General features: G+C 68.1%; 94 protein-coding genes and 1 riboswitch (2 of these 95 only partly in view). Of the genes, 38 read left to right on the top strand and 56 right to left on the bottom strand.

Going from position 1 to position 114839, the window contains the following annotated elements; all coding sequences use genetic code 11:
- Nucleotides 1–1355: the 5' portion of an isovaleryl-CoA dehydrogenase gene (locus ORK51_RS12625; RefSeq protein WP_266085101.1), read on the bottom strand. 277 nt of this gene lie to the left of the window's left edge; 1355 of the gene's 1632 nt are visible here — the first part of the coding sequence; it begins with the start codon at nt 1353–1355; its stop codon lies off the left edge, out of view.
- A 109-nt stretch (nt 1356–1464) separates the two neighbouring features.
- Between ORK51_RS12625 and ORK51_RS12620 the strand changes: the two genes are divergently transcribed.
- From ORK51_RS12620 to pdeM, 4 genes are read left to right on the top strand one after another with little or no spacing between them, the layout of a single operon-like run.
- A complete protein-coding gene (locus ORK51_RS12620) occupies nt 1465–2472 on the top strand; it encodes a ligase-associated DNA damage response exonuclease (RefSeq protein ID WP_046273294.1) in 1008 nt (335 codons plus the stop codon).
- Entirely contained in the window at nt 2469–4073 is a 1605-nt protein-coding gene (locus ORK51_RS12615) for an ATP-dependent DNA ligase (protein WP_070471037.1), read from the top strand. Before ORK51_RS12620 ends, ORK51_RS12615 begins: the two co-directional genes overlap by 4 nt.
- Before the next feature lie 14 nt (nt 4074–4087).
- Nucleotides 4088–6535 (top strand): ligase-associated DNA damage response DEXH box helicase, encoded by a 2448-nt coding sequence (locus ORK51_RS12610; RefSeq protein WP_266085100.1) that lies wholly within the window; start codon nt 4088–4090, stop codon nt 6533–6535.
- A complete protein-coding gene (gene pdeM / locus ORK51_RS12605; RefSeq protein ID WP_266085099.1) occupies nt 6525–7169 on the top strand; it encodes a ligase-associated DNA damage response endonuclease PdeM in 645 nt (214 codons plus the stop codon). Before ORK51_RS12610 ends, pdeM begins: the two co-directional genes overlap by 11 nt.
- Before the next feature lie 44 nt (nt 7170–7213).
- Here pdeM and ORK51_RS12600 read toward each other — a convergent pair whose 3' ends face one another.
- From ORK51_RS12600 to ORK51_RS12565, 8 genes are all read right to left on the bottom strand, one after another.
- The gene (locus tag ORK51_RS12600) at nt 7214–7483 is read right to left on the bottom strand and encodes a hypothetical protein (RefSeq protein WP_266085098.1); all 270 of its coding nucleotides are present in this window, start codon (nt 7481–7483) and stop codon (nt 7214–7216) included.
- 256 nt (nt 7484–7739) lie between these two features.
- Nucleotides 7740–8996: an FAD-dependent oxidoreductase gene (locus ORK51_RS12595; RefSeq protein WP_266085097.1), complete on the bottom strand. Its 1257-nt coding sequence runs from the start codon at nt 8994–8996 to the stop codon at nt 7740–7742.
- A gap of 63 nt (nt 8997–9059) precedes the next feature.
- The gene (gene cspE / locus ORK51_RS12590) at nt 9060–9266 is read right to left on the bottom strand and encodes a transcription antiterminator/RNA stability regulator CspE (protein WP_019183439.1); all 207 of its coding nucleotides are present in this window, start codon (nt 9264–9266) and stop codon (nt 9060–9062) included.
- 88 nt (nt 9267–9354) lie between these two features.
- Nucleotides 9355–10101 carry an S-methyl-5'-thioinosine phosphorylase gene (locus ORK51_RS12585; RefSeq protein ID WP_266085096.1) on the bottom strand — a complete coding sequence of 249 codons (747 nt, stop codon included), beginning with the start codon at nt 10099–10101 and terminating at the stop codon, nt 9355–9357.
- A complete protein-coding gene (locus tag ORK51_RS12580; protein ID WP_019183441.1) occupies nt 10101–10655 on the bottom strand; it encodes a hypoxanthine-guanine phosphoribosyltransferase in 555 nt (184 codons plus the stop codon). The genes ORK51_RS12585 and ORK51_RS12580 overlap by 1 nt, the downstream gene beginning before the upstream one ends.
- Entirely contained in the window at nt 10655–11662 is a 1008-nt protein-coding gene (gene nagZ / locus ORK51_RS12575; protein WP_019183442.1) for a beta-N-acetylhexosaminidase, read from the bottom strand. The genes ORK51_RS12580 and nagZ overlap by 1 nt, the downstream gene beginning before the upstream one ends.
- A gap of 67 nt (nt 11663–11729) precedes the next feature.
- Nucleotides 11730–12422, bottom strand: a complete 693-nt coding sequence (locus ORK51_RS12570) for a DsbA family oxidoreductase (RefSeq protein ID WP_070425661.1) — start codon at nt 12420–12422, stop codon at nt 11730–11732.
- Between the two features lie 45 nt (nt 12423–12467).
- Nucleotides 12468–12971 (bottom strand): CYTH domain-containing protein, encoded by a 504-nt coding sequence (locus ORK51_RS12565; protein ID WP_026069817.1) that lies wholly within the window; start codon nt 12969–12971, stop codon nt 12468–12470.
- Nucleotides 12972–13051: 80 nt separating this feature from the next.
- On the opposite strand from ORK51_RS12565, the gene ORK51_RS12560 reads away from it, so the two are divergent.
- Complete coding sequence (locus ORK51_RS12560) at nt 13052–13663, top strand: hypothetical protein (protein WP_266085095.1); 612 nt, start codon at nt 13052–13054, stop codon at nt 13661–13663.
- Here ORK51_RS12560 and rlmD read toward each other — a convergent pair whose 3' ends face one another.
- Nucleotides 13664–14998: a 23S rRNA (uracil(1939)-C(5))-methyltransferase RlmD gene (gene rlmD, locus ORK51_RS12555; protein WP_070425663.1), complete on the bottom strand. Its 1335-nt coding sequence runs from the start codon at nt 14996–14998 to the stop codon at nt 13664–13666.
- A 137-nt stretch (nt 14999–15135) separates the two neighbouring features.
- Between rlmD and ORK51_RS12550 the strand changes: the two genes are divergently transcribed.
- A complete protein-coding gene (locus ORK51_RS12550) occupies nt 15136–15870 on the top strand; it encodes an Hpt domain-containing response regulator (protein WP_070425664.1) in 735 nt (244 codons plus the stop codon).
- Nucleotides 15871–15939: 69 nt separating this feature from the next.
- Here the strand turns inward: ORK51_RS12550 and recO are convergent, their stop codons facing one another.
- From recO to rpoE, 9 genes are all read right to left on the bottom strand, one after another.
- Complete coding sequence (recO, locus tag ORK51_RS12545) at nt 15940–16665, bottom strand: DNA repair protein RecO (protein WP_266085094.1); 726 nt, start codon at nt 16663–16665, stop codon at nt 15940–15942.
- Between the two features lie 31 nt (nt 16666–16696).
- Entirely contained in the window at nt 16697–17593 is an 897-nt protein-coding gene (gene era, locus ORK51_RS12540; RefSeq protein ID WP_019183449.1) for a GTPase Era, read from the bottom strand.
- Complete coding sequence (gene rnc, locus ORK51_RS12535) at nt 17590–18270, bottom strand: ribonuclease III (RefSeq protein WP_070425666.1); 681 nt, start codon at nt 18268–18270, stop codon at nt 17590–17592. Before rnc ends, era begins: the two co-directional genes overlap by 4 nt.
- Complete coding sequence (locus tag ORK51_RS12530; protein ID WP_046273302.1) at nt 18260–18643, bottom strand: DUF4845 domain-containing protein; 384 nt, start codon at nt 18641–18643, stop codon at nt 18260–18262. Before ORK51_RS12530 ends, rnc begins: the two co-directional genes overlap by 11 nt.
- Before the next feature lie 32 nt (nt 18644–18675).
- The gene (gene lepB / locus ORK51_RS12525) at nt 18676–19470 is read right to left on the bottom strand and encodes a signal peptidase I (RefSeq protein ID WP_019183452.1); all 795 of its coding nucleotides are present in this window, start codon (nt 19468–19470) and stop codon (nt 18676–18678) included.
- 100 nt (nt 19471–19570) lie between these two features.
- The gene (gene lepA, locus ORK51_RS12520) at nt 19571–21361 is read right to left on the bottom strand and encodes a translation elongation factor 4 (protein WP_070425667.1); all 1791 of its coding nucleotides are present in this window, start codon (nt 21359–21361) and stop codon (nt 19571–19573) included.
- Nucleotides 21362–21528: 167 nt separating this feature from the next.
- Nucleotides 21529–23055 (bottom strand): DegQ family serine endoprotease, encoded by a 1527-nt coding sequence (locus tag ORK51_RS12515; protein WP_019183454.1) that lies wholly within the window; start codon nt 23053–23055, stop codon nt 21529–21531.
- Nucleotides 23056–23138: 83 nt separating this feature from the next.
- The gene (locus ORK51_RS12510) at nt 23139–24041 is read right to left on the bottom strand and encodes a sigma-E factor negative regulatory protein (protein WP_266085093.1); all 903 of its coding nucleotides are present in this window, start codon (nt 24039–24041) and stop codon (nt 23139–23141) included.
- Nucleotides 24038–24658 (bottom strand): RNA polymerase sigma factor RpoE, encoded by a 621-nt coding sequence (gene rpoE, locus ORK51_RS12505; RefSeq protein WP_019183456.1) that lies wholly within the window; start codon nt 24656–24658, stop codon nt 24038–24040. The genes ORK51_RS12510 and rpoE overlap by 4 nt, the downstream gene beginning before the upstream one ends.
- 237 nt (nt 24659–24895) lie before the next feature.
- On the opposite strand from rpoE, the gene ORK51_RS12500 reads away from it, so the two are divergent.
- The 4 genes from ORK51_RS12500 (at nt 24896) to ORK51_RS12485 (ending at nt 29510) form a co-directional block, all read left to right on the top strand.
- Entirely contained in the window at nt 24896–26959 is a 2064-nt protein-coding gene (locus ORK51_RS12500) for a 3-hydroxyacyl-CoA dehydrogenase NAD-binding domain-containing protein (protein WP_266085092.1), read from the top strand.
- A 159-nt stretch (nt 26960–27118) separates the two neighbouring features.
- Nucleotides 27119–27982 carry a pirin family protein gene (locus ORK51_RS12495; protein ID WP_266085091.1) on the top strand — a complete coding sequence of 288 codons (864 nt, stop codon included), beginning with the start codon at nt 27119–27121 and terminating at the stop codon, nt 27980–27982.
- Between the two features lie 113 nt (nt 27983–28095).
- Nucleotides 28096–28818, top strand: coding sequence for an aquaporin Z (gene aqpZ / locus ORK51_RS12490; RefSeq protein WP_083298677.1), 723 nt, complete (start codon nt 28096–28098; stop codon nt 28816–28818).
- 230 nt (nt 28819–29048) lie between these two features.
- Nucleotides 29049–29510, top strand: coding sequence for a hypothetical protein (locus ORK51_RS12485; protein WP_266085090.1), 462 nt, complete (start codon nt 29049–29051; stop codon nt 29508–29510).
- 124 nt (nt 29511–29634) lie between these two features.
- On the opposite strand, the gene ORK51_RS12480 is transcribed toward ORK51_RS12485, so the two are convergent.
- Nucleotides 29635–30486, bottom strand: a complete 852-nt coding sequence (locus ORK51_RS12480) for a pirin family protein (RefSeq protein WP_266085089.1) — start codon at nt 30484–30486, stop codon at nt 29635–29637.
- 227 nt (nt 30487–30713) lie between these two features.
- Between ORK51_RS12480 and ORK51_RS12475 the strand changes: the two genes are divergently transcribed.
- Entirely contained in the window at nt 30714–32795 is a 2082-nt protein-coding gene (locus ORK51_RS12475) for a carbon starvation CstA family protein (RefSeq protein WP_070425673.1), read from the top strand.
- Nucleotides 32795–33019, top strand: a complete 225-nt coding sequence (locus ORK51_RS12470) for a YbdD/YjiX family protein (protein WP_019183464.1) — start codon at nt 32795–32797, stop codon at nt 33017–33019. The genes ORK51_RS12475 and ORK51_RS12470 overlap by 1 nt, the downstream gene beginning before the upstream one ends.
- Nucleotides 33020–33139: 120 nt before the next feature.
- Here the strand turns inward: ORK51_RS12470 and ORK51_RS12465 are convergent, their stop codons facing one another.
- From ORK51_RS12465 to ORK51_RS12450, 4 genes are all read right to left on the bottom strand, one after another.
- The gene (locus ORK51_RS12465) at nt 33140–33691 is read right to left on the bottom strand and encodes a dihydrofolate reductase family protein (RefSeq protein ID WP_266085088.1); all 552 of its coding nucleotides are present in this window, start codon (nt 33689–33691) and stop codon (nt 33140–33142) included.
- A 91-nt stretch (nt 33692–33782) separates the two neighbouring features.
- Nucleotides 33783–35033, bottom strand: coding sequence for a DUF819 family protein (locus ORK51_RS12460; RefSeq protein WP_019183465.1), 1251 nt, complete (start codon nt 35031–35033; stop codon nt 33783–33785).
- A gap of 114 nt (nt 35034–35147) precedes the next feature.
- A complete protein-coding gene (locus tag ORK51_RS12455) occupies nt 35148–36479 on the bottom strand; it encodes a sensor histidine kinase (RefSeq protein ID WP_266085087.1) in 1332 nt (443 codons plus the stop codon).
- The gene (locus ORK51_RS12450) at nt 36466–37167 is read right to left on the bottom strand and encodes a response regulator transcription factor (protein ID WP_070425677.1); all 702 of its coding nucleotides are present in this window, start codon (nt 37165–37167) and stop codon (nt 36466–36468) included. The genes ORK51_RS12455 and ORK51_RS12450 overlap by 14 nt, the downstream gene beginning before the upstream one ends.
- A 130-nt stretch (nt 37168–37297) precedes the next feature.
- Between ORK51_RS12450 and ORK51_RS12445 the strand changes: the two genes are divergently transcribed.
- The 4 genes from ORK51_RS12445 to ORK51_RS12430 all read left to right on the top strand — a co-directional run bounded on the left by ORK51_RS12445 (nt 37298) and on the right by ORK51_RS12430 (nt 43695).
- A complete protein-coding gene (locus tag ORK51_RS12445) occupies nt 37298–39007 on the top strand; it encodes an ArnT family glycosyltransferase (RefSeq protein ID WP_266085086.1) in 1710 nt (569 codons plus the stop codon).
- A gap of 95 nt (nt 39008–39102) precedes the next feature.
- A complete protein-coding gene (locus tag ORK51_RS12440) occupies nt 39103–39879 on the top strand; it encodes a phosphatase PAP2 family protein (protein WP_429000667.1) in 777 nt (258 codons plus the stop codon).
- Entirely contained in the window at nt 39876–41528 is a 1653-nt protein-coding gene (locus tag ORK51_RS12435) for a phosphoethanolamine transferase (protein ID WP_266085084.1), read from the top strand. The genes ORK51_RS12440 and ORK51_RS12435 overlap by 4 nt, the downstream gene beginning before the upstream one ends.
- Nucleotides 41529–41700: 172 nt before the next feature.
- Nucleotides 41701–43695, top strand: coding sequence for a M2 family metallopeptidase (locus tag ORK51_RS12430; protein WP_070425681.1), 1995 nt, complete (start codon nt 41701–41703; stop codon nt 43693–43695).
- 141 nt (nt 43696–43836) lie between these two features.
- On the opposite strand, the gene ORK51_RS12425 is transcribed toward ORK51_RS12430, so the two are convergent.
- From ORK51_RS12425 to ORK51_RS12415, 3 genes are all read right to left on the bottom strand, one after another.
- Entirely contained in the window at nt 43837–44247 is a 411-nt protein-coding gene (locus ORK51_RS12425; protein ID WP_070425682.1) for a hypothetical protein, read from the bottom strand.
- An 80-nt stretch (nt 44248–44327) separates the two neighbouring features.
- Nucleotides 44328–45221, bottom strand: a complete 894-nt coding sequence (locus tag ORK51_RS12420; RefSeq protein WP_261997139.1) for a siderophore-interacting protein — start codon at nt 45219–45221, stop codon at nt 44328–44330.
- A gap of 157 nt (nt 45222–45378) precedes the next feature.
- On the bottom strand, nt 45379–46602 hold the full coding sequence (locus ORK51_RS12415) for a multidrug effflux MFS transporter (RefSeq protein ID WP_046273972.1): 1224 nt from the start codon (nt 46600–46602) through the stop codon (nt 45379–45381).
- 293 nt (nt 46603–46895) lie between these two features.
- Nucleotides 46896–46997, top strand: a riboswitch (glycine riboswitch).
- 97 nt (nt 46998–47094) lie between these two features.
- Between ORK51_RS12415 and gcvP the strand changes: the two genes are divergently transcribed.
- Nucleotides 47095–49965, top strand: a complete 2871-nt coding sequence (gene gcvP / locus ORK51_RS12410; RefSeq protein ID WP_266085083.1) for an aminomethyl-transferring glycine dehydrogenase — start codon at nt 47095–47097, stop codon at nt 49963–49965.
- A 174-nt stretch (nt 49966–50139) separates the two neighbouring features.
- Here gcvP and ORK51_RS12405 read toward each other — a convergent pair whose 3' ends face one another.
- Together ORK51_RS12405 and ORK51_RS12400 are read right to left on the bottom strand one after the other, a co-directional pair.
- Nucleotides 50140–51534, bottom strand: coding sequence for an amino acid permease (locus ORK51_RS12405; protein ID WP_429000666.1), 1395 nt, complete (start codon nt 51532–51534; stop codon nt 50140–50142).
- Between the two features lie 81 nt (nt 51535–51615).
- On the bottom strand, nt 51616–52326 hold the full coding sequence (locus ORK51_RS12400; RefSeq protein WP_019183477.1) for an AraC family transcriptional regulator: 711 nt from the start codon (nt 52324–52326) through the stop codon (nt 51616–51618).
- A 182-nt stretch (nt 52327–52508) separates the two neighbouring features.
- Between ORK51_RS12400 and ORK51_RS12395 the strand changes: the two genes are divergently transcribed.
- Entirely contained in the window at nt 52509–54599 is a 2091-nt protein-coding gene (locus tag ORK51_RS12395; protein ID WP_266085082.1) for a catalase, read from the top strand.
- Nucleotides 54600–54635: 36 nt separating this feature from the next.
- A complete protein-coding gene (locus tag ORK51_RS12390) occupies nt 54636–55121 on the top strand; it encodes a HupB (RefSeq protein ID WP_266085102.1) in 486 nt (161 codons plus the stop codon).
- A 26-nt stretch (nt 55122–55147) separates the two neighbouring features.
- On the opposite strand, the gene ORK51_RS12385 is transcribed toward ORK51_RS12390, so the two are convergent.
- Genes ORK51_RS12385 through ORK51_RS12375 form a run of 3 tightly spaced genes read right to left on the bottom strand, consistent with a single transcriptional unit; the run spans nt 55148 to nt 58227 of the window.
- The gene (locus ORK51_RS12385) at nt 55148–56413 is read right to left on the bottom strand and encodes a sensor histidine kinase (protein ID WP_266085081.1); all 1266 of its coding nucleotides are present in this window, start codon (nt 56411–56413) and stop codon (nt 55148–55150) included.
- Entirely contained in the window at nt 56410–57096 is a 687-nt protein-coding gene (locus ORK51_RS12380; protein WP_070470430.1) for a response regulator transcription factor, read from the bottom strand. Before ORK51_RS12380 ends, ORK51_RS12385 begins: the two co-directional genes overlap by 4 nt.
- A 3-nt stretch (nt 57097–57099) precedes the next feature.
- A complete protein-coding gene (locus ORK51_RS12375; protein ID WP_266085080.1) occupies nt 57100–58227 on the bottom strand; it encodes a DJ-1/PfpI family protein in 1128 nt (375 codons plus the stop codon).
- Nucleotides 58228–58417: 190 nt separating this feature from the next.
- On the opposite strand from ORK51_RS12375, the gene ORK51_RS12370 reads away from it, so the two are divergent.
- Nucleotides 58418–59278 (top strand): PA4780 family RIO1-like protein kinase, encoded by an 861-nt coding sequence (locus ORK51_RS12370; protein WP_046273976.1) that lies wholly within the window; start codon nt 58418–58420, stop codon nt 59276–59278.
- A 95-nt stretch (nt 59279–59373) separates the two neighbouring features.
- Here the strand turns inward: ORK51_RS12370 and ORK51_RS12365 are convergent, their stop codons facing one another.
- Nucleotides 59374–61506: a methyl-accepting chemotaxis protein gene (locus ORK51_RS12365; RefSeq protein ID WP_266085079.1), complete on the bottom strand. Its 2133-nt coding sequence runs from the start codon at nt 61504–61506 to the stop codon at nt 59374–59376.
- A 206-nt stretch (nt 61507–61712) separates the two neighbouring features.
- Here ORK51_RS12365 and ORK51_RS12360 point away from each other — a divergent pair, with 206 nt between their 5' ends.
- Complete coding sequence (locus ORK51_RS12360) at nt 61713–62693, top strand: L,D-transpeptidase family protein (RefSeq protein WP_266085078.1); 981 nt, start codon at nt 61713–61715, stop codon at nt 62691–62693.
- Nucleotides 62694–62697: 4 nt separating this feature from the next.
- Nucleotides 62698–63396, top strand: a complete 699-nt coding sequence (locus ORK51_RS12355; RefSeq protein ID WP_266085077.1) for a M23 family metallopeptidase — start codon at nt 62698–62700, stop codon at nt 63394–63396.
- Here ORK51_RS12355 and ORK51_RS12350 read toward each other — a convergent pair whose 3' ends face one another.
- A complete protein-coding gene (locus tag ORK51_RS12350) occupies nt 63397–63723 on the bottom strand; it encodes a DUF6966 domain-containing protein (RefSeq protein WP_266085076.1) in 327 nt (108 codons plus the stop codon). It abuts the gene before it with no gap.
- 233 nt (nt 63724–63956) lie between these two features.
- Here ORK51_RS12350 and ORK51_RS12345 point away from each other — a divergent pair, with 233 nt between their 5' ends.
- The gene (locus ORK51_RS12345) at nt 63957–64367 is read left to right on the top strand and encodes an EF-hand domain-containing protein (protein WP_266085075.1); all 411 of its coding nucleotides are present in this window, start codon (nt 63957–63959) and stop codon (nt 64365–64367) included.
- Between the two features lie 90 nt (nt 64368–64457).
- On the opposite strand, the gene ORK51_RS12340 is transcribed toward ORK51_RS12345, so the two are convergent.
- The 4 genes from ORK51_RS12340 to hflK form a co-directional block, all read right to left on the bottom strand.
- The gene (locus ORK51_RS12340) at nt 64458–65750 is read right to left on the bottom strand and encodes an adenylosuccinate synthase (RefSeq protein WP_019183490.1); all 1293 of its coding nucleotides are present in this window, start codon (nt 65748–65750) and stop codon (nt 64458–64460) included.
- A 290-nt stretch (nt 65751–66040) separates the two neighbouring features.
- A complete protein-coding gene (locus ORK51_RS12335) occupies nt 66041–66229 on the bottom strand; it encodes a DUF2065 domain-containing protein (protein ID WP_266085074.1) in 189 nt (62 codons plus the stop codon).
- Nucleotides 66230–66298: 69 nt separating this feature from the next.
- Nucleotides 66299–67162, bottom strand: a complete 864-nt coding sequence (gene hflC, locus ORK51_RS12330; protein WP_019186091.1) for a protease modulator HflC — start codon at nt 67160–67162, stop codon at nt 66299–66301.
- Nucleotides 67159–68280 carry an FtsH protease activity modulator HflK gene (gene hflK / locus ORK51_RS12325; RefSeq protein WP_070471393.1) on the bottom strand — a complete coding sequence of 374 codons (1122 nt, stop codon included), beginning with the start codon at nt 68278–68280 and terminating at the stop codon, nt 67159–67161. Before hflK ends, hflC begins: the two co-directional genes overlap by 4 nt.
- A 176-nt stretch (nt 68281–68456) precedes the next feature.
- On the opposite strand from hflK, the gene ORK51_RS12320 reads away from it, so the two are divergent.
- Together ORK51_RS12320 and pilH are read left to right on the top strand one after the other, a co-directional pair.
- Entirely contained in the window at nt 68457–69452 is a 996-nt protein-coding gene (locus ORK51_RS12320) for a YhdH/YhfP family quinone oxidoreductase (protein WP_266085073.1), read from the top strand.
- 89 nt (nt 69453–69541) lie between these two features.
- Complete coding sequence (gene pilH / locus ORK51_RS12315) at nt 69542–69925, top strand: twitching motility response regulator PilH (protein WP_019186088.1); 384 nt, start codon at nt 69542–69544, stop codon at nt 69923–69925.
- 10 nt (nt 69926–69935) lie between these two features.
- Here the strand turns inward: pilH and ORK51_RS12310 are convergent, their stop codons facing one another.
- A complete protein-coding gene (locus tag ORK51_RS12310; RefSeq protein WP_019186087.1) occupies nt 69936–70832 on the bottom strand; it encodes a DnaJ C-terminal domain-containing protein in 897 nt (298 codons plus the stop codon).
- A gap of 250 nt (nt 70833–71082) precedes the next feature.
- On the opposite strand from ORK51_RS12310, the gene ORK51_RS12305 reads away from it, so the two are divergent.
- Nucleotides 71083–71565 carry a peroxiredoxin gene (locus tag ORK51_RS12305; protein WP_019186086.1) on the top strand — a complete coding sequence of 161 codons (483 nt, stop codon included), beginning with the start codon at nt 71083–71085 and terminating at the stop codon, nt 71563–71565.
- A 29-nt stretch (nt 71566–71594) separates the two neighbouring features.
- The gene (locus ORK51_RS12300; RefSeq protein ID WP_070425699.1) at nt 71595–72179 is read left to right on the top strand and encodes a ferritin-like domain-containing protein; all 585 of its coding nucleotides are present in this window, start codon (nt 71595–71597) and stop codon (nt 72177–72179) included.
- A gap of 181 nt (nt 72180–72360) precedes the next feature.
- On the opposite strand, the gene pbpC is transcribed toward ORK51_RS12300, so the two are convergent.
- The 9 genes from pbpC to prpB all read right to left on the bottom strand — a co-directional run bounded on the left by pbpC (nt 72361) and on the right by prpB (nt 88071).
- Nucleotides 72361–74736 (bottom strand): penicillin-binding protein 1C, encoded by a 2376-nt coding sequence (pbpC, locus tag ORK51_RS12295; protein WP_266085072.1) that lies wholly within the window; start codon nt 74734–74736, stop codon nt 72361–72363.
- Between the two features lie 53 nt (nt 74737–74789).
- The gene (locus ORK51_RS12290) at nt 74790–79709 is read right to left on the bottom strand and encodes an alpha-2-macroglobulin family protein (RefSeq protein WP_266085071.1); all 4920 of its coding nucleotides are present in this window, start codon (nt 79707–79709) and stop codon (nt 74790–74792) included.
- Between the two features lie 144 nt (nt 79710–79853).
- Nucleotides 79854–81311, bottom strand: coding sequence for a bifunctional 2-methylcitrate dehydratase/aconitate hydratase (locus ORK51_RS12285; protein WP_070425702.1), 1458 nt, complete (start codon nt 81309–81311; stop codon nt 79854–79856).
- Nucleotides 81312–81331: 20 nt separating this feature from the next.
- Nucleotides 81332–82516 carry a 2-methylaconitate cis-trans isomerase PrpF gene (gene prpF, locus ORK51_RS12280; RefSeq protein ID WP_070425703.1) on the bottom strand — a complete coding sequence of 395 codons (1185 nt, stop codon included), beginning with the start codon at nt 82514–82516 and terminating at the stop codon, nt 81332–81334.
- A 73-nt stretch (nt 82517–82589) separates the two neighbouring features.
- Nucleotides 82590–82916 (bottom strand): type II toxin-antitoxin system RelE/ParE family toxin, encoded by a 327-nt coding sequence (locus tag ORK51_RS12275; RefSeq protein WP_261997153.1) that lies wholly within the window; start codon nt 82914–82916, stop codon nt 82590–82592.
- Nucleotides 82913–83161 carry a type II toxin-antitoxin system ParD family antitoxin gene (locus ORK51_RS12270; protein WP_266085070.1) on the bottom strand — a complete coding sequence of 83 codons (249 nt, stop codon included), beginning with the start codon at nt 83159–83161 and terminating at the stop codon, nt 82913–82915. The genes ORK51_RS12275 and ORK51_RS12270 overlap by 4 nt, the downstream gene beginning before the upstream one ends.
- Nucleotides 83162–83239: 78 nt before the next feature.
- Complete coding sequence (gene acnD / locus ORK51_RS12265; protein ID WP_266085069.1) at nt 83240–85855, bottom strand: Fe/S-dependent 2-methylisocitrate dehydratase AcnD; 2616 nt, start codon at nt 85853–85855, stop codon at nt 83240–83242.
- Between the two features lie 139 nt (nt 85856–85994).
- Nucleotides 85995–87152, bottom strand: a complete 1158-nt coding sequence (gene prpC, locus ORK51_RS12260) for a bifunctional 2-methylcitrate synthase/citrate synthase (protein WP_070425707.1) — start codon at nt 87150–87152, stop codon at nt 85995–85997.
- A gap of 28 nt (nt 87153–87180) precedes the next feature.
- Nucleotides 87181–88071, bottom strand: a complete 891-nt coding sequence (gene prpB, locus ORK51_RS12255; RefSeq protein WP_070425708.1) for a methylisocitrate lyase — start codon at nt 88069–88071, stop codon at nt 87181–87183.
- Between the two features lie 157 nt (nt 88072–88228).
- Here prpB and prpR point away from each other — a divergent pair, with 157 nt between their 5' ends.
- Nucleotides 88229–89848, top strand: coding sequence for a propionate catabolism operon regulatory protein PrpR (gene prpR, locus ORK51_RS12250; RefSeq protein WP_172838033.1), 1620 nt, complete (start codon nt 88229–88231; stop codon nt 89846–89848).
- Between the two features lie 9 nt (nt 89849–89857).
- Here the strand turns inward: prpR and ORK51_RS12245 are convergent, their stop codons facing one another.
- Nucleotides 89858–91231, bottom strand: coding sequence for a DUF6891 domain-containing protein (locus ORK51_RS12245; protein ID WP_216636720.1), 1374 nt, complete (start codon nt 91229–91231; stop codon nt 89858–89860).
- A gap of 96 nt (nt 91232–91327) precedes the next feature.
- Nucleotides 91328–91927 carry a pyridoxamine 5'-phosphate oxidase gene (gene pdxH / locus ORK51_RS12240; protein ID WP_070425709.1) on the bottom strand — a complete coding sequence of 200 codons (600 nt, stop codon included), beginning with the start codon at nt 91925–91927 and terminating at the stop codon, nt 91328–91330.
- A 41-nt stretch (nt 91928–91968) separates the two neighbouring features.
- Here pdxH and ORK51_RS12235 point away from each other — a divergent pair, with 41 nt between their 5' ends.
- Nucleotides 91969–92796 carry a kinase gene (locus ORK51_RS12235; protein WP_266085068.1) on the top strand — a complete coding sequence of 276 codons (828 nt, stop codon included), beginning with the start codon at nt 91969–91971 and terminating at the stop codon, nt 92794–92796.
- 27 nt (nt 92797–92823) lie between these two features.
- Here the strand turns inward: ORK51_RS12235 and ORK51_RS12230 are convergent, their stop codons facing one another.
- Nucleotides 92824–93027, bottom strand: coding sequence for a dodecin family protein (locus ORK51_RS12230; protein WP_019186071.1), 204 nt, complete (start codon nt 93025–93027; stop codon nt 92824–92826).
- A gap of 95 nt (nt 93028–93122) precedes the next feature.
- On the opposite strand from ORK51_RS12230, the gene ORK51_RS12225 reads away from it, so the two are divergent.
- From ORK51_RS12225 to mdtD, 5 genes are all read left to right on the top strand, one after another.
- The gene (locus ORK51_RS12225; RefSeq protein ID WP_070425711.1) at nt 93123–93665 is read left to right on the top strand and encodes a shikimate kinase; all 543 of its coding nucleotides are present in this window, start codon (nt 93123–93125) and stop codon (nt 93663–93665) included.
- Nucleotides 93662–94771 (top strand): 3-dehydroquinate synthase, encoded by a 1110-nt coding sequence (gene aroB / locus ORK51_RS12220; RefSeq protein ID WP_070425712.1) that lies wholly within the window; start codon nt 93662–93664, stop codon nt 94769–94771. Before ORK51_RS12225 ends, aroB begins: the two co-directional genes overlap by 4 nt.
- Before the next feature lie 71 nt (nt 94772–94842).
- On the top strand, nt 94843–95094 hold the full coding sequence (locus ORK51_RS12215) for a WGR domain-containing protein (RefSeq protein WP_019186068.1): 252 nt from the start codon (nt 94843–94845) through the stop codon (nt 95092–95094).
- 61 nt (nt 95095–95155) lie between these two features.
- Nucleotides 95156–96229: a uroporphyrinogen decarboxylase gene (gene hemE / locus ORK51_RS12210; protein WP_019186067.1), complete on the top strand. Its 1074-nt coding sequence runs from the start codon at nt 95156–95158 to the stop codon at nt 96227–96229.
- Between the two features lie 184 nt (nt 96230–96413).
- A complete protein-coding gene (gene mdtD / locus ORK51_RS12205; protein ID WP_070425714.1) occupies nt 96414–97817 on the top strand; it encodes a multidrug transporter subunit MdtD in 1404 nt (467 codons plus the stop codon).
- Between the two features lie 107 nt (nt 97818–97924).
- Here mdtD and ORK51_RS12200 read toward each other — a convergent pair whose 3' ends face one another.
- From ORK51_RS12200 to ORK51_RS12185, 4 genes are all read right to left on the bottom strand, one after another.
- Nucleotides 97925–101476 (bottom strand): sensor histidine kinase, encoded by a 3552-nt coding sequence (locus ORK51_RS12200; RefSeq protein ID WP_266085067.1) that lies wholly within the window; start codon nt 101474–101476, stop codon nt 97925–97927.
- A gap of 53 nt (nt 101477–101529) precedes the next feature.
- On the bottom strand, nt 101530–105039 hold the full coding sequence (locus ORK51_RS12195; protein WP_266085066.1) for a response regulator: 3510 nt from the start codon (nt 105037–105039) through the stop codon (nt 101530–101532).
- Entirely contained in the window at nt 105036–108542 is a 3507-nt protein-coding gene (locus ORK51_RS12190) for a sensor histidine kinase (RefSeq protein ID WP_266085065.1), read from the bottom strand. The genes ORK51_RS12195 and ORK51_RS12190 overlap by 4 nt, the downstream gene beginning before the upstream one ends.
- Before the next feature lie 194 nt (nt 108543–108736).
- Nucleotides 108737–112285 (bottom strand): hybrid sensor histidine kinase/response regulator, encoded by a 3549-nt coding sequence (locus ORK51_RS12185; RefSeq protein ID WP_070425718.1) that lies wholly within the window; start codon nt 112283–112285, stop codon nt 108737–108739.
- Nucleotides 112286–112513: 228 nt separating this feature from the next.
- Here ORK51_RS12185 and ORK51_RS12180 point away from each other — a divergent pair, with 228 nt between their 5' ends.
- Genes ORK51_RS12180 through ORK51_RS12170 form a run of 3 tightly spaced genes read left to right on the top strand, consistent with a single transcriptional unit; the run spans nt 112514 to nt 114332 of the window.
- On the top strand, nt 112514–113194 hold the full coding sequence (locus ORK51_RS12180; RefSeq protein WP_266085064.1) for a YceI family protein: 681 nt from the start codon (nt 112514–112516) through the stop codon (nt 113192–113194).
- A complete protein-coding gene (locus ORK51_RS12175; RefSeq protein WP_266085063.1) occupies nt 113191–113763 on the top strand; it encodes a cytochrome b in 573 nt (190 codons plus the stop codon). The genes ORK51_RS12180 and ORK51_RS12175 overlap by 4 nt, the downstream gene beginning before the upstream one ends.
- 2 nt (nt 113764–113765) lie before the next feature.
- Nucleotides 113766–114332: a YceI family protein gene (locus ORK51_RS12170; RefSeq protein WP_019186059.1), complete on the top strand. Its 567-nt coding sequence runs from the start codon at nt 113766–113768 to the stop codon at nt 114330–114332.
- Nucleotides 114333–114413: 81 nt separating this feature from the next.
- Here ORK51_RS12170 and ORK51_RS12165 read toward each other — a convergent pair whose 3' ends face one another.
- Nucleotides 114414–114632 carry a glutaredoxin family protein gene (locus ORK51_RS12165; RefSeq protein ID WP_261997335.1) on the bottom strand — a complete coding sequence of 73 codons (219 nt, stop codon included), beginning with the start codon at nt 114630–114632 and terminating at the stop codon, nt 114414–114416.
- Nucleotides 114633–114729: 97 nt separating this feature from the next.
- Between ORK51_RS12165 and ORK51_RS12160 the strand changes: the two genes are divergently transcribed.
- A protein-coding gene (locus ORK51_RS12160) for an L-serine ammonia-lyase (protein ID WP_019185097.1) crosses the window boundary here: on the top strand, nt 114730–114839 show its 5' end (the start). 1273 nt of this gene lie beyond the right edge of the window; 110 of the gene's 1383 nt are visible here — the first part of the coding sequence; its start codon is at nt 114730–114732; its stop codon lies off the right edge, out of view.

The following is a 114839-nucleotide window of genomic DNA, read 5'->3' as shown; positions in this document are numbered from 1 at the left end:
TGCAGCGCCTGCAGTACCTGCGGCTCGCGCGACAGCGCACGCAGCACGTCCAGGCACTGGATGTTGCCGCTGCCTTCCCAGATCGAATTCAACGGCGCCTGCCGGTACAGCCGCGGCAGCATCGACTCCTCCACATAGCCCGCGCCGCCCAGGCATTCCTGCGCTTCGTTGACGAACACGGCAGCCCGCTTGCACACCCAGTACTTGCCCACCGCCGTGGCGATGCGCGCGAATGCCGCCTGCTGCGGATCGCGTTCGGCCTGGTCGACCGCGCGCGCCACGCGCATGGCGAACACGGTGGCCGCTTCGGATTCGATCGCCAGGTCGGCCAGCACATTGGCCATCAGCGGATGCTCGCTCAACCGCGTGCCGAAACTGCTGCGGTGCCGGGTGTGGTGCAGTGCCTGCGCCAGTGCCATGCGCATCTCCGCCGCGGCACCAAGCATGCAGTCCAGCCGCGTCATCATCACCATGCCGATGATGGTGGCCACTCCACGCCCTTCCTCGCCCACGCGCTGCGCCCAGGCCCCACACAGTTCCACCTCGCTGGAGGCGTTGGACCAGTCGCCAAGCTTGTCCTTCAGGCGCATCAGACGGAACGCGTTGCGGTTGCCGTCGGCCAGGCGCCGCGGCATGAGGAAACAGCTCAGCCCACCCGGCGCCTGCGCGAGCACCAGGAAGCCATCGGACATCGGCGCGGAGAAGAACCACTTGTGCCCGATCAGCGCATGGCTGCCATCGGCCTGCGGCTCGGCACGCGTGGTGTTGCTGCGCACATCAGAACCGCCCTGCTTCTCGGTCATGCCCATGCCCAGGGTGATCCCGGCCTTGTCGGCAATCGGGACGTCACGCGGGTCGTAGTGCGGGGCCGCCGCCTTGTCCGCCCATTCGGCGAGCGCCGGCGCCTGGCGCAGCACCGCGACCGCCGCATGGGTCATCGTCAACGGACAGCTGGTGCCCGCCTCGGCCTGGTGATGCAGGTAGCTCAAGGCAGCGCGCGCGACATGCGCGCCGGGGCGGCCGTCGTGCCAGGACAGCCCCGCCACGCCATGCGTCTTGGCCGTGCTCATCAACTCGTGGTACGCCGGATGGAACTCGACGGTATCGATGCGGTGGCCCTGCGCGTCGTGCGTGCGCAGACGCGGGCGGTCGCGGTTGGCATCGAAGCCGAGCCGGTACAGCGCATCGCCGGCGAGGCCGCCGTAGCGCGCCAGCGGGCTCACGAAAACGCCACCTCCCTCGCGCTGGACGGCATCGGCCAGTGCACTGTCGTCGGCCCAGAGGTTCCGGCCTCCGAAGGGTGGCGGCTGGTTGCTCACCACGTGCGTCTCGAACGCGGGCCAGGCAGACGTCATCTCGGCGACCTCCTTGCAGACAGATGCACCGATTCTGCCGCATCCCCGTGCAGGCCGCCGTTCATGCGGATTCTCACCTCCTGCACGAGCGCGGCGGCACAGTGCAGGCATGAACGCCGATGCCGACAACGACGACCTGGTGGTGCTGCGCCCGGAGGGGCTGTACTGCCCGGCCGGTGATTTCCATATCGACCCGTGGCGACCGGTGCCGCGCGCGGTGATCACGCATGGCCACGGCGACCATGCGCGCAACGGCATGGGTCACTACCACTGCACCACGCAGACCCTGCCGATCCTGCGTTGGCGGCTGGGCGATGTGGACTGCACCGCGCACGCCTATGGTGAACGCTTCACCCTTGGCGACACCGAGGTCTCCCTGCACTCGGCCGGGCATGTGCTCGGCTCGGCGCAGGTGCGGATCGCGCATGCGGGCCGGGTGTGGGTGGCCTCGGGCGACTACAAGCGCCAGCACGATCCGAGCTGCGCGCCGTTCGAGGTGGTGCCGTGCGATACCTTCATCACCGAAGCAACCTTCGGCCTGCCGGTGTATCGCTGGCCGGACACCGCACAGGTCGCCGCGGACATCGTGGCCTGGCGGCGGGAGTGCGAAGCGCGTGGCGAGGCAGCCGTGCTGCTGTGCTACGCACTCGGCAAGGCGCAGCGGATCCTCGCCGAACTGCTGCCGCTGGAAACGCAACCGGCGTTGCTGCATGGGGCGATCGCCACCGGCGTGGCGGTCTATCGCGAGGCGGGAATCCCGATGCTGGCCACCGAACCGGTCAGCGAGCAGGAACGCGGGGCGGCGTTCGCCGGCAAGCTGATCCTGGCGCCGCCCTCGGCGGCGGGCAGCGCGTGGATGCGCCGTTTCAAGCGCGCGCAGCTGGGCTTTGCCTCCGGATGGATGCGCGTGCGCGGCAACCGCCGCCGGCGCAATTACGATCGCGGTTTCGTCGTCTCCGATCACGCCGACTGGCCTGACCTGCTGCGCACCATCGCCGAGACCGGTGCGCGCCGCGTCATCGCCACCCACGGCAACACCGACGCGCTGATCCGCTTCCTGCGCGAGCGTGGCGTCGCCGCCGAGGCCTTCGCCACCGGCTACGGGGACGAAGAATGAAACGCTTTGCCGCGCTCTACAGCGAGCTGGACCGCAGCACCGCGACCGGCGACAAACGCGCCGCGCTGGTGCGCTACTTCCAGCAGGCCCCCGCGCACGACGCCGCATGGGCCCTGTTCCTGCTGGCCGGCGGCAAGGTCACCAGCGCGCGCCAGAAGATCGCCGGCAACGCCGAGCTGCGCGCGTGGGTGGCCGAGTTGTCCGATACGCCCGCCTGGCTGGTCGACGACAGCTATGACCAGGTTGGCGATCTGGCCGAGACGCTGACCCTGCTCATGAATGATCCGGCGCAGGCCGGCGCGGATATCGGGCTGGCCGACTGGATCGAGCAGAAGCTGCTGCCGGTGGCCAATCAGCCCGAGCCGGTGCGTCATGCCGCCGTCACCGGGGCGTGGCAACAGCTCGCCTTCGATGAGCGGCTGGTGTTCAACAAGCTGCTGACCGGCGCGCTGCGGGTGGGCGTGTCACAGCGGCTGGTGCAGCAGGCGCTGGCCGAATGGTCGGGCATCGACATCGCACGCATTGCCCAGCGCATGCTCGGCAGCTGGGTGCCCGCGCCGGGCCTGCTGGCCGCCTTGTTGTCCCCCGAAGAGCGCCCCGAGGATCGCCAGCAGCCCTACCCGTTCTTCCTGGCATCGCCGTTGGAGGCGGAGGTCGACACGCTGGGCCCGATCGACGACTGGCTGCTGGAATGGAAGTGGGATGGCATCCGCCTGCAGGTGCTGCGCCGCCAGGGTGAGGTCGCGCTGTGGTCGCGTGGCGAGGAGCGGCTGGACGGTCGCTTCCCCGAGATCGAGGCGGCCGCGATGGCGTTGCCCGATGGCTGCGTGATCGATGGCGAGCTGCTGGCCTGGGCGGACGGCGACGATCTGCCGCTGCCCTTCACCGCCCTGCAGACCCGCATCCAGCGACTCAAGCCCGGCCCGAAGACACTGCGCGATACGCCGGTGCGCGTGCTTGCCTACGATCTGCTCGAGCTGGGCGGTGAAGACCTGCGCGCCCTGCCCCTCTCGCAACGGCGGGCGCGCCTGGCCGAGGTACTGGCCACGCTGGACGACCCGCGCCTGCGGCTGTCACCGGCGCTCAGCGTGGCGGACTGGCACACGGCGGCACTGCAGCGCGACCTGGCCCGCGAGCGTGGCGTGGAAGGGCTGATGCTCAAGCGCGCCGAGTCGGTTTACCAGGCCGGACGCCGGCGCGGCGACTGGTGGAAGTGGAAGATCGCGCCGCTGACCATCGATGCGGTGATGATCTATGCCCAGTCCGGCCATGGCCGCCGCAGTACGCTGTACACCGATTACACCTTCGGCGTGTGGGATGGCCAGACGCTGGTGCCGGTAGCCAAGGCGTACTCGGGCCTGGATGACAAGGAAATCCTCGCGCTGGACCGCTGGATCCGCGCGAACACGATCGAGCGCTTCGGGCCGGTCCGCAGCGTTCGTGGCGAGCAGGTGTTCGAGCTCGGCTTCGAGGCGGTGAACCGCAGCAAGCGCCACAAGTCCGGCATCGCCGTGCGCTTTCCGCGGATCCTGCGCTGGCGGCATGACAAACCGGCCAGCGAAGCAGACACGCTGGCCCAGCTGCAGGCACTGGCGCGGTGACGCGACGGGAGGCCATGGCCCGCCTGACAGCGTGGTTCGCCAGCCGGGGCTGGGCGCCGCTGCCGTTCCAGAAAGCGATGTGGAAGCATTACCTGGCGGGCGACTCGGGCCTGCTGCACACACCCACCGGTAGCGGCAAGACGCTGGCGATGTTCGGCGGGCCGCTACTGCAGGCGCTGCACGATCCGCCACCACGCACCACGCGTGGCCGTGCCAAGACACCGGTGCCGGTCCTGCAGGTGCTGTGGATCACCCCGCTGCGGGCGCTGGCCGCCGATACCGCGCGCGCGCTGCGCGAACCTTTGGACGCCCTCGGGCTGGACTGGCAGGTCGGCCTGCGCACCGGCGATGCCAGCGCGCGCGACAAGCGACTGGCGCGCGAGGGTCGGCTGGATGTGCTGGTGACCACGCCCGAGTCACTGGCCCTGCTGCTCAGCTACCCCGACACGATGGCCCGCCTGCAGCACCTGCGCTGCGTGGTCGTGGATGAATGGCATGAACTGCTGGGCAACAAGCGCGGCGTACTGCTGCAGTTGAATCTGCGTCGCCTGCGCGACGCCCTGCCCGCCCTGCAGGTATGGGGGCTGTCGGCCACGCTGGGCAATCTGGAGGAGGCGCGCGAGGTGCTGTTGCCCGACGTGCCCGACGCGCCGCTGGTGGCCGGCGCACGCCCGCGTCCAGTCAGCGTGGAAACACTGCTGCCGGCGCAGGGCGAGCGTTTTCCCTGGGCCGGCCACCTGGGCTTGTCGCAGCTGCAGCGCGTGCTGGAGAAGCTGCTCACGGTGCGCACCAGCCTGTTGTTCACCAACACCCGCGCCCATGCCGAACTCTGGCACCAGGCACTGGCGGCAGTGTGGCCGGAAGACCCGGATACCCTCGCACTGCATCATGGCTCACTGGACCCGGCGTTGCGCCGCGCCGCCGAGCAGGGCCTGCGCGAAGGCCGCCTGCGCTGCGTGGTCGCCACCTCCAGCCTGGATCTCGGCGTCGATTTCCCCAGTGTCGACCAGGTGCTGCAGATCGGCAGCCCCAAGGGCATCGCGCGGCTGCTGCAGCGTGCCGGGCGCGCCAGGCATCGCCCCGGCGAATCCGGGCACATCGTGTGCGTGCCCTCGCACGCGCTGGAGCTGGTGGAGTATGCCGCCGCGCGTCGCGCGCTGGCCCAGGGGCACATCGAAGCCCGCCGGCCGCTGCGATTGTCGCTGGATGTGTTGGCGCAGCACGCGGTGAGCTGCGCGTTGGGCGGCGGCTTCGCTCCGGACGCACTGCTGGAGCAGGTGCGGCGCACGCACGCGTTCGCCGGGCTGGACAGCACGCACTGGGAGGGCGTGCTCGAGTTCATCGTGCAGGGCGGCCGCGCGCTGTCGCAGTACCCGGACTTCCACAAGGTGGTGCGCGATGACGATGGCATCTACCGCGTGCACGACCGTCGCGTCGCGCTGCGGCACCGGCTGTCGATCGGCACCATCACCAGCGATGGCAGTGTCATGGTGCAGTTCCTGCGCGGCGGCCGGCTGGGTGCGGTGGAGGAGCAGTTCCTCAGCCGGCTGCGCCCCGGTGATCGCTTCCAGTTCGCCGGTCGCCTGCTGGAACTGGTGCGGCTGGAGAACCTGACCGCGTATGTGCGCCTGGCCCGGGGCGGCGATGGCGTGGTGCCGCGCTGGCAGGGTGGCCGGCTGCCCCTGTCCGACGCGCTGGGCCATGAAATGGAAACGGTGCTGGCCCGCCCTGCCGACAGCCCGGAGATGCGCTGGCTGGCGCCGCTGCTGGCCCTGCAGACGCGCCTGTCCGCACTGCCCGGTCCGGAGCTGCTGCTGGTGGAACACGTGCGGCGTCGCGATGGCCAGTTCGTGTTCGTGTATCCCTTCGCCGGTCGCCAGGTCAATGAAGGGCTGGCCGCGCTGATGGCATTGCGCTGGACGCGACAGCACAGCAATACCTTCGGCTACGCGGCCAACGACTATGGCTTCGTGCTCGCACCGGCGCGCCCGGTCGAACTCGATGCAGCGCGCGTGCGCACCCTGCTGGCACCGGAGGGGCTGCTCACCGATCTGCGCGAGAGCCTCAACCTGGGCGAACTGGCGCGGCGCCAATTCCGCGATATCGCGCGGGTGTCAGGCATGCTCGTACCGGCACTGCCCGGCCGCACACCGCGCAGCCTGCGCCAGCTGCAGGCCTCCAGCGGGCTGCTGTACGACGTGCTGCGCCAGCACGATCCGGATCACATCCTGCTGACGTTGGCCGAACACGAAGTGCTGCACGATCAACTCGATCTGGGAAGCCTGGCGCGTGCGCTGTCGAGCTGCCAGGCCCGCACGCTGAGCGTGCAGCATCCGACCAGCCTGGGACCGTTGTCTTTCCCGCTCTGGGCGGAACGGTTGCGCGGCCAGCTCAGCAACGAAGACTGGAAGACCCGCGTCCTGCGCGCCGCACAGCAACTGGAGAAGCGCCATGGCGCCTGAACTGCCGATCACCCTCGCCGGCGAAACCGTCCATCTGCTTGGCGCGCGTGCGCTCTACTGGCCGGCGCGCGATGCACTGTTGATCGCCGATCTTCACCTGGGCAAAGCCGATCTGTTCCGGCGTTCGGGCATCGGCCTGCCCAGTGGCGGCACCTCCAATGACCTGCAGCGTCTGGGCACCGTGGTGCAGCAGCGCGCCATCCGCCATCTGTGGATACTCGGCGATGTGCTGCATGGCGCTGCGCACCGCGCTGCGTGGTACCGCCAGTGGCAGGGATGGCGCGAGCAGCATCCACAGCTGTGGATCGGTGCACTGGAAGGCAATCATGACCGTGTGCTGCCCAAGGCCGACCTGGGCATCGAACTGCTGGGCGAGCGTATCCAGGAAGGACCGTTCCTGCTGCGTCATGCACCGCAGCCGCAGCCCGGGCTGCATGTGCTGTGTGGTCACTTGCATCCACTGGCCCGGTTGCCGGGCATGCAGCGGCGTTGGCCAGCGTTCTGGATGCGCGAGGGAATGACGATACTGCCAGCGTTCTCGGGCTTCACTGCCGGCATCGCACCGGTACTGGCCTCAGGCGAACGGCTGGTGGCCTGCGTCGAGGACCAGGCCATCGCGTTGCCGGCGCGCTGATCGGGACAGCGCGCGACGTCGGTGACGCAGCTACCTTGCCTGCATCAGGCAGCGGAGGCCAACAGGCTGGGCATCAACCGGATATCCGGTGCATTCGGATTGGGCCGCACGGGTTGCCGCTGGATCGCGCTCAGCATCTCATGGGCAGCGCTGCGGATGCGCGGGTGGTGTTCCGGCGCAGCGTGCGTGATGAGGCTGGTCACATGGAACTCGAACACGTCTTCCATCACGTCCGGCTGATCCTCATGCAGCATCTGCAGCAGTCCGCGCAGTTTGCGGATTTCACTTTCCAGAGTTTCGGCCGAGAACAGCATTTCAATCTCCTTGGGTTGCGATCGGTCCACCGGACCGTAGGTCGCAAACGCAGCCCCACCCTACCACCCCGCAGTCGCGGGGCTCCAAGCGATCAGGCATCGGACAGCGCGTCCGTGGAAGCAGCAGGTCGCGCATGGATGAACCACATGCACGCTGCGTTTGCCTGAGTGTTGTCCCACGTGGGCGGTGAGTCCACCGTCAATGGATGTTATTCACGCCTTCACATCCGCTGCGATGCACTGCTACGCGGGGTCATCAGCAGATGCCGTCGCGCTCGCGCGTGTCCTGCAGCCCGTGCATCGCCTGCATGAACGCGGGCGACAACGGCAGTCTGCCGAGCCAGCCGCGCTGCGTTCCACTGAGGACGCGGAGCATGTGTCCACGCCCGCCTGGGATGCGGCCCATCGGCTGGAACAGCACATCGCGGGCGCGCGCCAGGCCATCCCGTTCGGACTGGAACAACGGCGTCAGCCAGCGGCTCCAGTACTGGTAGATCGCTACATGCGCGCGGCGCTGTTCCTGGTAGGCCTGCAGCGCGTTGTCGCGATCAGCGTGCGCGCGCAGTGCATCGCGCAACGCCAGTGCGTCCATCAGCGCCATGTTCACGCCCTGCCCCAGCTGGGGGCTCGTCGCGTGGGCGGCGTCCCCCACCAGCACCAGCCGCTCGCGGTGCCAGCGCGAGAGCACCGCGTCGCGATACCCGGCGCGAGCCAACTGTGTGGGTTCACACACGCCCGCCAACCGCGCGTGCGCCTGCGGCCACAATGCGGCGATCTCATCCAGCCAGCGCGCCATGCCATCACGCTCCCACTGGGCGAACCGGTCGCGTGGCAGGCTCCAGAAGAAGCTCAACTGCGGCACATCGTTGCCGGGTCGCGTGCCCACCGGCAGCAGCCCGATCATCTTGCGCGCCGCCACATAACGTTGGCGCAGCTCATCGATGTGCGGCCAATCGCCGCACGGCAGCAGGCACCACAGCGCGCCCCACGGGTACTCGCGGTCAAGCGATATGCCCTGCACCTGCGCACGCAGCGACGAGGCCGCGCCATCGGCGGCGATCACCAGATCATAGGGGCCATGCCAGCGCCCCTGTGCGTCACGCACGCGCCCCTGCGCGGTGTCCACCTCGACGATGGACGTAGCGGGCTGCAGATTGCCCGGCTGCTCCCACGCAGCGGCCAGCAGCGAGAACAGCGCACCGCGCTGCATGCCCACGCCGTGCAGCGCTGGATTCAAGTCGGCATAGCGCATGTCCATCACCGTGCGCCCGCACGGGGTTTGGCCGTGCAAGCGGCGCACGGGGGCACCGTGCTGCATCACCGCGGGCAGCAGCCCCATCTGCCAGAGCACCTCCAGCCCGGTCGGCTGGAGCAGGAAGCCGGCCCCGACCGGACCGGGCCGCGCCGCGCGCTCGAACACGTGCACCTGGTGATGGTCACGTGAAAGCAGGATCGACAGGGCCTGGCCAGCGGTGCCGTAACCGACGATGGCGATGGTGCGACGAAGGGTCATGGGGGACTCACTGATGAAAAAAAACCCCGCCGAAGCGGGGTTTTCAATGCGCAGCCGAGAAAATCACTCAGCCGGCACGATGTTCGAGGCTTGGGCGCCCTTCGGGCCCTGGGTCACGTCATAGGTGACCTTCTGGCCTTCCTGCAGACTGCGGAAGCCCTTGGAGTTGATCGCGGAGAAGTGCGCGAAGACGTCGGCGCTGCCGTCCTCCGGCGAGATAAAGCCAAATCCCTTGGCGTCGTTGAACCACTTGACGGTACCGTTCGGCATGGTAATGCGAGACCTTCTTCTATGAATGGGTGGTGTACGCTCAACCAGCGCACTGGCGGAGTATGCAAACCTTGTACGGTAATGACAATCACCCCCGTGCCAATTCACCGATCAATTCGGGCAGGCCGGAGGAGGCGGCGTCCACATTGGCCAGCACTTCGGCCATCGTGATTTCATCGCCATCGCCACAGCCGGCGGCCCAGTTGGCCACGATCGCCAGGCAGGCGTAGTCCAGACCGAGCTCGCGAGCCAGACTGGCTTCGGGCATGCCGGTCATGCCGACCAGATCGCAGCCATCGCGGCGCATGCGCGCGATTTCCGCATTGGTTTCCAGCCGCGGGCCCTGGGTCGCGCCGTAGCAGCCACCGTCCTGCAGGCGCACGCCGGTCACCTTCGCCGCGGCCAGCACCTTGCTGCGCAGCATCGGCGTGTACGGGTGGCCGAAGTCCACGTGCAGCACGTCGGTGCCCGGCTCTTCGCACAGGGTGGAGATGCGGCCCCAGGTGTAATCGATCAGCTGGTCCGGGCAGGCCAGCACGCGCGGGCCGAACAGTTCGGTGATGCCGCCGACCGTGTTGAGCGCGAGCACACGCTGCGCGCCGATCTGCTGCAGCGCGGCCAGGTTGGCGCGGTAATTGATCTTGTGCGGCGGCAGCGAGTGGCCTTCACCATGGCGGGCCAGGAAGGCCACGCGCTGACCCAGCAGCGTGCCGATGCGGATCGGGCCGGACGGCGTGCCGTAGCGCGTCTGGACCTGGTGGCTGCTCACATCGTCGAGCTGGGCCAGCTTGTAGACGCCGGTGCCGCCGATGACGGCAAGGGAAATGTGTTCCATCATTCCTTCATCGCGTAGATGGCCGGCACGCAGCGCAGCGTTTCGTTGACGTCCATGCCGAAACCGAACACATAGCGGTCCGGCAGGTCGATGCCGGCGTAGTCGGCCTTGACGTCCGGCAGCGCGCGGTCGTGCAGCTTGACCGTCAGCGCGGCGATGCGCACGTCGGTGGCGCCCTGTTCCAGGCACCAGGTGCGCACGCCCTGCAGCGTGTAGCCCTCGTCGAGGATGTCATCGACCAGCAGCACGCGGCGGCCGAACAGCGCGGTGGCCGGCTTGTGCTTCCAGACCAGGTCGCCGCCGGTGGTTTCACCGCGGTAGCGGGTGGCGTGCAGGTAATCGAACTGCACGTCCTGGCCGCGTGCGCCCAGTTCCAGCGCGAGCTGGCCGGCGAACGGCAGCGCGCCGTGCATGATCGACAGGAACAGCGGGACCTCGCCCTTGTAATCGCGCGCGATGGCGTCGGCGATGCCAGCGATGGCCTTGTCGATGGTGGGACGGTCGACCAGCAGGTCGGCCTGGGCCAGGGCCTGGGAAATGGTGAGGTTGGGCATCAGACGGTTCTTCCAAGGGTGTCAAGCAAACGGGATTGGGTGGTGCCGTGGCGGGAATCGGCCAGCAGGCCGTCCCAGCCCAGCGCGCCGCGACCGATCAGGCCGAGCAGCGCAGCGGTGTTGAGGGTGCGACCTTCGACGGCGCGCAGCGATTCTTCCACCAGTTCGGGGTGGCAGACCAGCACCACGTCGCAACCGGCGTCCAGGTGTGCATCCACGCGCGCCTTCACGCCACCGGCGGCGAATGAAGCGGCCATGCCGATGTCGTCGGAGAAGACCACGCCGCGGAAGCCCATCTGTTCGCGCAGGATCTGCTGGATCCAGCGTGGCGAGTAGCCGGCCGGCTCCGGCGCGACCTGCGGGTAGACCACGTGGGCCATCATCACCGCATCGGCGCCGGCGGCGATGCCGGCCGCGAACGGGATCAGGTCCAGCGCGCGCAGTTCATCGAGCGAGCGCGGGTCGCTGGCGTCGTGGAAATGGGTGTCTTCCAGCACGGTGCCGTGCCCGGGGAAATGCTTGAGCGTGGCGGCCATGCCAACGCTGTGCATGCCGCGCACATAGGCGGCAGTGAACGCTGCGACCACCTGCGGGTCCGCGCTGAAGGCGCGATTGCCGATCGCCAGGTTGCCACGGCCCAGATCGACGACGGGGGCGAAGCTGAGGTCCACGCCACTGGCGCGCACTTCACTGGCCATCAGCCAGGCGTGCTGCTCGGCCAGGGCCAGCGCGGCCTCGCGATCGGAGGCATACAGCGCATCGAAGCCCTGCAGCGGCGGCAGCGCGCTGTACCCCTCGCGGAAGCGCTGCACGCGGCCGCCTTCCTGGTCCACGCAGATCAGCTGCGGGCGCGGCGCGGCGGCACGGATGGCCGCCGAGAGCTCGGCGATCTGCTCGCGCGAGGCGAAGTTGCGCTTGAACAGGATGACGCCGGCCACGGCGTCGTGCTGCAGCCACTCGCGTTCCTGGGCGGTGAGTTCGGTCCCGGCAACGCCGATCACGAGCATGGGGTGTCTCCAATACGGGGCGCCACCATGGCGCACTGCCGCATTGTCGCAGAACCCGCGCGCAGCGTCAGACCTCGCAACCGTCCGGGCCGCAGCCATCGCCGTGCCCCGCAGGGGCTGCAGGCGTGCGTTCGGCCGCGATCTGGCGCAGGGCCTGGGCGAACGCCTCCGGTGGCTGGGCCCCCTGGATGGCGTATTTATCGTCGATCACGAAGGTGGGCACGGACTGAATGCCGAAGCGCTGCGCCTGCGCCAGCTGCGCCTGGATCTCCTCCAGCCCCTCCTCTCCTTCCAGCAGCGCGGTGATGCGCTCGGCCTGGAGCCCGCCGGCGGCGCCGGCGGCGATCAGGGTCTGGGGGTCGGCCAGGTTGCGGCCCTCCACGAAATGCGCGCGGAACAGTGCCTCGCCGACCTCGGCCTGGACGCCTTCGCGCCCGGCCAGCCACATCAGCCGGTGCGCCGGCAGCGTGGTCACCCGGACCTGGCCCTGGTTGAAATCCATCGGCAGGCCCTCGGCGCGCGCCGCGGCCTGGGTCTGGGTCAGGATCTGTTCGGTGCGCTCGGCACTGCCGAACTTGGCCGCGTACGCCTGGCGCAGCGGTACCGGGGCCGTGCCGGCGTCGGGATCGAGCAGGAACGGGTGCCAATGCACCTCCACCTCGGGCGCGTCATCGCCGAGCAACGCCAGTCCCTGCTGGAACCGGTGCTTGCCGATCCAGCACCAGGGGCACACCACATCCGACCAGATATCGATTTTCATCTGGCCAGATTGTGGGCGGAAAGGCCGCTTCACAAGGGCCGCGGATCAGCCGCGTTCAGCGCTGGACCAGCGTGAAAAGGGGTGCGCGGCCAGGGCCAGGTTGTAATAGCGCACCTGGTCGGTGACCTCCTCGCCTGCCCACTCGGGCAGCGTAACCGTCTGCTCGGCGTGCTCGAGCTCCACTTCGGCCACCACCAGCCCGGCGTTCTCGCCGAGGAATTCGTCCACCTCCCAGAGCAGCCCGTCGTGCTCGACCAGGTGCCGGCGCTTGTCGATCAGCCCGCCGACGCACAGCGCCAGCAACGCACGCGCATCCTCCACCGGGATCGGATAATCGAACTCCTGCCGGGTGTGCCCGATCTCGCGCGACTTCATGTTGAGGAAGGCCTGCGCGCCCTGGATGCGCACGCGCACCGACGCCTTCTGCGCGCCGCTCTCCAGCGAGGCGGCGTCGTTGAGATAGCCCTGTGCCATCGGGATCACCGCGTGCGCAGCGGTGCGCCAGCCCTCACCGGTGACGAGGTATTTGCGTTCGATTTCAATGCCCATGCGCACAGTATGCGGCGATCGCGGCACCGCGGCCACGGCGTGCTTCTATACTGCCCGGCTGCCTTGCAAGGATGCCCCCGATGAAACCGCTCTTCCCCGCCCTGCTGCTGACCCTGCTGCCGTTGGGCGCGCTCGCCGCCCCGCCGCCCACGCCTGCACAGATCGAGGCGGCGGTGATGGCCATGGTCGAGGCGGAAAAGACGCCGGCCGCCTCTACCCAGGATCTGCTGCTGCAGTCGATGTTCACCCCTCGCCGGTTCGAACATGGCCCGTGCTGGGCAAGCACCACGCTCGCCGGTGCATACGACTGCCTGGTCGGCATGGAGATCGGCCTCAAGAACCGCTACCGCATGCTGCGCTTCGTTCCACAGGGCATGGGCTGGGCGATGCAGCGCGCCGATGTCGACGCGCCGGTGCCCCCGCGCGAACGTGTCCGCGAGCTGCTCAATGCGCAGCTTGATCGCCGTGCTGCGTCCATCGACGATGCCGCCACCCGCGAGGAACTGCGCGCGTTCCAGCAACGCCTGCAGATCTTCGCGATCGACGACTGCGAACTGCGCAGCACCCAGGCGCCGGAGATCCGCTGCAATGTCACCGCCGGGGATGCGACCGAGCGCGGCACCGAACCGCAGACCTATGTGTTCGACGCACAGGGCCAGTGGCAGAACGCCGCGCCCGGGGACGGGCGCTGATCAGCGCTTTTCGAACACCGCGATGCTTTCCACGTGCGCGGTGTGCGGGAACATGTCCATCGCGCCGGCCGAGACCAGGGTGAAGCCCTGCTCGTTGACCAGGTAGCCGGCATCGCGCGCCAGCGAGCCCGGATGGCAGCTCACGTAGACGATGCGCTTGAACTGCTTCAGCGGCAGCTGCTGCAGCACTTCGATGGCGCCCGAGCGCGGCGGATCCAGCAGCAGCTTGTCGAAACCCTGGCGCATCCACGAGGCCTGGCGCTGGTCCTGGGTCAGATCGGCGGCATGGAACTCGGCATTCTCCAGCCCGTTGCGCACCGCGTTCTCACGCGCACGCGCCACCAGGCCGGCATCACCCTCCACGCCGACCACGTTGCGCACGGTGCGCGCCAGCGGCAGGGTGAAATTGCCCAGCCCGCAGAACAGATCGAGCACGCGCTCGTCCGGACCGGCATCGAGCAGGGCCAGCGCGTGCGCGATCATCTGCACGTTGAGCTTGGCATTGACCTGGATGAAATCCAGCGGGCGGAACGCCAGCTCGACATCCCACGGCGCCAGCTTGAACGACAACGGCACCTCGGCCGGCCACAGCGGCTGCACCGACTCCACGCCACCGGGCTGCAGCGAGATCGCAAAACCGTGTGCCTGGCCGAAGGCGATCCACGCGGCACGGTCGGCATCGCTGAGCGGCTGCATATGGCGGATGGTCAGCATGATCGCGTCATCGCCGGCGATGAATTCGATCTGGGGAATGTCGCGTTTGCCGTCCAGGGTCTCGATGAACTCGGAGAGCACGCCGACCTTCATCCCGATTTCCGGAATGACGGTCAGGCACTGGCTCAGGTCCGCGACGAAACGCGGGTCCAGCTCGCGGAAGCCGACCAGGGTCTTGTCCTTCTTCTCGACGCGGCGCACCGAGAAGCGGCCTTTGCGGCGGTAGCCCCAGCTGTCGCCCACCAGCGGCGGCAGCACCGTGCCCGGGGTGACGTGGCCGATCCGGGTCAGGTTGTCGATCAGCACCCGCTGCTTGGCCACGATCTGCTGCGACTCTTCCAGGTGCTGCAGCACGCAGCCGGCACAGACGCCGAAATGCGGGCAGCGCGGGGTCACCCGCTGCGGCGAGGCCTGGACGACCTCGATGGTCCGGGCTTCATCGAAATGACGATTGCGCGCGGTCGGCTCGGCGGTCACCACCTCACCGGGCAGCGCGCCGGTGATGAAGGTGACCTTGCCACCCTCGCCGTCGCGGCGGGCAACGCCACGGCCATCATGGCTGAGGTCGAGGATGTCGGTCTGGAAGGGAGTACGGTCGAGGCGGGAGCGGGTTCGGGCCACGTGGCAACAGGCTGCGGGCAAAAAGGGTGCGTATTGTCGCAGATACCAACTGCCAACTGACTTGCCGCCCGCTGAAACCGCTTGCAGGCGGGGACTTCGCGTTTAATATGGGCGCAGCTGACATGGAGGCAGCCCCAATGCAGATGACCCCGAGGGATCCCATGCCCCGATTCCTGCTCGTCGAGGACGACACCATCAGCCGCGGCTTCTTCAAGGCCGCGCTGGAAACCCTGCCGGCGCAGGTGGATACCGCCGATTCCCTGGCCACGGCCATGGACCGCGCCCGTGGCAACCAACATGATCTGTGGCTGATCGACGTCAACCTGCCCGATGGTAACGGCACCCAACTGCTGCAGGAGCTGCGCCGCTCGCGGCCGGACACGCCGGCACTGGCACATACCGCCGATGGCGACACCTCGATCCATTCGCGGCTGCGCGATGCCGGCTTCAGTGAGACCCTGGTCAAGCCGCTGAGCCGTGAGCACCTGCTCAAGGCCGTCCGCCGCGCGTTGGTGCATACCGCTGGCAGCCTGTCCGCCCCGGTGCTTGCCGACGCCGAGGAGGTGGAGGGCGAGCGCCAGGACTGGGACGAAACCACGGCCCTGGCCGCGCTGAACGGGCAGCGCCACCACCTCATCGCGTTGCGCGAGCTGTTCCTGGCCGAGTTGCCCGGGGTTCGCGACGCGGTGGCCCAGGCCCTGCGCGAGGACGATGTGCGGGCCCTGCGCGGCCAGCTGCATCGGCTGCAGGCCAGCTGCGGATTTGTCGGCGCCGCGCGCCTGGCCCGGGCGGTCCGCCAGCTGCACCAGGCCCCGGACTCCACCGGGGCGCAGAGCCGCTTTCGCGTGGCGGTCGACGCCCTGCTGCAGTGAGCACGGGCGGCAGCGCGTGCAGCGTTGCCGCGTGAGTCCCCCCGAAACGGCGCCGCGGGCCGCCTGCGCTCAGGTGCCCCGTCGCGCCAGGTCCTCCAGCATTTCCCAGGATTTCAGCCCTCGCCCGCCCAGGTGGTGCATCAGCACCGCGCGCATCGGCCGGCGCAGGCTGCCCAGATCCTCGGGCCCGGGCAGTTCATCGGCGGCCAGCGCCAGCAACGCACTGCCGGTCGCGGTGCCACGGCGCTGATCCACACCGCGGTCGCTGAGCAGCCGGCGCGGCCCCTCCTGCGGGTCCAGCTCATACCGTGCGGCCGGGTCGACCGGCGCCTCATCGCTGCCGTGCAGCAGATCGAAGCCGAAGCCCAGGGCCTCCAGCAGGTCGCGCTCGAAACGGCGCAGGGTCCAGGCCAGCGGCTCGCCATCGCGCAGCCGTGCGCGGACCTGCGCGTAATGGTCGTAAAGCTCGGGCAGCGGGTCCTGGCGGGGCGCCAGCCGCATCAGCAGTTCGTTGATGTAGAACCCGGCCAGCATCGCCTGGCCGGTCAGGCGTGGCGCAGCGTCCAGGGCCTCGGCCCCGCGCAGCTGGGCCAGCTCGCCCCGCTGCACGGCGGTCAGGCGGATCCACTGCAATGGCTGCAGGGCCGCGCGCAGCGCCTGGCTGCGCGGGCTGGATACGCCTCGGGCAAGCACCCCGATCCGGCCGTACTGCTCGGTCAGCACCTCCACGAGCAGACTGGTTTCCCGCCACGGGCGGGCATGGAGCACAAACGCCGGCTCATCCTCGATGCGCATGGTTCAACCGCCCGGGGTTGGAGGGGCCGGCTTATTCGTAGCCGAACGCCTTGAGCGCGGCTTCATCGTCGGACCAGCCTTCGCGCACCCGGACCCAGGTTTCCAGGAAGACCTTGGCGCCGAACAGACGTTCCATCTGCAGGCGGGATTTGGCGCCGATCTCCTTCAGGCGGGTGCCGGCCTTGCCGATCACGATCGCCTTCTGGCCTTCGCGCTCGACCCAGATCACCGCGCCGATGCGCAGCAGGTTGCCATCCTCGACGAAGCGCTCGATCTCGACCGTGGTCGCATACGGCAGTTCTTCGCCGAGCTGGCGCATCAGCTGCTCGCGCACCAGCTCACCGGCGAGGAAGCGCTGGCTGCGGTCGGTGATCTCGTCCTCGCCGAACATCGGCGGGGCTTCCGGCAACAGCTTCATCAGGTCGCGGACCAGCGATTCCAGGCCATTGCGCTTCTGCGCCGAGATCGGGTGCACCGCGGCGAACGTGCGGCCCTCGGTGACCTGCTGCAGGAACGGCAGCAGCGCGCCCTTGTCCTTGAGCCGGTCGATCTTGTTGACCACCAGCACCACCGGGATCCCCGAGTCGCTGAGCACGTTGAAGGCCAGCGTGTCTTCCTCGTCCCAGCGGCCGGCTTCGATCACCAGCATGCCCGCGTCCACGCCCTCGAGCGAGCCGCGCGCGGCGCGGTTCATCACCCGGTTCATGGCGCGCTTCTGCGCACGGTGCAGGCCGGGGGTGTCGACCAGCACGATCTGCCCTTCCGGGTAGCTGGCAATGCCGAGCAGCCGGTGCCGCGTGGTCTGCGGCCGGTTGGAGACGATGCTGACCTTGGCGCCCACCAGGGCGTTGGTCAGGGTGGATTTGCCGACGTTGGGGCGACCGATGACGGCCACGCTGCCGGAACGATGGGGGGTTGCTTCGTTCACTTGGAATCCAGTTGCTCGAGGGCGGCGGCAGCCGCCTGTTGTTCGGCCAGCCGTCGCGAGGCACCTTCGCCTTCGGTGCTGACAGCGGGGTCGGTTACGCCGCAGCGTACCCGGAAGGTCTTGGCGTGATCGTCACCCGATTCTGACACCAGCTCATACAGGGGCAATGCCTTCTGCCGCGCCTGCAGCCATTCCTGCAGCCGGGTCTTGGGGTCTTTCTCCGGCTTGCCGGTGGCCGGCAGGGCGTGCATCGAGGCGGTGAACCAGGGCAGCACCACGGTCCGGCAGGCGGCGAAGCCGGCATCGAGGTAAATCGCGGCGACGACCGCTTCCAGCGCATCGGCCAGGATGGAGTCGCGGCGATGGCCGCCGGTCTTCATCTCGCCCGGGCCCAGGATCAGGCGCTCGCCCAGGTGCAGCTCGCGCGCGATCACCGCCAGCGCGCCCTCGCGCACCAGTTCGGCACGGGCGCGGGTCAGCGCGCCCTCGTCGGCCTTGGGCCAGCGTTCGTAGAGCGCCTGGGCCACCATCATGTTGACGATGCTGTCGCCGAGGAATTCCAGCCGCTCATTGTTGGGCGTGCCGGCACTGCGATGCGTCAGCGCCTGCTGGAGCAGGCCCGGATCGTTGAAGGCGTGACCGATCAGGTCACCGCGTTGGAAGGTCTTAGTCGGCACCGCGGAGAGTCAGATCCTGGTTGGTGTCAAATTTGCCCACCACGTCGAGATTGCCGATCAGCTCACGGCGCACTTCGTAGTTGACCTTCAAGTTCCAGCCGCCGTCGATGCGGTCGAACTTGATATCGGAGGGCTTGAGATTCTCGGAATAGCTCATGTGGATGCGCTTGAAGAACAGCTCCTGGACCCTGGCCGGCTCCATGTTGGCCACCCCCGGCTCCTTGGCCAGGCTCTTCAGCGCCGTGCGCACGGCGTAATACTCCTGGTACATCGGGAACAGCTTCATCCCGATGTACAGGAAGAAGGCGACCACGATCAGCACCACCAGGAACGAGGTCAAGGTGATGCCGCGCTGCGATGTCATGTTCTTCATTGCGTTCTCCCCAGATACGCGTGTGCCATCAATCAATGGATACCCGTGCCGATCCGCGACGGCTCGAAACCGTCCTTGCAGAACCAGCCCGAGCAGTTCAGCCAGATCAGGAAGGCCTTGCCGCGCAGGTTTTCCTCCGGCAGCAGGCCCCAGAAGCGGCCGTCGTCGCTGTTGTCGCGATTGTCGCCCATCACCAGGTACTTGCCGGCCGGAACGGTCCACTGGCCTTCGCCACGGGCGTAGTCGGTCTCCAGCACCGTATGGGTGCGGCCCGGCAGGTGCTCGACCAGCAGCGAGCTGCCCTCGCCCTGGCCGTTATGGCCGGCATACAGGCCCTTGTTGTCGTATTTGACCGGCTCACCGTTGAGGATCAGGCCATTGCCCTGGAACTCGATCTGGTCGCCCGGCACGCCGATCACGCGCTTGATGAAGTTCTCACCCTTGGCCGGATCGTTGTCCGAGTGGCCCGGGAAGTGGAACACCACCACGTCGCCCCGCTTGGGCTCGCCGAACGGGATCACCTTGGCGTTGTTCAACGGCAGGCGCAGGCCGTAGGAGAACTTGTTGACCAGGATGAAATCGCCGATCAGCAGGTTGGGCATCATCGAGCTGGACGGGATCTTGTACGGCTCGGCGATGAAGCTGCGCACCACCAGCACGATCGCCAGCACCGGGAAGAACGCCCGGGCGTAATCGACCACCACCGGCTCGGTGTCCAGCAGGCCGGCGCGCTGGGCGCGGCGCTTGGCGAAGTACAGCTTTTCAGCCAGCAGGATCAGGCCCGAGGCCAACGTCAGTACGACCAGGAGGAACTCAAACAATTTCATGCAGTGTCCTTGGGAACGATTGCAGCGGTGTGGTGTGCCCCTGCGCGTCCGGCGACACCGATCCGGTGCCGCCCGCCGCTGCCGGGAAAGCCATCCGGCCTTACTTGTCCATCTGCAGCACGGCCAGGAAGGCTTCCTGCGGGATTTCCACGCGGCCGACCTGCTTCATGCGCTTCTTGCCTTCCTTCTGTTTCTCGAGCAGCTTCTTCTTGCGCGAAACGTCGCCACCATAGCACTTGGCCAGCACGTTCTTGCGCATCGCCTTGACCGTGGTGCGCGAGATGATCTGCGAGCCGACGGCGGCCTGGATGGCCACGTCGAACATCTGCCGCGGGATCAGTTCCTTCATCTTCTCGCACAGCTCGCGGCCGCGGCGATCGGCATGGCTGCGGTGCACGATCAGCGACAGCGCATCGACCTTGTCGCCGTTGATCAGCACGTCCACGCGGACGAACGGACCGGCATCGAAGCGCACGAAGTGGTAGTCCAGCGAGGCATAGCCACGGCTGACCGACTTGAGCTTGTCGAAGAAGTCCAGCACCACCTCGGCCATCGGCAGTTCGTAGCTGATCTGCACCTGGCTGCCCAGGTAGTTGATGCCAAGCTGGCTGCCGCGCTTTTCTTCGCACAGCTTGATGATGTTGCCGATGTACTCCTCGGGGGTGAGCACGTTGGCGCGGATGATCGGCTCGCGGATCTCATCGACCTGGTTCACCGGCGGCAGCTTGGCCGGGTTGTCCATGTTGATGATGGTGCCGTCGGTCTTGAGCACTTCATAGACCACGGTCGGTGCGGTGCTGATCAGGTCCAGGTTGTATTCGCGTTCCAGGCGCTCCTGCACGATTTCCATGTGCAGCATGCCCAGGAAGCCGCAGCGGAAGCCGAAGCCCATCGCCTCGGAGCTTTCCGGCTCGAAGCGCAGCGCGGCATCATTCAGGCGCAGCTTGTCCAGCGCTTCGCGCAGGTCCGGATAATCCTCGGCATCGACCGGGAACAGGCCGGCGAACACGCGCGGCTGCATTTCCTGGAAGCCCGGCAGCGGCCTGGCGGCCGGGTCGGCGGCCATGGTCAGGGTGTCGCCGACCGGCGCGCCGTGCACGTCCTTGATGCTGGCCGTGACCCAGCCCACTTCACCGGCGCGCAGGGCCGGCAGCACCTTGCGCTTGGGAGTGAACACGCCGACGTTGTCGACCTGGTGGTTGCGGCCGGTGGACATCACCTGCAGCTTGTCGCCCGCCTTGATCTGGCCCTGCATCACGCGCACCAGCGAGACCACGCCCAGGTAGTTGTCGAACCACGAGTCGATGATCAGCGCCTGCAGCTTGTCGGTATCACGCGGCACCGGCGGCGGAATGCGATGCACGATCGCCTCCAGCACGTCCTGCACGTTCAGGCCGGTCTTGGCGCTGACCGGCACGGCATCGGTCGCGTCGATGCCGATCACGGCCTCGATCTCGGCCTTGGCGCGCTCGATATCGGCGGTGGGCAGGTCGATCTTGTTGATCACCGGCACCACTTCCAGCCCCTGCTCAACGGCCGTATAGCAGTTGGCGACGGACTGCGCTTCCACGCCCTGGGCCGCATCGACCACCAGCAGCGCGCCTTCGCAGGCGGCCAGCGAGCGGCTGACTTCATAGGAGAAGTCGACATGCCCGGGGGTGTCGATGAAGTTCAGGTGGTAGGTCTGGCCGTCTTTGGCGACATACGGCAACGAGACCGACTGGGCCTTGATGGTGATGCCACGCTCGCGCTCGATCGGGTTCGAGTCGAGCACCTGCGCCTCCATCTCACGGGCCTGGAGGCCACCGCAAAGCTGGATGATGCGATCGGCCAGCGTGGACTTGCCGTGGTCGACGTGGGCGATGATGGAGAAGTTGCGGATGAACCGCATCGAATCAGAAGACATAGGTGGCGGCGGCGCGTCGCGTCGTCAGGATGACTGCGGATTATCGCATGGCCGGCCCGGTCCCGCGTGGGCCCGGCGGCGATTGTCGCCAACGGCCCCCTGGAAACGACCGGGCCCGCCGAAGCGGGCCCGGAAACACAGGCGGGGCGGGCTTACTGCCCGGCCTTGACCGCCACGAAGGCACTGTTGCCGTTGGCGCGGACCAGCAACATGACCACGTCACCCTTGCTGTAACCGCCCAGCGCCTTGTTCAGCGCGGCCACGCTGCCGACCGGGGTGCGGCCGACCTGCAGCACCACCAGCCCCGGCGACAGGCCGGCATCACGCGCCGACTGGCCGTTGACCCGGGTGATCCGCACGCCCTCGCCGGCCGACAGGCCCAGCTGCTGGCGCTGCGCGGCGGTCAGATCGGCCACGTCCAGCCCCAGCAGGGCATTGGCACCGGTCTCCGGCTTGGCCGCTTCCGCGGCCGGACGGGTGGCGCCGCGCTCGGCGTCTTCGGCCAGTTCGGTCAGGGTGGCGGTGATTTCCCGCTCCTTGCCGTCGCGCAGCACGCTCAGGCGGACCTTGCTGCCCGGCGGCAGCGCGCCGATGGCCGGCGGCAGATCACTGAAGGTATTGATCGGGCTGCCATTGACCGAGCGGATCACGTCACCCGGTTCGATACCGGCCTTGAGCGCCGCGCTGCCCGCGACCACTTCGTTGACCAGCGCGCCGCGGCTGTCCGGCAGGCCCAGCCCTTGCGCCTTGAGGCTGTCGATCGGCCCGACGGCCGCGCCCAGCTGGCCCCGGCTGACCCGGCCGGTCTTCTTGATCTGTTCGACCGCGCCCATGGCCAGGTCGATCGGGATCGCGAAGCTGATGCCCATGTAGCCACCGGACGCGGAGAAGATCTGCGAGTTGATACCGACCACTTCGCCGCGGGTATTGAGCAATGGGCCACCGGAGTTGCCCTGGTTGATGGCCACGTCGGTCTGGATGAAGGGCACATAGCGCTGGTCCGGACCGCCGGTGCTGCGCCCCACCGCGCTGACCACGCCGGCGGTCACCGAATTGTCCAGCCCGAACGGCGAACCGATCGCGACCACCCACTGGCCCGGCTTGAGCGTATTGGAATCGCCCACGCGCACCGTCGGCAGGTTCTTGGCGTCGATCTTGAGCAGGGCGACGTCGTACTGCTGGTCGCTGCCCACCACCTTGGCGGTGAACTCGCGGCGATCGCCGAGCTTGACCTTCACTTCACTGGCATCGGCAACGACGTGGTGATTGGTCAGCACGTAGCCATCGGCGGAGATGATGAAGCCCGAGCCCATGCCGCGGCCGCGGATGCTCGGCGTGCCGTCATCGGGGCCGTCGGCGCCCTGCCCCGGCATCTGGAAGTCCGGACCGAAGAAGCGGCGGAAGAATTCGGGCATGTCCTGGTCCGCCGGACCGGCCATGCGCGCCTGGCGGTTGCTGCGCACGATGGTGGTTTCGACATTGACCACGCCCGGACCGACCTGTTCGACCAGGTTGGTGAAGTCAGGCAGACCGCTGACCAGCTGCGGCGCCGGCGCCCGCGGAGCGGCGGCCGCCGCCGGGGCGGCAGCGGTGGCCGGCGACGGCGACTGGGCGCAGGCCACCAGTGGGAGCGTCATGGCGATCAGCGCCAGGGCGTGGGTACGGATACGGGCGGTCATCAGACACGAGCCTCCGGGTCAGGAAAAAAAGGGGGGGAACGCTCCGGCGCACGGGCCGGAGCGGAGCGTCGCCGCGACGATGCTCAGTCGCGGTGCCGGCGTGCGGGTTCGGCCGTTTCGGCTGACTCCTGCAGACGCGGCTCGAAGGGATAGAACGCAGCCTGCGGCGCCTGGGTGGAGAAGCTCGCATTGAGCGCCCCGCCCGCAGCCGGGGCCAGGCTGGACCGCGGCCAGGGCTTGGCCTGCAGGTTGCCGACCTCACCGAACGGGAACTGCCGCACGGTCGCCGCCGGCATGGCCGGGGTCAACGGCGCCTGGCTGGCAACCGCCCGCTGCGGTTCGGCACTGCGTTCGGCGGCGCTGCCACGCGCGGCCTGCTGGGTACGCGTGGCGCTGGCGCTGGCGCGGCGTGCGGTGGCCACGTCCTGGCGGCGGCTGGCCGCCGCCACCGCAGCCGCCGGCACCGCAGCCACGGCGAGTGCCTGTTCGGCGGCAGAGGCTTCGGTAACCGGTGCGGCCGGCAGTTCGGCCTGGCTGGCGATGATGGTGGTCGGCGCCTCCAGCGGGGCTTGGGCGGGCAGCTGTTCGCGCGTCATGAACATCGCCACCGCGGCCACGGAGGCGGCCAACGCCGCGCCACCGCCCCAGCGTCGCCAGCTGCCGCGCCGTTGCGCCTGCTCCGGGCCACGCTCCACCCTGGCCTGCATCGCCGGGACGGGCTCTACGGCCACGGACGCGCGCACACGCTCGGCGAAATCGACCGGGGCCGGTGCGCAGGCCTGCCCGCGCAGCACATCGCCCAGCATCTGCCAGCGTTCGTTGCAGCTGGACAAGGCCTCATCGTGTTCCAGCCGACGCAGCATGAAACGCGCTTCATCGGCCGACAGTTCACCATCGATCAGCGAGGACAGCTGCTGACGGTAATGGGCGTCGAATTTATCGGGGGACGCGCCCCGGGAAGCATCATTGGACATATCGTGGCTCATGCGCGGCTCTTCTCGCGGGTGGCGCTGCCCACATCGAGCAGCGGCCGAAGTTCAGTGTCGATCGCCTCGCGGGCACGGAAAATCCGCGACCGCACGGTGCCGATCGGGCACCCCATCTTCTGCGCGATTTCGTCGTAGCTCAGGCCCTCCACCTCGCGCATGGTGATGGCTGACCGCAGTTCTTCAGGCAGCGCGGACACTGCCTTCATCACCGTCTGTTCCAGTTCCTGTCGCATCAACTCGCGTTCGGGCGTGTCGGTGTCGCGCAGGCGGGTGCCGCTGTCGTACTGCTCGGCGTCCCCGATTTCGATGTCATCGGTGGGCGGGCGGCGGTTGTGCGCGGCGAGATGGTTCTTGGCAGTGTTCACGGCAATCCTGTGCAGCCAGGTATAGAACTGGGCGTCGCCGCGGAAACTGCCGATCGCGCGGTACGCGCGGACGAACGTGTCCTGGGCGACGTCCTGACATTCACTCCAGTCCGCGATGTAGCGCCCGATCAGCGCGATGACCCGATGCTGGTACTTGCGCACCAGGACATCGAACGCCGCGCTCTCGCCACGCTGCACACGTCGGACCAGCTCCAGGTCCAGCTCCTGTGGTGTTTCAACCTCGGCCATGGGGGGCCGCACTCCTGTCAGCCCAACCGACGTCGGGCAATGAGACTGCCAATCCCGGGAAAAGTTCAGCGCTCGATCACACAGCGCCGCACCAGCTTTTAACCACCGTTCCGTTAAGGTTTCCGATCCAGGCAATGAATCGACGGTATCTCTCCCCAGCTATAGGGATTTGACGGGGAGGAAACAACCTCTGGATCATAGCCCCCTTCTCCATACACAACCGGATGGAACGTTCCCATGCTCTCAGGCTTCGATGGGCTCCGCTTCTCGCATTGGCACCCGCAGATCCGTGACGATGGCGTCGTGGTGCTCAGCCTCGACCGCCAGGACAGCAGCGTCAATGCCATGTCGCAGGACGTGCTGCTCGAACTGGGCGACCTGATCGAGCGGATCGCGATGGACCCGCCCAAGGCGGTGGTGATCCAGTCGATCAAGGCGGCCGGCTTCATCGCCGGGGCGGACCTGAAGGAATTCCAGGCGTTCGACCGCCGCGGCACCGTCAATGACGCGATCCGCCGTGGCCAGAGCACCTACCAGAAGCTGGCCGAACTGCCCTGCCCGACCGTGGCGGCGATCCATGGGCATTGCCTGGGCGGCGGCACTGAGCTGGCGCTGGCCTGCCGTTACCGCGTGGCCTCCAATGATCCGTCCACCCGGATCGGCCTGCCGGAAACCCAGCTGGGCATCTTCCCGGGCTGGGGCGGCAGCTCGCGCCTGCCGCAGCTGGTCGGCGCGCCGGCGGCGATGGACATGATGCTGACCGGCCGCAATCTGTCGGCCTCGGCCGCGCGCAACATCGGCCTGGTCGACAAGGTCGTCGCGCCCGCCGTGCTGCTCGATACCGCGGTCTCGCTCGCACTGAAGGGCACCACCCGCCCGTTCAAGCAGCGCGCGACGGCGTGGATCACCAACACCTGGCTGGCGCGCAAGCTGCTCGCCCCGCAGATGGCCAAGCAGGTCGCCCGCAAGGCGCGCAAGGAGCACTACCCGGCGCCGTACGCGCTGATCAACACCTGGGCGCGCACCGGTGGCAGCCCGATCCAGACCCGCCTGGATGCCGAGCGTCGCGCGGTGGTCAAGCTGGCCGGCACGCCGACCGCACGCAACCTGATCCGCATCTTCTTCCTGACCGAACGCCTGAAGGCCCTGGGTGGCAAGGACCATGGCATCCAGCACGTGCACGTGGTCGGTGCCGGCGTGATGGGCGGTGACATCGCCGCGTGGTCGGCCTACAAGGGCTTCAACGTGACCCTGCAGGATCGCGAGCAGCGCTTCATCGATCCGGCCATGGAACGCGCGCAGGCGTTGTTCGCCAAGCGGGTGAAGGACGACAGCAAGCGCCCGGCCGTGGCCGCGCGGTTGAAGGCCGATCTCGCGGGCGAGGGCGTGGCGCTGGCCGATCTGGTGATCGAAGCGATCATCGAGAATCCGGAAGCGAAGCGTGATCTGTACCAGTCGCTGGAGCCGACGATGAAGGCCGATGCGCTGCTGACCACCAACACCTCCTCGATCCCGCTGGACGAACTGCGCGACCACATCCAGCGCCCGGCGCAGTTTGCCGGCCTGCATTACTTCAACCCGGTCGCGCAGATGCCGCTGGTGGAAATCATCCATCACGACGGCATGGCCCCGGAAACCGAGCGTCGCCTGGCCTCGTTCTGCAAGGCACTGGGCAAGTTCCCGGTGCCGGTCGCCGGTACCCCCGGCTTCCTGGTCAACCGCGTGCTGTTCCCGTACATGCTCGAAGCCGCCACCGCCTACGCCGAAGGCGTGCCCGGGCCGGTGCTGGACAAGGCCGCGGTCAAGTTCGGCATGCCGATGGGCCCGATCGAACTGCTCGATACCGTCGGTCTGGACGTGGCCGCGGGCGTGGGCAAGGAACTGGCGCCCTTCCTCGGGCTGCAGGTGCCGGCTGCCCTGGCGACGGTGGAACAGGGCAAGCGCGGCAAGAAGGACGGGCAGGGCCTGTACAAGTGGGAGAACGGCCGGGCGCAGAAGCCGGACGTCCCCGCCAACTACGAGATCCCGGCCGATCTGGAAGACCGCCTGATCCTGCCGCTGCTCAACGAAGCGGTGGCCTGCCTGCACGACGGCGTGGTTGCCGATGCGGACCTGCTCGATGCCGGCGTGATCTTCGGCACTGGCTTCGCCCCGTTCCGCGGTGGCCCGATCCAGTACATCCGCGCCACCGGTGCCGATGTGCTGGTCGAACGCCTCAAGGTGCTGCAGCAGCGCTACGGCGATCGCTTCGCCCCGCGCCCGGGCTGGGACTCGCCGGTACTGCGTGAGCCCGTGATCTGAGGCGCGATGATGTGATGTGACGACGCCACCGTGAGGTGGCGTTGTCGTTTGTGCTGCCGTCCCTGTGCGACCAGAACAACCTGTTACCGATACAGGCCTCCCGCCCCCACACCCCGCATGCGATCCTCCCGCTCTGTCCCCGCCAGCGAGACCGCCCGCATGACGACCATCATCGCCCCCCGCATCCATGACATCGGTGGCCTGCAGGTACGCCGCGCCGTGCCGACCCTGCAGGCGCGCAGCGTCGGTCCGTTCGTCTTCGTCGACCAGATGGGCCCGGCCGTGCTCTCCCCCGGCACCGGCATCGACGTGCGCCCGCATCCGCATATCGGCCTGGCCACCGTCACCTTCCTGTGGTCCGGCGCCATCGGCCACCGCGACACGCTCGGCTCGGACCAGGTGATCCGCCCCGGCGACGTCAACTGGATGACCGCCGGCCGCGGCATCGCCCATTCCGAACGCACGCCCACCGTCGAACGCGAGCACGACCATCCGCTGCACGGCATGCAGACCTGGCTCGCGCTGCCGAAGCAGTTTGAAGAGACCGACCCCGCGTTCTACCACCATGCTGCCGCCACCCTGCCCCAGCAGCGCCGCAAGGGAGCCTGGCTGCGTGTCATCGCCGGCCGCGCGTACGGCGAAGAATCGCCGGTCAAGGTCTTCGCCGATACCCTCAACGTTGCCATCGATCTGGATGCCGATGCGGAAATCGATCTCGATACCGGCCACGCCGAGCGCTCGCTTTACATCCTGGAAGGCCAGGCCCAGCTCGATGGCGTGGATGTTCCTGCCCAGCACCTGATCATTCCCGAGCCCGGTGCCCGCGGCCGCCTGCGCGCCAAGACCCCGATCAAGGCGATGCTGATGGGCGGCGAACCGCTGGATGGCCCGCGCCACCTGTGGTGGAACTTCGTGTCCAGCTCCACCGAGCGTATCGAGCAGGCCAAGCACGATTGGGAATCCGGGCGTTTCGGCACCATCCCCGGCGACGACAAAGAGTTCATCCCGCTGCCCACGTACTGACCCGCGCACCGCCATCGACCGTTCGTCGGGTATTGACGCCATCGTCACCCCGATGAACCCCGATTCAGCTACGTTGCGCCTGCCCACCCCGGGCATACACGTGGAGCACGTCGATGAGCATGGGCAAACGTCTGGCCGCCGAGTTCCTGGGCACGTTCTGGTTGGTGTTGGGTGGGTGTGGCAGCGCCGTGCTGGCCGCCACGTTCGGCGGCGATGGCAATCCGCTGGGGATCGGCTTTCTGGGCGTCGCGCTGGCCTTCGGCCTGACCGTGCTGACCGGCGCCTATGCGTTCGGGCACGTGTCCGGCGCGCACTTCAATCCGGCGGTCAGTGTCGGCCTGTGGGCCGGCGGCCGCTTCCCCGCGCGCGAGCTGCTTCCCTACATCGTGGCGCAGGTGCTGGGCGGCGCACTGGCCGGCTTCATCCTGCTGCAGATCGCCTCCGGCGCGCCCGGTTTCCAGATCGATGGCAGCCAGGCCGGCGCATTCGCCAGCAACGGCTATGGCGCACTTTCGCCTGGGGGCTACAGCGTCGCCGCCGCCGCCCTCTGCGAAGTGGTGCTCACCGCGTTCTTCCTGATCGTGATCATGGGCTCCACCCATGGCAACGCACCGGCCGGCTTCGCCCCGATCGCGATCGGCCTGGCCCTGACCCTGATCCACCTGATCAGCATTCCGGTGACCAATACCTCGGTCAATCCGGCGCGCTCCACTGCCGTGGCCCTGTTCGCCGGCAGCGGCGCGCTCAGCCAACTCTGGTTGTTCTGGCTGGCGCCGCTGCTGGGCGGGCTGATCGGCGGCACTCTCTACAAGTGGATGGGCACCGCGCCGCGCTGATGCTCAGGGCCGGGCGGGCAACCCCCGCCCGGCCGCTGACAAAGGAATCAACTGAAACCGTTATTTGTACACTGAGTCACATTCCGTTAAGGTCCGGATCACTCGTCCGACACTGACGGCAGCGAGTCATCCGGTACGCGCGCGGGGAATGCGCCACCACGGCCTGGGTTGTCGCCGGCCACCGGAATGCCTGTCAGCGACGGACGCGATCATCGACCTTGGGGGAATGCATGAACGTCCTGCGCGCTGTCGTGTGTGTGTGTCTGCTGGTGTCTGCCGGCGCTGTCGCGGCGCAAGCGACCAGCGAATGTCCGTCCCTGCCCGCCAGCAGCGGCCTGCACTGGCAGCAACTGGCCCAGCGGGACCTGATCCTGTGCAGGGCCAGCACCGCCGATGGGCGTGAAGTGCTCAGCCTGACCTTGAGCGCACGCAATCCGGAGCTGCCGTTGAACCGTGCGCTGCGCCAGGAAAAAGGCAGCTTCGCCGGTGAAACCCTGTACTGGTACCAGCCCGACCTGGGCGGCCAGAAGCCGCCGGGGTATGAAACCCGCCGCATCACCGTGGTCAAGTTCGACAGGAACCGCTTTGCCCAGATCGCGCTGTATGCCGGTGACGCCAGCGAACTCGGCTCGCTGCAATCGTTGGCGCAGGGCATGAGCCTGACGCCCTCGGCCGTCGCCGCCGGGCGCTGAGCACGAGGCCGGGACGGTGCACCGCACTCATCCCGCCATTCACGGTAACGCCGGCCGCTGGCCGGCGCCTCCCACACCGTCAGGTGTCATGCGTTTGTCGGCCAGCGGGCGGTGCCAACACCCCTCAGAAGCGGCCTTCCTGGAAATCCACGAAGGCCTGCATCAGCTCCTGCTTGGTGTTCATCACGAACGGCCCATGCCGCATGACCGGCTCGCGCAGCGGCCGGCCCGCCACCAGGATCAGGCGCGCCCCGGTTTCACCGGCACGCAGGACCAGCTGCTCGCCGCCGCCCAGCACCGCCATTTCCTGGCGGGCTACCGGACGCGCATCGTGGCCTTCGCCGATCTCCAGCCCGCCTTCGAACACATAGGCGAACGCGTTATGGCCATCGGGCAGCGCGTAGCTCCAGCCCGCGTGGGCATCCAGCGTGATGTCCAGGTACACCGGATCGGTGGCCGGCTGCACGATCGGCCCGACCGTGTCGCCCACCTGGCCGGCGATGACCTTCACCTGCACGCCCCCGGCCGGTGCCGTCACCGGAATATGGTCCGGCGCGAACTCCTGGTACTTCGGCTCGGTCATCTTCTCGCGCGCGGGCAGGTTCACCCACAGCTGGAAGCCGCGCATCTGCCCCGATTCCTGCTCGGGCATCTCCGAGTGGATCAGGCCGCGGCCGGCGGTCATCCACTGCACGCTGCCCGGCGTGAGCAGGCCCTCGTTGCCATGGTTGTCCTTGTGCCGCATGCGGCCATCGAGCATGTAGGTCACGGTCTCGAAACCACGGTGCGGGTGGCTCGGGAAGCCGGCGATGTAGTCCTCGGCGCGGTCCGTGCCGAATTCATCCAGCAGCAGGAACGGGTCCAGGTCGGGCAGCGAGGGCCCGCCGATCACGCGCGTCAGGCGCACGCCGGCGCCATCGGAGGTGGCCATGCCACGGATGGTGCGCAGCACGCGCACCGGGGTTGGGCTGCTCATGATGACTCCAGGATCGGTGAACTGCCTACAAGATGGGCGCGCCGGCCCTGCCGGCCAACCGCCACGCCCGCAACCGATTGTTCCAAGCGTGGTGTTCCGATGACGTGCACGGGCACGCACCGCGCCCACCCTACGACCAAAGTACTAGCGGCAAGCCCCCGCCATTGCATTGACCCCGTCAGTGCGAGGGCGGACTCTTACGACGATCTCCAGGGAGACGCAATCTCATGAAAGGTTTTTCGAAACTGGGTTGGGCAGTCATCGCACTGCTCGGCGCCTTCTGTCTAGGCACCGTCGCGCTGCGCCGCGGTGAACCCATCAATGCACTGTGGATCGTCGTCGCTGCGGTCTCCATCTATCTCATCGCCTATCGCTTCTACAGCCTGTTCATCGCCGACAAGGTGATGCAGCTCGATCCGACCCGGGCCACGCCCGCGGTGATCAACAATGACGGTCTGGATTACGTTCCGACCAACAAGCACGTGCTGTTCGGCCACCACTTCGCCGCCATCGCCGGTGCAGGCCCGCTGGTCGGCCCGGTGCTGGCCGCGCAGATGGGCTACCTGCCCGGCCTGCTCTGGCTGGTGGTGGGCGTGGTCGTGGCCGGCGCGGTGCAGGATTTCATGATCCTGTTCCTCTCCAGCCGCCGCAACGGCCGCTCGCTGGGTGACCTGGTGCGTGAGGAAATGGGGCCGGTGCCCGGCACCATCGCCCTGTTCGGCGCCTTCCTGATCATGATCATCATCCTGGCGGTGCTGGCGATGGTGGTGGTCAAGGCGCTGGCCGAAAGCCCCTGGGGCATGTTCACGGTCATCGCGACGATGCCGATCGCGATCCTGATGGGCGTGTACATGCGCTACATCCGCCCGGGCAAGATCGGTGAGATCTCCGTGGTCGGTCTGATCCTGCTGCTCGCCGCGATCTGGTTCGGTGGCAAGGTCGCCGCCGACCCGGTCTGGGGCCCGGCCTTCACCTTCACCGGTATCCAGATCACCTGGATGCTGATCGGCTACGGCTTCGTCGCCTCGGTGCTGCCGGTGTGGCTGCTGCTGGCCCCGCGCGATTACCTCTCCACCTTCCTCAAGATCGGCACCATCGTGGCGCTGGCGATCGGCATCCTCATCGTCATGCCCGAGCTGAAGATGCCGGCCCTGACCCAGTTCGCCGCCAGCGGCGACGGCCCGGTCTGGAAGGGCGGGATGTTCCCGTTCCTGTTCATCACCATCGCCTGTGGCGCGGTCTCCGGTTTCCACGCACTGATCGCTTCGGGCACCACGCCCAAGCTGCTCGCCAATGAGCGCCACATGCGCTACATCGGCTACGGCGGCATGCTGATGGAATCGTTCGTCGCGGTGATGGCGCTGGTGGCCGCCTCGATCATCGACCCGGGCATCTACTTCGCCATGAACGCGCCGGCCGCCGTGATCGGCCCGGATGCGGTCTCCGCTGCGGCCTACATCAGCAATACGTGGGGCTTCATCATCACCCCCGAGCAGCTGGAGGCCACGGCCGCAGCGATCGGCGAGCCGACCATCCTGCACCGCGCCGGTGGCGCACCGACGTTGGCAGTGGGCATCGCGCAGATCCTGCACGAGGCGATCCCGAGCGGCAGCAACGCGATGATGGCGTTCTGGTATCACTTCGCGATCCTGTTCGAAGCCTTGTTCATCCTCACCGCGGTCGACGCCGGTACCCGTGCCGGTCGCTTCATGCTGCAGGACCTGCTGGGCAACTTCATCCCGGCCCTGAAGAAGACCGAATCGTGGACGGCCAACATCATCGCCACCGCCGGTTGCGTGGCGCTGTGGGGCTACCTGCTCTATACGGGCGTGGTCGATCCCTTCGGCGGCATCCAGACCCTGTGGCCGCTGTTCGGCATCTCCAACCAGATGCTGGCCGGTATCGCGCTGATGCTGGGCACCGTGGTCCTGTTCAAGATGAAGCGTGACCGCTTCGCCTGGGTCACCGGTGTGCCGGCGGTGTGGCTGCTGATCTGCACCACCTATGCTGGGCTGATCAAGATCTTCGACAAGAACCCGGCGCAGGGCTTCCTGGCCCAGGCGCACAAGTACCAGGACGCGATCGCCACCGGCACCCTGACCGCCCCGGCCAAGACCGTCGGCCAGATGCACCAGATCGTGGTCAACGCCTACGTCAACACCGGCCTGACCGTGCTGTTCCTGTTCGTGGTGTTCTCGATACTGTTCTACGCGATCAAGACCATCTTCATGGCCCGCCGCACGCCGCAGCGGACCGACAAGGAAACCCCGTACGTGGCGCTGCAGCCGCACCAGATGGCGGACCTGTGATGAGCACCGAACTCGTCCCCGCCGGTCAGTACCAGGCCCACCGCCGCATCTGGCGGCGCCTGGTGCAGACCGCGCGGCTGTGCTGCGGCATTCCCGACTACGACAACTACGTCCGGCATGTGCTGGAAAAGCATCCGGACCGCGTGCCGATGGACTACAAGACGTTCTTCCGCGAGCGCCAGGAGGCGCGGTACAGCGGCAAGAACGGGGGGCGCTGCTGCTGACGCCGCAGCGTCCGCACGGTCCCGGCCGGAGGTCGCGACAACGTTGCAACCAAACGGCGGCGCGAAAGCGCCGCCGTTTCTGTAGATGGCCCCAGGCCGGTGCCTGGCCGACCCTCGGCCCTAGCCAGCGCTGCCGATGGCGTAGCGCGTCTGCACGAATCCGAACGGGTACACCACGGTGGCGCGATGCGTCAGGAGCGCTTCGGCCCCGGCCTCGCCGAACAACCGCAGGCCACCACCAACCAGGACCGGAATCGTGGTCACGGTGATCTCCCGCAACAGGCCCTCGGCGAGGAAGGATTGCACCGTGCGTCCGCCATCGATGTAGAGTCGGTCCAGGCCACGCGTTGCCGCTTCTTCCATCAATGTGGACAAGGCCCCGGAATGCAGCCGCACCGAGTTTGGTGCCGCCTCCGGAACGGCCTGCAGGGTGTGGCTCAGCACATAGACCGGCAGATCCGCGTAAGGCCATTCGGGAAAGGACAGCACCTTCTCGAGGGTGCGCCGCCCCATCACGATCGCCTTGATCGGCGCCATGTAGGCAGCGTATCCACAATCCTCACCGGCCGGCACGCTCTGATTGGCGTGGTCGAGCCAGTCCAGACTGCCATCCGCGCGCGCGATACAACCGTCCAGACTGACGGCAATGAACGAAGAACAATGAGGTGTCACACGTCTCTCCCAGGTGTGGCGCCGGCCCGGGGCCGGCACGACCGGACTGCGCGTCCCGGACGGGCCGGTACGCGCGCGATCATGATCCCGCTTACGCGCCCGCCATCCACTTCAGGATCAGGCCAGTCACATAGGCCAGCCCGGTACCGGTGGCATAGCCCACGGTGCCCAGCAGCACGCCGACCGGCGCCAGGCTCGGGTGGAACGCCGCGGCCACCACCGGCGCCGAAGCGGCTGCACCGATGTTGCCCTGCGAACCGATGGCGAAGAAGAACAGCGGCGCGCGCATCAGCTTGGCGGCGATCCACAGCACCAGGATGTGGGTCAGCATCCAGATCGCGCCCAGCGCGAACAGCCACGGGCGGTCGAGCAGCGAGAGCAGGTCCATCTGCATGCCGATGCAGGCGATCAGGAAGTACAGGAACAGGGTGCCCAGGCGCGAGGCACCGGCCGATTCGAGCCTGCGTGCACGGGTGAAGCTCAGGCCCAGGCCGAGCGCGGTGGACAACAGCACCACCCAGACGAACGCGCTGTCCAGGCTGAACTGGCTGGCCCAGCTCACATTCGCCTTGAACCAGCCGCTCAGCGGTGCGGCGATGGCATGCGCCAGACCGACGCCACCCAGTGCCACGCCGACGATCACCATCAGGTCGGTGAGGCTGGGAATGCGGGCGTTCTGCGCCTCATAGGCGGAGATCCGGGCCTTCATCTCATCGATGGCACGGGTATCGGCGCCATTGCGCGTATCGATCTGCTGGGCGCGGTTGGCCAGGAACAGCAGCACCGCCATCCACAGGCTCGCGCAGGCCACGTCGACCACCGCGAACTGGCCGAAGGTGGTGGCATCGGTGCCGAACACTTCGCGCATCGCCACCATGTTGGCGCCGCCGCCGATCCAGCTGCCGGCCAGGGCGGCCATGCCCTTCCAGGTATCACCGGCCACGGTGGCCGGGTGGATCCAGGACATCGTCTGGAACGACACGATCGCGCCGAGGATGATGCCCAGCGTACCGGCGCAGAACACCACCAGCAGTTTCGGGCCCAGCTTCATGATGCCCTTCAGGTCGATCGAGAGCGTCAGCAGCACCAGCGCTGCGGGCAACAGCACGTCACGGGCGATCGGGTTGTACAGCGAGGTGTTATGGCCGTCGATCAGGCCGGCGGTGTTGTAGATGGCCGGGATGAAGTAGCACAGCAACAGCGCCGGCACCCACGCGAAAATCTTCTTGAGGATCGGGGTCGGGCCACTGGCGGCCCAGAAGATCACGGCCAGGGTGGCGGCGATCAGGCCGAGGCCGACGATGTCATTGGTGATCAGGGCAGTACTGGGTTCGGTCGGCATCAAGCCATCCTCTGTCGATCGAAGGGATAAAAAAAAGCGCCGCATAGAGCGGCGCCTCCGGAGCTTAACATTGTCTTCACGACGCCACACTTTGCAGCGCAGCGCGCGGGCCGATCACGACGCGGGCAGCGATGCGCGGTCAGAGCGACCCGGCAGCGAAGCGCCCAGATCGAGGATCACACAGGTACCGCGCGGCACACAGGGCTGGATCTGCAGCGCCCAGCCCAGGTGCTCGCACAGCCGGGCGATCAGCTCCAGGCCGATGCCGCTCTGCTCGTTGCGATCGCCGCGCGCCATGCGTGCATGTACGGCGGCGATCTCTTCCGGGCTCATGCCCAGCCCGGGGTCCTGCAGCGTCACCACGGCCTGCCCGGAGACCTGGATGTGGATGGTGCCGCGACCGCTGTTCTCGATCGCGTTGCGCAGCAGATTGCCGATCGCGGCCTGGACCACGCCGAGCGGGGCGATGATATCCACGCGCGCAAGGCCGTCGATCTCGATGTGCAGGTCCTTGTCGCCCATCAGATGGCGATGGTCTTCGATGATGTCCGGCACCAGCAGGTCGAGCGGAATGCGTTCACCGAGCGCGGCCAGCCGGGCCGGGTCGCGTGCGAGCACCAGCAGCAGCTGGATCAGCTGCTCCACCCCCTGGGCCGTGCGGTGCACACGCTGCATCTGCTGGCGCGCACGGTCTGGAATGTCCGGCTGGCCCAGCGCCAGTTCCGAGGCCCCGGTGATCACCGCGATCGGCGTACGCAGTTCGTGGCTGGCGGTGCTGATGAAGACCCGCTCGCGCTCGACGAACTGTTCGTTGCGCGCCAGGTAGTCATTGAGCGCGTTGGCGATCACGTACAGCTCGGAGCTGGCGCGCGGGTCCACCTCCACCCGTTGCCCGGGCACCCCCGGGTGCAGATCGTCGATGCGCCGTGCCAGCGAGCTCAGCGGCCGCACCAGCCGGCCGACGCCGAAGGAGGCCATCAGCACGGTCACGATGATCATCAGCACGCCGGCCAGCAGCACCCAGCGCGTGGCGAACTGCTCCAGCTCGTGGAAATCGTTGATGTCCAGCACCAGCGCCAAGCGCCCCAGCTGGGTGGTTTCACGCACCATCACCGCGCTGGCGCGGCCGTTGACCTCCACGCCGTCGTGCAGCCCCGGGTGCAGCGTGCGCAGGCTGTCCGGCACCGTCGGGCTGCCGTTGATGTAGAACAGCCGCAGCGTGTCCGAATCCTGCCAGCGGTAGTGCGGCTCGTGTTCGATGTGGTTGACGATGCTGTCCAGCTCGGAGTTGAGCAGCGCCCGCCATGCCGAGTGTTCGGCGTGTTCGTGCACGTAGTTGCCCACGCTGAACACCGCCAGCGAAATCAGCGCCAGGTAGCCCAGCAGCCACCACACCATGCGCCGGTGCATCGGCGATGGCGTGGGCGGGCGCTTACGCCACTTCATCTGCACCGCCCGCCGCGGAAACGCCGAGGCGGTAACCGACCCGCGGCAAGGTGTGGATCAGCTTCTGCTGGAACGGGCCATCCACGCTGCGGCGCAGTTCGTACACGTGCGAGCGCAGCAGATCCCCGTCGGGCAGCTCGTCACCCCACAGTGCGAATTCCAGCTGCTGGCGGGTCACCGCGCCGGGGCTGGCGCGCATCAGCACCTCCAGCAGCTTGCGGCAGGCCGGATACAGGTGCAGCGGCTTGCCGTCGCGTTGCGCCTCCAGGGTGGCCAGATCCAGCTTGAGGTCGGCCACTTCCAGCAGCTTGCGCGGGTTGCGCCCTTTGGCGCGCACCATCAGCGCTTCAAGACGTACTTCCAGCTCGGGCAGTGCGAAGGGTTTGGTCAGGTAGTCGTCGGCGCCGGCGCGGAAGCCGGCGATCTTGTCGGGGAGTTCGTCGCGCGCGGTGAGCATGATCACCGGCACTTCCGAGCCGTGGTCGGCACGCAGCCGGCGCAGCACTTCGGGCCCTTCCATGCGCGGCAGCATCCAGTCCAGGATCAGGGCGTCATAGGGCTGCGACACGGCCAGGTGCAGGCCGGTCACGCCATCGGGCGCGACGTCCAGCACATGGCCCCGCGATTCGAAATAATCGAATAGATTGGCAACCAGCTGACGGTTGTCTTCAATGACCAGCAGCCGCATGGGAGACTCTCTTGACCGGTTGGGCGCATGGTAGCGGGAACCCTGTCGGAATCCGGTCGCAATGGGGGTGGTTACGACGCTTTTCCTACGCTGTCGGGGAGACAGTGGCCGTTTTGCCAAAGAGCCTGGCGTGACCGAATCCTTCTTCCTGCGGCGCTGGCCGCGTGTGCTGGTCTGCCTTGCCCTGTTGCTGGCCCTGGCGGCGGGCATCGGCCTGCGCCAGCCCTCACCGCCCGATGAACCCCGTTTCGTGCTGGCTGCACGGGCCATGGTCGCCTCCGGGCAATGGCTGCTGCCTCACCGTGGCAGCGAACTGTACGCGGAAAAACCGCCGGTGTTCATGTGGCTGCAGGCCGCCAGCCACCAGCTGTTCGGCGGCTGGACCATCGCCTTCCTGGTGCCTTCGCTGCTTGCCGCTCTGCTGACACTCTGGCTGACCTGGGACCTGGGCCGGCGGTTGTGGAACCGGCGTGTCGGCTGGTGGGCGATGCTCGCCTTGTTCAGCTGCCTGCAGTTCGGCCTGATGGCCAAGCGGGCGCAGATCGACATGGTGCTGGTGGCGATGACCACCCTGTCGCTATGGGGATTGCTGCGCCACCTGCTGGAAGGCCGCAACCGGCCCGCGCTGTGGCTGGCCGGCTTCGCCGCCGGGCTGGGCACGGTGACCAAGGGCGTGGGCTTCCTGCCCCTGCTGGTGCTGCTGCCGTTCGCCGCCTGGCGCTGGCGCGTGCGCGGCGCCAGGCGGCCGGCCGGCACTGCCCGCGACCTGTGGTGGCTGCTGCCGGCCTTCCTGCTCGGCACGGCGGTGTGGCTGGCGCCGCTGGGCGTGGCGCTGCTGCACTCGGCCGACCCGGCCCTGCACGCCTATGCGCGCGAGCTGCTGTTCAAGCAGACCGCCACCCGCTACGCGAACGCCTGGCACCACGTGAAGCCGGCCTGGTACTACCTGCAGGTCATGGCGACCTTGTGGCTGCCGGGCAGCCTGCTGCTGCCCGCCCTGGTTCCGGCATGGTGGCGCCGCCTCAAGCGCCTGGATGGACGCTGGTGGCTGCTGCTGGGCTGGGCCCTGCTGGTGCTGGTGTTCTTCAGCGCCAGCCCGGGCAAGCGGGAGGTCTACATCTTCCCGATGCTGCCCGCGTTGTGCCTGGCCGCCGCCCCGCTGCTGCCCGGGCTGCTGCGCCGGGCCGGGCTGCGCTGGTTGCTGTGGGCCTATGTCGCCGTCCTCGGCGTGGCGGCGCTGTATGTCGGCACCCAGCTGTGGTCGGCCAGCGAATGGGCGCACGTGCAGCTGGCGCGGCGCGCGATGCCCGATACGCTGCTGCCCGTGCTTGGCCGCTGGCTGATCGCCTTCGGCGTGGTGTTGCTGGCGCTGGCCCTGTGGTGGCGCCAGCGCCGGGCAGGCGCGCTGGTGGTCGCGGCGGCCTTCCTGCTCTGGAATCTGTACGGCTGGGTGCTGATGCCGACCCTGGACCCGTACAGCTCCGCCTCGGCGGTAATGCAGTGCGTCGGCCTGCGGATCGGGCCGGAGGCCGAGCTCGGCGTGGTCGCCTGGCGCGAACAGAACCTGTTGCAGGCCGACCGCCCGGTGACCGATTTCGGCTTCAAGACCCCGTGGGACCAGCAATGGCAGGTCGCAGGGCCGTGGCTGTCACAGGCGCCGCGCCAGCGCTGGCTGCTGGTGCTCGATGAAGCGATCAGTCCCTGCGTGGACCCGGCGGCGGTGATCGAGATCGGCAGCGCCAACCGCAACCGGTGGCTGTTGTTCCCGGGTACTGCCTGGCAGGCCGACTGCCATGCCGCCGTCACGGCCACCGACACCGCGCAGGACGAGGAAGACTGAACGGCAGGCCGCGCTTAACCGGCGGCCAACATCGCTCCGACCGGTCTCCGACACTGCGCTGACGACCATGGCGCCGGAATCTCCCGCCGGCCCCTTTGTCCATGTTCCCAGCGTCCAGCGTTGCCCTTTCATCCACGTCGGCCACCGCGCTCACCCCACGCTTGCTCCGCGGCCACCTCTGGGTACCGCTGGCGCTGGCGCTGCTCGCCAGCGCGATGCTGATGGGCGCCGGTGGCGACCAGTGGCTGGCCGATCGCCTCTATCGACTCGAAGGGCAGCAGTGGGCGCTGCAGAACGCCTGGGTCACCACCCACCTGATCCACCAGGCCGGCAAGTGGACCAGCAGTGTGGCGGCGCTGGTCGCGATCGTGCTGTGCTTCCACGCCTGGCGCACCGAGCGCGCACCCGCATGGCGCTGGCCGCTGCTGTATCTGGTGCTGGCCGTCGCGCTGGGCACCGGCGTGGTCTCGCTGCTCAAGTCGCTGACCAACATGGATTGCCCGTGGGATCTGGCCCGCTATGGCGGCACCCGGCAGTTCATCGGCTTGTTCGCAACACGCCCACCCGGGATGCCGCGCGGGGTGTGCTTTCCAGGCGGGCATTCCAGCGCGGGGTTTGCGTGGGTCAGCCTGTACTTCTTCGCGCTGATGGTGCACCCGGCCTGGCGCTGGCGCGGCCTGGCCGTCGGCCTGCTGGCTGGCGGCGTGTTCGGCGTCTCGCAGCAGCTGCGCGGTGCGCATTTCCTGTCGCATGACCTGTGGACGCTGGCCATCTGCTGGACGGTTTCGCTTGGCCTGTATCTGCTGATCGAACCGGTGCGGCTGCGCCAACGCGGCACGTCACCAGGCATCGCGCAGGGAGAAGTGGCATGAGCACCACCCTTCCGCGCGCCACGCGCTTGTCGGCGCTGGCCACCCTGCGTGCCTGGCGCCCGCAGTGCACCACCGAAACCCTGATCCTGCTCACCAGCATCTTCTTCGCGGTGGCCTGCAATGGCCTGTTCTGGCACAGCGCGATGGCCACGCATCCGGGCAGCATCGGCTTCGCTGTCTCGCTGTTGCTGTTCCTGGTGGGCGCGCACTGTCTGCTGTTGGGGCTGCTGGTGTGGCGCTGGAACGCCAAGGTGGTGCTCAGCGTGCTGCTGATCGGCACGGCGCTGGCCGCGCACTACATGAGCAGTTACCACATCTATCTGGATGCGGACATGCTGCGCAACGTGCTGGCCACCGACCACAAGGAAAGCCGCGAGCTGATCACGCCCACCTTGATCGCGCCGCTGCTGCTGTTGGCCCTGGCGCCGATGCTGCTGCTGTGGCGCGTGCAGCTGCGCCTGCGCACGCTGGGCAACGCGCTGCTGTGGCGGGCCGGCTTCCTGCTGCTGTCGGCGCTGATCGCCTTTGGCGGGGCGATGCTCTCCTTCCAGGAGATGTCCTCGCTGATGCGCAACCAGCGCGAGGTGCGCTATCTGGCCACGCCGGGCAACTTCCTGCTCGGCCTGCCCAAGGCGCTGCGCGGCGACAACCCGATCCAGCGCGCTCCGAAACTGCCGATCGGTACCGATGCCAAGGCCACCCCGCGTGCAGCCGGCAGCCGCCCGCGCCTGCTGGTGATCGTGATGGGCGAAACCGCGCGCGCGCAGAACTGGGGCCTCAACGGCTATGCCAAGCAGACCACGCCGGAGCTGGCCCAGGCCGGGGTGATCAACTTCCCGGACATGCATTCGTGTGGCACCAGCACTGAAGTCTCCCTGCCCTGCCTGTTCTCGCCGTACGGACGCCACGACTACGACGAGAAGAAGATCCGCGCGCACCAGTCACTGCTGCACGTGCTGGACCACGCCGGCATCGCCACGCTGTGGCGTGACAACCAGTCCGGATGCAAGGGCGTGTGCGAGGGCCTGGAGATGCAGGCGCTCGACGATGCCAAGCAGCCGAGCCTGTGCGCCAACGGGCGCTGCATGGACGAGATCCTGATCGACGACCTGGCCACCCAGGTCCGCGCCAGGCCCGGCGACCGCGTGGTGGTGCTGCATCAACTGGGCAACCACGGCCCGAGCTACTTCGAACGCTACCCGGCGCGCTTCCGCCGCTTCACCCCCACCTGCGACACCCCGGACCTGGGCAAGTGCAGCCGCGCGCAGATCACCAACAGTTACGACAACGCGCTGCTCTACACCGATCACCTGCTGTCGCGCACGATCGGCACGCTGAAGGGCATGGACGACTACGACACCGCGATGATCTACCTTTCCGATCACGGCGAGTCGCTGGGCGAGAAGGGCCTGTACCTGCACGGGGTGCCGTACGCGATCGCCCCGCAGGAACAGACCCGCGTGCCGATGACGATGTGGTTCTCCCCTTCCTTCGCAGCCAACCGCGGGCTCAACCTGGCCTGCGTGCGGGAGCGCGCGGGCAGGTACACCGACCACGACAATCTGTTCCCCTCGGTACTGGGGCTGATGCAGGTCAAGACCTCGGTGTATGAGCGTGGCCGGGATCTGTTTGCTGGGTGCGAGGTATAAGCAGGCTTGTCCCATGCGCACCGCCCCGTCTCACGGAGCACGGACGCATCGCCGTTGACCTTGACGTTGACGTTGGCGGTGCCAATCGAACCGCCTCTGCTGCCCTGCCCCTTGCGGTGCGCCCGGCGCTTCACTAGCCTTCGCCGGTCTGACACCACCCAAGGATGTGCCCGTGAACCACCGCCCGCTCCTGCTGGCCCTGGCAGTCAGTGCTGCCGCACTGACGCTGGCGGCCTGCCAGAAGGAACCGTCCCCCGCCGATGCACCGGCCACGGGCACCACCCAGTCCAAGGAAACCGCGGACCAGTTCATCGCCCGCGTCAACGCCGAGTACAAGGCCATGTACCCGGAAATGACCTCGGCGCAGTGGCTGTCGTCGACCTACATCAACGACGATTCCGAGCGCGTCGCGGCCAAGGCCAATGAACGCTGGCTCACCGTCCTCAACGGCTGGATCGCCCAGGCCGGCCAGTACGACGGCCAGCCCATGAGCGAAGACACCAAGCGCCAGATCCACCTGCTCAAGCTGATGACCTCCATGCCCGCCCCGCGCGACCCGGCCAAGCTCTCCGAGCTGACCCGCATCGCCAGCCGCATGGAGGGCGCCTACGGCTCCGGCAAGTACTGCACCGACGAGGCCAACCCGCAGAGCTGCCGCCAGCTGGGCGATCTGGAACAGGTGCTCGCGCGCAGCCGCGACTACGACAAGCAGCTCGACGCCTGGCAGGGCTGGCATGGCACCACCAAGCCGATGCGCGCCGACTACGAGCGCTTCGTCAGCCTGGTCAACGAAGGCGCCAAGGAAATGGGCTTCGCCGATGCCGGCCAGATGTGGCGCAGCGGCTATGACATGCCCGCCGACCAGATCGGCCCGGAAACCGACCGGCTGTGGGACCAGGTCAAGCCGATGTACGAGCAGCTGCACTGCTACGCGCGCACCAAGCTCGACGGCACGTACGGCAAGGACAAGGCCGAGGTCAACGGTGGCCTGATCGCCGCACACCTAACCGGCAACATGTGGCAGCAGGACTGGTCCAATCTGTGGGACCAGCTGGAACCGTATCCCGGTGCCGGCAACCTGGACATCACCGCCGCGCTGGAAAAGCAGTACCAGAGCAACCTGAGTGGTGCCCTGGCCAAGGCCGGCAGCGGCGCAAACGTGGAAGCGCTGTACAAGGCGCAGCGTGAGGCCGAACTGCGTACCGCCAAGCAGATGACCGAGCGCGCGCAGGACTTCTACGTCTCGCTCGGCATGCCGGCCCTGCCCAAATCGTATTGGGACAAGACCCAGTTCATCAAGCCGCTGGACCGCGACGTGGTCTGCCACGCCAGCGCGTGGGACATGAACATGGACGGCGACGTGCGCACCAAGATGTGCATCAAGCCCAACGAAGAGAACTTCACCACGATCTACCACGAGCTGGGCCACATCTATTACGACCTGGCCTACAACCCGCTGCCGCCGTTGTTCCAGGGCGGTGCCAACGATGGCTTCCACGAAGCGATCGGCGACACCATCGTGCTGGCGATGACCCCGCAGTACCTCAACTCGATCGGCCTGGTCGACACGCCGCAGGAAAGCCGTGAGGCGACCATCAACGCGCAGATGCGCATGGCCCTGAGCGGCGTGTCGTTCCTGCCGTTCGGCCTGATGATCGACCGCTGGCGCTGGGGCGTGTTCGACGGTTCGATCACGCCGGACCACTACAACCAGGCGTGGTGGGACCTGAAGGCCAAGTACCAGGGCGTGGCGCCGGCCACCGCGCGCGGTGAGGAATTCTTCGACGCGGGCGCCAAGTACCACGTGCCGGGCAACACCCCGTATACCCGCTACTTCCTGGCGCGCATCCTGCAGTTCCAGTTCTACAAGGGCCTGTGCGATGCCTCCGGTTACAAGGGCCCGCTGCACCAGTGCAGCTTCTACGGCAACAAGGAAGCCGGCCAGAAGTTCTGGGCCATGCTGAGCAAGGGTGCCAGCCAGCCGTGGCAGGCCACGCTGAAGGAGATCACCGGTGGCGACAAGCTTGATGCCGGCCCGATGATCGAGTACTTCACCCCGGTCAACGAATGGCTCAAGCAGCAGAACCAGGGCCAGATGTGTGGCTGGCAGGTGCCGGCGGCTACCGCTGCGGCGGCGCCGGCCGCAACCGCACCTGCGGCCCACTGACCGGTCGCGCTGGCCGCTGGTCCGCGCACCATGGCAAACGAAAAAGCCGGCCCTCGGGCCGGCTTTTTCATGGGAACCGATCGGTGCGCTTTGCCGGGCAACGCGCCGCCGACCAGCAGCAGGCCCTATGCGGCACCGCCATCACTCGGCCGGTGCATCTCCCTGGCGGGCACGCGGCTTCAGGCTCGCGGCCAGTTCCACCTTGAACTGGTCGAAGTCCATGCCGTCGGCCTTGGCCTCGGCATGCGCCGCGTCCTTGAGCGCATCCGAGTACACCAGGCGCACCGGGGTGCCCTGGCGTTCGTGCAGTTCAGCGGCCTGCATGATCAGGGCCAGCACCCGCGCCGCGCTGGGGGTCTGGCCGGCGATGCGGCCATCCATGCCCAGCACCCACTCGCCATCGCGGCGGACGATACCGGCCAGCAGCGTGCGCTGCTGGTCACGCAGCTCGGCATGCGGCTCAACCGGCGTGGCGTTGGCCTGCTCGCGGTTGGCGGCCTGGGTTTCGCGGCGCCGGCGGATGTCGCGGCGCAGTTTGGAGGTGGTCGACATGGGGAAATCCGGACTGCGGCAAAGCGCCAAGGATACCGCACGGGCCTTGGCGGGCCCGTGCTGGAGCCTGCGTGGCCAGTTCAATCGAGGACTTTTCCGCGCCGCCAATAGCCCATGAAGGTGATGGCCCGACGGTCGATCCCGCATGTCTTCACCAGATGCCGGCGGATCGCCATGACTGCCCCGGCTTCACCGGCGACCCAGGCATACAGCCCGTCCTGCTCGGCGCTGGCCTGCTCCCACAGGATGTCCTGGTCGATGTCGATCTCGGCCAGGGGCTGCTCACCGCCACCGATGCCGGACGGGCCGATCCGCGCCCGCACCGCGTCCTGCAGCCGCTGGCCATGCGCGGCGCCCTCGCGCGCGAGCCAGAACAGCTGCGCACCAAGCGGTGCCTGCAGCGGCAGCACATCCGCCTCGTGCTCGACCTCCAGGAAGGCCTGCACTTCCGGCGGCTGCGGCCACTGGGCCAGCGCCTCCAGAATGCCGGCCACGGCCGGCAGCGCGGTGTCGTCGGCGACCAGCAGCACCCGCTTCACCTGCGCCGGCGGTTTCCACTCGTACCCTTCGCTGCTGGCCTCGACCTGCGCGTCCGGCGCCAGCAGGCCGACCCGATCGCCGACGCGCGCCTGCATGGCCCAGCGCGAGGCGGGCCCGGTCGGGCCATGCAGCACGAAATCGACATCGACCTCGCCGGCGTCCGGGCGCAGCGCGCGGAGGGTGTAGGTGCGCATCGGCGCACGCTCGGTATCGGGCAGCGCGCGATAACGTGCGTACCAGTCCTCGCCTTGCGGCACCTCCGGTGCTGCCTGGCCGGGCAATGGGAAGAACACTTTGATGCGCTGGTCCGGTCCCTCGGTCTTCATGTTGGCCACGTCGGGCGCGGCGAAGACCATGCGGATCAGCGAGGGGGAGAGAACCGTGCGCTGCTTCAGCGCGACGTCGAACAGGCGGTAGGTCTGCTGTGCAGCCATGCAATCACCCTGGGTTGCGGCGGACATGGGGTCCGCAGGGGAGCGTAGTGGCTGTCGTGATGCACGAACTGGCTGGCGAGCGAACAGGATACGCCGCGGCGAGGCGTAGGCAACGGCGCCACGCCTGCATTCTGTGCAGGCGGGGCGTGCGTGTGGCTCACTCGATCGGCGTGAGCAGGTCGCGGCGGCGTTCGCAGTGCCGCTCCCAGTACCAGAAGCTGCCGCCGATGGCGAAGAAGCCTGCGTAGCCCAGGGCCAGATGCAGCGGGTTGCTGCTGAGCATCGGCGAGACCACGCCGGCCACCACGGTGTTGATCATCAGCTGGATGAACATCTGCATGGACGAGGCCAGGCCGCGCTGATGCGGATACATGTCCAGCACGGCCAACGCCAGGATCGGGAAGATCAGCGCCATGCCGACACCGCCAAGGAAGATCGGCATCACTGCCCACGGCAGCGCGATCTGCGGCACCGACACCACGTAACCGACGTTCAACAGCGCCGAGACCGCACACAGCCCGAACCCGATCGCGATCTGCCGCTGCGCGGTGAGCCGGCCCGCCATCCGACCGGACAGGAACGAGCCCATGGTCATGCCGCCGATGGTGGGGATGAACAACCACGCAAAGCCGCCCTCGCCCAGTTGCAGATGCTGCATCACGAACACCGGCGCGGACGCGATGTACAGGAAGATGCCGGAGAAGTTGAAGGCACCGGCCGCGGCCAGACGGAGCAGGCGCGGGTTGGAGCCCATGCGGGCATAGCTGCGCAGCAGCGCGCGCATCGACAGCGGCGTGCGGGCCTCGACCGGATGGGTTTCGGGCAGCCACTTGCCGGTGGCCAGCAGCAGCACCACGCCGAACAGCACCAGGAACCAGAAAATCAGCGGCCAGTCGCCGCCACCGAGCAGGATCCAACCGCCGATGATCGGCGCGATCGCCGGCGCGACGCCGAAGATCATCGAGACCTGGCTCATCAACCGCTGCGCGTCGGCACCGTGGTACAGATCGCGGATCACCGCACGGCCGACGATCACGCCCACGCCGGCGGTCACGCCCTGCAGGGCGCGGAACACCAGCAGCGTGGTCATGTCACGCGAGAGCGCACACCCGATCGAGGCGCCGATGAACAGCACCAGCCCGCCGATGATCACCCGGCGCCGGCCGAACGCATCCGACAGCGGGCCGTGCGCCAGGCTCATCAGCCCGTAGAACAGCAGGTACACGCTGATGGTCTGCTGCACCGCGACCTGGTCCACCTGCATGCGGTCGCCCAGCAGCAGGAACGCCGGGAAAATGGTGTCGATCGAGAACGGACCGAACATCGCCAGGCCTGCGAGCAGCAGGGCCAGGCGGCGGGTCGAGGGCGAGGCGGGCGTCATGCGGGCTTCCGTCAGCGGCCATGCGCAATGCACGGCGGGCGCCAGCCCGGAACGGGCGGCGCCAGATGAATACGAGGATCCGGTGATCATAGGCCTTTGTCGCGGCCGGCACCATGCCCGGGCCGGGCTTTGCGCGCCCGCGCGGCCTCGTATTCATGTGCGGGAAAGGCCCAGCGGCCCAAAGCGCTGGGCTATAATCGCCGGGCTACATGGTGGGAGAAGCGGCGCTTTGTTTTGAAGCACCCGCTGCCGAAGGCGCAACGCCCGTAATCGCTCAGGCCCGATACCACCCGTACCAAAACTCTGGAGAGACCGGCGAGTGCCGGCGCCGAAGGGGCACGAAGCGCGCCGATGCGCGCTTTTAAACTCTCAGGCAAAAGGACAGAGGGGCACCCAGGAAGACCGCAAGGTCCGGTGGATCGCTGTCGCCCGCGACGCGCCCTGGCCCGGCCGCCTTCCGAACGTGCGTGCCCACTCTCCGAGATGCCAGCCATGTCCCAGAACACCCCCTCCCTGCGCGAGCTTGAACACAGCCACGCGTTCGTCGAACGCCACATCGGCCCCAACGACGCCGAAATCGCGCAGATGCTCGACGTGGTCGGCCACGCCTCGCTGGACGCGCTGACCGATGCGATCGTCCCGGCCGGGATCAAGTCGCCGGCGCCGCTGGACCTGCCCGAGTCGCTGACCGAAGTGCAGGCACTGGCCAAGATCCGCGCCATCGCCGACAAGAACCAGGTGTTCCGCACCTTCATCGGCCAGGGCTACTACGGCACGCTCACCCCGAACGTCATCCTGCGCAACGTGCTGGAAAACCCAGCGTGGTACACCGCCTACACCCCGTACCAGGCCGAGATCTCGCAGGGCCGCATGGAAGCGCTGATCAACTTCCAGACCCTGTGCGCCGACCTGACCGGCATGGAGATCGCCAACGCCTCGCTGCTCGATGAAGCTACCGCCGCGGCCGAGGCGATGACGCTGGCCAAGCGCTCGGCCAAGAGCAAGTCCGATACCTTCTTCGTGCACGACGCGGTGCACCCGCAGACGCTGGAACTGCTGCGCACCCGCGCCGAGCCGATGGGCATCGTGCTGCGCGTGGGCACCCCGGCCGAGGCGATGGAAGCCGAAGCCTACGGCGTGCTGCTGCAGTACCCGGACACCTTCGGCCATATCGGCGACTACAAGGCACTGGCCGATGCCGTGCATGCGCGCGGCGGTCTGGTCGCGGTGGCCACCGACCTGCTCGCACTGACCCTGATCGCCGCCCCTGGCGAATGGGGTGCGGACATCGTGGTCGGCAACTCGCAGCGCTTCGGCGTGCCGTTCGGCTTCGGCGGCCCGCATGCCGCCTTCATGGCCTGCCGCGATGCGTACAAGCGCTCGATGCCGGGCCGCCTGATCGGTGTCTCGGTCGATGCGCAGGGCAATGCCGCCTACCGCCTGACCCTGCAGACCCGCGAGCAGCACATCCGCCGCGAGAAGGCGACCTCCAACATCTGTACCGCCCAGGTGCTGCTGGCGGTGATGGCGTCGATGTATGCGGTGTACCACGGTCCGGAAGGGCTGACCCGCATCGCCCGCCGCACCCATCGCCTGGCCGCGATCCTGGCCAGTGCGCTGCGCGCTGCCGGCGTCAACGTGGGCGAGCACTTCTTCGACACCCTGCACGTCAAGGATGTCGATGCCAAGGCGATCCACGCCAAGGCCGCCGCGGCGCGCATCAACCTGCGCGCGATCGACAGCGACGCGGTCGGCATCAGCCTGGATGAAACCACCACCCGCGCCGACATCGTCGCGCTCGGCCAGCTGTTTGGTGCCACGGTGGATGTCGATGCCCTCGACGCCGCCACCGCCGATGCGCTGCCGGCCGGCCTGGTGCGTACCAGCGAATTCCTGACCCACCCGGTGTTCAACACCCACCACAGCGAGCACGAACTGCTGCGTTACCTGCGTTCGCTGGCGGACAAGGACCTGGCGATGGATCGCACCATGATCCCGCTGGGCAGCTGCACCATGAAGCTCAACGCCACCGCCGAGATGATTCCGGTGACCTGGCCGGAGTTCGCCAACATCCATCCGCTGGCCCCGGCCGAGCAGGCCACCGGCTACAAGGAACTGATCGACGGCCTGGAAGCGATGCTGGTGGAATGCACCGGCTATGACGCGGTCAGCCTGCAGCCGAACTCCGGCGCGCAGGGCGAGTACGCCGGCCTGCTGGCGATCCGCGCCTACCACCGCTCGCGCGGTGAAGGCCATCGCGACGTCTGCCTGATCCCGGATTCGGCGCACGGCACCAACCCGGCCTCGGCACAGATGTGCGGCATGAAGGTCGTGGTGACCAAGACCGATGCCAACGGCAACGTCGACCTGGACGACATCCGCGTCAACGCGGAGAAGTACAGCGACCGCCTGGCCGCGCTGATGATCACCTATCCCTCCACGCACGGCGTGTTCGAGGAAGAAGTGGTGGAAATCTGCGAGATCGTGCACAAGCACGGCGGCCAGGTGTACACCGACGGCGCCAACATGAACGCCCTGGTCGGCGTGGCCAAGCCCGGCAAGTGGGGCTCGGACGTGTCGCACCTGAACCTGCACAAGACCTTCTGCATTCCGCACGGCGGCGGCGGCCCGGGCGTGGGCCCGTGTGCGGTCAAGTCGCACCTCGCCCCGTTCCTGCCGAAGGTGCTTGGCGGCGAAGGCGATGTGGGCATGGTCAGCGCGGCCAGCTTCGGCAGCGCCTCGATCCTGCCGATCAGCTGGATGTACATCACGCTGATGGGCACCGCCGGCCTGCGCAAGGCGACCCAGGTCGCCCTGCTCAACGCCAACTACATCGCCAAGCGCCTGGCCCCGCACTTCAAGACCCTGTACACCGGCCGCAACGGCCTGGTGGCGCACGAGTGCATCCTGGACGTGCGTCCGCTGGAGAAGACCTCCGGCATCGGCGCCGAGGACGTGGCCAAGCGCCTGATCGACTTCGGCTTCCACGCCCCGACCCTGAGCTTCCCGGTCGCCGGCACGCTGATGGTGGAGCCGACCGAAAGCGAATCGCTGCACGAACTGGATCGCTTCATCAACGCGATGATCCAGATCCGCGAAGAGATCGCCGCGATCGAAGACGGCCGCCTGGACCGCGAGGACAACCCCCTCAAGCACGCCCCGCATACCGCCACGGCGGTCTCGGCCAGCGAGTGGGCCCACGCCTACCCGCGCGAGCTGGCGGCCTTCCCGCTGGCCAGCCTGCGCCAGCAGAAGTACTGGCCGCCGGTGGCGCGCGTGGACAATGTCTACGGCGACAAGAACGTGATGTGCGCCTGCATCCCGGTCGATGCGTACAAGGAAGACGAGGGCGTGGAGGTGTAGGTGTCGACCGTTGGTCGGCACGATGCCTGACAGGCGTACCGACCAACGGTCGGTACCTACCTTGATCGGCATGCATCTGGAATGAAAACGGCCCGCATCGCGCGGGCCGTTTTTTGTTGCGTGCCCTTGCGGGGTGTGCCGACCAACGGTCGGCACCCACCACCCGCCCCGGGGTCAGTCGGCCCGGCGGCTGGCGCGCACGCGGCGGGCGACTTCGCTGCTGATGGCGATCACCGCCGTCAGCGCGGCCATCGACAGGAACTGCAGGCGCGTGTGCGACTCGGACAGCAGCAGGCCGAAGATCAGCGCCAGCACCCCCAACCCGATCACCGTCAAATATGGATACCCCGCCATCCGGAACGGCAACCGGGTCCCGTCGCGGTTGGCACGGTGGCGCAGGATCAGCTGCGACAACAACGAAATCGTCCACACCAGCAGACAGGTCGAACCCACGATGTTGAGCAGTACCGGCAGTACCCTGTCCGGGAACAGCAGCTCCATCACCGTCGCCGCAAAACCGAAGAGCACGCTGGCCAGCACCGCGATGATCGGCACCTGGCGCGGATCGGTCCAGCCCAGCACGGCCGGCGCCTCGCGACGCTGGGCCAACGAGTACATCATCCGCGACGCGCCGTACAGATTGGCGTTGAGCGCCGACAACAGCGCGATCACCGCGATCAACGTGATCGCCGTGGCCGCGCCAGGAATCCTGGCCGCTTCGAGCACCGCGGCGAACGGCGAGCGGAGGGCCTCGCTGGTCCACGGCACCACCGCGATGATCACGCTCAGCGAGCCGATGTAGAACACCAGGATGCGCCAGGCCACGGTACGGATCGCGCGGGCGATGCTGCGCTCGGGATCTTCGGTTTCCGCCGCGGCCACCGCCACGATCTCGGTGCCGCCGAAGGCGAACACCACCACCAGCAGCGCCGCGCCGATGCCGGCCAGGCCCGTGGGCATGAAACCGCCGTGCTCGGTGAAGTTGCGCAGGCCAGGCGAGGCCACGTCCGGCAGCCAGCCCATCAGCAGCGCCACGCCGATCAGGATGAAGCCGACGATCGCGGCCACTTTCAGGATCGCGAACCAGAATTCAAACTCGCCGAAGTTCTTCACCCCGAGCAGGTTGATCGCGGTGAAGAACAGCATGAAGGCCAGCGCAGCCATCGGCACCGGGATCGCCGGCCACACCGTGGCGAGCAGGCCAGCCGCACCGACCGCTTCAGCGGCGATCACGATCACCAGCTGCACCCACCACAGCCAGCCCACCGTGGCACCGGCAGTGGCCCCCATGGCATCAGCGGCGTACACCGAGAACGCGCCGCTGGTCGGCTTGGCTGCGGCCATTTCGCCCAGCGCGTTCATCACGATGATCACCAGCGCGCCGGCCACCAGATACGACAGCAGGACCGCCGGGCCGGCGGCCTGGACGCCCACGCCGGAGCCGAGGAACAGGCCGGCGCCGATCGCGCTGCCTAGGCCCATCATGATCAGCTGGCGGGGCTTGAGCGCGTGCCCGAGGCGGGTATCGGCGGGCGGAGTGGCAGGAGCCGGAGTCTGGGATGCGGGCATCGGAATCGATTGGCGGGCAACAAGTGCGACACCATACCCTGTCGGCCGCGCGGCGGCATAGGCCGGAAGCCCCACCCCGCCTCAGGCGGCGGCGCGCTCCCCGATCTGGGCGCGATAGGCCCGGGGCGACAGCCCGACCTCGGCCTTGAACTTCCGGGTGAACGCACTCTGGTCGGTGAAGCCGCACGCCTGCCCGATGCTGGCAATGCTGTCCGGGCCGTGCAGCAGGTGCACCGCCATCTGGATGCGCAGCCGGGTCAGCACCTGCTGCGGGGTCATCTGGAACACCTTGCGGAAGGTGCGCTCCAGCTTGGACAGCGAGAAGCCGGTGATGTCGAGCAGGGTCTGCATGCGCACGTTCTCGGCGTAATGCGCATTCAGATGGGCCAGGGCCAGGCGCAGCTGTTCGTACTGGGTGCCCAGGCTGTCCTTCTGGCCGAGGTCGCGCGAGATGCCGATCAACCCGCGGATCTGCCCGTCCACCAGCAGCGGCCGCTTGCAGGTCAGGCACCAGCCCGGCTCGCGGTTGGCGAACAGATGCAGTTCCATCAGGTTCTCGATGACCTTGCCGGCCAGCACCTGCTCGTCCTGGGTGGCGTAATCGGCCCCCAGGCCGGTGGGATAGATCTCCGCCGCGGTCCGCCCGATCACCTCCTTGCGCGACTTCAGGCCCAGCCGGCGCAGCATGGTCTGGTTGATGTGCGTATAGCGCCCGTCGCAGTCCTTCATGAAGAACAGGACGTCGGGGATCGCATCAAACAGGGCTTCGATGTCGGCGGGTTCAACGCGCATGCGGCTGGGAAAGACAGGAGAAGACGCGCCCAAGGATACCTGCCCGCGCGCGCCTCACCCAGCGCCCGGGCGCCGCATGTGAAGCGCGGGTGCAAGCAGCGTCGTGTTTTCGCACCTTCGATTAACGCCCGGCCCGCCAGTGTGAGGTGATCCCCCTTCCCGCCAGCTCCCGGAGTCGCCTCATGGCCGCCAGCAAGAAAAGCACGAAGAACGCCCCCGCACCCGCCACCGATGTCCGCGGCGAAGGGGATGAACTGCACCAGCGCGCGGGCAACGGCCACCCCGGGCTGACCACCAACCAGGGCATTCCGGTCGGTGACAACCAGAACTCGCTGCGCGCCACCCCGCGCGGGCCGACCCTGCTGGAAGACTTCATCCTGCGCGAGAAGATCACCCACTTCGATCACGAGCGCATCCCCGAGCGCATCGTGCATGCCCGCGGCAGCGCGGCGCACGGCTATTTCGAGCTGACCCGCTCGCTTGGCGAGTACACCCGGGCGCGGATCCTCAATGAAGTGGGCGCACGCACCCCGGTGTTCACCCGTTTCTCCACCGTGGCCGGTGGCGCCGGGTCGGTCGACACCCCGCGTGACGTGCGCGGCTTCGCGGTCAAGTTCTATACCAAGGAGGGCAACTGGGACCTGGTCGGCAACAACATCCCGGTGTTCTTCATCCAGGACGCGATCAAGTTCCCGGACCTGATCCACGCGGTGAAGATGGAGCCGGACCGGGCATTCCCGCAGGCAGCCAGCGCGCACGACACCTTCTGGGACTTCGTCTCGCTGATGCCCGAGTCGATGCACATGATCATGTGGGCGATGAGCGACCGCACGATCCCGCGCTCGCTGCGCACCATCGAGGGCTTCGGCATCCACAGCTTCCGCCTGATCAACGATGCCGGCGAGTCGACCTTCGTCAAATTCCACTGGCGGCCGAAGCTGGGCATCCAGTCCACCGTCTGGGACGAGGCGGTGAAGCTGCAGAGCGCGGACAACGACTTCCACCGCCGTGACCTGTTCGAGGCGATCACCACCGGCAACTTCCCCGAGTGGGAACTGGCGGTACAGCTGTTCACCGAGGAACAGGCCGAGGCCTTCCCGTTCGACCATCTGGATTCGACCAAGATCATTCCCGAGTCGCTGGTGCCGCTGACCGTGATCGGGCGCATGGTGCTGGACCGCTGGCCGGACAACTTCTTCGCCGAAACCGAGCAGGTCGCCTACTGCCCGGCCAACGTGCCGCCGGGCATCGACTTCAGCAACGATCCGCTGCTGCAGGGCCGCCTGTTCTCCTACCTGGATACCCAGCTCAGCCGCCTGGGTGGCCCGAACTTCCACCAGATCCCGGTCAATGCGCCCAAGTGCCCCTTCGCCAATCATCAGCGCGACGGGCACATGCAGATGAACATCCCCAAGGGACGGGTCGCCTACGATCCCAGTTCGCTGCAGGGCGACAGCCCGCGCGAGACCGCCGATGGCTTCCCGAGCCACGCCACCGCGCCGGATGACGGCCGCAAGGGGCGCGTGCGGGCCGACAGCTTCGCCGATCACTACAGCCAGGCCCGGATGTTCTTCCGCAGCCTGGAGGCACCGGAACAGGCCCATCTGGCCTCGGCGCTGGTGTTCGAGCTGTCCAAGGTGGAGACGGTCAAGGTGCGCGAGCGCACCGTGAGCCATCTGCGCAACATCGATGAGGCCCTGGCCAAGCGGGTTGCCGATGGTCTGGCGATGCCGGCCCTGCCCGAGCCGGCCGCCACCCAGACCCCGGCGCAGGATTTCCCGAAGGCGCCGGAAGTGCGCATCATCGGCCGCACCAAGGACCTGCTGACCGGTCGCTGCATCGGCATCCTGTTCGACGAGGGCTCCGATGCGGCGCTGATCGCCAACCTGCGCAAGGCGGCCGACAAGGCCGGCGCCAGCGTCAAGCTGGTTGCGCCCAAGATCGGTGGCGCCAGGCTCAGTGACGGCAAGACGCTGGCGGCGGATGGCCAGCTGGCCGGTACGCCGTCGGTGGTCTTCGATGCGGTGGCCGTCGTACTCAGCCCCGAGGCGGCAAAGAAGCTGGGCAAGGAATCGGCCGCAATCGATTTCGTCAGCGATGCCTGGGTCCACCTGAAGGCGATCGCCGCCGATGATGGCGCGCAGGCGCTGTTGAAGATCGCGCGTGTCGGCAACGATGCCGGGGTGGTGGAAGCCGAGGATGCCAAGGCCTTCCTTGCCGCCGCCGCTACGCGGCAGTGGGCCCGCGAACCGAAGGTGCGCACGCTCTCCTGAGCGGCGCCACCTTCGTCACCAGACAGGAGCATGACCATGCCGCGCGGTGATAAATCCAGCTATACCGACAAGCAGAAGCGCAACGCCGAGCACATCGAGGAAAGCGAGAAAAACCAGGGCCGCAGCGAAGCGGCTGCGGAGCGCATCGCCTGGGCCACGGTCAACAAGCAGGATGGTGGCGGGAAGAAGAGCGGTAGTGCGAACAAGACGGCCGCCAAGACCACGAAGACCTCGAAGACCGCGGCGACGAAGAAGGCAGCGGTAAAGAAAACCGCTGCGAAGAAGGCCGCTGCGAAAGCAGCGCCCGCGAAGGCCACCAAGAAGGCTGCAAAGAAGACGGCGACGCAGGCCGCTGAAAAAGCGACGACGAAAACCGCAATCAAGAAAACGGTAAAGAAGGCGGCGAAGAAGACCGTCGCCAAGCAGGCCACCGGCAAAGCGGCCTCGAAAACCGCCACCGGGGCGCCGGCGAAAAAGACGGCAGCGACCGGCGCCCGCAAGCGAGCGGCCGGCAAGTCCTGACATACGCGCAGGGCCGGCCGTGCATCTTACTGCACGCTGAAACTGGCGACCGTGGCGTGCTCGGTTCCCTCGATGCGCAGGTCGATGGCGAAGCGGTCGCACAGCCGGTGCACGATCGCCAGGCCGAGCCCGAAGCCGGCGCTGCCCTCGCCTTTCGCGAATGGCTGCATGATCGTGTCAGGGTCACCTGCCGGCGCCGTGTTGCGGATGCGCAGTCGTCCAGCCGCCACATCGATGTACACCTCACCCGCCCGGGTATGCGCGAACGCATTGCCGACAAGATTGGCCAGCAGCATGTGCAGCACCGGCCCCGGTACCGGCAGCCTCACGTCGGCTGGCACGTCCACCCGCACCGCCACCGGCTTGCCCTCCAGCAGCACGGCCTGCTCGACCACCACCTGTTCCAGCACCGGCAGCACCGCCAGTGGCGTCGCGTCCTGTTCCACGTTCTCTTCGCGGGCCAGTGTCAGCAGGGTGATGACGGTCTGTTCGAGTTGACGCGCCGAATGCTGGACATGCGCGAGCTGCCGCCGCCCGGCCCCGGACAGGCCAGGTTCGCTGGCCAGCTGTTCGGTGGCACTGCGGATCACCGCCAGGGGCGTGCGCAGCTCATGGCTGGCATCACGGGTAAAGGCATGCTCGCGCGCAATGAAGGCACGCACGCGCCCGCTCAGATTGTCCAGGCCGCGGGCGAGCACGCCGACCTCGTCATCGGGGAAGTCCCCGGCGAACCCCACCGGCAACCTGTCCGGCGCCATGCCGTCGACCAGCGCCGCCAGCTTCGACAAGGGACGCGTGGTCCGTCGCGCCAGCCATGCGCCGGCCAGGATGGCGACCACCACCACGGCCAGCCCGGACCAGGCCAGCAGCGCCAGAATCTGGCTGCGCATCGGCCGCACCACCAGCTGCTGGCTGACCTCGGCGACCAGCCATCCCGGTGTACCGGCTCCGCCCGGCGGCAGCGCGCGCAGGTGATAGTGCCGCCCTTCGGTGCCGCCGATCTCGCGGCGCCACGGCTCAGCATCGAAGGCGGCCTTGAGATCCGTGGGGAAGCTGGCAGGGGTGTCATGGACCGCCATGAACGCATTGCGCGGTGGCGACCAGGCCCCACTCGCGGCCCGCTGCTCCAGTTGCTGCTGCGCTTCCTGCTCAAGCATTGCGTCGAAGAACCGGTCTTCGACGCTGTACACGAACACCGCCACGTACATGCCGAACAGGCCGGCCACCGCCAGCGCGAACACCGCGAAGGCCAGCATCAACCGGTTGCGCAGGCGATGCACCCGTGCCGTCATGCGTCGGCCTCCAGCCTGAAGCCGACCTCGTGCACGGTCTTGAGCATCGGCCGGTCGAAGGGCTTGTCCAGCCCCTGTCGCAGCAGATACAGATGCGAGCGCAGCGGATCCGAGGGCGGTGCTTCATCGCCCCAGAGGCGCCGGATCAACTCGCTGCGGGTCACCGTACGCGGCCAGGCTTCGGCAAGCAGCACCAGCAGGCGGTAGGCCGTCTGCGGCAACTCGATCGGCTGCTCACCGCGGTGTACGGTCCCGCTGCGGCGGTCGATGCCGAGAGATCCGACGCGCAGCACATGCCCGTCGCGTCGGCCGTGCCGATGGGCCAGGGCCAGGCAGCGCGCCAGCAGTTCCTCGCCTGCGAACGGTTTGACCAGGTAATCATCGGCACCGGCCTGGAAGCCGACCAGCTTGTCGGCCAGCGTGTCGCGCGCGGTCAGCATCAGGATCGGGATGTGGCGGTCGGCCTGCTCACGCAGGTGGCTGCATACGCGCAGCCCATCCATGCCCGGAAGGGTGAGGTCCAGCACCAGCACATCCGGCGGCTCTGCCAATGCCATCTGCAGGCCACTGCGGCCATCGGCGGCAAAGGCCACGCGATGGCCGCGGGCCTCCAGCAGCGTGGCCATGCCGGCGCGCAGCGCCGGGTTGTCCTCGATCACCAGGATGTGCAGGCCATCGTCCATGGGTCAGCCTTCGATCGTGTCCTTGAGCTGCCTAGCTTCGGCCATGTCCGGGTGGGTTTCCAGCAGTTTGCCGAGTACCGCGCGCGCCTGTGCCACCTCGCCCAGCCGCCAATGCGCCTGTGCGATGCCCAGCGGCAGCTGCGGTTCGCTCATGTACGGGGCGGCCAGCTGCATGATCGACAGCGCGTCACGTACCGCCGCATCGTCCTGCGCGGCCTGCAGCTGGTAGTAGCCGAGCACGCCGATCAGCTGATCGTGATAGCCGGTACGGTTGCTGGCCAGCTCGCGCTTGACCGCCTCGCCTTCACCGGCCAGCAGGCGTTGCACCAGCGCCATGCTGGCCTCATCGCGCCACGGCGTGCGCGCGATCGGCGTGCGGCCGGTGGCCCGCACGATCGCCTCGGCCACGGCCGGTGTCGAATAGGGGTTCTGCCCGGTGATCAGGCGCCCGTCCACCACCAGCTTGGGCATCATCAGCGGCGCCTGCTCCCAGCGCGCGCCACGCTCGCGCAGCGCGGTTTCCAGCAGGAACGGAAACTCCTTCGCCCAGCGCTTGCCGAACACCCCTTCCTCTGCATTGGTGAAGCCGGTCATGCGGCGCCCGGCCACCAGCAGCGATCCGTCCGCCAGCCGCACGTCCACCAGTGCGGCCGGGCCGTGGCAGACCGCCGCGACCACCGCGCCACGGTCGTGCATCGTGCCAAGCAGCCCCCGCAGCGCGGCGTCGGCCGGCAGGTCGAACATCGCGCCCTTGCCACCGACCACGTAGACCGCCGCATAGTCGGCGGCGCTGAGGGTCGCGGTGGCGTGGGTATCGGCCAGCAGTGCGGCCGCGGCCGGATCGGCCAGGACGCGTGCGTTGAAGGGCTCCTCGGCGTTGAATTTGTCGGCCTCGACCGGTCCGCCTTGCGGGCTGGCGACCTGCACCGCCAGGCCGTTGTCGCGGAAGATCAGGTAGGCCTGCGCGAACTCGTCCATCTCGAAGCCGGGACGGGTCTTGCCCTGGTCGCGGCCTTCGCCGCTGACCACGATCAGCACGGTATCGGTGGCCGCAGGGCGGGCATGCACGGTGGAAACGGCCAGCAACATGGCCAGGGCGGCACCGGTGCGGCGCAGCAGGGACAGCATCATGGGCGACACTCCTTGGAAGGTGGCCCCAGCCTGCCGCGCCGATGTGAATCAGATTTCAAGCTGTCGCGCACGTACACGCAGCTGAACGACCTCACTGCGCCGGGCCGGGTCGATGGCTCCCCCGGCCCGAAGATGCGAAAATCCCTCCCCCTCCAGGGCAGGCCCCGCGCCAGCCGATTCCCGAGATACCGTGAAGACCCCCCAAGGCTTGCAGGCGCTGATCGACGACGGCGTGATCGATGAAGTGCTCCGCCCGCTCAAGAGCGGCAAGGAAGCAGCGGTATACGTGGTCCGCAGCGGCGACGATGTGCGCTGTGCCAAGGTCTACAAGGACATGGCCCAGCGCAGTTTCCAGCAGCGCGTGCAGTACCAGGAAGGCCGCAAGGTCCGTGGCAGCCGCGAAGCGCGCGCCGTGGGCAAGGCGAGCAATTACGGCCGCAAGCAGCAGGAAGCGGCCTGGAAGAACACCGAGGTCGAAGCGCTGTACCAGCTGCGCGATGCCGGCGTGCGCGTGCCCGAGCCGTACGGCTACTTCCACGGCGTGCTGGTGATGGAGCTGGTCACCGATGCCGAGGGCTATTCCGCCGCGCGCCTGGGCGAGGTCGAGCTCAGTCCTGAACAGGCCCGCGAGTTCCACCAGATCCTGGTCCGCCAGGTGGTGCGGATGCTGTGCTGCGGCCTGATCCACGGCGATCTGTCGCCGTACAACGTGCTGGTCGGCCCGGAAGGCCCGGTGGTGATCGATTTCCCGCAGGTGGTCAGTGCGGCGGGCAACAACGCCGCGCGCACGATGCTGCTGCGCGACGTCAACAACCTCACCGCCTATCTGGGCCGCTGGGCGCCGGAACTGCTGGAGACCTGGTACGGCGAAGAGATGTGGGCGCTGTTCGAGGCCGGCGACCTGCTGCCGGACAGCGTGCTGACCGGCGAATTCGAACAGGATGAAAGCAGCATCGACCTGGATGGCGTACGCCATGCCATCAACGATGCGCGCGAAGAAGCGCTGATCCGCCAGCAGGGTCGCGAGGCGGCGGAAGAGAACGACGACTGAGCCCGTCCGCCGGCAGCGTGCGCCGGCGGACGGGTTCGACCGGCACAACGCCCCGCCGACGCGGGGCGTTCCGGTTTACCCGGCGGGCCGCGCGATCATGCCGCCTGCCACGGCGCCGGCCGGACCCGCGCCGTGGCATCGGGTTCCAGGGTGAACACCGCCACCGACCCGGTCAGTGCGTGCGCCTGCTGCTCCAGCGCGCGGCTGGCGGCGGTGGCTTCTTCCACCAGCGCCGCATTCTGCTGGGTGACCTGGTCCATCTGCACTACCACCTGGTTGACCTGCTCGATGCCCGCGGCCTGTTCCTTGGTCGCCGCGGCGATGTCGCTCATCAGCTGGTTGGTGCGCGAACTGGCCTGGGTCAGGCGGGCGATCGCCGCTTCGGACTGCACCGTGACATTCAGCCCGGTCCTGACGTTGGCGCTGGCGTCGTCGATCAGCTCCTTGATCTCCTTGGCCGCGGTGCCGGCACGCTGGGCCAGGGTCCGGACCTCGGTGGCCACGACCGCGAAGCCGCGCCCGTTCTCGCCGGCGCGGGCCGCTTCCACCGCAGCGTTCAGCGCCAGGATGTTGGTCTGGAACGCGATGCCGTCGATGACCGAGGAGATCTCGGCGATGCGCGCCGAGGACTGGTCGATCTGGCTCATCACCGCCGCCATCTGCGCGATCGCCTGCTCGGTCGCCTTGACCGCGGCACCGGCTGCATGGGCTTCAAGGTCGGCCTGGTTGGCAAGTTCGGCGTTCTGCCGGACCGTGGAGGTCAGCTCTTCCATCGACGCGGCCGCCTCCTCCAGATTGGCGGCCTGCTGCTCGGTGCGGCGCGACAGGTCATTGTGGCCGGCCGCCAGTTCCTGCGCGGCATCGTTGATGCTGCCGGCCGCGCCCTGGATCTGACGCACGATGCCGGTCAACTGCCCGGCGGTCGCCGTGGCATCGTCGCGCATCTGCGCGAACACACCTTCGTAGTGGCCCACCATCCGCGCGGTCAGGTCGCCGGTGGAGATCGCGCGCAGCACCTGCGACAGGTCGGCGATGCTGCTCTGTGAGCTGGCCATCATGCCGTTGAGCTGGGCCACCATGGCCCGGAACTGGAACTGGAAGGCCTGCTCGCTGCCGCGCACCGAGAAGTCACCGGCACGCGCGGCGGCGGCCAACGTCTCGATCTGCTGGTTGATCGCCATCAGGCTGTCCTTGACGTTGGCCATGGTGGTGGTCAACACGGCCTTCTCGCCGGGGTAGCTGTCCAGGTCGCGACTGAGGTCGCCGATCGCGTAGCGCTGCATCACCTCGACCATGTGGAACTCGACGGCGACGTGGGACCCGACCAACGCGTTCGTGGCGTGGATCATCCGCCCGAAATCGCCGGGGAAGGCCGTCTCATCCATGCGATGGCTGATGGCCCCGGCTTCATGCTGACGCGCCATGTCCAGCTGCGCGGCGATGGCGCCCTGGACGCTCTGCCGAACCGTGGCCATCGCGTTGCCGAGCTGGGTGATCTCATCGCGGCCGCCCAGATCCACGTCGTGGGCCAGATCACCCTTGGCCATCCGGTTGGCCAGACCGACGGCGCGGGCCAGCGGACCGGTCAGGCTGCGGCTGATCAGCACGGAGGCGGCGATGCCGACCACCAGCGCGATCGCCCCCAGCACCAGCAACTGCAGCAGGGTCCGCTCACCCAGCCGGATCGCCTCGGCAGCGGCCTGGCGGCTTTGCTTTTCCTCGTAGACCACGCCATTGCTGAGCGCCTGGTTCCAGCCATTGGCCGCCTGCTGCACGGCGCCGAGGGTGAGCGCCGTGGCACCGGCAACATCGCCCTGCTGCAGCTGTTCGCTCATCTGCTTGTTGAGCGGACGCGCCACCGCGCGGGCCGCCGCGATGGCCTCGCCGATGGCCTTGTCCTCGGGTTGCGTGGGCAGCGCCTGGTAGGCGGCCCAGCTGGCTTCATAGCGCGCGACCAGCGCGGCGATGCGCGCTTCGTCATCGGCCAGACCGTCGCCCTGGCGGATCAGCATCTCCCGGCGCACGACCATCATCTGGTTGTTGGCATCGAGCATGTCCGAGAGCAGCCTCACCTTGGTCACGTTGACCTCGACCACCTGCTGCATCGCGCGCTTCTGCACGGCGCTGCCGGTCGCGCCGGTGGCCACGACGGCCGCCACCAGCAGCAACAACAGGCCAAAACCCATACCTAGACGCCAGACGACACTGACGTTGCGCAGATAATTCATGAGACATCCAAAAACGTGGGGGGTGGGCTGGTATCGGCGCCAGGGCCAGCGGCTTGACCGACTGCCGTGATCACGCTGTGAATGGATTCACCTTAGGCGCGCCGTAGGCGGATTCCCGTACGCCACTCAGCCGCGCGTCAGGGTTTTCACGGCGAGTGCGCACACCGGGCAGGCATGGTGGAAACACGTTCCCGCTGGAGTTGCCGATGTCCCTTCGCCTGCACCGAATCGCCCGCCTCACCGCGCTCGCCCTCGCCTTGGGAGCGTCCTCCGGCTGGGCGGTCGCACAGACGGCACCCGCGCCCACTCCCACTGACACGGCCACCGCCAAGACACCCGTGGCGACCGGCGTCCGCTCTGATCTGCACGCGCAGGTGCTGCTGGATCGCGCCCATTTCTCGCCGGGGCAGATCGATGGCGAAGTCGGTTCGAACCAGAAACGCGCGGTCTCCGGCTTCCAGGCCGCGCGAGGATTGAAGGTCACCGGCGAACTGGACGATGCGACGTGGAAGGCCCTGCAGCCGGACAGCGCTCCGCCCCTGGTGCGCTATACGCTGACCGCCGAGGACGTTGCCGGCCCGTTCAACCCCGTGCCGAAGGGCCCGGCCGAACAGGCCAAGTTGAAAGCGCTCGGCTTCGGCTCGGTGGAAGAAGCGCTGGGCGAACGCTTCCATGCCTCGCCGGAACTGCTGAAAACCCTCAACCCGGGCGTGGACCTGGGCAAGGCCGGCAGTGTGATCCAGGTACCGAACATCTCCGTCACGCCGCTGGCCAAGGCCAGCAAGCTGGTGATCGACAAATCCGACTCGACGCTGCGCCTGTTCGATGCCGAGGGCAAGGTGTATGCGCAGTTCCCGGTTTCCTCGGGCAGCAAGCATGACCCGCTGCCGATCGGGAAGTGGAAGATCCTGGGCATTTCGCGCGATCCGACCTTCCACTACAACCCCAAGCTGTTCTGGGACGCCAAGGCCGGTGACAGCAAGGCGGTGCTGCCGCCCGGCCCGAACAACCCGGTCGGCGTGGTCTGGATCGATATCTCCAAGCCGCACTACGGCCTGCACGGCACCCCGGAGCCCGGCCACGTTGGCAAGACCGAATCGCACGGCTGCGTGCGCATGACCAACTGGGATGCGCTGCAGGTGGCCGACGCCGTGGATGCCTCCGTGCCGGTCGTGATGCAGGAGTAAGCAGATGAAGATCCTGCGACTGCTGGCGGTGGGCCTGGTCATCGGCGTGGTCGGGTATTGGCTGCTGGGGCCTGGCCCCTCTGCCCGCCTGGGAGCCGCCGAGCCGGCCAAGATAGGCTCGGCCACGAGTTCCACCCGCGCCGCACTCGATGCGCCACCGCCACCTGCTGCCACCCCGGCCCCGACGCCGGTACCGATCCAGACCACGCCCACACCGCCCGCGCCTGACGCGGGCGGTGCCGCACCGGCACCGGCAAACGCGGCCGGGGCCTTGCTGCTCCCGGTGCAGGGCATCGGTGCCGAGCAACTGCAGGACACCTTCACCGATGCACGCAGCGAAGGTCGCGTGCACGATGCGATCGACATCCTTGCGCCAAACGGCACGCCGGTGCTGGCGGTTGCCGATGGGACGGTCGAAAAGTTGTTCGACAGCGTGCGGGGCGGGCTGACCGTGTACCAGTTCGAGCCGAGCGGCCGCTACTGCTACTACTACGCGCACCTGGACCGCTATGCCGACGGTCTGGCCGAGAAGAAGACCATCAAGCGTGGCGAGGTGATCGGCTATGTCGGCAGCACCGGCAATGCCAGCCCCGACGCGCCGCACCTGCATTTCGAGATCCACGCACTGGGCCCGGAAAAGCAGTGGTGGAAAGGCGAATCCATCAACCCCTATCCGGTGCTGAAAGGTCAGCAGGCGCTCTGATCAACGGGGGCCGGGGGTAGCGTCCCGGATCGCCCGCGCCAGTTCCCAGGCACGGCCGCGCAGCGCATCCAGGCGATCATTGAGTTCGCCAGCGTCTGCCTTCCACTGGAAGCGGCCGTTGCTGTAATCCTGGCCAAGCGCGAGGTCGTTGAAAGACCCCATGCCACCGTAGGCGCGCAGCAGGCTTTCCGGCGCGCCGGGATTGCCCTGCTCGAGCTGGGTGATGACGCGCCGCATCCAATCCGCCCAGTGGGGTTCGCCGTCGCCGCGCAACAGCACTTCAAGCTCGGATACCACCGCATGCAGGGCGAGGTTCGCGCTGCTCATGCCGATGCCCGCCTGATCTCCCGTTTCCATGCCGCCCCGGTGTCTCGTTGAGTGGCTGCACAGCAATGCCATGGTGTCGATGGCGCGGGCGCGAACGTTGCGGTCAGCTGCCCGGGGCGCACTCAGTAAAACTACTGGCGCGAATGCGGGAAATTGCCGTTGTCGTGGTCATCCACGCGGCGGACACTGGGCCCTGACGGCACGCCCTGCCCGTTCTGGAGAAGACCGTGACGATGTCCGCGCCCCGTATCGCCCTGCTCGCGTTGTCTGGCGTACTCGCAGCAGGTGCTGCCGCGGCGCAGGACCTGCCTGCCACCGCATCGGACCGCTTCGCGATGCTGGATCGCAATGGCGATGGCAAGGTCAGCCGTGATGAGTATGACGGTGACGCGTTCTTCCGTGTGGTCGATGCGGATCACAACTACCGCGTGAGCGTCGATGAAGTGCAGGCGGTGCTGGGGCCGCAGCGTGATGGCGAGTTCTCGGCAGCCGAATGGGTACGCATTGCCGACCAGAACGGTGACGGCGAACTGAGTGCCGAAGAGATGCGCCGCTCCTCGGAGATGCGTTTCCAGCGGCTGGACGCGAACCAGGACGGCAACCTGGAGTTGTCCGAAGTACGGATGGGCATCGGCCAGCGCTGAGGCGCCCCCACCACGAAAAAGCCCCGCTTTCGCGGGGCTTTTCCTGCACCTTCAGGCACTACCGGGCATGCCCGGCACGCCCGCGCCTGATCAGGCGAACGGGTCCTGCAGGACCATGGTGTGGTCGCGGTCCGGGCCGGTCGAGACGATGCTGACCGGGCAACCGGCCAGCTCTTCCAGCGCGCGCAGGTAAGCGCGGGCGGCCGGCGGCAGGTCATCCCAGTTGGTGATGCCGTGGGTGTTCTCGGTCCAGCCCGGGAACTCCAGGTACACCGGCGTGCATTCTTCCCAGCCCTGCGCGTCCAGCGGCGCGTACTCGGTACGCTTGCCACGGTATTCGTAGGCGATGCAGACCTTCAGCTTCTCCATGCCGTCGAGCACGTCCAGCTTGGTGATGCACAGGCCGCTGATGCCGTTGATGGCCACGGCGCGCTTGAGCGCGACGATGTCCATCCAGCCGCAGCGACGCGGGCGGCCGGTCGAGGCGCCGTATTCGGCACCGCGGTCGCGGATGCCCTGGCCGACTTCATCGTCCAGCTCGGTCGGGAACGGGCCACCGCCGACGCGGGTCGCGTAGGCCTTGGCGATGCCCAGCACGTAGTCGATCGCATCGGCGCCGACGCCGGCACCGGCCAGTGCACCACCCACGGTGGTGTTGGAGCTGGTGACGTACGGGTAGGTGCCGTGGTCGATGTCCAGCAGTGCGCCCTGGGCGCCTTCGAACAGCACGCGCTTACCCTGCTTGCGCAGGTCGTGCAGGATGCCGGCGACGTCGGACTTCATCGGCTCGACGTATTCGCCGAAGGCCAATGCTTCGTCGTAGGTCTTCTGGAAGTCGACCGCGTCGGTATTGAGGTACTTGGTCAACACGAAGTTGTGGTAATCCAGCGCGGTGCGCAGGAGTTCTTCCAGCTGGGCCGGGTAATGCAGGTCGGCGATGCGGATGCCGCGACGCGCCACCTTGTCTTCATACGCCGGGCCGATGCCACGGCCGGTGGTGCCGATCGCCTTGCCGCCGGCAGCGCGTTCGCGCGCCTGGTCCAGGGCGATGTGGTACGGCATGATCAGCGGCGCGGCCGGCGAGATCTTCAGGCGCGAACGCACTTCCACGCCGGAGGTTTCCAGCTCGGCGATTTCCTTCTGCAGCGCGGCCGGCGAGATCACCACGCCGTTGCCGATCAGGCACAGCGCGTCTTCGCGCAGGATGCCCGACGGGATCAGGTGCAGCACGGTCTTCTTGCCATTGATGACAAGGGTGTGGCCGGCGTTGTGGCCGCCCTGGAAACGCACTACGGCACCGATTTCCTCGGTGAGCAGATCGACGATCTTGCCCTTGCCTTCATCGCCCCACTGGGCACCAAGCACTACGACAGACTGACCCATGACGGGCTCCTCATATGTTGCGGCCATCGGGGCCGCGGACGGGTAAACCGTGGCAGGGCTGGCCAGCGCGGTGATGGCGGCTCCAAACGGGGAGCGGCCGGCGATGGAAGGCCCAGACACGGAAAAAGCCGAACGGGGAGGCCCGTCCGGCTTTTTTGCATTATCCGGGTTTCCCTGGGCAGGTGCCACCCCGCTGGCGGCCCGTGTTGGCAACCGGTCAGGACGGGCCCACCGGGTAGTGCCGGCCAGCGGCCGGCACCACGGGGTCAGGGGCCGGGCAACGCCCGGCGCTATGCGTGACGGATCCACCAGAGCGTGGTCAGGCCGGCCAGCAGGATCACCCCGCCCCACGCACGCAGGGCGCTGCCGCGCAGCATCAGCAGCTGTTCGGCCATGCGCTTCCAGGCCAGCGGGGCGGCGAACAGGAACAGGCCTTCCAGCACGGCGACCAGGCACAGCGCCGAGAACAGATCTTTCATGACATCTCCACCAACAAAACGGGGACCCGGTCTGCACCGGGTCCCCGTGGATGACTACCGACTGCGGCCTCAGCGATCGCTCTTGAGGTACTGCAGGAACGGGTCGTTCTTGTCGAGCACGATCACGCCGTTGCCGTCGGTCATGGAGCCACGGTAGGCCTCCAGGCTGCGGTAGAAGGCGTAGAACGACGGGTCGGCCGAGCCGGCCTTGCCATAGATGCGGGCGGCATCGGCATCGCCGGCACCGCGCAGCTGCTGGGCGTCGCGCTCGGCTTCGGCCACGATCACGGTGCTCTCGCGGTCGGCCTGGGCACGGATGGTCAGCGACTGCTCTTCACCCTCGGCGCGCAGCTTGGCTGCTTCCTGCTTGCGCTGGGCGCGCATGCGCTCGTACACATCGTTGATCACCTGGCTGTCGGTCGGCAGGTCGATCTGCTTGATGCGCAGGTCGATGATCTGCATGCCGAGCGCCTTGACCGACTCGTTGATGCCGGTCAGCTGGTTGGCGATCAGTTCGCTGCGATCCCCGGAGACCAGCTGCTGCAACGAACGCGAGTTGATCTGGTTGCGCAGCGAGTCGGTGATGATCGGGGCCAGACGGGCGTTGGCCACGCGGGCATCGCCGCCGGTCGCACGGAAGTACGCGCGCACGTCGGAGATGTAACCGATGGCGAAGAAGTCGACGCTGACGTCCTTCTGCTCGGCGGTGAAGTAACGCGCCGGGGCGGTATCTAGCACCTGGAAGCGGCGATCGAACACGCGCACCGTCTCCACCAGCGGCACCTTGAAGTGCAGGCCCGGCTTGATGTCCGCACGGACCACCTTGCCCAGGTTCAGCACCATCGCGGTCTGGTCCTCACGGACCACGTAGACCGAACCCAGCAGGCCGAGCAGGACCGCTACGGCCAGACCAATCCACAGTGAACTTCTCATCGGCTGCCCTCCTCACGACCGGTCGGGCGCGTCGTCGGACGCTCCGCATTGCGAACGCCATCCACGGCCGTGCTGGCAGGCAGCGACGGCAGCATGACTTCCGGGGTCACCGCCGGAGCGGCGTTGGTGCTGGTGCGGGTGTCGCCCGGCATCGGCACGTAGATCAGCTGGCGGCCATCGCCGCCGATGATCTTGCGGTTCTCCGAGAGCACCGTCTGCACCGTTTCCAGCCACAGGCGCTTGCGGGTGACTTCCGGGGCGTCCTTGTACTGGGCCTGCAGCAGGCTGAAGCGCTCGGCATCACCCTCGGCCTTGGCAACCACGGCCTGCTTGTAGCCTTCAGCGGTGGTCCGGGCCCGCGAGGCCTGGCCGCGCGCTTCCGGGACCACCTTGGCCGCATAAGCCTGGGCTTCGTTGATCAGACGCTCCTTGACCTGCTGGGCACCGTTGACCTCGTCGAAGGCCGGCTTGACCTCCTCGGGCGGGCGGGCATCGGGCAGGGTCAGGCCGGTCACCGACAGACCGGTGCGGTAGATGCCGAGCGAGGCCTGCAGGCGCTCTTCGGCGGCCACGGCCAGCGGGCCACGGTTGTTGAGCACGTTGTTGAGGTCGGCACGACCCACCTGCTCACGCACCGCGCTCTGCGCGGTCTGCTCCAGCACCTGGTCGGCATCGACCGAGCCGAACAGGTACAGGCGCGGATCATCGATGCGGTACTGGACGTTGAGCGAGACGTTGACGATGTTCTCGTCGCGGGTCAGGACCGGCACCTGGCTGCTGAACGTCTTGATCTCGGTGGCATTGACCTTGGTGACCGATTCCAGCGGCCAGGGCAGCTTGAAGTTGGGGCCAGGCTGCAGGATGCGATGGAACTGGCCGAAGCGCAGGACCACACCGCGTTGCTGTTCGCCGATCAGCTGGAAGCTGGAGAACAGCAGCAGCAACACCGCAGCCACCGCGACCCACCGCAGGATGCCGCCATCGAACAGGTCTTTCAACGGACCGGGCAAACCGCCCCAACCGCCGCCATTGCCGCCACCGCGAGGACCGAACGGCCCACGTCGATTCTCGTCGGGGCCTTGTCCGCCCTTGTTGCCGCCGGGTGTATTCCAGGCCATGCACGCTCCATCAAGGTAAGGTTGCCTGCGGGCCACTCCCGCACCGTCAACCGTTAAAACGTTGTCGATTCTACTAGATGGGGCAGATCGACAGGATTGGAAGGGGTCACGCATCTCCGGGAACGATTCATAACCACAGCGGGTAAGGTAGTGGTTTCCCCCCGTCAGGCATCTTCATGGCAATTCCCGACCGGTTCAACGCCTTCCGCATCCACCAGGACGATACCGGCTACCACGCCGGGCTGGAACCGATCGGGCTGGCGCAGCTCAACCCGGGCGAGGTGGTGATCCGCGCGCACTGGTCCTCGGTCAACTATAAAGATGCGTTGGCTGGTACCGGCAAGGGCAGGATCCTGCGGCGTTTCCCGCTGGTCGGCGGCATCGACGTGGCAGGCACGGTGGTGGCCTCGACCGATCCGGCCTACCGCGAGGGTGATGCGGTGCTCGCCACCGGCTGCGGGCTGAGCGAGACCCGCGATGGCGGCTACAGCCCGTATGTGCGCCTGGCCGCCAGCGCGGTGATCCGGCAACCGACGGGACTGACCCCGCGCGAGGCGATGATCCTGGGCACGGCCGGCTTCACCGCCGCGCTGGCCCTGGTGCGGATGCTGGACAACCGGCAGACCCCTGCCCACGGGCCGCTGGCCGTGACCGGGGCCACCGGCGGGGTCGGCTCGCTGGCGGTGGACATCTTTACCCGCGCGGGCTTCGAGGTGCATGCGATCAGTGGCAAGGCCGACCAGGCCGACTATCTGCGTGGCCTGGGTGCGCGCGAGGTCCTGCCGCGTGAGGTGCTGGCAACCACCCGCCCGATGGAGTCGGCGCGCTTCGGCGGTGGACTGGACAACGCGGGTGGCGCGATGCTGACCAGCCTGCTGGCCCAGACCGTGCCTTACGGGTCCGTGGTCAGTGCCGGCCTGGCCGCCAGCGCGGAGCTGGAGATGACGGTGATGCCTTTCATCATCCGCGGCGTGTCGCTGATCGGGGTGTCCTCCTCCAGTGCACCGCGCGAGCTGCGCGAAGCGGTCTGGGAAAAGCTGGGCGGCGCGTGGAAGCCGGCGCATCTGGCCGCCATCTGTACGGGCGAAATCGGGCTGGATGGCCTGCCGGCGGCGTTCGATACCCTGCTTGCCGGCGGCAACCACGGCCGCACGGTGGTACGAATCGACTGAGCGTGGCAGCCGGGCGACGGACGGCACGCCCGGCGCTTCACGACGGCGCGATGCCCGCACTACACTGCGGGCATCACACGGGGAACACCATGGCACGCATTCTGATCGTCGACGATTCACCGTCGCAGCTGTTGGGGATACAGCGGATCGTCGAGAAACTCGGGCACCAGATCCTGACCGCCACCGACGGCGCGGCCGGGGTGGAAGCGGCCAAGGCCGAGCTGCCCGATCTGGTGCTGATGGACGTGGTGATGCCCAACCTCAACGGTTTCCAGGCGACCCGGACGCTGGCCCGCGACGCCTCGACCAGGCACATTCCGGTGATCCTGGTGACCACCAAGGACCAGGACACCGACCGCATGTGGGGCATGCGGCAGGGGGCGAAGGCCTACATCACCAAGCCGTTCTCCGAAGACGAGCTGTCGGAGGTGCTGGAGCGCGTTTTCAGCCACCAGGAACCGCCGACGGCGTGATGCCGATGCCTCACACCTTCTCGCCGAAGGCCTTGGCCAGCGCCTTGTAGGCCTTCTTCTGCGCCTCATCGGTGGGCGCCGGTGCGATGATTTCCAGCTCCACGATCTGATCGCCATCCGGGTTGCCCGGCAGGCCACGGCCACGCAGGCGCAGCTTGCGCCCGGCATCGGACTCGGCCGGCACCTTCAGGTCCACCGCACCGCCCAGGGTCGGCACGCTGATGCTGGTGCCCAGCGCCGCCTGCCACGGGGTCACCTGCAGGGTGTACAGGATGTTGCGGCCATCCACCTCGAACTGCGGGTGCTCGGCGTACTCCACTTCCAGCAGCAGGTTGCCGCCACCGGTGCCCTGCCCTGTCAGGCGGATCACCTGGCCCGGGCGGATGCCCTTGGGCACGCGCACATCCAGCTGCTTGCCGTTGACGTTGATGCGCAGGCTGTCGCCCTGGTAGGCGGCCTCCAGCGGGACCGACAGCTTGGCGCGGGTGTCGCGGGTCGGCTGCGGGCCCTGGCTGGCACCGCCGAAACCGCTGGCACGCCCGCCGCCACCGCCGCGCTGGCGCGCGAACAGGCTTTCGAAGAAATCGCTGAAGCCGCCGCCACCGGCGCCGCCCCCGAACACCTCCTCGAAATCATAGCCCTGCCCACCGCCGTAGTTAGGCGGGGTATGGAACTCCTCGCCGGGCCGGTAGCCCTGCGCCTTGAGCTGGTCATAGGCCGCGCGCTTCTGCGGATCGCGCAGCGCCTCATACGCCTCGTTGACCGCCTTGAATTTGTCCTCGGCCCCGGCTTCCTTGCTCACATCCGGGTGGTACTTGCGCGCCAGGCGGCGGTAAGCGGTCTTGATCTCAGCATCGCCCGCGGTGGGTTCCACCCCGAGCGTGGCGTAGTAATCCTTGAATTCCATCCAAACACCTCGACTAAGTTCGGCCACCCGCGTGGGCGGGCGCCGTCCGCGCAATTCTAGCTGCTGCGGGTCGGCCCACCGTGACGCCGGAGGCGAATGATCCTGCGCAATGCGGCGGACATCCCGGGCGGCTACGCTGCCCCCGTGGCCCGCCTTTCCCACTGAAGATGGGTCTGCACGGCCGGTTTTCAACATGTTGACATGGCCATCCCATGCCCCTCACTACCCTGCCTGTGTCCAAGGAGTCCGCATGACCATCCACGTTGGCGACCGCATTCCCGAAGTCACCCTCAAGCGCATCCGCGAGGGCATGGAGACCATCGACACCCATGCCCTGTTCGACTCGCGCAAGGCGGTGCTGTTCGGCGTGCCCGGCGCATTCACCCCGACCTGTTCGGCCCGGCACCTGCCCGGCTTCATCGAGCAGTTCCCCGAATTCCGCCACCGCGGCATCGAGGTGTTCTGCATGGCGGTCAACGACCCGTTTGTCATGAAGGCCTGGGGCGAGAGCCAACAGGTCCCCGAGGGGCTGCAGATGCTGTCCGACGGCAATGGTGAATTCACCCGGGCGCTGGGCCTGGAAATGGATGCCAGCAGTTCGGGCATGGGCACGCGCTCGCGTCGCTTCGCGCTGTATGTGGAAGACGGTGTCGTGCGCGAAACCTTCATCGAGGAACCCGGAAAATTCGAGGTGTCTTCAGCGCAGTACGTGCTGGAGCATCTCCCCCGCTAGACCCACGCAACAAAGGAAACCGGCCAGCCATGTCCAAGCCAGCCAACAAGCAACACAACGCCGCTCCCGACAACGCCCGTCCGCCGGGCATCAGCGACACCGCGACCCTGCGCGCCAAGGCCCGCAAGGATATCGAAGACGGCGCGATCACCGACAGTTACAGCGCCGACCGCGAGGCGGTGATCAAGCTGCTCAACGATGCGCTCGCCACCGAATACGTGTGCGTGCTGCGCTACTACCGCCATTACTTCATGGCCAAGGGCATGCTCGCCGACGCGATCAAGGCCGAGTTCCTGGAGCATGCACAGCAGGAACAGGCGCACGCCGGCAAGCTGGCCGAACGCATCGTGCAGCTCGGCGGCGAACCGGACCTCAACCCGGATACGCTTACCGCGCGCTCGCACGCCGAGTACAAGGAAGGCAGCGACCTGCGCGACATGGTCCGTGAGAACCTGATCGCCGAACGCATCGCGATCGACAGCTACCGCGAGATGATCAACTTCGTGGGCGACAAGGACACCACGACCAAGCGCATCCTCGAAGAGATCCTCGCCCAGGAAGAGGAGCACGCCGACGAATTCGCCGATCTGCTCGACGGCTGGATCGGGGAGTAACCCCGGCCACGTACCGGCTCCTCGAAGAATCCGAACAGACGTGTAGTGCCGGCCGCTGGCCGGCTACTCGAAGAATCCGAACAGACGTGTAGTGCCGGCCGCTGGCCGGCTCCGCACAGGATCCGAACGCACTGCGATGCCGGCCAGCGGCCGGCACTACCGGCGTCTTCGCGACGCGACGTCAGCGCAGGATGCGGAACCGCACCTGCGTCCATGCACCATCGGCCGCCAACGCGGTCAACGTGTGCTCGCCCACCTCGTCGAAATCACGCTGGAACAGTCGCGCGCCTTCGGTGCGGGCGATCCAGCGGTCGTCCAGCAACCAATCGACCGTGGTCTCATTGCCCAGCGCCCGCAGTTGCAGGCGCACGCCGTGTTCGGCATTCGGTGCGCGTGCGAGGGTGGCGCGGTCGTTCAACCCTTCGATGTGCAGGGTGCCACCGCTCTCACGCCCATCGTCGCTGCAATCCGGCGACAGGGCCGGCAACTGCGAGGCCTGGCGCTGGGCCTGCGGCAACCACGGTGACAACAGCGCCGGCCAGCGCGCGATCTCGCGCTGCTCTGCTTCGTGCGGCCGACTGCACTCGGGCGACAGCCGCAGCCCGGTGCGCGCATCCACCTGGAACCGCTGCAGACCCGGTTGCCACAGCCGCGCCTCGCGCTCGGCAAAGGTCGGCGGCACCACGCCATCCAGCACGAAGGCCGGCATCCGCCGTTGGCACAGCGTCGCTGCAGTCTGTTCGGCGAGGCCACCGGTGGGCCAGCAGATGTCGGTCTGCGCCACGCTCGCCGGCATCGGTGCCGCGCTCGCATCGCCGGCCTGGCGCGGCAGACTGTCGACCACTTCAAACATCAACGGCAGGGCGGTCACCGCACCGTATTGGCCGGGCAGCGGCGTGCCATCCGGTCGCCCGACCCAGACGCCCACCGTGTAATGCCGCGTGGTGCCGATCGCCCAGGCATCGCGGTAGCCGTAGCTGGTGCCGGTCTTCCAGGCCACGCGCGGGCGGCCGGTGACATCGAAGGTACCGGTGCCATAGCCCGGGCGTGGATTGGACTCGAGCACCTCCCGCGTGATCCACGCCGCGCCGGGCGACATCAGGCGCCGCTCGATCACCGCATCCCCGGCGGTGTAACGCACCCGCCCGGCGATGCCGTTGCGGTTGAACGCGGCGAAGGTACCGACCAGATCCTCCAGCCGCGCACCGGTGCCGCCCAGAATCAGCGACAGGTTCGGCGCACTGCCGTGGGGAAACCGCAGGTTGATGCCGGCATGCGACAGGCGTGCGGCGAAACGGGCCGAGCCGACCCGGTCGAGCAGGTCCACCGCGGGCACGTTGAGCGACAGGCGCAGGGCCGTGGCGGCACTGACCGGCCCGTTGAAGGCCGCATCGAAGTTGCCGGGGCGATAGCCGCCAAAACTCTGCGGCGCATCCACCATCAGGCTTTCGGAATGGATCAGGCCATCGTCCAGCGCCATGCCGTACAGGAACGGCTTGAGCGTGGAGCCCGGCGAGCGCCACGCCTGGACCATATCCACATGGCCCAGCCGCTGCTTGTCGCCGAAGGCCACCGAGCCGACGTACGCGCGGGCTTCCAGCGTGCGGTTGTTCACCACCAGCAGCGCCGCCGAGGTGCGCTCGGGCAGCTGCGAAAAGTACGAGGACACCCGTTCCTCCAGCGTGCGCTGCAGGCCGATATCCAGCGTGCTCTCGATCCGCGCGGCCCGTGGCTGTGCCGAACGCAGGCGCTGGGCGAGCAGTGCGGCATGCAGCGGCGGCTGCAGGGCGCGGGTGACCACCGGTTCGATGCGGGCGTCGTCGACCTCCTCGCGTGACCACACACCGAGGGACACCATGCGTTCGAGCACCTTGTCGCGCGCGCGTTGGGCCGCTTCCGGGTGGCGGTCCGGGCGCAACCGGCTGGGTGACTGCGGCAGCACCGCCAGCAACGCCGCCTCGGCGTGCGAGAGCTGCGAGGCCGGTTTGCCCAGATAGGCCCAGCTCGCCGCTTCCACGCCTTCGATGGTGCCACCGTAGGGCGCACGCTCCAGGTACAGCGCCAGGATCTGAGTCTTGCTCAGGTGCACCTCCAGCTGCACCGCGCGCAGCAGCTGCTTTGCCTTGCCCCACGGCGTGCGCGTATGCGGATCGAGAATGCGCGCGACCTGCATGGTCAGGGTTGAACCACCGGAGACGATCCGCTGCTCGAACAGCCATTGCTTGCCGGCCCGCAGCAGCCCCCACGGATTGATACCCGGATGCCGCCAGAACCAGCGGTCTTCGTAGTTCAGTAGTGCCTGCAGATACAGCGGCGACACACTGTCGGCCGAGGCCGGGTAGCGCCACACGCCGTCGGCGTCGGCGAACGCGCGCAACGGGGTGCCATCGCGTGCGACCACCAGGGTACTGGTATCACGCTGCCTGGGCAGCGGTGGCGGAAACGCGAGATCCAGCACCAGCAGCAGCGTGAGCACCGCAGCCGTACCCCAACGCAGGTACGGCAGCACACTGCGCACCGCCGACGCCCACCACCGCTTGGAAAAATGAGACGTCATGTCAGGTCAGCAACGAGGCAGGCGGGCCGTCACGCGGACGGCCCGCCCTGCGATCAGGGCTGCACCACGGTCAGCGATGCCGGGAGGCTGCGCCCTACGCCGCGCAGGTCCGGACGGTACATGTCCTCCACCAGCGGTGGCGGCACGCGGTAGGTGCCCGGCGTGACCGCACGCACCAGATAGAACACCTTGGCAGTGCTGCCACGCGAGAGTTTCAGCGCGGCCACATAGCGATCGTCGCGGAACTCTTCGTGCTTGATGTTGGCCGCATCGCCGCGGTCGTTGACGCTCAGCCCGTCGACCACCACATCGGCCCACTGCTTGGCATCGCCCAGGTTGAAGTTCTCGATCTCCAACCCGGCCGGCAGCAGATCGGTCAGCAGTGCATCGGGCATGTCCACGTTCGGGGTGACACTGACCCGCACGATCAGGGCCTCGCCTTCCTTCAGCGGACGCGGCGTCCACGGCTTGCCGTCGGTGGTGTACCAGCTGCGCTCCACGCCCAGCGTGCGGCTGTCCGGTTCGGGCGGGTTGCGCGGAATGCCGGCCACTTCCAGGCTGGCGAACATCGGCGGCTCCCCCTGCGGGGTGAAGCGCACGCCCTTGGCCAGCGCGGCGTAGTCGAAGCTGCGGCCGAACATGCGGCGCGCGGAGATGCTCTCGCTTTCGCCACCGACCACCAGTTCACCGGATACCAGCTTCTTCTGGTTGGCCGACAGCGCCTTGCCCATGCGAGCCAGCGCCACCTGCTCCTGGGTGCTCAGCCACATCCAGCCACTGTTGCGGCGGGCGTCCAGCGCGCGGCCGAGATCGACCGCACGTGCATCGTAGGCGGGCTTGGACAGCTTGCGCTCGTGCAGCAGCGCGATCATCAACGCGTCATCGCGCACCGCGCTGCCGTAATCGCCGAAGTAGGCCGGACGGTCGTCCGCGCGCTTGGCGAAGCCGGCGGCAATGGCCGCATCGCCGCGCTTGTGATCGCCCTGCAGCGACAGTGCGATGCCCAGGTGCACCAGCGACAGGCCGGTCAGCGACTTGCTGCGCTCGTTGTCGTACAGCGCGCGCAGGGTCCCCAGCGGTGCACGGTTGACCCGTGCCAGCACGTAGCCCGAATACGCCTGGTTGGCGAACTTCAGGTTCTCGCGGCGGTCCTCGCCATAGAACTGGTTGCCACCGGAGAGCAGGTCTTCGCTCAGCCGGTTCAGTGCCTTCTGCAGCACGTTGTCCGGCACGGCGAAGCCGGCGTCCTTGGCGTCGAGCAGGAACTCGGCAATGTACGGCGTCAGCCAAGGATTGATGTAGCCGTCGTCGCCCCACATCGAGAAGTTGCCGTTGGCGACCTGCATCGAGGCCAGGCGGCCGAAGGCCCCTTCCATGCGCTCACGGCGGGTCTTGGCATCCAGCCCGTCCGCTCCGAGCATGGCCGAGGTCGCTTCATCCAGCATCAGCGCGGCGTAGCCCTTGCTGGTGGTCTGCTCGGCGCAGCCATACGGATAGTTGAGTGCGCCGTTCAAGGCACTGGCGAACGGAATCGGCGGCAGCGCGCTGACCAGCATGCGCGCCGTCACCGAGTCGTTCATCAGGCCATCGGCGAGCCCGGCTTCCATCGTGACCGCGGCCAGCGGATCCAGCGTGCGGGTCTGTGCGCGCAGTACCTGCGGCCACGCCGCGCGCACCGGCAGGTCATAGCGGCGATCGACCTTGAAGCCGTTGCCGTCCACGCGTACGCGCACCTTGGCTACCGTGTAGCCCTCGCGCGCGGTCAGCGGGAAGCTCAGCGTGCTCTTGGCGTCGGCGTTGAGCTTGAGCGTGCGGCTGGACTCGCCCAGGGTGAGCGGCCCGATGCCATCGACCTGCACCTTGAACTCGCCCGGCGTGCCGGTGAAGTTCTGCACGTCCAGGGTCACGGTGCTGGTGTCGCCGGGCGCCATCACGCGCGGCATGCTCGCCTCGGCCAGGATCGGCGCGCGCACCACGGTCTCCACGTCACGCTTGCCGTACTGGTCATCGGCATACACCAGCGCCGAGACGCGCAGGGTGCCGTTGAAATCCGGCACCTTCAGCGCGACCCGGGCGATGCCCTTGGCATCGAGCTTCACCGGGCCGGAGAACAGATCGACCGTCTGCACGCGCGCGGTCGGGCGCTTGGCCTGCGGCATCGCCGCCAGTGCCATGTCGCCGCCGAACTTCAACTTGCCGCTGCTGCCGTCGAAGCTTTCGATCACGCGGCTGTAGATGTCATAGGCATCCACACCCAGGCGGCGCTGCGCGAAGAAGTGCGCGGCGGCATCGGGCACCGGGAAGCGGGTGATGTTGAGAATGCCCACATCCACCGCCGAGACGGTCACATGCGCGACCTTGCCGGCCAGCTGCGGGGCACTCACGGTGACCGGCAGCGTCTGCTCCGGACGCATCTGCTTGGGTGCAACCAGGCCGACCGCGATCTGGCGTGCCTTGCGGTCCATCGGCACATGCACCACGCCGACCGCACGGGCCGGGGTGATCTTGCTCGGGGCACTGCCGCCACGGAACACCAGCGCGGTGATGTAGACGTCGTGGCGTTCCCACTCGGCCGTGACCGGAATGTCGTAGGTGCTGCCCGGCTTGGCGTCGATATCCTGGACGTAGAGCATCTTGTCGCTCTCGACCATCAGCACGCCCTTGCCGGCATGCGGCGGGGTCACGGTGACGCGCACGGTATCGCCGGCCTTGTAGCCGGTCTTGTCCAGGGCCAGCTTGACCTTGTCCGGGCGCGCATCCAGGCCGCGGTTTTCGTCGTTCCAGCTCCAGCCGGCGTTGAACGGATAGCGGCTGGTCAGCCCGGTGGCCGGGTCGAACACGTCCAGCCGGTACTCGCCCCACTCCACCGGGAAATCAACTCCGACCGCGGCACTGCCGGCGTCGACGGTACGGGTGTCCTTGTTCTCGAAGCGACGGGTGAAGTCGTAATCCCAGCGGTTGTCGTTGAAGGTCCAGTGATAGTCGCGCAGCTCGCGCACCAGCGTGACCTTCAGGCCCTTGGCCGGCTGCGGCTTGCCCGCCGCGTCCACGCGCATCAGTTCGAAGCGCGCATTACTGTTGGCATCGGCGCCGTCCTTGGGATCGAACAGCGGACGCACGCCCACCAAGGCGGCTGCTGGCCACATCACCCGCTTCAGGGTGCGGGTCACCGTGCGGCCACCGGTTTCATACACGCTGCCGGACAGTACGACGGCGATCGGCGCGGTCGGCTTGACCTCGGCCGGCAGCTCCACGTCCTGGCGCAGCTTGCCGTCGGCCGGGAACTCGGTATCGATGACGTCACGCGCCTCGCGCGGCAGCGCGGTGGTCGGGTCGCCGAAGAAATAGCCCGGCAGGGACTCGACCGGCGACTGCTCGGCCGCCACGGCCAACCGTGCGGTGAAGCGGTTGCCGTCGGCCGGCGCACCGTACAGATACGCGGCATCGGCCTGCAGCTTGAGCGGCTCGCCCGGCTTGAGCGTCTTCTGGGCGCTGTCCAGGTCCAGCTTCATGCGCTCGGGCAGGAATTCCTCGATGCGCAGGGTCATGCCCTGGATCGCTTCCTTGCTGGCCGGGTTGGTGCGGAACTCCACCTGCCAGCGCCCGGTCGGGGCCTCGGCCGGAATCAGCTGTTCGAAGCTGAAGTAGCCCTGCTCGCCCGGGGTCAGGCGGGTCTCGCGGAAGGTCTTGCCGTCCGGCTGCTTCAGGCGCAGGAACACGGGCTGAGGCTTGACCGGCTTGCCGTCGTTGTCACGCAGCAGGGCGGAGATGCGCACGGTCTCGCCCGGGCGGTACAGATCGCGGCCCGACCAGGTGAACACGTCGAACCAGGCGTTGTCGCGCCCGGCCACGGCGAACTCGCTCAGGTCCAGCGCGGGCTGATTGAACGGCAGCATCGAGGTGTCACCGCCACTGCTGGCGATCAGCACGTGGCTGGCATCGAGGGTGTAGTTGAGCAGCGCGTTGCCATTGCCGTCGGTCGCGCCCTTGAGCACCACCTCGCCTTTTCCATCCAGGATGCGCAGCTCGATTTTCTTCAGCGACGCCCCGCTCTGCAGCGAGGCGGTGTGCACGAACAGTTTGTCCTTGTAGGCGCGCGTATGCAGGCCGATGTCGCTGACGGTGAAGAAGGCGGTGTCGTACTCGCCTTCGAACGAACCGCTGCGCTTCATCACCGCGAAGTACAGGCCCGGCTGCTGCAGCTCCTTGATGTCCTGGGTCGGCAGGTAGGTGAGCACGCGCTCGTTCTGCTTGCCCCCGATCACGAAGCGGTTGACGTAGACCGGCTCGGCCAGCTGCGACATCGGCGTCTTGTCGCCGTAGTCGCTGTCCAGCTCCCAGCTGCCGCGGCGGCCGCCGCGCTGGTACTGGCTGAAGAAGTTCGGCAGTTCCTTCTCGCGCACGCGCAGGAACTCCACGTCCACTTCGGGCACGTTGACCGAGACCACCGGCAGGCCGCGGCTGTCCTTGGCCGGCAGCACGCTGCCCTGCGAGGCGAACCCGGCCACCGGCTTGAGCTCGCCGGTGAAGACCTTCTGGCGCAGCTCCTTGCCGATCCGGCTGCCATCGGCGGCGAGCAGATCGGGGGAGACGATCAGCGAGTATTCCTTGGCCGCCTCCACGAACGGATAGCGCAGGGTCTTGCCGTCATCGGACAGCGACCAGCTGCTGTCCTCGGTGCCGACCTTCTCGGCGAAACGGACCAGCGCGTCGAAATCCTGGGTGCCGACCAGCGGGCGCGAGAACTCCAGCGCCAGCGACAGGCCGTCACTTTTCTGATCGGGGTAGGCCCGGACCAGAGTGAACTCGGTGATGGCCTCGGCCTTGGCCGCGATCGGTGCGCCGGAGGGGGCTGGCAGCTGGCCACTGTCGTTGCGCTTGCAGCCCCCGACGCCGATGGCCAGGCCGGCGACCAGCGCCAGGCCTGCGATTCCCTTCCAGCTCCACTGCCCGAACCGACTGCGGCTAGCCATGACGTCACTCCTTGAACAAGGCGGCCAGTATACGGGCCGTCCCGGTCCGTCCGGGGGGCGGGGAGCCCTGCCAGTGCGGGCGTCATGGTGGGCGGGCAGGTGCGCGGCGAGAGGCAGCGAAGGGCAGCCGACCAACGGTCGGCTCTACGTGGCGAGGTAGAGGTCCACGTACTCGTGGACGGGCATTGCCTCCAGCGCGACCGGGTCCAGCGAGGCCTCGAGGATCCGGCGCTGCTGCACGGTCGGGAACACCCCGGCCAGGTGCCGGCGGAACTTGTCCTCCAGCAGCGGGATGCCCTCGGCCCGGCGCCGGGCGTGGCCCAGCGGGTACTCGACGACCGCCTCCATCGTGCTGCCGTCGGCGAAGGTGACGTGCAGCGCGTTGGCGATGCTGCGTTTGTCCGGGTCCAGGTAGTCGGCGGTGAACTTCGGGTCTTCCACGCAGGTGATCTTCGCCCGCAGCGGATCGATGCGCGGATCGGCAGCGACGTCATCCTCGTAGTCCTCGGCGACCAGGCGGCCGAAGATCAGCCCGATCGCCACCATGTACTGCACGCAGTGGTCGCGGTCGGCCGGGTTATGCAGCGGGCCAGGCTTGTCGATGATGCGCAGGCAGGCCTGCTGGGTGCGCAGGGTGATCTGCGCGATGTCCTCGCTGCGTTTTCCGGTGGCGCGCATCTGCGCATGCAGCTGCATCGCCGCTTCGACCGCGGTCTGCCCATGGAACTCGGCCGGATAGCTGATCTTGAACAGCACGTTCTCCATCACGTAGCTGCCGTACGGCCGCTGGAAGCGGAACGGCTGCCCGCCGAAGGAGACATCGTAGAAGCCCCAGGTCGGCGCGGTCAGCGCACTCGGGTAGCCCATCTCCCCGGCCGCGGCCATCAGCGACAGGCGCACCGCACGGCTGGTGGCGTCGCCCGCCGCCCAGCTCTTGCGCGAGCCGGTGTTGGGCGCGTGCCGGTACGTGCGCAGCGACTGCCCATCCACCCACGCCAGCGACACGGCATTGAGCATGCGCTCGCGATCCAGGCCGAGCATGTGCGACACGACCGCCGTGGAGGCCACCTTGACCAGCACCACATGATCCAGCCCGACCCGGTTGAAGGCGTTCTCCAGCGCCAGGCAGCCCTGGATCTCATGCGCCTTGACCATCGCGGCGAGCACATCACGCATGGTCAGCGGGGCGCGCCGCAGCGCCTCGGCATTGCGGCTGAGCCAATCGGCCGTGGCGAGGATGCCGCCGAGATTGTCGGAGGGGTGCCCCCACTCCGCCGCCAGCCAGGTGTCGTTGAAATCCAGCCAGCGGATCATCGCACCGATGTTGAAGGCCGCCTGCACCGGGTCGAGCTCGAACCGGGTGCCGGGCACGCGTGCCCCGTTGATCACGCGCATGCCCGGCACCACCGGCCCGAGCAGCTTGCTGCAGGCCGGGAACGAGAGCGCGGCCAGCCCGCAGCCCAGCGTATCGATCAGGCAGTGCCGCGCGGTGGTATACGCCAGCGGCGAGCTGACCTGGTAGTCGCGGGCGTAATCGACGATGTCGGTCAGGACCGTGTCCCACGGTGGGCGCTGGTTGCTGTGGCTGTCATGACCGGACATCGTGATGCTCCTGTTGGGGGTTACAAGGTCGTCGCGGGCACCCGTACGGCACCGTCCATCAGTACGCGGGCACTGCGGCTCATGATGGCCTTGGTGACCGTCCACTGACCGTCAACGAGGGCCGCCTGCGCGCCCACGCGCAAGGTGCCCGAGGGATGACCGAAGCTCACCGATTCGCGCTCGCCGCCCCCGGCGGCCAGGTTCACCAGGGTGCCCGGGATCGCGGCGGCGGTACCGATGGCGACTGCGGCAGTGCCCATCATCGCGTGGTGCAGCTTGCCCATGGACAACGCGCGTGCGTGCAGATCGATATCACCGGCCGCGATCTGCTTGCCGCTGGAGGACACGTAGTCCTGCGCCGGGGCGACGAACGCGACCTTCGGCGTGTGCTGGCGGGTCGCTGCCTGCTCGATGGTCTCGATCAGCCCCATGCGCACCGCGCCGTGGGCGCGGATCGCCTCGAAGCGGGCCAGTGCGGCCTTGTCCTCGTTGATCGCCGGCTGCAGTTCGGTGCCGGTGTAGCCCAGGTCGGCCGCGTTGAGGAAGATGGTGGGAATGCCGGCGGTGATCATCGTCACCTGGAAGCTGCCCATGCCGGGTACGTCGAGCGTATCGACCAGGTTACCGGTCGGGAACATCGCCCCGCCCTCGCCATCGTCGGACGGGTCGAGGAACTCCAGCTGGATCTCCGCCGCCGGGAAGGTCACCCCGTCCAACTCGAAATCGCCATCCTCCTGCACCTGGCCGTCCACGATCGGCACATGCGCCAGGATGGTCTTGCCGATATTGGCCTGCCAGATCCGCACGGTGCACAAACCGTTGTGCGGGATCCGGGCCGGGTCAATCAGTCCGTTGCTGATCGCGAACGGGCCGACCGCGGTGCTGAGGTTGCCGCAGTTGCCGCTCCAGTCGACGAAGGCGGTCTCGATCGAGACCTGGCCGTACAGGTAGTCCACGTCGTGATCCGGCACCGACGGCGCGGAAATGATCACGCACTTGCTGGTGCTGGAGGTCGCGCCGCCCATGCCATCGGTGTGTTTGGCATACGGATCGGGCGAGCCGATCACGCGCATCAGCAGCGCATCGCGCGCCGGACCAGGCACCTGCGCAGCGGCAGGCAGGTCGGTCAGCTTGAAGAACACGCCCTTGCTGGTGCCGCCGCGCAGGTAGGTGGCGGGAATGCGGAGTTGCGGGAGATGGGTCATGACGTTGAGCGCTCTGCCAGGTTGAAGTGAACTCGACCACGCCACGCGGCGCCCATCCGGTAACGGATGTGCATCAGAGCGAGTCCAGGACCAGCGCGTCGAGTCCGCGCCGGGCATTCCAGATGCGGATCACCTGGATCCGCGCAGCGTGTTCGATGTAGTAGACAAGATGGTCGTCAAAATGACGTATCGGATGGAACCGCAACAGTGTTCCCGTTGTCGCCAACAGCTCCGCGTGCCGCGTCGATCCCGCGCCAGGATGCCGTTCGAGCATGCCGACCGTGGCTTCCAGCGCGTCAATGAAGCTCAGTTCCAGCGTTGTGCCACCGTGCTGTGCGTACCACGCGGCCGCGTCATCAGCGTCCTGCACCGCCAGGGGATGCCACCGCGCACGCGTCATTTCCCCGCGCGCGCCCGTGCACGTTTCCGCATCTGCTCAAAATGACCGGGCTCAAGCGAGGCCGCAGGTCCGGATGCAAGACCGTCGGCGATCAACTGCCGCAAGAGGTCCTCAGCCTTGCGACGCTGGCGTTGGCGAATGAGATCACGCACGTAGTCGGAGGTGCTGGAATACCCTCCTTCGCTGACTTCCTCATCGACGAACTGCTTGAGTGGGTCGGTGAGCGAGATGTTCATGGTGGCCATGTAGAGCCCTCTTGGCAATTTTTGCCATCAAAGTGTGCGCCTGCGGCCCCACGGCCGCAAGCGCATGCTGTTCATGCGTCACATCACCTGCGCCGATTCCAGGAAGTCCTGGGCGAACCGCTGCAGCACGCCGCCGGCCTCGTAGATCGAGACTTCTTCAGCGGTATCCAGGCGGCAGGTGACCGGCACCCGCAGCTGTTCACCGTTGCGGCGATGAATGACCAGGGTCAGCTCGGCACGCGGCACACGCTCGCCGAGCACGTCGAAGGTCTCGGTGCCGTCGATGCCCAGCGTCTTGCGGTTCACGCCTTCCTTGAACTCCAGCGGCAACACGCCCATGCCGATCAGGTTGGTGCGGTGGATGCGCTCGAAGCCTTCGGCCGCGATCGCTTCCACACCGGCCAGGCGCACGCCCTTGGCGGCCCAGTCACGCGAGCTGCCCTGGCCGTAGTCGGCACCGGCGATGATGATCAGCGGCTGCTTGCGGTCCATATAGGTTTCGATCGCTTCCCACATGCGTGTGACCTCGCCTTCGGGCTCCACGCGCGCCAGCGACCCCTGCTTGACCTGGCCATCAACCACGGCCATTTCGTTGATCAGCTTCGGGTTGGCGAACGTCGCACGCTGCGCGGTGAGATGGTCGCCACGGTGGGTCGCATAGGAATTGAAGTCTTCCTCGGGCAGGCCCATCTTGGCCAGGTACTCACCGGCCGCGCTGCTGGCCATGATCGCGTTGGAAGGCGACAGATGGTCTGTCGTGATGTTGTCGCCCAGCACCGCCAGCGGGCGCATGCCGGTGAGGCTGCGGGCACCGGCCAGCGCGCCTTCCCAGTACGGCGGGCGGCGGATGTAGGTGCTCTGCGGGCGCCAGTCGTACAGCGGGCTGATCGGTGCGCCATGTTCCACCTTGAAGGTGAACATCGGGTCGTAGACCTTGCGGAACTGCTCCGGCTTGACGCAGGCCTTGACCACCGCGTCGATCTCGGCATCGCTCGGCCACAGGTCCTTCAGCGTGATCGGGTTGCCGTCGGCGTCATGGCCGAGCGCGTCCTTTTCGATATCGAAGCGCACCGTACCGGCGATCGCATACGCGACCACCAGCGGCGGCGAGGCCAGGAACGCCTGCTTGGCGTACGGATGGATGCGGCCGTCGAAGTTGCGGTTGCCCGAAAGCACGGCGGTGGCATACAGGTCGCGGTCGATCACTTCCTGCTGGATCTTCGGGTCCAGCGCGCCACTCATGCCGTTGCAGGTGGTGCAGGCGAAGGCCACGATGCCAAAGCCCATCTGCTCCAGTTCGGTCAGCAGGCCGGCTTCTTCCAGATACAGCTGCACGGCCTTGGAGCCGGGCGCCAGCGAGCTTTTCACCCACGGCTTGCGGGTCAGCCCGGCGCGGTTGGCATTGCGGGCCAGCAAGGCGGCGGAGATGACGTTGCGCGGGTTGCTGGTGTTGGTGCAGCTGGTGATCGCGGCGATGATCACGGCGCCATCGGGCATCAGACCATCGGCCTGTTCCTGCTTGCCCGAGGCCAGCTTGCCTTCGTCGGCGATGCCGCGCGCGGCCAGGTCGGTGGTCGCCACACGCTTGTGCGGATTCGACGGGCCGGCCATGTTGCGCACCACGCTGGACAGGTCGAACTGCAGCACGCGCTCGTACTGCGCGGTGACCAGATCATCGGCCCACAGGCCGGTGGCCTTGGCGTAGGTTTCCACGAGTGCGACCTGGGTGTCTTCGCGGCCGGTCAGGCGCAGGTAATCCAGGGTCTGCTGGTCGATGTAGAACATCGCCGCAGTGGCGCCGAACTCCGGCGTCATGTTGGAAATGGTGGCGCGGTCGCCGATGGTCAGCGCATTGGCGCCCTCGCCGTAGAACTCGATCCACGCCCCGACCACGCGCTCCTTGCGCAGGAACTCGGTCAGCGCCAGCACCACGTCGGTGCAGGTGATGCCCGGCTGCGGGCGACCGGTGAGTTCCACGCCGATGATGTCGGGCAGCCGCATCCACGAGGCACGGCCGAGCATCACGCTCTCCGCTTCCAGGCCGCCCACGCCGATCGCGATCACGCCCAGCGCGTCCACGTGCGGGGTGTGGCTGTCGGTGCCCACGCAGGTATCGGGGAAGGCCACCCCGTCGCGCACCTGCACGACCGGCGACATCTTCTCCAGATTGATCTGATGCATGATCCCGTTGCCCGGCGGAATCACGTCGACGTTCTTGAACGCCTTCTTGGTCCAGTTGATGAAGTGGAACCGGTCTTCATTGCGGCGGTCTTCGACGGCGCGGTTCTTCTCGAACGCGGCCTTGTCGAAGCCCGGGAATTCCACCGCCAGCGAGTGATCCACGATCAGCTGGGTCGGCACCACCGGGTTGATCTGCGCCGGGTCGCCGCCGGCATCGGCGATGGCATCGCGCAGGCCGGCCAGATCGACCAGGGCGGTCTGGCCCAGAATGTCATGGCACACCACACGCGCCGGGAACCACGGGAAATCCAGGTTCTGGCGGCGCTCGATCAGCTGGCGCAGCGAGGCCTCCAGCGTTGCCGGGTCGCAGCGGCGCACCAGGTTTTCGGCCAGCACGCGCGAGGTGTACGGCAGCGTGGCATAGGCACCGGGCTGGATCGCATCGACCGCGGCACGGGTATCGAAATAGTCCAGCGCGGTGCCGGGGAGGTTCTTGCGGTACTGAGTATTCATGGCTGGCGATAGCTGCTTGTTGGCGGGCCGGGGCGTCGTGACACCGGCGAAGAAGGAGTAGCGACGCCGCAACGGAGCAGACCGGCATCGCGCCGGCCTGTTCCGCAAAGCACCCGCGAACGGGTGCGGTACGTCGGTCTTACTTGCGCTGGTCGATCGGCACGAAGGCCTGGTCTTCCGGGCCGGTGTAGTTCGCGCTCGGGCGGATGATCTTGCCGTCGATGCGCTGCTCGATGATGTGCGCGCTCCAACCGGAGGTACGCGCGATCACGAACAGCGGGGTGAACATCGCCGTCGGCACGCCCATCATGTGATAGCTGACCGCGCTGAACCAATCCAGGTTCGGGAACATCTTCTTGATGTCCCACATCACCGATTCCAGACGCTCGGCGATGTCGTACATCTTGACGTTCTGCTGCTCGGCGGACAGGTCGCGCGCGACCTCCTTGATGATGTTGTTGCGCGGGTCGCTGACGGTGTAGACCGGGTGGCCGAAACCGATCACGACCTCCTTGCGCTCCACGCGGGCCTTGATGTCGGCCTCGGCATCATCCGGGCTGTCGTAGCGCTTCTGCACTTCGAAGGCCACTTCATTGGCGCCGCCGTGCTTGGGACCGCGCAGGGCACCGATACCGCCGGTGATCGCGCTGTACATGTCGCTGCCGGTGCCGGCGATGACGCGGCAGGCGAACGTCGAGGCGTTGAACTCGTGCTCGGCGTACAGGATCAGCGAGGTGTGCATCGCCTTGACCCACGAATCCTGCGGCTTCTCACCGTGCAGCAGGTGCAGGAAGTGGCCACCGATGGAGTCGTCGTCGGTTTCCACGTCGATCGCACGACCGTTGTGGCTCCAGTGGTACCAGTACAGCAGCATCGAGCCCAGGCAGGCCATCAGCTTGTCGGCGATGTCGCGCGCGCCCGGATGGTTGTGGTCATCTTTCTCCGGCGACACGCAGCCCAGCACGGAGACGCCGGTGCGCATCACGTCCATCGGGTGCGCCGACGGCGGCAGTTCTTCCAGCGCGGCCTTGACCGCGGCCGGGATGCCACGCAGCGACTTCAGCTTGGTCTTGTAGGCGACCAGCTCGGCGCGGGTCGGCAGCTTGCCGTGGACCAGCAGATGCGCGATCTCCTCGAACTCGCTGCTGTTGGCCAGATCGGCGATGTCATACCCGCGGTAGTGCAGGTCGTTGCCGCTGCGGCCGACGGTGCACAGCGCGGTGTTGCCGGCGGCGGTGCCCGACAGGGCGACGGATTTCTTCGGCTTGAAGCCGGGGGCGGTAGTGGTGTCGCTCATGATCCCTCCAGAAAACTAGTGTGCGGTCTTACTTCTTGGCGGCGAACAACGCATCGAGCTGCTGCTCGAAGGCGTGGTAACCGATACGGTCGTAGAGTTCCTCGCGGGTCTGCATCGCCTCCACCACATTACGCTGGTGGCCCTCGCGGCGAATGGTCTCATACACGTTCTCGGCCGCCTTGTTGGCAGCACGGAACGCGGACAGGGGGAACAGCTGGATGGCGACGCCGGCCGAAGCCAGTTCATCGCGGCTGAACAGCGGCGTGGCACCGAACTCGGTGATGTTGGCCAGCACCGGCACCTTCACCGCATCGACGAAGCGGCGGTAGGTGTCCAGATCGTAGGCGGCCTCGGCGAAGATGCCGTCGGCACCGGCCTCGACGCAGGCGATGGCGCGCTCGATCGCGGCATCCACACCGTCCACCTGGATGGCATCGGTGCGCGCGATCAGGAAGAAGTCCGGATCGGTCTTGGCATCGGCGGCGGCCTTGACCCGATCCACCATCTCGCCCTGCGACACGATCTCCTTGCCCGGCCGGTGACCGCAGCGCTTGGCGCCGACCTGGTCTTCGATATGGCAGGCAGCCGCGCCGGCCTTGATCAGCGACTTGACGGTGCGCGCGATGTTGAACGCGCTCGGGCCGAACCCGGTGTCGATGTCCACCATCAGCGGCAGGTCGCACACATCGGTGATGCGGCGCACGTCGATCAGCACGTCTTCCAGGGTGTTGATGCCCAGGTCCGGCAGGCCCAGCGAGCCGGCCGCGACGCCGCCGCCGGACAGGTAGATGGCCCGGTAACCGGCACGCTTGGCCAGCAGCGCGTGGTTGGCGTTGATTGCACCGATCACCTGCAACGGGGATTCGGCGGCCAGTGCGGCGCGGAAACGGGCGCCAGCGGAGGAAACAGGGGTGCTCATGCGGCATTCCATCGTGGTTGACCGGTGGATGAGCGCAAGGGCCGTGCCAGCTCGCAAGTGGCTGATTTCATTGATTCAACACCGTCACGGGGATGTTTCACCTTGAAACATTGAAACACCTGTAACATGGCTGGAACTGAAACATTGAAACACGCCCATGTCGATCAGCCTGCCCCGCCACCGCTCCCGCCTGTCTGATCCGGAGGCCGGCCAGCTGCCGGTGATCTGGACGGTCAGCGTGTCGCGCTTGACCGGCCTGCTCGGCGATGTGATCCCGGAGTTCGACCGCCGCGCCCGCATCGTGCCCATCAACCTCGGCTTCGAGGAGGCGGTGGATGTGATCGGCCAGCGCCTGCGCCGCGAACACTGTGATGTGGTGATCGCCGGCGGCTCGAATGCGGCCTACCTGCGCAGCCGGCTGGAGGTGCCGCTGGTCCCGATCCAGGCCAACGGCTTCGACCTGATGGAAGCGCTGGCGCGCGCACGCCGGATCGCCCCCAGGATCGGCCTGGTCACCCATGCCACCGATGTGCCGACCTTCGGCAGTTTCCAGCACAGCTTCGGGCTGGACATCGAGCATCGCCGCTTCGTCACCCGCGAGGACGCGCGCGACTGCATCGCCGACCTGCGCGCCAATGGCATCGAGGTCATCGTCGGCACCGGCATGGCGATCGACCATGCCGAGCAGGTCGGGCTGCCCGGCGTGCTGCTGTATTCGGCCGACTCGGTACGACAGGCCTTCGAACATGCGCTGGAGCTGACCCAGACCCTGGCCCGCTCCGGTGCGTCCTCACTGCGGCGGCGGGCACCGCCCAAGCGACGCGATGCCGACCATGCCCTGCTCGGCGACAGCGCCGCGATGCAGCAGGTGCGCGAGCACATCGCACTGTATGCGCCTTACGACAGCACGGTGCTGATCACCGGCGCCACCGGCACCGGCAAGGAACTGGTGGCCCGGCAACTGCACAGCGCCAGCGGCCGGCGTGGCCGCTTCGTCGCGCTGAACTGCGGGGCGATCAGCGAATCCCTGCTCGAAGCCGAGCTGTTCGGTTACAACGAAGGGGCATTCACCGGCGCCCGCCGCGGCGGTCGCGTGGGCCTGGTGGAAGCGGCCGACGGCGGCACCCTGTTCCTGGATGAAATCGGCGAACTGCCGTTGCCGCTGCAGACCCGGTTGCTGCGTGTTCTGGAAGAACGTGAAGTGCTGCGCGTGGGCGCCACCGAGCCGACGCCGGTGGACGTACGCGTGGTCGCGGCCACGCTGCAGACGCTGGAATCGCTGGTGGAGGCACAGCGCTTCCGCCGTGACCTTTACTACCGCCTGGCCGCACTGCGCATCGGGCTGCCGACGCTGCACGAACGGCGCGAGGATGTGCCGCTGCTGCTGGAACACTTCTTCAGCCTGCTGGGCGGCACGCCGTCGCCGCTCGCCGCCCCGGCGCTGCAGCGGCTGTGCGATTACGCGTGGCCGGGCAACGTACGAGAACTGCGCAACATGGTTGATCGGCTGCGCATCCATTGGCCGCACGGGCGGGGCGAGCTGGCGCTGGCCCAGATGCAGGCCTGGCTGCCGGAGCTGGCGTCCTCGCCCGTCGCCGCGCGCGCCGTAGCAGACGCAGCGCCGGACGGCCCGCCCCAGCGCGCGGCCACGCGCCCCGGCAACGACACGCTGCAGCAGCTGCTCGATGCCCACGGCGGCAACCGTGAGCAGGTCGCCCAGGCGCTGGGCGTGTCGCGTACCACGCTGTGGCGCTGGCTGCGCAGCACCGCCGGGTAAGGACGCGGCTTACGCCACCCCGCGCAGGTCCACCGTGGGCCGATGCGATGCCGAGCCATCCCAGTCCACCACCAGCCCTGCTGCAGTGAACGCGTCCACAATCCTGCGCCCGACCTGCTCCATGGCAGCGCCGGCGCCCTCCGGCCCGGCCCAGAAGCCCAGGCTCAGATCGCTGCTGCGCTTAGCGCGGTTGAGGTCCTGCCGGGTGTAGAAGCACAGGCCGATCAGGCCGGCGTCCATGCCGCCGCGCGCGATGAACTGCTGGGCGGTGTCGGTGAAGCCATCCTCCTGAGTCAGGCCAACGTCCTGCGCGGTGACGATGCCCTGTTCTTCCAGACGGGCGAACACCGCGGTGATCCTGGCGTGCGCGGCGCGCCAGTCGGCGGCCCGCATCTTCTGCGGCGGCCGCGGCTCGGCCTTCACCGGGATGGGGTGGCCGGTCACCCCAGACAGCAGCGCCTGCACCTCCGGCACCATCGCGTTGACGACAATATGGTTGCCAAAGCCATCGTGCACCGCCGGGTTCGCACCGGCGTCGAGCAGCATCTGCACCGGCGCGCACTCCCGCGCGAATTCCGCGGCCAGGTACAACGCCGTCCGCCCGCCGCGACCGAGGTGTTCCAGCGGGCTTCCTGCATCGATGAGCAAACGCAGTACCTGCAGATGCTGGGCCGCCGGGGTGTCATTCGTGGCGCGCGCCGCACATTCCAGCGCAGTGAAGCCGTAGGCGTTTTCTGCGCTGACATCGGCGCCCGCCGCAAGGCCGGCCTGCACGGTCGCCACGTCGGCTGCCAGGGCGGCCGCGCACAGATCGATGGCGGGCGAAGAAGCGGATGCGGTCGTCATGTAACAGGTCCGTGCACAGGTGGATTCCTCCGGAAGTATGCAGGAGCCCGCATCGCGGGCGCTGCGCGCCACTGTTCGCGCCGTCGGCGAAGCGCCGCGGCCGGTCCACAGCGCATAACGCCCCGCGCCCAGCACGCACACCCACGCCAGGGCCACGCCCAGCGGCACCTCCGGCAGATACAGGAACCAGCTCAGCCAATCCAACGGTCCCAGGCCGGCCGGGATGCGCCCGATACCGTCGGTGAAGGCCGCTACCGCGCAGATCATCATCAGCGCTGCGGCCGACAGGCGCGGCAGCACGCCAAGCACCACGGTGGTGCCCAGCACCCATTCCACCATCGCCACTGCAGGGGCGCTGACCTCCGGCCACGGGATACCCGCCTCCACCAGTGTGGCCAGCATGCGATCCCTGCCGTCGTCGGTGAACAGCTTGTTCCATCCCGATACGGCGAACATGGTGCCCGCGGCGATGCGCGACAGCAGTAACAGCAGCGAAGGGGCGACACGGGATTCAGCAGGCAGGACAAAAGGAAACATGGCAGGGCGGTCCCAAGGCAGACATCGTCGTCCGCCCGATCCTAACCGGCGCCTTCCTACCCGGCGCGCCCCGTGCAGTTTGCGAGGAACGCGCCCTTACGGGAACAGCAATCGCTTGCTCCACTGCCCGTCGTGATCGACCTCATAGCACCAGCGCTCGTGCAGGCGGAACTGCGCGCCGTACCAGAATTCGATCCGCTGCGGCACCACGCGCAGGCCGCTCCAGCCGTCCGGGCGCGGCACATCGCGGCCGTCGAAGCTGGCCTCGGTGGTCGCCACGCGTGCATCGAACTCCTCGCGCGATGCCAGTGTCTTTGACTGCAGCGACGCCCATGCGCCAATCTGGCTCATGCGCGGGCGCGAGGCGAAGTACGCATCAGCCTCGGCATCGCTGACCTGCTCCACTCGCCCTTCGATGCGCACCTGGATGCCGGCCTCGCGCAGGCTGCGCCACAGAAACAGCAGCGCGGCCTGCGGATTGGCCTGCAGCTCACGGCCCTTGTGGCTGTCCAGGTGGGTGTAGAACACGAAACCGCGTTCGTCGAAGGCCTTGAGCAGCACCGTGCGCGCCGAAGGCTGGCGGTTCTGGTCGGCCGTGGCCACCGTCATCGCATTGGGTTCGACTTCCCGGCTCGCCTTGGCTTCTTCAAACAGCCCGGCAAAGGTGGACAACGCTTCGGCATACAGATCGGTCATGGCGGTTTTCTTGTCACGCGGTTTGGGTTTATTGTCGCTGCATGCCTGCACCTGCGTACATGCCCCCGACAAAAGGTTTTCCGGATGCGCTGGTCGCGCAGGCGCTGGATGACGCATTGAGCTGCGGTGCGGCCATCCCAGTATTGGCGATCAGCGGCCTGCAGGGGAGTGGCAAATCGACGCTGGCCGCCCAGGTCGTGGCGCTGGCGGAAACGCGCGGCCTGCGCGCGGCCATGCTCTCCATCGATGATGTCTACCTGACCCGTGCCCAGCGCCAACGCCTGGCGCGGCAGGTCCACCCGCTGCTGCTGACCCGCGGCCCGCCGGGCACGCATGACCTCAACTTGGCCCACGCCACGCTGGACGCGGTCGCCGCCGGTGGGCCGGTCGCCTTGCCCCGGTTCGACAAGCTCGCCGACGAGCGCCTGCCCGAGAAAGACTGGACACGCATCGACGGTCCCCTCGACCTGCTGGTGTTCGAAGGCTGGTTCCTTGGCACGCCCGCGCAGGGTGAGGCCGAATTGGAGCCACCGCTCAATGCACTCGAGCGCGAGGCCGATGTGGATGGCCGCTGGCGGCGCTGGTGCAATCAGGCACTGGCCGAGCACTACCCCGCGCTGTGGCAGCGATGCGACCGGCTGTGGTTCCTGCAGCCGCCGGATTTCTCGGTGATCCCGCGCTGGCGCTGGCAGCAGGAGCAGAACCTGCTGGCCGCCCAGCCCGACCGCAGCAGCATGAGCCGCGCCCAGCTGGAGCGCTTCGTGCAGTACTACGAACGGGTCAGCCGCCAGGCCCTGCGCACCCTGCCGGAACGGGCAGACAAGGTGATCGCGCTGGACGAGCAGCGCCGGATCGTCGCCACGCGCTGACTGGCGCGGAAGCCGAGCCCGCGGCGATCAGCTGACCAGGAAGGTCACGCGCAGGTTTACCCGCCACTCGGTGATGTTGCCTTCGCCATCGGTCACCACCTTGGTTTCATTGATCCAGGCGCCCTGGATGCCTTTGACCGTCTCGGAGACCTTCTTCAGGCCGCTGCGCACGGCGTCTTCGACGCTGGTCTTGGACGAGGCGTTGATCTCGATGATCTTGGCGACAGACATGGTTCGCTCCGGTGGCGCGCGGGACAGTCCGCACCCGTCCACCATGGGGGCCGCCGCGTAAAGGCGATGGCACGGAGATGTTAGGATCGAGGGTAATGAATCCCGCTCCGAACCTGATCCTGATTGGCCCGATGGGCGCCGGCAAAACCTGCATCGGGCGCCGGCTGGCCGAGCGCTTCACGCTGGACTTCGTGGATGCCGACCAGGCCATCGTGGACAGCACCGGGGCCAGCATTCCGGCGATCTTCGAACTCGCCGGGGAAGCCGGGTTCCGCCAGCACGAACGCCAGGTCCTGCACGCTCTGCTGGACGGCCACGGCCAGTTGATCTCCACCGGGGGGGGCGCCGTGCTGGACCCGGACAACCGCGCGGCCATCGCCCGGCGCGGCTTCGTGGTCTACCTGCGGGTCAGCGTGCCGGCCCAGCTGGAGCGGCTGGCCCGCGACCGCGGCCGCCCGCTGCTGCAGCGCCCGGACCGCGAGCAGGTGCTGCACGAAATGGCCGCCGCCCGCGATCCGCTCTACCAGGGCCTGGCCGACCTCACGCTGGATACCGATCTCTACACGCCCGCCGAGGCCACTGCGCAGCTGGTGCTGCGCCTGGCCGCGCAGTGGCAGCGACAGGAAACACCTGAATGACCCCCGCCCCGCGTACCGTTGCCGTCAGCGGCGACACCCCCTACACCATCCACATCGGCCCCGGCCTGCTTGGCCAGGGAGAACTGCTTGCCCGCCATGTGCGTGGCCGCCACGTGCTGCTGCTCAGCGACTCCTCGGTCGCCCCGCTTTACCTGGCAGGGGTGAAGGCGGCGCTGCTGGCCACGCGCCCGGACCTGCTGATCGGCGCGCTGGTGCTGCCGGCCGGCGAAGCCTCCAAGACCCTGGCCCACTTCGGCGATGCGATCACCGCCCTGGCCGCCCTCGGCGCCACCCGCGATGCCTGCGTAATGGCCCTCGGCGGTGGCGTGGCCGGTGATCTGGCCGGCTTCGCCGCGGCCTGCTGGATGCGCGGCGTGGACTGCGTGCAGCTGCCGACCTCGCTGCTGGCGATGGTCGATTCCTCGGTCGGCGGCAAAACCGCGGTGGACATCCCTGAAGGCAAGAACCTGGTCGGGGCGTTCCACCCGCCGCGCGCCGTCATCGCCGATACCGCCGCCCTGCGCACCCTGCCGCCCCGCGAACTGCGCGCCGGCCTGGCCGAAGTGATCAAGTACGGCGCGATTCGCGATCCGCTTTTCTTCCAGTGGCTGCAGGCCGAGCATGCCGCGCTGCTCGCCGGCGATGACACCGCGCTGGCCCAGGCCATCGCGCGCAGCTGCGAGCACAAGGCCGAGATCGTCGCGCGCGATCCGCTGGAAAAGGGCGAACGCGCCCTGCTCAACCTCGGCCATACCTTCGGCCACGCGATCGAGACCGAACAGGGCTACGGCGCGCCGGGCAACGACAACCTCAACCACGGCGAAGCGGTCGCGGTCGGCATGGTGCTGGCCGCGCGCCTGTCGGCCCAGCTGGGCATGAGCGAGGAGGCAGACACCGAGCAGCTGCGCGAGCTGCTGCTGCGCTACGAACTGCCGGTGGCCATTCCGGCCGGCCTGGCGCCCGAGGCGCTGCTGGCCCGGATGCGGCTGGACAAGAAGAATGTCGCCGGCCGGTTGCGGCTGGTGCTGTGGCGTGGCATCGGCCGCGCCGAAGTCGTCGCCGACGTCGACGAGGCCGACGTGCTGCGCGTGCTGGCCGCCGGCTGAGCCTGCGACGTTCCGCCGCACCTGCCCCGTTGCTGACGGCCGCTTCCGGCGTTCACGGCTACAATCGGGGCATGCGCGTCTTCCTGCACCAACATCCCCGCGGTGCCGATCCGGCCCGCTATCTCCAGCTCACCCTGCAACCGGACCTGTTCGGCGGCTGGGAACTGCTGCTGGAGTCCGGCCCGATCGGCGGGCGCGGGCAACTGCGCCGCGAGCTGTACCTGCAGGAAGACCTGGCGCTGGCCGCGTTCGAAAAGGCACGCGATGCGCACCTGCACCGCGGCTACGAAGTGACCTACACCAGCGGCGACGCGCCGCACTGAGCGGCCACCGCCGCACTGACCCCATTCGGCCCCGCGCCACCAGATCCCAAGGAAGCGTTCCGTGACCAGCCCCTCCCGCCATGATCGCCTGCTGCGCGCCCTGCGCCGCGAACCGGTGGACTGCACCCCCGTCTGGCTGATGCGCCAGGCCGGTCGTTACCTGCCCGAGTACCGTGCCACCCGCGCCAAGGCCGGCAGCTTCCTGGCGATGGCCAAGAACCCGGACATCGCCTGCGAAGTCACCCTGCAGCCGCTGCGCCGCTTCGACCTCGACGCGGCGATCCTGTTCTCGGACATCCTGACCATTCCCGATGCGATGGGCCTGGAGTTGTACTTCGTCGAAGGCGAAGGCCCGAAGTTCCGCCACCCCGTCCGCGACGCCGCCGCCATCGCCAGACTGGCCGTGCCGGACATGGAAACCGAACTGCGCTACGTGATGGACGCCGTGCGCGTGATCCGCCGCGAACTGGACGGCAGCGTGCCCCTGATCGGCTTCTCCGGCAGCCCGTGGACGCTGGCCTGCTACATGGTTGAAGGCGGCGGCAGCAAGGACTTCGCCCGCATCAAAGCGATGGCCCTGAACGAACCGGCCGCCCTGCACCAGCTGCTCTCGGTCGTCACCGATGCGGTGATTGCCTATCTCGCCGCCCAGCGCGCGGCTGGCGCCCAGGTCCTGCAGGTCTTCGATACCTGGGGCGGGGTACTCAGCCCGACCATGTACCGCGAATTCTCCCTGCGTTACCTGACCCGCATCGCCCAGGAACTCGAACGCGGTGAAGGCAGCGACCGCACCCCGCTGATCCTGTTCGGCAAAGGCACCGGCCTGCACCTCGGCGCCCTGGCCGACACCGGCGCCGACGCGCTCGGCGTGGACTGGACCCTGGACCTCGCCGACGCCGTCGCCCGCACCGGCGGCCGCGTCGCGCTGCAGGGCAACCTCGACCCGACCACGCTCTACGGCAATCCGGCCGCCATCGAACGCGCCGCCGGACAAGTGCTCGACAGCTACGCCCAAGGCAACGGCGGCTCCCGCGAAGGCCATGTCTTCAACCTCGGCCACGGCATGTCCCCGGACATGAATCCCGAGCACGTGCAGGTGCTGGTGGAAGCCGTACATCGTTTGAGCCGACGCTGATCGCCAGCGGCAGGTAGCCGGCCAGCGGCCGGCACTACACGGGCACGGCCGACGAAGCACGCGTTCTGCATCCAGGACGCGTGCTTTCGTTGTTGCACGCCCCAATGCTTCGGCTTCGGCTCTTGACCACACCCTGATCCCACATCGGCGATCATATCGCCCTCGTTGACGAAGGCCCCGCACCATGACGACCAGCAGCTACGCCTCGATCCGGCCCCTGTTGTGGCTCGTATCGCTGGCCATCTTCATGCAGATGCTGGACTCCACCATCGTCAACACCGCATTGCCCGCCATGGCCCGCAGCCTCGGCGAAAGCCCGCTGCAGATGCAGTCCGTCGTCTTCAGCTACGCCCTGGCCGTCGCCACCTTCATCCCCGCCTCCGGCTGGATCGCCGACCGCTTCGGCACACGACGCACCTTCCTGGTCGCGATCATCCTGTTCACCCTCGGCTCGCTCGCCTGCGCCCTCGCCCAGACCCTGCACCAGCTCGTCGGTGCGCGCGTCCTGCAGGGCATCGGCGGCGCCATGCTGCTGCCGGTCGGCCGACTGGCCGTCATGCGCTCCGTCTCGCGCGAAGAATTCCTTCGCGCGATGAGTTTCATCGCCATCCCCGCCCTGATCGGCCCCCTGATCGGCCCGACCCTGGGTGGCTGGCTGGTCGAAGTCGCCTCCTGGCACTGGGTGTTCCTGATCAACCTGCCGATCGGCATCATCGGCTACGTCGCGGCGATGAAGATCATGCCGGACCACTACGCCGAACACCGCACCCGCTTCGACATCGCCGGCTACCTCATGCTTGCCTTCGGCATGGTCGTACTGTCCCTCGCGCTGGACGGCATCTCCGGCATGGCCACCCCGCATGCACTGGTCATGCTCATGACCGTCGCCGGCCTGGCCGCCCTCGTCGGTTACTGGCTGCACGCCGCCAACTCCACGGCGCCGCTGTTCTCGCTGGCGCTGTTCCACGTGCCCAGCTACCGCATCGGCATCCTCGGCAACCTGTTCTCACGCATCGGCAGCAGCGCCATGCCGCTGCTGATTCCACTGCTGCTGCAGGTCGGCATGGGCATGAGCCCGATGAAGGCCGGCCTGTTGATGATCCCGGTCGCCGCGGCGGGCATGGTCTCCAAGCGCTACGCGGTCAAGCTCGTCGAGCGCTTCGGCTACCGCCGCGTGCTGATGGTCAACACCGTGCTGGTCGGCCTGGCGATGGCCAGTTTCATCTTCATGACGCCCGGCCAGCCGCTGTGGATCCGCATCATCCAGCTGGCCCTGTTCGGTGCGGTCAATTCACTGCAGTTCACCGTGATGAACACCGTGACCCTGCGCGATCTGGACCGCGACTTCGCCAGTGCCGGCAACAGTCTTCTTTCGATGGTGATGATGCTCGCCACCGGTTTCGGTGCGGCCGCGGCTGGCAGCCTGCTGGCCGCGTTCAATCATCTCGATGCGTCGCACGGCGCGACGGCCGCGCTGCACGCCACCTTCGTCTGCGTCGGCGCCATTACCCTGACCTCCACGCTGATCTTCTGGCAGCTGCCGGACACGCGGCCCTCGCCGCGCGATGTCGAGGAAGTCGCCGAGTAACCGCGCGCAGACGTCCAGCGGTCTGCGGTCTGCGGTCTGCGGTTTGCGGTTTGCGGTTTGCGGTTTGCGGTTTGCGGTTTGCGGTCTACCATCAGCTATAGGGACCGTCAGCGGACCAACGGTCCGCTGCTACCGGGGGCGTGCAGCACCCGCGCGATCGCCTCCACCAGCAGATCGCCGGTGACTGGTTTGCGCAGGAAGGCATCGAAGCCTGCGTCGCGGGCCTGCTGCTCGATCGATGGATCGGTGCGCGCCGTGACCGCGATCAGCGGCATCTCGAACCCTTGGCTGCGCAGATGCTCAGCCAATGCGATGCCGCCCAGCCCCGGCAGATCCAGATCCATCAGCACCACCTCGAACGGCGCCTCGCTGACCTCGCGCAGCGCCGCCAACGCGTGCTCGGCATGCACCACCTGGTGGCCACGCGCCGACAGCAGGCCGCTGACCACCTCGGCCACGGTCAGATCGTCCTCCACCAGCAGGATGCGCAGCGGCGGCAACACCCATTGCTCGCCCTCGGCCGCGCCCGGCATGCCGGTGGCCCCCTGCTCCAGGGGCAACGGCAGGGTCACCGTGAAACGCGTTCCCACGCCGAGCTGGCTCTGCACGCCGATCTGCCCCTGCATCGCCAGTGCCAGTTCCCGGCAGATCGCCAGGCCCAGCCCGCTGCCCCCGTACTGCGCGGCGGTGCGGGCGCCATCGGCCTGCTCGAAGCGGCGGAACAGTCGCTCCTGCTGATCGGTGCTGATGCCCGGCCCGGTATCGGATACCTCGATGTGCAACCCGCGGCCGGCCGTGATCGCACGCAACGTCAACCGTACTTCGCCGTGGCTGGTGAACTTGACGGCGTTGCCCAGCAGGTTCAGCAGGATCTGGCGCACGCGCAGCTCGTCACCGACCGTGCGGGTGCCGGCCGGCAAGGTGTTGTCGACCACGAACCGCAGCCCCTTCTGCCCGGCCAGCGCGGCCATCAACGCACAGACATCGTCGATCGGTCGCTGCAGCTGGAACGGCTGCGCCTGCAGTTCCAGGCGCCCCGACTCGATCCGGGCCAGGTCCAGCGCGTCGTTGACCAGATGCAGCAGGTGCTCGCCGGCGTGGCGGATCGACTCGGTATAGCCACGCTGCTGGGGGTTCAATGGCGAGGACAAGAGCAGCTCGCTCATGCCCAGCACCCCGGTCATCGGCGTGCGCACCTCATGGCCCAGGTTCGCCAGGAAACGGGTCTTGGCCGCCGAAGCCTGCTCGGCCAGTTCCTGCTTCTGCAGGGCCAGCTGGTACGCATGCCGGCGCTGCAGCCGGCGCCGGTACAACCAGGCGAACAGACTGAGCAGCAGCAACACGGCCGAGGTCAGCAGCAGCAGGCCCGACAGGCTCCGCCACCACGGCGGCAGCACCCGGAACTCCAGCACCTGCACCCGCGACCAGATGTGGTCGGCCGAGCGGGCCTGCACTTCCAGCCGGTAGCGGCCCGGCGGCAGGCGCGAGAACAGGCGTTCGCCGCCGGGTCCCACTTCCACCCAATCCGGGTCGTAGCCGGCCAGCCGGTAACGGTAGTTGTTCGAGGTGGAATCGGCGAAGGACAGCAGCCGCGCGACGATCCGCAGGTCGCGGTCGCCGTCGGCGATGTCCAGCGGCACCGCATGGGTCAGGTCCAGGACACGCTCGCCACGGCGCACCTCGACCCGCTCGATCACCAGGGGCGCGCGTCGCGTCGCCGGCTTGACCTGTTCCGGATCGAACACCACCACGCCGGCCGGCGTGCCACCCACGATGCGTCCACTCGGGGTCAGCGTCAGCGTGCGGCGGCGGAATTCCTGGCTGGGCAGGCCATCATGGACGCCGTACTGGCGCACGCTGCCGGCTTCCGGATCGACACGCACCAGGCCGCGTGCATTCGCTGCCCAGACCACCCCCTGCCGGTCCACCACCAGCCCGGTGGCGGTGATCGCGGGGTAGCCGGCACTGCTGCCGACCACTTCCTGCAGGGTCAGCCGATCGCCCTGCCAGCCGTAGTGCGAGAGCTTGCCTTCCTCGGAAAGCCAGACACTGTCATCGCCGGCCAGCGCCATCGCATGCACGCTCGCCACGGGGCCACCGGGCAGCGGCTCGAAACGCGAGCGCGCCGCGACCCACTGCAGCAGTCCCTGCCCGGTGGCCACCCACAGGCGGTCCTGGGGACCGCACCGGATATCGAGCGCGTTCTGGCCCGCGCTCAATCCAGCGTGGCCCAGCGCGATGCGATGCAGGACGCGCCCATCGAGATCGCGCTGCTGCAGCCCGGTGGCCGACGCTGTCCACAGGCGCTGCCCGTCGCACAGCGCCAATGATTCGATCGCGCCCTCCATCGTGGCGTCCACCGCCGCGTCGCTGCCCCAGCGCCGCATCCGCTTCTGCCGGGGGTCATAGCGCAGCAGCGCGTCCCAGGAGCCGATCCAGACCTGCCCTCGCGGATCCTCCAGCACCGACTGCAGCCATTGCGTGCCGTCCACCCAGGTCCGGTGCTGTTCGATTTTCCCGCTGACCGGGTCGAACTTGTCCAGCGCGCCGTGCGTGCCCACCGTCCACACACCGCCGTCGGCGGCCGCGCCCATGCCCAGCACATACGCATTGCGCAGCGAGGCCGGGTCATCTTCCAACCGCGACAGCACCGAGAACTGCCACCATCGCGGCAGCAGATGCCACAGGCCGCCGTTGGTGCTGGCCAGCCAGATGCCACCCTCGCGATCTTCGTAGGCGCCGGTCCAGTTCGGCCGCACCTGCCCGCGCGCGATCGCGCTGTACAGCGGCACCTGCTGGAACTGCCCGTCCATCGCACGGCCCAGGCCCGAGCGGGTATCCAGCCAATACCCGCCCTGCTCGTCGCGCAGCATCATGCCCAGGATCTGATCGCCATCGGCAACGGCCCAGGGTGCCGGTTCGAAGCGGCCATCCGGGCGGCGCACCGCCACCCCGACATTACTGCTGATCCACAGGCTGCCATCGGCCTCGGCGGTGAGGCCGTTGATGACGCGCGCCGACAACTGGGCACTGGGCACCGATTCGAAATCGTGTCCGGTCCAGCGCGCCAGGCCGGCCTTGGATCCGATCCACAAGGTGCCATCCAGGGTGGTGGCCAGATTGCCGACCGATGCCGCGGGCAGGCTGCGCGGGTTGCCGGGCTCGGGCATGAAGCGGGTCAGCGTGCCATCACGCTCCAGCCGGTGCAGGCCGCCCTGGTAAGTGCCGAACCAGATCGCACCGTCCGGCGTGGAAGCCACGCTCCAGATCGTGTTGCTGCCCATCTCCGGATGGCTGTCGCGATCGTAGAAGCGGATCTCGCGGCGATCGGCCGACATCATCGCCAGGCCGGCGTTCTCCGTACCGATCCACAGCTGATTGCGCGCATCCACGTGCACGCTCCAGACATGGTTGTCGCGCAGGCCGTCCTCGGCGCGCCAGATGCGGTAATTGCGACCGTCGTAACGGGCCAGCCCATCATTGGTGGCAATCCACAGATAGCCGTAGCGATCCTCGGCCATGCGATTGACGGTGTTGGATGGCAGGCCATCGAACACGGTGAGCTGCCGCGGCGTCGGCGGTACCGGCTGGGCCGACGCAAGCGCCGGCCAGAGCACACACAGGCCGATCAGCAGCGGCCACAGCACACGCAACACCAATGGCTCTCCCGGGTCTGTCCCTCGATTCACTGCCGTCGCCCGGAACGGGCCTGTCACCCCTGACCACCCCGGTCGTCGGGCAACGCCCCGCATAGTAAACCGTTCCCTGCGCCGGCACGATCCACGCGCGGCAAGGCGAGCCGTTGCATCGCCGTGTGCAGCGCATCGCCCTGCAGCGGCTTGTGTACCAGACCGTCCGCGCCGGCGGCGATGACCTGCATCTCCAGGTCCAGCTCCCGTCGCGCCGTCAGCACCAGTATCGGCAGGCGTTGGCCCTGCTGACGCAGCAGGCGCAGCAGTGACAGCCCGTCCATGCCCGGCAGGTCCAGGTCCAACAGCATCAGCTGGGTGCCGGGGCGGGCCAGCGCGGTCAGTGCCGCCAGCGCGTGCGCGGCATGCACGACGGTGTGACCGCGCAGCCGCAGCAGTGCGCCGACCACCTCGGCCACCAGCGGATTATCTTCCACCAGCATGACCTGAAGGGCACCGAGCGCATCGCCCTGCGGTGCGGTCGCGTGGGGCTCGATCGCCTGGCAGCCTTCCAGCGGGGCACTCAGCGTCCCCTGCCAGCGGTGATCAGGCAGCCGCGACACGCGCAGGTGCCCGTGCATCGCGCCGATCAGCACGTCGACATCGGCCAAGGCCTCGCGCACCTGCAACGGCGCTGGGGACGGACAGGCCCCCGGTTCGGCGAGCACATCCAGCAGCAGGCCACTGCAGCCCGGCCGCCAGGCGATGCGCAGGGTCAACCGCACAGCCCCGGTCTGCCCTGCCAGCCCGCACGCGAGCAGTTCCACGGCTTGCCGCAACCGGTCCGGGTCGCCCACGGCACTGGCACCGGGCTGCAATGGCGGAGCCAAAACAAGGCGGCAGCCACCCGCCTCCAGACCCCCGGCCACGGCGGCATGTACCTCGTCCCACCACGGACCGATGGCAAAGCCCCGTGGATGCAGCACCACCTTGCCGGCCTGCAGCCTGGCCATCTCCAGCGCTTCGTCCACCACCTGCAGCAATGCACGCCCGCCCTGCTGGATATGCAGCACCTGTTCGCGCGCGCCTGCGGGTAACGGCGTAGCCAACAGCAGTTCGCTCATGCCAAGCACGCCGGTGAGCGGTGTCCGGACTTCATGCCCCAGCGTGGCCATGTAGCGCGCCTTGGCCTGCGCGGCCTGTTCGGCACGTGCCTGGCGGCGCGTGGCCGCCCGCCAGGCGAGCGCGCGCTGCCGCCGCTGCCTCAGCGTCCACACCAGCAACGTGCCTGCACTGGCGGCGAGCAGCCACAGCAACGCCCACGCCCCGGGATGCGCCCAACCGTTGTAGGCCACGTGCAGGTGCACCTGCTGCAGGGCCGACCATTGCCCATCCACGTCACGTGCCTGGAATTCCAGTACATGCTCGCCGGCCGGCAGGCGGGGGAAGCCGCGCGCGCCGCGTCGCCCGGCGCGGACCCATTCGGGGTCTTCGCCCCGCAGCCGGAATCGATACCCGCTCACACCGTCGGGCCGGCCGCTCAGCAGGCGCGCCGACAACTGGATGTCGCGATCATCGGCGTTGAGCTGCAGTGGATCGGTGGAAGGCAGCTCGACCCAGCGCCGTTGTCGGCGCACCTTCACCCGGTCGATCACCAGCGATGCCGGCGTCGTGGCGTCGACCATGCCCGCCGGATGCAAGGCGAGCACGTCGCCGTTGGCCTCCAGGGCGAGCAGATGCACTCCGGCAGCAACCAGGCCAGTATCGAACACAATCAGCGGCAGGCCATCATCGGCGGTGTACAGCCGCGCATTGCCGCGCTCCGGGGCCAGGCGCACCACCCCGCGCGCCGTGGTGGCCCATAAGGCACCATCCGGGGCGCCGCTCAATCCGCGTGGCAACGCGGCCGGTACTCCCTGCGCCGCGTCAACCCGTTGGCTGTGAGGCGGGCGGCCGGGCGCATGCTGGTAGGCCGACCAGCCCTCCGCATCGGCTGCCCACAGCCACCCATCGGAGGCCAGATGCAGCGCGCCGATCTCCCGCCGGCCGCTGCCCGGCACCGGGAGAAAACGGCTGGCCGCCACATGCCACTGTTTGAGACCTTCGCCGTCCCCCAACCATACCTCTCCGCCAGGGCTGCACTGGAGCGCGAGCTCCGCCACGCCCGGACGCAGGCCCGCCGCCGCGTAGGCAGCACTGGCCAGGACGCGGCCATCGCCCGCACGCTGCTCCACGCGGCCATTGCCGGCCAGCCACACGCGATCGCCACAGGCCAGCAACGCGGCCTGCGGCGACGTGCCCGGCGACACACTGGCCGCCCCCACCTGCCAGCGCTGCCGACGCCGGCGCAGCGGATCGATCCGGGTCAGCCACGGCGCCGCGAAGACCCACACCACGCCCTGCGGATCTTCAACCACCACATGGCGATCGGCACGTGCTGGATCCTGTGCATAGGACCACCGCGCGGGGGAGAAGCCCTGCTCCGGCGAGAGACGGGCGAGCGTGCCGCCGCGTGCCCACCATGCGTGTGCGTCTGCCGCCGGGGCCAGGCTGCCTGCCGCACCGGCGACGGGTCCGGCCGGTGCGGCGAAACGCTCGAAGTGCCGCCACTGGGCGCCGAGTCGCCATACGCCCTGGCGGCTTCCCGACAACCAGACCCGCCCCTGCCGGTCCTCGAACGCCTGCCCGATACGCGACACCTCGCGCCCGTGCGGCCGGGGCAGTTGAAGTGCGTGGTGGTTCCGGCCGTGCTGATCCTGCCACCACACCTGGTCGCCATCGCCGAACCAGTCCCCGCCACGCCGCGCCGCGCCGAGCCAACGGGCGGGTGTGCGGTGCCCGGAAACGGGTTGCAAGGACGGCAGCTGCCGCACCCGCGAACCCTCGCCCGTGCTGGAATGCAACCGCCCCTGCGAATCCAGGCCGAGCGCGGTCACCGGCCGAGCGGAAGCGCCGAGCATCGCAGGCGTCTGGAACCGGTCGTGCTGCCACCTCGCCAGCCCGGCGGCACTGCCGATCCACAGGCCGCCGTGCGGATCGGACACGAGCCGCTCCACCCGTGCCGACGGCAAACCACCACCGCCAGCGGCCGGCAGGTACTGACGCAGGAAGTGATCGCGGTCGAGCCGGAACAGACCGGCCTCGCGGGTACCAAACCAGACGCTGCCATCGTCCATGGGCTGGATCGCCAGGATCGGGCTGGCCGCCACCGTGGGTACCGCCGGCCCCGCCCACCGGGCGAACTGCTGGCGGTCAGCGGAAAAACGCTGCAGATAACCGTTGCCGGTGCCGATCCACAGCTGGTCATGGCCATCGAGGGCCAGGCTGCGCACCACGTTGTCGGCCAGGCCGTGTTCCATCCGCCAGATCCGGAACCCGCTGCCGTCATAGCGCGCCAGGCCGTCGCCGGTCGCGAACCAGAGATAGCCCTTACGGTCCTCCACGATCTGATGCACCACGTTGGAAGGCAATCCGTCGACGGTCGTCATCCGTACGCCATGGCTGGGCAGCGCCAGCACCGGAAACGCCTGCAGCAGCCAGACCAGCAGCCCCCACCGTCTCCACCGGCACCCTCGGTGCGGCGTGCCGCTCATGCGCTGCGCCGGCATCTGGCCAGTCCATCGCCCAACGCCGCCCGGCTCACGGGCAGGCGCAGGAACAGCTCGAAGCCGGCCGCGATCGCCTCGCGCTGCGCAGCGGCATCCGCACGCGCAGTCAGTGCTACCCGTGGCACCCCCGGCCACCGCCGCGACAGCCGTGCCCCCACGCGTTCGCCATCGACCCAAAGGGCGGGATCGACCACGATGACGTCCCAAGCCGCACCGTCCGCGGCGGTGGGCGGCAATGCATCCGCGCCGGGAAAGTGGGTGGGCAGATGGCCCAGGGAGGCCAGCATGGCCAGCAGCACCTCGGCGACGACCGCCGAGGGATACACCACCAGCACCCGCAGTGCGCCGGCCGCAGCCGGCCCCGGCGGCGCACACGCTGCAACGATGCCGGTGGGGAGCTCACCGCGCGGCAAGGGCAGCGCCACCTGGAAACAGGTGCCCTGGCCGGGAGCGCTGGTCACGGTGATATCGCCGCCCATGGCCACTGCCAGATCGCGTGAGATCGACAATCCCAGCCCACTGCCGCCGTAACGGGCCGCGGTCTGCGCGCCATCGGCCTGTTCAAAGCGCTGGAACAGGCGCTGGCACTGCGCCGGCGTCATGCCCGGTCCGGTATCGCACACCCGCAGCACGATCCCTTGGCCATCGTGTACGCCGTGCGCCTCCAGCCGCACCGTTCCCTGCGCGGTGAACTTCAGCGCGTTGCCGAGCAGGTTGAGCAGGATCTGGCGCAGGCGACGCGCATCGCCGATGACGCACGCCGAGGCCGGCAGCGTGCTGTGCCACTCCAACGCAAGCGCCTTGCCCTGCGCCACCGGCAGCAGCAGCGCGTGCAGTGCTTCGATCATCCGCTGCAGCACGAACGGTGCCGGCTGCAACTGCAGTTCCCCTGATTCGATGCTGGCCAGATCCAGTGCGTCATCCATCAGCCGCAGCAGGTGCTCACCGGCATGGTGCAGGCTGTTGACCCGGCTGCGCTGGCCTGGCGGAAGCGGTGAGCGCAGCAGCAGTTCGCTCCATCCCAGCACCGCGGTCATCGGCACCCGGATGCGGGTCCCCAGCGTGGTCAGGAAACGGGTGCGCTGCACGGATGCGCGCTCGGCATGCCCCTGCCGGGCACGCAGCCAGCGCCAGCGCCGCTGCCGACCGCGGCGTACGTGGAAGCGCCATCCGCAGAGCCACACCGCGCCCATCCCCGCGGCCGCGGCGGCCCACCGCGCCGGCGGCGCCTGCCACCATGCCGGGGCCACCTGCAATGTCACCCGGCGCACCGGCGACCACCGGCCGTTTCCCTGCCGGGCCTGCACCTCCAGCGTCTGCAGCCCCACCGGCAGACGCTCGAACACGCGCAGCCCGGTGGCATCGCTTTCCTGCCACTGGGCCTCGTGATCCTGCAGCCGGAACCGATACTGCACGTGCGACGGCGCACCGCTGCTGAGCAGCCGCGCGGCAACGCGCACATGCCGATCAGCACCCGAGAGCGGCACCGGGCCGGCGCCGACCGGCAGCGTGATCTGTGCCTTGCCACGGCGAGCAGTGATCGCATGGATGACCAGGCCCGGCGCGCGCTCAGGGCCCCCGACACCGGCCGGATCAATCAGCAACAACCCGCCTTCGTTGACCGCAGCGGCGAGCCGACCGTCGGCGGTGCGCACCAGCCCGTGCGGCAGCACGCCCTGCGCCGGCAGCCCCTCATCGCCGCCGAAGTGGCGCACGCCGCCGCCGTGCGGGTCGACGCGGACCAGGCCACGTGCATCGCCTGCCCATGCAACGCCCGCTGCGTCGACCACCAGTGCGCGTGCCAGCAGACGCGGATACCCGTGCGCAGGGCCGAAGTTGTGCGTCTTGCGCAGCTGCTGGCCATCCCAGCGGTAGCGCCGCAGTACCCCGAGGCTGCTGATCCAGTAGTGGCCATCCTCGCCGCGGGCGATCGCCCCCACTTCGCCGCGCGGCGCTCCCTCCACGACCGCGAAGCGTTCCTGCGCCGGCAGCCAGCGTTTGACGCCGCTGCGGTCGGTTGCCCACAGCCGGCCATCGTCATCGCACAGCAACTGGGGGCCATGGCTCGGCGGCACCAGCCCGAGGGTGTGCGGCGCGGCGGACAACTGCAGCACACCGTCGGCATCGCGTCGCTGGATGCGGTCGGCACGCCCGAGCCACAACGATCCATCGCCGCAGGCCTGCAGATCGACCCTCCCCGCCTCGCCGCCCACGCCCAGCAACCAGTGACGGCGCCCACCGCTGCGCGGCAGATAGCGCGACAACGTATTGCCACTGGCCACCCATACCTGGCCGCGACGGTCTTCGGCGATGGCCACGGTGCCGGCACGCAGGTGATCGGGGCGGTAGTCGATGCCCAGGTCGCTGCGCCCGCTCACCGTGTCCACGCGCTGCAGGCGCCCGCGATCGCCGGCGATCCACACCCGCCTGCCATGGGAGGGCGCCAGGGCCAGCACGTGGTCGCCATCGAGTCCGGGCCAACCATCACGGGCGGCCGCCAGCAGCGTGAACTGGCGCCACCGCGCGGGCAGGTGCCACAGGCCCTCGCCGCGGCCGACCCACCACAGGCCGCCGACCCGGTCCTCCAGGGCATGGCTGACCGCGGCCGTGCTCATCACGGCGCCGGCGTATCCACGCAGCGGCACCGGCTGCGGCGCCTGCCCGCGCGCGTGAAGTCGCAGTCCGGTTGCGCCGGCGCTCCAGAGGTCGCCCGCGGTACTGCGCAGCACCGGCATCGCCGTGCCCTCCGGCATCTGATGCAGCTCGCCATCGCGCCACCGGTACACCCCCTGCGGTGTGCGCACCCACACCCCGCCGTCCGGATCGGGCCAGAGCACGCGCACGTCAACGCCCTGGTCGTCCTGCAGCGGCACCTGGGTGAAACGATGGTCCTCACGCCGCAATGCCCCCGCCGGCGTCCCGATCCACAGCCGGCCCTGGCGGTCGGTGACCAGGGCAGTCACCCGGCGCACAGGGCCACCATGCAGTTGCAACGGCACGCGTTGCCAGCGGCCGTCCGGCTGCCGTGCGAACAGGCCGTCGTCGAGGGTGCCCACCCACACCACACCATCGGGGGTGCTGGTGATCTGCATGACGCCGATGCGCGGCAGGACCACCGCGCCATTGCCCGGCACGCTCTGGATCTCGCGGCGATCAGCAGACAGCGTCAGCAGGCCCTGCGAGGCGGTCGCCAGCCAGAGCTGGTCCTGCGCATCCAGATGCAGCGCGCGTACGTCCACATCCAGCAGCCCCTGTTCCCTTCGCCACGCGCGGAAACGGTGACCATCAAAGCGCAGCAGTCCATCGTCGCTGGCGAACCACAGATAACCGTCGCGGTCTTCCACGACCGCACGCAGCGCTGCGGTCGGCAGCGCATCGGCAGGGCCCAGCGGCCGGGGCCAGGGTGCCGTGACGGGATCGCCGGCCAGAACAGGGACCGGCAGCCAGAGCGCGAGACCCAGCATCACCGCAGCCCAGCGATGGCCCATTGATGCGGATCGGCCTCCCCCCACGCGTACCCCGACCGTCCTCTCCTGCATGAACAGCACGGTATGCCGAAGCCACGCGAAGCGGGCTGGCAGGATCTGGACCCGGTCACAGTCCGATCAATCAAATTTCAGATCAAAAAAGAAACTACGAGGCATGGCATTGATCGCACCGGTGCGCGCAGTGCATCGGCTGATCAGTGTCGGGGCGACTTCCCGGCGCGCGCCTGCACGATCGCATCGATCAGCATGTCACCGGTCACCGGCTTGCGCAGGAAACCGTTGAATCCGGCCGCCAGCACCTGCTGCTCGGCGTAGGCATCCGAGCGTGCGGTCACCGCGATCAGGGGCAGCTCATAGCCCATCGCACGCAGTTGTCCGGCGATCGCGATGCCGTCCAGCGCCGGCAGGTCCAGGTCCAGCAGACCCACATCGAAGCGGCCTGCCGCCACCTCGGACAACGCCGCCAGGCCGTGCAGCACGTGCACCACCTCGTGCCCGCGCGAGCGCAGCAGCCCGGCGATGACATCGGCCACGGTGGCATCGTCCTCAACCAGCAGGATGCGCAGCGGCGGCAGTTGCGTGCGCGTGTCATGGCCCGCCTCACGCGGCGTGCCGAGCGGCTGTACGGTCCAGGGCAATGGCAGCGACACGGTGAATCGGGCGCCATCGCCCAGCCGGCTGTCGATCTCGATCCGGCCGCCCATCGCCACCGCCAGTTCCTGGCAGATCGCCAGGCCCAGGCCACTGCCACCGTAGCGCGATGCGGTCCGTGGGCCATCGGCCTGTTCAAAGCGATGGAACAACCGTTCCTGCTGGTCCTGGTTGATGCCCGGTCCCGTATCGGAGACCTCGAAAATGATCGCGCGACCCTCCTCGCCCAGTTCGACCCCCAGGCCGACATGGCCATGCTCGGTGAACTTGATCGCATTGCCGAGCAGGTTCATCAGGATCTGCCGCACACGCATCTCATCGCCGCTGACCTGCACTGGACCCGGCAGGTTGAAGCTGCGTTCGAACGCCAGCCCACGGTGGTGGGCCATCGGTTCCATCAGGGCTTCCACCTGCTCCAGCAACGACATCAGATCGAACGGACGCAGATCCAGCTCCAGCCGCCCTGCCTCGATGCGGGCCAGGTCCAGCGCGTCGTTGACCAGCCGCAGCAGATGTTTGCCGGCATGCTGGATCGAGCCGGCATACCCCCGCTGCACCTCATCCAGTGGGGTCGACAGCAGCAGTTCGCTCATGCCCAGCACGCCGGTCATCGGTGTGCGCACTTCGTGCCCCAGGGTGGCCAGGAAGCGGCTCTTGGCCTGTGACGCCTGCTCGGCCAACTGTTGTTTGTGCACCGTCAGCTGCCATTGCTGGCGACGGCGCAGGCGCGCACGTGCGACGTACGCCAGCGCGGCGATCCCGATCAGGCCCAGCAGCACATAGCCCACGATCGCCCAGCCACTGCGCCACCATGGCGGGCGAACCTCCAGGTCCAGCGTGCTGGGCGGCGTCCACGCGCCGTGCGGCGTCGCGGCCTGCACCTCGATGCGATAGTGCCCGGCGGGCAGGCGCGACAACAGCCGTTCGCCGTCGGCCGCCTGCATCACCCAGTTCTGGTCATAGCCGGACACCCGGTAGCGATAGCGGTTGCCATGCGGGTTGGCGAACGACAGCAGGCGCGCGGACACGATCAGGTCGCGGTCCTGCGGGCCCAGCACGATCGGTGCCTGCGGCGGCAGCATCTGCTGGCCCTCGGCATCGTCACGACGCACCTGCACGCTGTCGATCACCAACTGCGATGGCGGCAGCACCATGTCCGCCGCGTCCGGATCGAAACCAACCAGCCCGGTCGCGGTCACTGCCAGCACCCGGCCGTCGCGTGTCTGCACGGGCGGGCGATTGCTGAACTCCACATCCGGCAAGCCGTCGCGTTCGCCATACAGCCGCAATCGACGTTCGCTGCCCTGCCAGCACACCAGGCCGCGTGGCGTGGTCGCCCATACCTGCCCGTGGCTGCCCAGCGCGAGCCCGCCCATCGACACCGCCGGCATCCCTTCGGCCGCGCCGACGCGTTCGCGCAGGCTCATGCTGAGCCCGTCCCAGCGGTACCGTTCCAGCGCGCCCTGGCGCGCCAGCCAGAGTTCATCCGGGCCCGTCCAGGCGGCATCGTAGATGCTGCCGCGGGAAATCCCGGGCACCTGTTCGAAACGGTCGTTGCGCCAGCGCATCAGCCCCATCTGGTCGCCCATCACCCAGAGCTGCCCGCGCGGATCGAACACCATCTGCTCGACCGGATTCTCGGTCAGCCCGCGGTTCTGGTCGTTGCGGATCGTATCGAGCACGTTGCCGCGGGCGTCGCGGCGCTGGATGCCGAAGTTCATGATCGACAGCCACAGCTCGCCATCCGGTGCCTGCCGGATCAGATCGATGCGCTGGCGTACATCGGCGCCACCGCCGATCTTCCACTCGCGCAACGTGCCGGTGGCCGGCTGGTACAGATTCAGACGGCCCGCGCGACCGATCCACACGGCGCCGTCCTCGCGGGGCAACAGCGACCACGCCGCGCCCACCCCGATCTGTTTGTCGTCGGCGATCTGGCGCAGCTGCCCCTGCACATCGAGACGGTAGAGCCCGTGCGCGCCGGAAATGTAGAAGTCGTCCCCCGCCGCTGCCGCGCCCAGCAGGTACACACTGTCCAACGGCTTGCCGTCGAGCTGGTACCAGCTGGAGAAACGCTTCCAGTCCGGGGGGAGGTAGGCCAGTCCCTGGGTCAGCATCGCCACCCACAGGCCGCCTTCATGATCCTGCAGCATGTCCAGCACGCCACTGCGCGCGGTCAGGAAGCCACTGCCGGCATCACCGGCGAGCAGCCGCGCGGTGCTGGCATCGCCGCGGTAAAGACCATCGGCGGTGCCCAGCCAATAGCCGCCGTTGCGGTCGTGGATCACCGTGGCCGCACGTACATCGGCGCTGAGCTTCCAGGGCGCCGGACGGGCCTGGTCATCGGCACCGATCTCGAACAGCCCGCCTTCGGTGCCCGCCCAGACCGTGCCATCGGGCTCGCGGGTCAGGCGGAACACGCTCTTGCCGCCCAGCAGGGCCGGCGCGATCCGGGTGAAACCCTCGCCATCCCAGCGGGCGACACCGTTGGAGGTCCCCACCCAGACCCGCCCCTGCGGATCGGCCAACAGAGTGTAGATGGTGTTGTCGGGCAGACTGCGCGGATCGCTCGGGTCGGCCTGGTACCTGACCAGCGCCCCGTCTTCGCTGCGCCGGCATATGCCGTGCTGGTTGGTGCCGATCCACAGCGACTGCGCGGCATAGGCCAGCGACCAGAACTGGCCCTCGCACGCCTCGCTCAGGGCGGTAAAGCGGGTGAACGCCGTCCGGTCCGGACCCAGCATGCCCAGGCCAGCACCATTGCTGCCCACCCAGACGCGGTCCAGCGGATCGATCAGCAGTGTTTCCACCTCGTTGCCGGGAAGCGAGCCGGGGTCGGCCGGATCATTGCGCCACACCCGCAGGCCGACGCCGTCCACGCGGGCCAGGCCGTCATCGGTGCCGGCCCAGATGTAGCCCTGGCGATCCTGGGCCAGGGCCAGCACCATGCGCGACGGCATGCCCTCGGCCGCGCCCAGGCGGCGCAAGCGTGGCGTTTCCGCCGATATCCCTGCGGCTTCCAACACTGACGGCACTGCGCACAACCACAGCCCCAACAGCACGATGCCTGCACCCCAGCGGCGCGTGCTCATCGATCCGGTCTCCCTGTTGGTGCGGATTGTCACACAGCGATCAGGACGGTGTCCGCATTCCGGGCCGACGGCCGTGGATGGAACGGGCTGTTTCCGTCCTGCACAGGGAACACGGCACGGGCGCCACGTGCTGTTGTCGGCCGCACCACGATCTGTTGCAGCCATGACGCTGCATCCCATGACACGGCTGTGCGTATGATCGCCCCAGACCCTCATGGAGCCAGCGCCTTGCTCAAGCGCCTGACCCTTTCGCTGCTGTTGTCGGCCCTGCCGCTGCTCGCCATCGCCGCCCCCGACAGCTACCGCCTCGACCCGGTGCATACCCGCGTGCTGTTCGCGGTGGAGCATGCCGGCTTCTCCCACGCACTGGGCACCGTGTCCGGCAGCGAAGGCGTGCTGGTGTTCGACCCGGACGACTGGCGCACGGCACGCCTGGAGGTCAGCGTGCCGATCCAGCGCCTGGACCTGGGCGATGACAAATGGAACAAGGCCACGCTGGCGCGCAACCTGCTCGACGGTGAGCGTTTCCCGGAAGCGCGGTTCGTCTCGACCCGGGTCGAACCGATCGATCCGACCCACGCCAACGTGATCGGCCAGCTCACCGTGCGCGGGGTGACCCGCGAGGTCACGCTGGCGGTCACCCTCAACGCGCTCAAGCGTCATCCGCTGCCGCCGTTCCGCCGCACCGCCGGTTTCTCGGCCACCGCCACACTCAGCCGCAGTGCCTTCGGCGTGGATGGCTGGGCCTCGATGATCGGCGATGAGGTGCAGCTGCGGATCGAAGCGGAGGCCGTGCGCGATCGCAGCGCGAGCGAGCCGGGCGATCCTGCCCCTGCCGATGTGCCGGGAACTCCGGCCCCGCCGATCGACTCAGATACCCCACAGCCGGTCCAGGAGACCACGCCATGACCGCCAAGAACACCCCGACCCGCTGGGGCGGCGTCAGCCAGACCCTGCACTGGCTCATCGCTGCACTGATCCTCGCCCTGGGCATCGTCGGGCTGACCATGGGCGAGCTGCCCAAAACCCCGAAGTACTTCTGGGTCTACACCATGCACAAATCGATCGGCATCACCGTGCTGGCGCTGGTGGTGACCCGGCTGCTGTGGCGGCTGTACGCCGGCGCCCCGCAACCGGTGCCGGGCACGCCAACCTGGCAGGAACGCGTCGCCTCGGCCACGCACTGGCTGCTGTACGTGCTGATGTTCGCCATTCCGCTGTCAGGCTGGCTGTACGACTCGGCCAGCGGCCTGCGCCCGTTCCGTTGGTTCGGCCTGGTCGATGTGCCCAAACTCAGCCCGCCCGATGAACGTGTCACCCAGATCTCCCACGCCATCCACGAGTGGGGCTTCTGGCTGCTGATCGCGGTGGTCGTCGCCCATGCCAGTGCTGCGCTTTACCACCATTTTTACCAACGCGATGCCACGCTTGCGCGCATGCTCCCGCAGCGCTGGCTTGCCTCCCCCCAGAAGGATTGACCATGAACATCAAGCTCACCTCTCCCGCCGCGGTCGCCGCCGCCCTGGCCGGCCTGCTGGCCACCGCCCCGGTGCTGGCCGCCGATTACGTGCAGGCGCCCGGCTCGGTGCTGGCCTTTGCCACCAAGTACGACGGTGAAGTGTTTACCGGCACCTTCCCCGGCTTTGACACCAGGATCAGCTTCGATCCGGCCAAGCTGGACGATGCCAAGCTGGAAGTGACCATTCCGCTGGCCAGCGCCAAGAGTGGCAACAGCGACCGCGACTCGACCCTGCAGGGCGCGGACTTCTTCAACGTGGGCAAGTTCGCCCAGGCCAAGTACAGCGCCACCAAGTTCCGTTCGCTGGGCAACAACCAGTACGCCGCGGACGGCACCCTGGAGCTGCGCGGCGTCAGCAAGCCGGTCACGCTCACCTTCACCTGGACCCCGGGCGCGCAGCCGGTGCTGGCCGGCAAGGCCACGGTCAAGCGCCTGGACTTCGGTGTGGGCGGCGGCGACTGGGCCGACACCAAGACCATCCCGAACGAGACCGCGATCAGCACCAAGGTCGTACTGAAAGCAAAATAAGCCGCGCCGGCTACAGGTAGAGCCGACCGTTGGTCGGCTGCCGCAACGATGATCCCCCGGGCAGCCGACCAACGGTCGGCTCTACCGGATCCAGGCTTCTACCGCGGGCACGTCGAACGGCCAGTCCAGTTCCCGGCCCCGTGCATCGCGCAACACAGGCACCCGGAGCCCGTAGCGGGCCTCCAGCGCGGCATCGTCATCGATGAACACACTGTCCAGATCGGCCACCCGGGCCTGGGCCAGCACCGCCAGGGCCTGGTCGCACAAATGGCAGTCATCACGCTGGAACAAGGTAAACACCGGCCCACCCGCCTTGGAAAATGTTGCGCCGCACTCAAGGCTGGCGCCTGCGACAGCATAGAATAGCGCTCCATCCGATACCCGCAGTTTGGCAATCATGGCTGTCAGCACGTTCGACGTTTTCAAGATCGGCATTGGCCCGAGTTCTTCCCACACCGTGGGACCGATGAAGGCTGCCGAACGTTTCGTGCACCGCTGGCTGCTCGA

The sequence above is a fragment of the Stenotrophomonas sp. RIT-551 genome, from assembly GCF_026241915.1.
GTDB lineage: Bacteria > Pseudomonadota > Gammaproteobacteria > Xanthomonadales > Xanthomonadaceae > Stenotrophomonas > Stenotrophomonas bentonitica_A.
Note: the sequence above shows the minus strand (reverse complement) of the source record. Positions and strands in the feature narration are given on the sequence as shown.

Excerpts from the sequence above, each read along its gene's own strand:
- ORK51_RS12335 (WP_266085074.1), bottom strand. The coding sequence starts at position 66,229 with ATGAAAGATCTGTTCTCGGCGCTGTGCCTGGTCGCCGTGCTGGAAGGC.
- ORK51_RS12365 (WP_266085079.1), bottom strand. The coding sequence starts at position 61,506 with ATGAATTATCTGCGCAACGTCAGTGTCGTCTGGCGTCTAGGTATGGGT.
- ORK51_RS12595 (WP_266085097.1), bottom strand. The coding sequence starts at position 8,996 with ATGACCCTTCGTCGCACCATCGCCATCGTCGGTTACGGCACCGCTGGC.
- ORK51_RS12290 (WP_266085071.1), bottom strand. The coding sequence starts at position 79,709 with ATGGCTAGCCGCAGTCGGTTCGGGCAGTGGAGCTGGAAGGGAATCGCA.
- ORK51_RS12460 (WP_019183465.1), bottom strand. The coding sequence starts at position 35,033 with ATGCCGACCGAACCCAGTACTGCCCTGATCACCAATGACATCGTCGGC.
- hflK (WP_070471393.1), bottom strand. The coding sequence starts at position 68,280 with ATGGCCTGGAATACACCCGGCGGCAACAAGGGCGGACAAGGCCCCGAC.
- lepA (WP_070425667.1), bottom strand. The coding sequence starts at position 21,361 with ATGCGGTTCATCCGCAACTTCTCCATCATCGCCCACGTCGACCACGGC.
- prpB (WP_070425708.1), bottom strand. The coding sequence starts at position 88,071 with ATGAGCACCCCTGTTTCCTCCGCTGGCGCCCGTTTCCGCGCCGCACTG.
- nagZ (WP_019183442.1), bottom strand. The coding sequence starts at position 11,662 with ATGCTCGTGATCGGCGTTGCCGGGACCGAACTCACCGCCCAGGAACGC.
- ORK51_RS12320 (WP_266085073.1), top strand. The coding sequence starts at position 68,457 with ATGGCAATTCCCGACCGGTTCAACGCCTTCCGCATCCACCAGGACGAT.
- ORK51_RS12345 (WP_266085075.1), top strand. The coding sequence starts at position 63,957 with ATGTCCGCGCCCCGTATCGCCCTGCTCGCGTTGTCTGGCGTACTCGCA.
- ORK51_RS12495 (WP_266085091.1), top strand. The coding sequence starts at position 27,119 with ATGACGACCATCATCGCCCCCCGCATCCATGACATCGGTGGCCTGCAG.
- ORK51_RS12425 (WP_070425682.1), bottom strand. The coding sequence starts at position 44,247 with ATGTCGACCACCTCCAAACTGCGCCGCGACATCCGCCGGCGCCGCGAA.
- ORK51_RS12245 (WP_216636720.1), bottom strand. The coding sequence starts at position 91,231 with ATGTTTCCTTTTGTCCTGCCTGCTGAATCCCGTGTCGCCCCTTCGCTG.
- ORK51_RS12550 (WP_070425664.1), top strand. The coding sequence starts at position 15,136 with ATGCAGATGACCCCGAGGGATCCCATGCCCCGATTCCTGCTCGTCGAG.
- ORK51_RS12565 (WP_026069817.1), bottom strand. The coding sequence starts at position 12,971 with ATGGGCATTGAAATCGAACGCAAATACCTCGTCACCGGTGAGGGCTGG.
- ORK51_RS12435 (WP_266085084.1), top strand. The coding sequence starts at position 39,876 with ATGAGCACCACCCTTCCGCGCGCCACGCGCTTGTCGGCGCTGGCCACC.
- ORK51_RS12455 (WP_266085087.1), bottom strand. The coding sequence starts at position 36,479 with ATGAAGTGGCGTAAGCGCCCGCCCACGCCATCGCCGATGCACCGGCGC.
- ORK51_RS12615 (WP_070471037.1), top strand. The coding sequence starts at position 2,469 with ATGAAACGCTTTGCCGCGCTCTACAGCGAGCTGGACCGCAGCACCGCG.
- ORK51_RS12510 (WP_266085093.1), bottom strand. The coding sequence starts at position 24,041 with ATGAGCCACGATATGTCCAATGATGCTTCCCGGGGCGCGTCCCCCGAT.
- ORK51_RS12360 (WP_266085078.1), top strand. The coding sequence starts at position 61,713 with ATGTCCCTTCGCCTGCACCGAATCGCCCGCCTCACCGCGCTCGCCCTC.
- ORK51_RS12420 (WP_261997139.1), bottom strand. The coding sequence starts at position 45,221 with ATGGCTGCACAGCAGACCTACCGCCTGTTCGACGTCGCGCTGAAGCAG.
- ORK51_RS12515 (WP_019183454.1), bottom strand. The coding sequence starts at position 23,055 with ATGACCGCCCGTATCCGTACCCACGCCCTGGCGCTGATCGCCATGACG.
- ORK51_RS12175 (WP_266085063.1), top strand. The coding sequence starts at position 113,191 with ATGACCGCCAAGAACACCCCGACCCGCTGGGGCGGCGTCAGCCAGACC.
- aqpZ (WP_083298677.1), top strand. The coding sequence starts at position 28,096 with ATGAGCATGGGCAAACGTCTGGCCGCCGAGTTCCTGGGCACGTTCTGG.
- ORK51_RS12300 (WP_070425699.1), top strand. The coding sequence starts at position 71,595 with ATGTCCAAGCCAGCCAACAAGCAACACAACGCCGCTCCCGACAACGCC.
- pbpC (WP_266085072.1), bottom strand. The coding sequence starts at position 74,736 with ATGACGTCTCATTTTTCCAAGCGGTGGTGGGCGTCGGCGGTGCGCAGT.
- ORK51_RS12215 (WP_019186068.1), top strand. The coding sequence starts at position 94,843 with ATGCGCGTCTTCCTGCACCAACATCCCCGCGGTGCCGATCCGGCCCGC.
- prpF (WP_070425703.1), bottom strand. The coding sequence starts at position 82,516 with ATGACCCATCTCCCGCAACTCCGCATTCCCGCCACCTACCTGCGCGGC.
- ORK51_RS12580 (WP_019183441.1), bottom strand. The coding sequence starts at position 10,655 with ATGCCCAACCTCACCATTTCCCAGGCCCTGGCCCAGGCCGACCTGCTG.
- ORK51_RS12380 (WP_070470430.1), bottom strand. The coding sequence starts at position 57,096 with ATGGACGATGGCCTGCACATCCTGGTGATCGAGGACAACCCGGCGCTG.
- gcvP (WP_266085083.1), top strand. The coding sequence starts at position 47,095 with ATGTCCCAGAACACCCCCTCCCTGCGCGAGCTTGAACACAGCCACGCG.
- ORK51_RS12350 (WP_266085076.1), bottom strand. The coding sequence starts at position 63,723 with ATGAGCAGCGCGAACCTCGCCCTGCATGCGGTGGTATCCGAGCTTGAA.
- ORK51_RS12230 (WP_019186071.1), bottom strand. The coding sequence starts at position 93,027 with ATGTCTGTCGCCAAGATCATCGAGATCAACGCCTCGTCCAAGACCAGC.
- ORK51_RS12340 (WP_019183490.1), bottom strand. The coding sequence starts at position 65,750 with ATGGGTCAGTCTGTCGTAGTGCTTGGTGCCCAGTGGGGCGATGAAGGC.
- ORK51_RS12500 (WP_266085092.1), top strand. The coding sequence starts at position 24,896 with ATGCTCTCAGGCTTCGATGGGCTCCGCTTCTCGCATTGGCACCCGCAG.
- ORK51_RS12375 (WP_266085080.1), bottom strand. The coding sequence starts at position 58,227 with ATGATGCTGTCCCTGCTGCGCCGCACCGGTGCCGCCCTGGCCATGTTG.
- acnD (WP_266085069.1), bottom strand. The coding sequence starts at position 85,855 with ATGAATACTCAGTACCGCAAGAACCTCCCCGGCACCGCGCTGGACTAT.
- ORK51_RS12185 (WP_070425718.1), bottom strand. The coding sequence starts at position 112,285 with ATGAGCACGCGCCGCTGGGGTGCAGGCATCGTGCTGTTGGGGCTGTGG.
- ORK51_RS12570 (WP_070425661.1), bottom strand. The coding sequence starts at position 12,422 with ATGAAAATCGATATCTGGTCGGATGTGGTGTGCCCCTGGTGCTGGATC.
- ORK51_RS12170 (WP_019186059.1), top strand. The coding sequence starts at position 113,766 with ATGAACATCAAGCTCACCTCTCCCGCCGCGGTCGCCGCCGCCCTGGCC.
- ORK51_RS12620 (WP_046273294.1), top strand. The coding sequence starts at position 1,465 with ATGAACGCCGATGCCGACAACGACGACCTGGTGGTGCTGCGCCCGGAG.
- pdeM (WP_266085099.1), top strand. The coding sequence starts at position 6,525 with ATGGCGCCTGAACTGCCGATCACCCTCGCCGGCGAAACCGTCCATCTG.
- hflC (WP_019186091.1), bottom strand. The coding sequence starts at position 67,162 with ATGAGAAGTTCACTGTGGATTGGTCTGGCCGTAGCGGTCCTGCTCGGC.
- ORK51_RS12610 (WP_266085100.1), top strand. The coding sequence starts at position 4,088 with ATGGCCCGCCTGACAGCGTGGTTCGCCAGCCGGGGCTGGGCGCCGCTG.
- ORK51_RS12385 (WP_266085081.1), bottom strand. The coding sequence starts at position 56,413 with ATGACGGCACGGGTGCATCGCCTGCGCAACCGGTTGATGCTGGCCTTC.
- ORK51_RS12305 (WP_019186086.1), top strand. The coding sequence starts at position 71,083 with ATGACCATCCACGTTGGCGACCGCATTCCCGAAGTCACCCTCAAGCGC.
- ORK51_RS12415 (WP_046273972.1), bottom strand. The coding sequence starts at position 46,602 with ATGACGCCCGCCTCGCCCTCGACCCGCCGCCTGGCCCTGCTGCTCGCA.
- recO (WP_266085094.1), bottom strand. The coding sequence starts at position 16,665 with ATGCGCATCGAGGATGAGCCGGCGTTTGTGCTCCATGCCCGCCCGTGG.
- ORK51_RS12470 (WP_019183464.1), top strand. The coding sequence starts at position 32,795 with ATGAGCACCGAACTCGTCCCCGCCGGTCAGTACCAGGCCCACCGCCGC.
- ORK51_RS12225 (WP_070425711.1), top strand. The coding sequence starts at position 93,123 with ATGAATCCCGCTCCGAACCTGATCCTGATTGGCCCGATGGGCGCCGGC.
- prpR (WP_172838033.1), top strand. The coding sequence starts at position 88,229 with ATGTCGATCAGCCTGCCCCGCCACCGCTCCCGCCTGTCTGATCCGGAG.
- ORK51_RS12530 (WP_046273302.1), bottom strand. The coding sequence starts at position 18,643 with ATGAAGAACATGACATCGCAGCGCGGCATCACCTTGACCTCGTTCCTG.
- mdtD (WP_070425714.1), top strand. The coding sequence starts at position 96,414 with ATGACGACCAGCAGCTACGCCTCGATCCGGCCCCTGTTGTGGCTCGTA.
- ORK51_RS12310 (WP_019186087.1), bottom strand. The coding sequence starts at position 70,832 with ATGGAATTCAAGGATTACTACGCCACGCTCGGGGTGGAACCCACCGCG.
- ORK51_RS12270 (WP_266085070.1), bottom strand. The coding sequence starts at position 83,161 with ATGGCCACCATGAACATCTCGCTCACCGACCCACTCAAGCAGTTCGTC.
- ORK51_RS12395 (WP_266085082.1), top strand. The coding sequence starts at position 52,509 with ATGGCCGCCAGCAAGAAAAGCACGAAGAACGCCCCCGCACCCGCCACC.
- prpC (WP_070425707.1), bottom strand. The coding sequence starts at position 87,152 with ATGAGCGACACCACTACCGCCCCCGGCTTCAAGCCGAAGAAATCCGTC.
- ORK51_RS12285 (WP_070425702.1), bottom strand. The coding sequence starts at position 81,311 with ATGTCCGGTCATGACAGCCACAGCAACCAGCGCCCACCGTGGGACACG.
- ORK51_RS12600 (WP_266085098.1), bottom strand. The coding sequence starts at position 7,483 with ATGCTGTTCTCGGCCGAAACTCTGGAAAGTGAAATCCGCAAACTGCGC.
- ORK51_RS12275 (WP_261997153.1), bottom strand. The coding sequence starts at position 82,916 with ATGACGCGTGCGCGGTGGCATCCCCTGGCGGTGCAGGACGCTGATGAC.
- aroB (WP_070425712.1), top strand. The coding sequence starts at position 93,662 with ATGACCCCCGCCCCGCGTACCGTTGCCGTCAGCGGCGACACCCCCTAC.
- ORK51_RS12480 (WP_266085089.1), bottom strand. The coding sequence starts at position 30,486 with ATGAGCAGCCCAACCCCGGTGCGCGTGCTGCGCACCATCCGTGGCATG.
- ORK51_RS12485 (WP_266085090.1), top strand. The coding sequence starts at position 29,049 with ATGAACGTCCTGCGCGCTGTCGTGTGTGTGTGTCTGCTGGTGTCTGCC.
- ORK51_RS12405 (WP_429000666.1), bottom strand. The coding sequence starts at position 51,534 with ATGCCCGCATCCCAGACTCCGGCTCCTGCCACTCCGCCCGCCGATACC.
- pdxH (WP_070425709.1), bottom strand. The coding sequence starts at position 91,927 with ATGACCGATCTGTATGCCGAAGCGTTGTCCACCTTTGCCGGGCTGTTT.
- ORK51_RS12400 (WP_019183477.1), bottom strand. The coding sequence starts at position 52,326 with ATGCGCGTTGAACCCGCCGACATCGAAGCCCTGTTTGATGCGATCCCC.
- ORK51_RS12560 (WP_266085095.1), top strand. The coding sequence starts at position 13,052 with ATGAAACCGCTCTTCCCCGCCCTGCTGCTGACCCTGCTGCCGTTGGGC.
- ORK51_RS12190 (WP_266085065.1), bottom strand. The coding sequence starts at position 108,542 with ATGGGCCATCGCTGGGCTGCGGTGATGCTGGGTCTCGCGCTCTGGCTG.
- lepB (WP_019183452.1), bottom strand. The coding sequence starts at position 19,470 with ATGAAATTGTTTGAGTTCCTCCTGGTCGTACTGACGTTGGCCTCGGGC.
- rpoE (WP_019183456.1), bottom strand. The coding sequence starts at position 24,658 with ATGGCCGAGGTTGAAACACCACAGGAGCTGGACCTGGAGCTGGTCCGA.
- ORK51_RS12475 (WP_070425673.1), top strand. The coding sequence starts at position 30,714 with ATGAAAGGTTTTTCGAAACTGGGTTGGGCAGTCATCGCACTGCTCGGC.
- ORK51_RS12450 (WP_070425677.1), bottom strand. The coding sequence starts at position 37,167 with ATGCGGCTGCTGGTCATTGAAGACAACCGTCAGCTGGTTGCCAATCTA.
- ORK51_RS12390 (WP_266085102.1), top strand. The coding sequence starts at position 54,636 with ATGCCGCGCGGTGATAAATCCAGCTATACCGACAAGCAGAAGCGCAAC.
- ORK51_RS12235 (WP_266085068.1), top strand. The coding sequence starts at position 91,969 with ATGCCTGCACCTGCGTACATGCCCCCGACAAAAGGTTTTCCGGATGCG.
- cspE (WP_019183439.1), bottom strand. The coding sequence starts at position 9,266 with ATGCCGAACGGTACCGTCAAGTGGTTCAACGACGCCAAGGGATTTGGC.
- ORK51_RS12195 (WP_266085066.1), bottom strand. The coding sequence starts at position 105,039 with ATGAGCGGCACGCCGCACCGAGGGTGCCGGTGGAGACGGTGGGGGCTG.
- ORK51_RS12355 (WP_266085077.1), top strand. The coding sequence starts at position 62,698 with ATGAAGATCCTGCGACTGCTGGCGGTGGGCCTGGTCATCGGCGTGGTC.
- pilH (WP_019186088.1), top strand. The coding sequence starts at position 69,542 with ATGGCACGCATTCTGATCGTCGACGATTCACCGTCGCAGCTGTTGGGG.
- ORK51_RS12585 (WP_266085096.1), bottom strand. The coding sequence starts at position 10,101 with ATGGAACACATTTCCCTTGCCGTCATCGGCGGCACCGGCGTCTACAAG.